The sequence below is a fragment of the Variovorax soli genome (assembly GCF_031454625.1).
Taxonomy (GTDB): domain Bacteria; phylum Pseudomonadota; class Gammaproteobacteria; order Burkholderiales; family Burkholderiaceae_C; genus Variovorax; species Variovorax soli_A.
Genome location: NZ_JAVDRF010000010.1, coordinates 1 through 111,056, shown reverse-complemented (window position 1 = coordinate 111,056; position 111,056 = coordinate 1). Strand labels below are relative to the sequence as shown.

General features: G+C 68.0%; 105 protein-coding genes and 1 tRNA gene. 63 read left to right on the top strand and 43 right to left on the bottom strand.

Annotated elements, in window-relative coordinates:
• Positions 1-51 precede the first annotated feature (51 nt).
• The 7 genes from ureG to J2739_RS20655 form a co-directional block, all read right to left on the bottom strand.
• Positions 52-702 carry an urease accessory protein UreG gene (gene ureG, locus J2739_RS20685; RefSeq protein ID WP_309905078.1) on the bottom strand — a complete coding sequence of 217 codons (651 nt, stop codon included), beginning with the start codon at positions 700-702 and terminating at the stop codon, positions 52-54.
• Between the two features lie 10 nt (positions 703-712).
• On the bottom strand, positions 713-1,402 hold the full coding sequence (locus J2739_RS20680; RefSeq protein ID WP_309905076.1) for an urease accessory protein UreF: 690 nt from the start codon (positions 1,400-1,402) through the stop codon (positions 713-715).
• Positions 1,402-1,995, bottom strand: coding sequence for an urease accessory protein UreE (ureE, locus tag J2739_RS20675; RefSeq protein WP_309905074.1), 594 nt, complete (start codon positions 1,993-1,995; stop codon positions 1,402-1,404). Before ureE ends, J2739_RS20680 begins: the two co-directional genes overlap by 1 nt.
• A gap of 108 nt (positions 1,996-2,103) precedes the next feature.
• The gene (gene ureC, locus J2739_RS20670) at positions 2,104-3,822 is read right to left on the bottom strand and encodes an urease subunit alpha (protein WP_309905073.1); all 1,719 of its coding nucleotides are present in this window, start codon (positions 3,820-3,822) and stop codon (positions 2,104-2,106) included.
• A gap of 3 nt (positions 3,823-3,825) precedes the next feature.
• Positions 3,826-4,131, bottom strand: coding sequence for an urease subunit beta (locus tag J2739_RS20665; protein WP_309905309.1), 306 nt, complete (start codon positions 4,129-4,131; stop codon positions 3,826-3,828).
• A complete protein-coding gene (locus J2739_RS20660) occupies positions 4,131-4,733 on the bottom strand; it encodes a HupE/UreJ family protein (protein WP_309905070.1) in 603 nt (200 codons plus the stop codon). Before J2739_RS20660 ends, J2739_RS20665 begins: the two co-directional genes overlap by 1 nt.
• Positions 4,734-4,749: 16 nt before the next feature.
• Entirely contained in the window at positions 4,750-5,052 is a 303-nt protein-coding gene (locus tag J2739_RS20655) for an urease subunit gamma (protein WP_309905069.1), read from the bottom strand.
• Positions 5,053-5,084: 32 nt separating this feature from the next.
• On the opposite strand from J2739_RS20655, the gene J2739_RS20650 reads away from it, so the two are divergent.
• The 3 genes from J2739_RS20650 to J2739_RS20640 are packed head-to-tail and all read left to right on the top strand — an operon-like array spanning position 5,085 to position 10,428.
• Positions 5,085-8,690: a hybrid sensor histidine kinase/response regulator gene (locus tag J2739_RS20650; protein ID WP_309905067.1), complete on the top strand. Its 3,606-nt coding sequence runs from the start codon at positions 5,085-5,087 to the stop codon at positions 8,688-8,690.
• Complete coding sequence (locus J2739_RS20645) at positions 8,687-9,709, top strand: response regulator transcription factor (protein WP_309905065.1); 1,023 nt, start codon at positions 8,687-8,689, stop codon at positions 9,707-9,709. Before J2739_RS20650 ends, J2739_RS20645 begins: the two co-directional genes overlap by 4 nt.
• 50 nt (positions 9,710-9,759) lie before the next feature.
• Positions 9,760-10,428, top strand: a complete 669-nt coding sequence (locus J2739_RS20640) for a hypothetical protein (RefSeq protein ID WP_309905063.1) — start codon at positions 9,760-9,762, stop codon at positions 10,426-10,428.
• Between the two features lie 43 nt (positions 10,429-10,471).
• Here J2739_RS20640 and J2739_RS20635 read toward each other — a convergent pair whose 3' ends face one another.
• Genes J2739_RS20635 through J2739_RS20620 form a run of 4 tightly spaced genes read right to left on the bottom strand, consistent with a single transcriptional unit; the run spans position 10,472 to position 14,792 of the window.
• Positions 10,472-11,077, bottom strand: coding sequence for a hypothetical protein (locus J2739_RS20635; RefSeq protein WP_309905061.1), 606 nt, complete (start codon positions 11,075-11,077; stop codon positions 10,472-10,474).
• 58 nt (positions 11,078-11,135) lie between these two features.
• Positions 11,136-12,014: an NUDIX hydrolase gene (locus J2739_RS20630; RefSeq protein ID WP_309905058.1), complete on the bottom strand. Its 879-nt coding sequence runs from the start codon at positions 12,012-12,014 to the stop codon at positions 11,136-11,138.
• A gap of 4 nt (positions 12,015-12,018) precedes the next feature.
• Positions 12,019-13,821: a single-stranded-DNA-specific exonuclease RecJ gene (gene recJ / locus J2739_RS20625; RefSeq protein ID WP_309905056.1), complete on the bottom strand. Its 1,803-nt coding sequence runs from the start codon at positions 13,819-13,821 to the stop codon at positions 12,019-12,021.
• The gene (locus J2739_RS20620) at positions 13,821-14,792 is read right to left on the bottom strand and encodes a hypothetical protein (protein ID WP_309905054.1); all 972 of its coding nucleotides are present in this window, start codon (positions 14,790-14,792) and stop codon (positions 13,821-13,823) included. Before J2739_RS20620 ends, recJ begins: the two co-directional genes overlap by 1 nt.
• Positions 14,793-14,857: 65 nt before the next feature.
• On the opposite strand from J2739_RS20620, the gene J2739_RS20615 reads away from it, so the two are divergent.
• The 4 genes from J2739_RS20615 (at position 14,858) to J2739_RS20600 (ending at position 18,581) form a co-directional block, all read left to right on the top strand.
• The gene (locus J2739_RS20615) at positions 14,858-16,114 is read left to right on the top strand and encodes a lipoprotein-releasing ABC transporter permease subunit (RefSeq protein ID WP_309905052.1); all 1,257 of its coding nucleotides are present in this window, start codon (positions 14,858-14,860) and stop codon (positions 16,112-16,114) included.
• Positions 16,107-16,865, top strand: coding sequence for a lipoprotein-releasing ABC transporter ATP-binding protein LolD (gene lolD, locus J2739_RS20610; RefSeq protein WP_309905050.1), 759 nt, complete (start codon positions 16,107-16,109; stop codon positions 16,863-16,865). Before J2739_RS20615 ends, lolD begins: the two co-directional genes overlap by 8 nt.
• 131 nt (positions 16,866-16,996) lie before the next feature.
• Complete coding sequence (locus tag J2739_RS20605; RefSeq protein ID WP_309905048.1) at positions 16,997-17,239, top strand: helix-turn-helix domain-containing protein; 243 nt, start codon at positions 16,997-16,999, stop codon at positions 17,237-17,239.
• A 4-nt stretch (positions 17,240-17,243) separates the two neighbouring features.
• The gene (locus J2739_RS20600) at positions 17,244-18,581 is read left to right on the top strand and encodes a type II toxin-antitoxin system HipA family toxin (protein WP_309905046.1); all 1,338 of its coding nucleotides are present in this window, start codon (positions 17,244-17,246) and stop codon (positions 18,579-18,581) included.
• Between the two features lie 6 nt (positions 18,582-18,587).
• On the opposite strand, the gene J2739_RS20595 is transcribed toward J2739_RS20600, so the two are convergent.
• Together J2739_RS20595 and J2739_RS20590 are read right to left on the bottom strand one after the other, a co-directional pair.
• Complete coding sequence (locus J2739_RS20595) at positions 18,588-19,484, bottom strand: peptidoglycan DD-metalloendopeptidase family protein (protein WP_309905043.1); 897 nt, start codon at positions 19,482-19,484, stop codon at positions 18,588-18,590.
• Complete coding sequence (locus J2739_RS20590) at positions 19,438-19,827, bottom strand: RidA family protein (RefSeq protein ID WP_309905041.1); 390 nt, start codon at positions 19,825-19,827, stop codon at positions 19,438-19,440. Before J2739_RS20590 ends, J2739_RS20595 begins: the two co-directional genes overlap by 47 nt.
• A 183-nt stretch (positions 19,828-20,010) precedes the next feature.
• On the opposite strand from J2739_RS20590, the gene J2739_RS20585 reads away from it, so the two are divergent.
• From J2739_RS20585 to J2739_RS20540, 10 genes are all read left to right on the top strand, one after another.
• A complete protein-coding gene (locus J2739_RS20585) occupies positions 20,011-21,579 on the top strand; it encodes an ABC transporter substrate-binding protein (protein WP_309905039.1) in 1,569 nt (522 codons plus the stop codon).
• 76 nt (positions 21,580-21,655) lie between these two features.
• Entirely contained in the window at positions 21,656-22,597 is a 942-nt protein-coding gene (locus J2739_RS20580) for an ABC transporter permease (protein ID WP_309905308.1), read from the top strand.
• Positions 22,598-22,663: 66 nt separating this feature from the next.
• Entirely contained in the window at positions 22,664-23,503 is an 840-nt protein-coding gene (locus J2739_RS20575; RefSeq protein WP_309905037.1) for an ABC transporter permease, read from the top strand.
• On the top strand, positions 23,503-24,537 hold the full coding sequence (locus J2739_RS20570) for an ABC transporter ATP-binding protein (protein WP_405053920.1): 1,035 nt from the start codon (positions 23,503-23,505) through the stop codon (positions 24,535-24,537). Before J2739_RS20575 ends, J2739_RS20570 begins: the two co-directional genes overlap by 1 nt.
• 47 nt (positions 24,538-24,584) lie before the next feature.
• The gene (locus tag J2739_RS20565; protein WP_309905035.1) at positions 24,585-25,613 is read left to right on the top strand and encodes an ABC transporter ATP-binding protein; all 1,029 of its coding nucleotides are present in this window, start codon (positions 24,585-24,587) and stop codon (positions 25,611-25,613) included.
• The gene (locus J2739_RS20560; protein ID WP_309905033.1) at positions 25,610-26,905 is read left to right on the top strand and encodes an amino acid deaminase; all 1,296 of its coding nucleotides are present in this window, start codon (positions 25,610-25,612) and stop codon (positions 26,903-26,905) included. The genes J2739_RS20565 and J2739_RS20560 overlap by 4 nt, the downstream gene beginning before the upstream one ends.
• A 5-nt stretch (positions 26,906-26,910) precedes the next feature.
• Positions 26,911-27,810 carry a MurR/RpiR family transcriptional regulator gene (locus J2739_RS20555; protein ID WP_309905031.1) on the top strand — a complete coding sequence of 300 codons (900 nt, stop codon included), beginning with the start codon at positions 26,911-26,913 and terminating at the stop codon, positions 27,808-27,810.
• On the top strand, positions 27,803-29,293 hold the full coding sequence (locus J2739_RS20550) for an N-acyl-D-amino-acid deacylase family protein (protein WP_309905029.1): 1,491 nt from the start codon (positions 27,803-27,805) through the stop codon (positions 29,291-29,293). The genes J2739_RS20555 and J2739_RS20550 overlap by 8 nt, the downstream gene beginning before the upstream one ends.
• A gap of 73 nt (positions 29,294-29,366) precedes the next feature.
• Positions 29,367-30,371: a DUF2272 domain-containing protein gene (locus J2739_RS20545; RefSeq protein ID WP_309905027.1), complete on the top strand. Its 1,005-nt coding sequence runs from the start codon at positions 29,367-29,369 to the stop codon at positions 30,369-30,371.
• Positions 30,372-30,503: 132 nt separating this feature from the next.
• Positions 30,504-31,475: a LysR family transcriptional regulator gene (locus J2739_RS20540; protein WP_309905025.1), complete on the top strand. Its 972-nt coding sequence runs from the start codon at positions 30,504-30,506 to the stop codon at positions 31,473-31,475.
• Positions 31,476-31,479: 4 nt separating this feature from the next.
• Here J2739_RS20540 and J2739_RS20535 read toward each other — a convergent pair whose 3' ends face one another.
• From J2739_RS20535 to J2739_RS20520, 4 genes are read right to left on the bottom strand one after another with little or no spacing between them, the layout of a single operon-like run.
• Entirely contained in the window at positions 31,480-32,526 is a 1,047-nt protein-coding gene (locus J2739_RS20535; protein WP_309905023.1) for a VWA domain-containing protein, read from the bottom strand.
• The gene (locus tag J2739_RS20530; RefSeq protein ID WP_309905022.1) at positions 32,523-33,515 is read right to left on the bottom strand and encodes a DUF58 domain-containing protein; all 993 of its coding nucleotides are present in this window, start codon (positions 33,513-33,515) and stop codon (positions 32,523-32,525) included. Before J2739_RS20530 ends, J2739_RS20535 begins: the two co-directional genes overlap by 4 nt.
• On the bottom strand, positions 33,496-34,515 hold the full coding sequence (locus J2739_RS20525; RefSeq protein WP_309905020.1) for an AAA family ATPase: 1,020 nt from the start codon (positions 34,513-34,515) through the stop codon (positions 33,496-33,498). The genes J2739_RS20530 and J2739_RS20525 overlap by 20 nt, the downstream gene beginning before the upstream one ends.
• A 36-nt stretch (positions 34,516-34,551) precedes the next feature.
• Positions 34,552-35,550 carry a S1C family serine protease gene (locus tag J2739_RS20520; RefSeq protein WP_309905019.1) on the bottom strand — a complete coding sequence of 333 codons (999 nt, stop codon included), beginning with the start codon at positions 35,548-35,550 and terminating at the stop codon, positions 34,552-34,554.
• Between the two features lie 90 nt (positions 35,551-35,640).
• Here J2739_RS20520 and J2739_RS20515 point away from each other — a divergent pair, with 90 nt between their 5' ends.
• The 11 genes from J2739_RS20515 (at position 35,641) to J2739_RS20465 (ending at position 46,765) form a co-directional block, all read left to right on the top strand.
• On the top strand, positions 35,641-36,501 hold the full coding sequence (locus J2739_RS20515; protein ID WP_309905018.1) for a TatD family hydrolase: 861 nt from the start codon (positions 35,641-35,643) through the stop codon (positions 36,499-36,501).
• 125 nt (positions 36,502-36,626) lie between these two features.
• On the top strand, positions 36,627-37,022 hold the full coding sequence (locus tag J2739_RS20510) for a hypothetical protein (protein ID WP_309905016.1): 396 nt from the start codon (positions 36,627-36,629) through the stop codon (positions 37,020-37,022).
• 54 nt (positions 37,023-37,076) lie between these two features.
• Complete coding sequence (locus J2739_RS20505; protein ID WP_405053925.1) at positions 37,077-37,625, top strand: DNA-deoxyinosine glycosylase; 549 nt, start codon at positions 37,077-37,079, stop codon at positions 37,623-37,625.
• Positions 37,622-38,371, top strand: coding sequence for a class I SAM-dependent methyltransferase (locus J2739_RS20500; protein WP_309905014.1), 750 nt, complete (start codon positions 37,622-37,624; stop codon positions 38,369-38,371). The genes J2739_RS20505 and J2739_RS20500 overlap by 4 nt, the downstream gene beginning before the upstream one ends.
• Positions 38,368-40,158, top strand: a complete 1,791-nt coding sequence (gene tfpB, locus J2739_RS20495; protein WP_309905012.1) for a type IV pilus assembly ATPase TfpB — start codon at positions 38,368-38,370, stop codon at positions 40,156-40,158. Before J2739_RS20500 ends, tfpB begins: the two co-directional genes overlap by 4 nt.
• A 142-nt stretch (positions 40,159-40,300) precedes the next feature.
• Entirely contained in the window at positions 40,301-40,789 is a 489-nt protein-coding gene (locus J2739_RS20490; protein WP_309905010.1) for a tripartite tricarboxylate transporter TctB family protein, read from the top strand.
• A 13-nt stretch (positions 40,790-40,802) separates the two neighbouring features.
• A complete protein-coding gene (locus tag J2739_RS20485; protein WP_309905008.1) occupies positions 40,803-42,314 on the top strand; it encodes a tripartite tricarboxylate transporter permease in 1,512 nt (503 codons plus the stop codon).
• Positions 42,315-42,412: 98 nt separating this feature from the next.
• Entirely contained in the window at positions 42,413-43,387 is a 975-nt protein-coding gene (locus J2739_RS20480) for a Bug family tripartite tricarboxylate transporter substrate binding protein (protein WP_309905006.1), read from the top strand.
• Positions 43,388-43,391: 4 nt separating this feature from the next.
• Positions 43,392-45,005 carry a gamma-glutamyltransferase family protein gene (locus tag J2739_RS20475; protein ID WP_309905004.1) on the top strand — a complete coding sequence of 538 codons (1,614 nt, stop codon included), beginning with the start codon at positions 43,392-43,394 and terminating at the stop codon, positions 45,003-45,005.
• A 6-nt stretch (positions 45,006-45,011) separates the two neighbouring features.
• Positions 45,012-45,941 (top strand): DMT family transporter, encoded by a 930-nt coding sequence (locus J2739_RS20470; protein ID WP_309905002.1) that lies wholly within the window; start codon positions 45,012-45,014, stop codon positions 45,939-45,941.
• A gap of 20 nt (positions 45,942-45,961) precedes the next feature.
• Positions 45,962-46,765, top strand: coding sequence for an SDR family oxidoreductase (locus tag J2739_RS20465; protein WP_309905001.1), 804 nt, complete (start codon positions 45,962-45,964; stop codon positions 46,763-46,765).
• Position 46,766: 1 nt separating this feature from the next.
• Here J2739_RS20465 and J2739_RS20460 read toward each other — a convergent pair whose 3' ends face one another.
• Positions 46,767-47,666, bottom strand: coding sequence for a DMT family transporter (locus J2739_RS20460; RefSeq protein ID WP_309904999.1), 900 nt, complete (start codon positions 47,664-47,666; stop codon positions 46,767-46,769).
• Between the two features lie 113 nt (positions 47,667-47,779).
• Between J2739_RS20460 and J2739_RS20455 the strand changes: the two genes are divergently transcribed.
• On the top strand, positions 47,780-48,769 hold the full coding sequence (locus J2739_RS20455) for a quinone oxidoreductase family protein (protein WP_309904997.1): 990 nt from the start codon (positions 47,780-47,782) through the stop codon (positions 48,767-48,769).
• A gap of 9 nt (positions 48,770-48,778) precedes the next feature.
• Here J2739_RS20455 and J2739_RS20450 read toward each other — a convergent pair whose 3' ends face one another.
• The 10 genes from J2739_RS20450 to J2739_RS20405 all read right to left on the bottom strand — a co-directional run bounded on the left by J2739_RS20450 (position 48,779) and on the right by J2739_RS20405 (position 60,693).
• Complete coding sequence (locus J2739_RS20450; protein ID WP_309904995.1) at positions 48,779-50,437, bottom strand: Na/Pi cotransporter family protein; 1,659 nt, start codon at positions 50,435-50,437, stop codon at positions 48,779-48,781.
• 35 nt (positions 50,438-50,472) lie between these two features.
• Entirely contained in the window at positions 50,473-51,294 is an 822-nt protein-coding gene (locus J2739_RS20445) for a phosphodiesterase (RefSeq protein ID WP_309904992.1), read from the bottom strand.
• Positions 51,291-52,406 carry an ABC transporter ATP-binding protein gene (locus J2739_RS20440; protein WP_309904990.1) on the bottom strand — a complete coding sequence of 372 codons (1,116 nt, stop codon included), beginning with the start codon at positions 52,404-52,406 and terminating at the stop codon, positions 51,291-51,293. Before J2739_RS20440 ends, J2739_RS20445 begins: the two co-directional genes overlap by 4 nt.
• Complete coding sequence (locus J2739_RS20435; RefSeq protein ID WP_309904987.1) at positions 52,396-53,193, bottom strand: ABC transporter permease; 798 nt, start codon at positions 53,191-53,193, stop codon at positions 52,396-52,398. Before J2739_RS20435 ends, J2739_RS20440 begins: the two co-directional genes overlap by 11 nt.
• Before the next feature lie 10 nt (positions 53,194-53,203).
• The gene (locus J2739_RS20430; RefSeq protein ID WP_309904986.1) at positions 53,204-54,022 is read right to left on the bottom strand and encodes an ABC transporter permease; all 819 of its coding nucleotides are present in this window, start codon (positions 54,020-54,022) and stop codon (positions 53,204-53,206) included.
• Positions 54,023-54,029: 7 nt separating this feature from the next.
• Complete coding sequence (locus J2739_RS20425; RefSeq protein ID WP_309904984.1) at positions 54,030-55,040, bottom strand: ABC transporter substrate-binding protein; 1,011 nt, start codon at positions 55,038-55,040, stop codon at positions 54,030-54,032.
• 36 nt (positions 55,041-55,076) lie between these two features.
• Positions 55,077-56,072, bottom strand: a complete 996-nt coding sequence (locus J2739_RS20420; RefSeq protein ID WP_309904982.1) for a LacI family DNA-binding transcriptional regulator — start codon at positions 56,070-56,072, stop codon at positions 55,077-55,079.
• Positions 56,073-56,183: 111 nt separating this feature from the next.
• A complete protein-coding gene (gene lspA, locus J2739_RS20415) occupies positions 56,184-56,690 on the bottom strand; it encodes a signal peptidase II (RefSeq protein ID WP_309904980.1) in 507 nt (168 codons plus the stop codon).
• The gene (ileS, locus tag J2739_RS20410; protein WP_309904978.1) at positions 56,690-59,533 is read right to left on the bottom strand and encodes an isoleucine--tRNA ligase; all 2,844 of its coding nucleotides are present in this window, start codon (positions 59,531-59,533) and stop codon (positions 56,690-56,692) included. The genes lspA and ileS overlap by 1 nt, the downstream gene beginning before the upstream one ends.
• 122 nt (positions 59,534-59,655) lie before the next feature.
• Positions 59,656-60,693 (bottom strand): bifunctional riboflavin kinase/FAD synthetase, encoded by a 1,038-nt coding sequence (locus tag J2739_RS20405; protein WP_309904975.1) that lies wholly within the window; start codon positions 60,691-60,693, stop codon positions 59,656-59,658.
• A 164-nt stretch (positions 60,694-60,857) separates the two neighbouring features.
• On the opposite strand from J2739_RS20405, the gene J2739_RS20400 reads away from it, so the two are divergent.
• Complete coding sequence (locus tag J2739_RS20400) at positions 60,858-61,415, top strand: HNH endonuclease (protein ID WP_309904973.1); 558 nt, start codon at positions 60,858-60,860, stop codon at positions 61,413-61,415.
• Positions 61,416-61,427: 12 nt separating this feature from the next.
• Here J2739_RS20400 and J2739_RS20395 read toward each other — a convergent pair whose 3' ends face one another.
• The 3 genes from J2739_RS20395 to J2739_RS20385 form a co-directional block, all read right to left on the bottom strand.
• The gene (locus J2739_RS20395) at positions 61,428-62,807 is read right to left on the bottom strand and encodes an alpha/beta fold hydrolase (RefSeq protein WP_309904971.1); all 1,380 of its coding nucleotides are present in this window, start codon (positions 62,805-62,807) and stop codon (positions 61,428-61,430) included.
• A 108-nt stretch (positions 62,808-62,915) separates the two neighbouring features.
• Positions 62,916-64,031, bottom strand: coding sequence for an acyl-CoA dehydrogenase family protein (locus J2739_RS20390; protein ID WP_309904969.1), 1,116 nt, complete (start codon positions 64,029-64,031; stop codon positions 62,916-62,918).
• 28 nt (positions 64,032-64,059) lie between these two features.
• A complete protein-coding gene (locus J2739_RS20385) occupies positions 64,060-65,241 on the bottom strand; it encodes an acyl-CoA dehydrogenase family protein (protein WP_309904967.1) in 1,182 nt (393 codons plus the stop codon).
• 146 nt (positions 65,242-65,387) lie between these two features.
• On the opposite strand from J2739_RS20385, the gene purN reads away from it, so the two are divergent.
• Positions 65,388-65,972: a phosphoribosylglycinamide formyltransferase gene (gene purN / locus J2739_RS20380; RefSeq protein ID WP_309904966.1), complete on the top strand. Its 585-nt coding sequence runs from the start codon at positions 65,388-65,390 to the stop codon at positions 65,970-65,972.
• A gap of 30 nt (positions 65,973-66,002) precedes the next feature.
• On the opposite strand, the gene J2739_RS20375 is transcribed toward purN, so the two are convergent.
• Complete coding sequence (locus J2739_RS20375; RefSeq protein WP_309904964.1) at positions 66,003-66,260, bottom strand: DUF1653 domain-containing protein; 258 nt, start codon at positions 66,258-66,260, stop codon at positions 66,003-66,005.
• Positions 66,261-66,326: 66 nt separating this feature from the next.
• On the opposite strand from J2739_RS20375, the gene J2739_RS20370 reads away from it, so the two are divergent.
• Positions 66,327-67,598, top strand: coding sequence for an RsmB/NOP family class I SAM-dependent RNA methyltransferase (locus tag J2739_RS20370; protein ID WP_309904961.1), 1,272 nt, complete (start codon positions 66,327-66,329; stop codon positions 67,596-67,598).
• A 132-nt stretch (positions 67,599-67,730) separates the two neighbouring features.
• Positions 67,731-68,945 (top strand): DesA family fatty acid desaturase, encoded by a 1,215-nt coding sequence (locus J2739_RS20365; protein ID WP_309904959.1) that lies wholly within the window; start codon positions 67,731-67,733, stop codon positions 68,943-68,945.
• A gap of 137 nt (positions 68,946-69,082) precedes the next feature.
• On the opposite strand, the gene rpmG is transcribed toward J2739_RS20365, so the two are convergent.
• From rpmG to trxB, 3 genes are all read right to left on the bottom strand, one after another.
• Entirely contained in the window at positions 69,083-69,256 is a 174-nt protein-coding gene (gene rpmG / locus J2739_RS20360) for a 50S ribosomal protein L33 (RefSeq protein WP_007830291.1), read from the bottom strand.
• Positions 69,257-69,267: 11 nt separating this feature from the next.
• Positions 69,268-69,501 (bottom strand): 50S ribosomal protein L28, encoded by a 234-nt coding sequence (rpmB, locus tag J2739_RS20355; RefSeq protein WP_086925294.1) that lies wholly within the window; start codon positions 69,499-69,501, stop codon positions 69,268-69,270.
• A 176-nt stretch (positions 69,502-69,677) separates the two neighbouring features.
• Positions 69,678-70,640, bottom strand: a complete 963-nt coding sequence (gene trxB / locus J2739_RS20350; RefSeq protein WP_309904957.1) for a thioredoxin-disulfide reductase — start codon at positions 70,638-70,640, stop codon at positions 69,678-69,680.
• Positions 70,641-70,805: 165 nt separating this feature from the next.
• Here trxB and J2739_RS20345 point away from each other — a divergent pair, with 165 nt between their 5' ends.
• The 8 genes from J2739_RS20345 to J2739_RS20310 all read left to right on the top strand — a co-directional run bounded on the left by J2739_RS20345 (position 70,806) and on the right by J2739_RS20310 (position 79,928).
• Positions 70,806-71,480: a Crp/Fnr family transcriptional regulator gene (locus J2739_RS20345; RefSeq protein ID WP_309904955.1), complete on the top strand. Its 675-nt coding sequence runs from the start codon at positions 70,806-70,808 to the stop codon at positions 71,478-71,480.
• Positions 71,481-71,613: 133 nt separating this feature from the next.
• Positions 71,614-73,998 (top strand): DNA translocase FtsK, encoded by a 2,385-nt coding sequence (locus J2739_RS20340; RefSeq protein ID WP_309905303.1) that lies wholly within the window; start codon positions 71,614-71,616, stop codon positions 73,996-73,998.
• Positions 73,999-74,014: 16 nt separating this feature from the next.
• Positions 74,015-74,653: an outer membrane lipoprotein periplasmic chaperone LolA gene (gene lolA / locus J2739_RS20335; protein WP_309904953.1), complete on the top strand. Its 639-nt coding sequence runs from the start codon at positions 74,015-74,017 to the stop codon at positions 74,651-74,653.
• Positions 74,654-74,732: 79 nt separating this feature from the next.
• Positions 74,733-76,028, top strand: coding sequence for a replication-associated recombination protein A (locus J2739_RS20330; protein ID WP_309904951.1), 1,296 nt, complete (start codon positions 74,733-74,735; stop codon positions 76,026-76,028).
• Positions 76,029-76,291: 263 nt separating this feature from the next.
• Positions 76,292-77,221 (top strand): branched-chain amino acid ABC transporter permease, encoded by a 930-nt coding sequence (locus tag J2739_RS20325; protein ID WP_309904948.1) that lies wholly within the window; start codon positions 76,292-76,294, stop codon positions 77,219-77,221.
• A gap of 11 nt (positions 77,222-77,232) precedes the next feature.
• The gene (locus J2739_RS20320; protein ID WP_309904946.1) at positions 77,233-78,423 is read left to right on the top strand and encodes a branched-chain amino acid ABC transporter permease; all 1,191 of its coding nucleotides are present in this window, start codon (positions 77,233-77,235) and stop codon (positions 78,421-78,423) included.
• Between the two features lie 16 nt (positions 78,424-78,439).
• On the top strand, positions 78,440-79,210 hold the full coding sequence (locus tag J2739_RS20315; RefSeq protein ID WP_309904944.1) for an ABC transporter ATP-binding protein: 771 nt from the start codon (positions 78,440-78,442) through the stop codon (positions 79,208-79,210).
• 1 nt (position 79,211) lies between these two features.
• Positions 79,212-79,928, top strand: a complete 717-nt coding sequence (locus J2739_RS20310) for an ABC transporter ATP-binding protein (protein ID WP_309904942.1) — start codon at positions 79,212-79,214, stop codon at positions 79,926-79,928.
• Between the two features lie 27 nt (positions 79,929-79,955).
• On the opposite strand, the gene J2739_RS20305 is transcribed toward J2739_RS20310, so the two are convergent.
• Positions 79,956-80,933 carry a Bug family tripartite tricarboxylate transporter substrate binding protein gene (locus J2739_RS20305; RefSeq protein WP_309904941.1) on the bottom strand — a complete coding sequence of 326 codons (978 nt, stop codon included), beginning with the start codon at positions 80,931-80,933 and terminating at the stop codon, positions 79,956-79,958.
• A 46-nt stretch (positions 80,934-80,979) separates the two neighbouring features.
• The gene (locus tag J2739_RS20300; RefSeq protein WP_309904939.1) at positions 80,980-82,044 is read right to left on the bottom strand and encodes a CDP-6-deoxy-delta-3,4-glucoseen reductase; all 1,065 of its coding nucleotides are present in this window, start codon (positions 82,042-82,044) and stop codon (positions 80,980-80,982) included.
• 41 nt (positions 82,045-82,085) lie between these two features.
• Between J2739_RS20300 and J2739_RS20295 the strand changes: the two genes are divergently transcribed.
• Both J2739_RS20295 and J2739_RS20290 read left to right on the top strand, forming a co-directional pair.
• Positions 82,086-83,009: an SDR family oxidoreductase gene (locus J2739_RS20295; protein ID WP_309904937.1), complete on the top strand. Its 924-nt coding sequence runs from the start codon at positions 82,086-82,088 to the stop codon at positions 83,007-83,009.
• A 20-nt stretch (positions 83,010-83,029) separates the two neighbouring features.
• Positions 83,030-83,611 carry a GNAT family N-acetyltransferase gene (locus J2739_RS20290; RefSeq protein WP_309904935.1) on the top strand — a complete coding sequence of 194 codons (582 nt, stop codon included), beginning with the start codon at positions 83,030-83,032 and terminating at the stop codon, positions 83,609-83,611.
• A 57-nt stretch (positions 83,612-83,668) separates the two neighbouring features.
• Here the strand turns inward: J2739_RS20290 and J2739_RS20285 are convergent, their stop codons facing one another.
• Positions 83,669-84,019 carry an alpha/beta hydrolase gene (locus tag J2739_RS20285; protein ID WP_309904933.1) on the bottom strand — a complete coding sequence of 117 codons (351 nt, stop codon included), beginning with the start codon at positions 84,017-84,019 and terminating at the stop codon, positions 83,669-83,671.
• A 220-nt stretch (positions 84,020-84,239) separates the two neighbouring features.
• On the opposite strand from J2739_RS20285, the gene J2739_RS20280 reads away from it, so the two are divergent.
• Both J2739_RS20280 and J2739_RS20275 read left to right on the top strand, forming a co-directional pair.
• Positions 84,240-85,124 (top strand): S1C family serine protease, encoded by an 885-nt coding sequence (locus J2739_RS20280; RefSeq protein ID WP_309904931.1) that lies wholly within the window; start codon positions 84,240-84,242, stop codon positions 85,122-85,124.
• Between the two features lie 20 nt (positions 85,125-85,144).
• Positions 85,145-85,510 carry a response regulator transcription factor gene (locus J2739_RS20275; RefSeq protein WP_309904929.1) on the top strand — a complete coding sequence of 122 codons (366 nt, stop codon included), beginning with the start codon at positions 85,145-85,147 and terminating at the stop codon, positions 85,508-85,510.
• Between the two features lie 180 nt (positions 85,511-85,690).
• Here the strand turns inward: J2739_RS20275 and J2739_RS20270 are convergent, their stop codons facing one another.
• Positions 85,691-85,846: a hypothetical protein gene (locus tag J2739_RS20270; RefSeq protein WP_309904927.1), complete on the bottom strand. Its 156-nt coding sequence runs from the start codon at positions 85,844-85,846 to the stop codon at positions 85,691-85,693.
• Positions 85,847-85,992: 146 nt separating this feature from the next.
• Positions 85,993-87,477 carry a MocR-like pyridoxine biosynthesis transcription factor PdxR gene (gene pdxR, locus J2739_RS20265; protein WP_309904925.1) on the bottom strand — a complete coding sequence of 495 codons (1,485 nt, stop codon included), beginning with the start codon at positions 87,475-87,477 and terminating at the stop codon, positions 85,993-85,995.
• A gap of 101 nt (positions 87,478-87,578) precedes the next feature.
• Here pdxR and gabT point away from each other — a divergent pair, with 101 nt between their 5' ends.
• The 10 genes from gabT to J2739_RS20215 all read left to right on the top strand — a co-directional run bounded on the left by gabT (position 87,579) and on the right by J2739_RS20215 (position 100,165).
• A complete protein-coding gene (gabT, locus tag J2739_RS20260; RefSeq protein WP_405053918.1) occupies positions 87,579-88,880 on the top strand; it encodes a 4-aminobutyrate--2-oxoglutarate transaminase in 1,302 nt (433 codons plus the stop codon).
• 18 nt (positions 88,881-88,898) lie between these two features.
• Positions 88,899-90,362 carry an NAD-dependent succinate-semialdehyde dehydrogenase gene (locus J2739_RS20255; protein ID WP_309904923.1) on the top strand — a complete coding sequence of 488 codons (1,464 nt, stop codon included), beginning with the start codon at positions 88,899-88,901 and terminating at the stop codon, positions 90,360-90,362.
• On the top strand, positions 90,359-91,252 hold the full coding sequence (locus tag J2739_RS20250; RefSeq protein WP_309904921.1) for a carbon-nitrogen hydrolase family protein: 894 nt from the start codon (positions 90,359-90,361) through the stop codon (positions 91,250-91,252). Before J2739_RS20255 ends, J2739_RS20250 begins: the two co-directional genes overlap by 4 nt.
• A gap of 75 nt (positions 91,253-91,327) precedes the next feature.
• Positions 91,328-94,219, top strand: coding sequence for an aminotransferase class I/II-fold pyridoxal phosphate-dependent enzyme (locus J2739_RS20245; RefSeq protein WP_309904918.1), 2,892 nt, complete (start codon positions 91,328-91,330; stop codon positions 94,217-94,219).
• Positions 94,216-95,673 (top strand): biotin carboxylase, encoded by a 1,458-nt coding sequence (locus J2739_RS20240; protein WP_309904917.1) that lies wholly within the window; start codon positions 94,216-94,218, stop codon positions 95,671-95,673. Before J2739_RS20245 ends, J2739_RS20240 begins: the two co-directional genes overlap by 4 nt.
• 17 nt (positions 95,674-95,690) lie before the next feature.
• Positions 95,691-96,743, top strand: a complete 1,053-nt coding sequence (locus J2739_RS20235) for a C45 family peptidase (protein WP_309904915.1) — start codon at positions 95,691-95,693, stop codon at positions 96,741-96,743.
• 40 nt (positions 96,744-96,783) lie between these two features.
• Positions 96,784-98,106 carry a dicarboxylate/amino acid:cation symporter gene (locus J2739_RS20230; RefSeq protein WP_309904913.1) on the top strand — a complete coding sequence of 441 codons (1,323 nt, stop codon included), beginning with the start codon at positions 96,784-96,786 and terminating at the stop codon, positions 98,104-98,106.
• A 13-nt stretch (positions 98,107-98,119) separates the two neighbouring features.
• Positions 98,120-99,040: an amino acid ABC transporter substrate-binding protein gene (locus J2739_RS20225; protein WP_309904911.1), complete on the top strand. Its 921-nt coding sequence runs from the start codon at positions 98,120-98,122 to the stop codon at positions 99,038-99,040.
• A 148-nt stretch (positions 99,041-99,188) separates the two neighbouring features.
• A complete protein-coding gene (locus J2739_RS20220; protein WP_309904909.1) occupies positions 99,189-99,467 on the top strand; it encodes a hypothetical protein in 279 nt (92 codons plus the stop codon).
• A gap of 296 nt (positions 99,468-99,763) precedes the next feature.
• Complete coding sequence (locus tag J2739_RS20215; RefSeq protein WP_309904908.1) at positions 99,764-100,165, top strand: RNA recognition motif domain-containing protein; 402 nt, start codon at positions 99,764-99,766, stop codon at positions 100,163-100,165.
• A 102-nt stretch (positions 100,166-100,267) separates the two neighbouring features.
• On the opposite strand, the gene J2739_RS20210 is transcribed toward J2739_RS20215, so the two are convergent.
• Positions 100,268-100,352, bottom strand: a tRNA-Leu gene (locus J2739_RS20210).
• A 51-nt stretch (positions 100,353-100,403) separates the two neighbouring features.
• Between J2739_RS20210 and cysM the strand changes: the two genes are divergently transcribed.
• Genes cysM through J2739_RS20190 form a run of 4 tightly spaced genes read left to right on the top strand, consistent with a single transcriptional unit; the run spans position 100,404 to position 103,260 of the window.
• Entirely contained in the window at positions 100,404-101,306 is a 903-nt protein-coding gene (cysM, locus tag J2739_RS20205; RefSeq protein ID WP_309905299.1) for a cysteine synthase CysM, read from the top strand.
• A gap of 5 nt (positions 101,307-101,311) precedes the next feature.
• Entirely contained in the window at positions 101,312-101,872 is a 561-nt protein-coding gene (locus J2739_RS20200) for an NUDIX domain-containing protein (protein ID WP_309905297.1), read from the top strand.
• Positions 101,873-101,900: 28 nt separating this feature from the next.
• On the top strand, positions 101,901-102,128 hold the full coding sequence (locus J2739_RS20195) for a sulfurtransferase TusA family protein (RefSeq protein ID WP_309904906.1): 228 nt from the start codon (positions 101,901-101,903) through the stop codon (positions 102,126-102,128).
• Positions 102,129-102,138: 10 nt separating this feature from the next.
• Positions 102,139-103,260 (top strand): SGNH/GDSL hydrolase family protein, encoded by a 1,122-nt coding sequence (locus J2739_RS20190; RefSeq protein WP_309904904.1) that lies wholly within the window; start codon positions 102,139-102,141, stop codon positions 103,258-103,260.
• Here the strand turns inward: J2739_RS20190 and galU are convergent.
• Complete coding sequence (gene galU, locus J2739_RS20185; protein ID WP_309904902.1) at positions 103,241-104,131, bottom strand: UTP--glucose-1-phosphate uridylyltransferase GalU; 891 nt, start codon at positions 104,129-104,131, stop codon at positions 103,241-103,243. The genes J2739_RS20190 and galU overlap by 20 nt on opposite strands.
• 90 nt (positions 104,132-104,221) lie before the next feature.
• Positions 104,222-107,092, bottom strand: coding sequence for a valine--tRNA ligase (locus J2739_RS20180; RefSeq protein WP_309904899.1), 2,871 nt, complete (start codon positions 107,090-107,092; stop codon positions 104,222-104,224).
• A 322-nt stretch (positions 107,093-107,414) separates the two neighbouring features.
• On the opposite strand from J2739_RS20180, the gene yaaA reads away from it, so the two are divergent.
• From yaaA to queF, 4 genes are read left to right on the top strand one after another with little or no spacing between them, the layout of a single operon-like run.
• Entirely contained in the window at positions 107,415-108,200 is a 786-nt protein-coding gene (gene yaaA, locus J2739_RS20175; protein ID WP_309905295.1) for a peroxide stress protein YaaA, read from the top strand.
• Positions 108,197-109,039, top strand: a complete 843-nt coding sequence (locus tag J2739_RS20170; RefSeq protein WP_309904897.1) for a 2OG-Fe(II) oxygenase — start codon at positions 108,197-108,199, stop codon at positions 109,037-109,039. Before yaaA ends, J2739_RS20170 begins: the two co-directional genes overlap by 4 nt.
• Positions 109,040-109,072: 33 nt before the next feature.
• Positions 109,073-109,966 carry an alpha/beta fold hydrolase gene (locus tag J2739_RS20165; RefSeq protein ID WP_309904895.1) on the top strand — a complete coding sequence of 298 codons (894 nt, stop codon included), beginning with the start codon at positions 109,073-109,075 and terminating at the stop codon, positions 109,964-109,966.
• Positions 109,963-110,820 (top strand): NADPH-dependent 7-cyano-7-deazaguanine reductase QueF, encoded by an 858-nt coding sequence (gene queF / locus J2739_RS20160; protein ID WP_309904893.1) that lies wholly within the window; start codon positions 109,963-109,965, stop codon positions 110,818-110,820. Before J2739_RS20165 ends, queF begins: the two co-directional genes overlap by 4 nt.
• The last annotated feature ends 236 nt before the right edge of the window (positions 110,821-111,056 follow it).

The following is a 111,056-nucleotide window of genomic DNA, read 5'->3' as shown; positions in this document are numbered from 1 at the left end:
GGAAGCCTCCTAGCCGGGTTCATTCACGGTGTCCGAGGCGGTCGTGCGACTTCAATGCTCCGCCAGCATGCCCCGCTCCTCGATGAAGGAGACCACGTCGGCGAGCCCGTCCTTCGTCTTGAGATTGGTCATCACGAACGGCCGCTGCTTGCGCATGCGCCGGGTATCCGACGCCATCACCTCGAGGTCGGCGCCCACGTAGGGCGCGAGGTCGGTCTTGTTGATCACGAACAGGTCGCTCTTGGTGATGCCGGGGCCGCCCTTGCGCGGAATCTTCTCGCCGGCCGCGACGTCGATCACGTAGATCGTCAAGTCGCTGAGCTCGGGGCTGAAAGTGGCAGCCAGGTTGTCCCCGCCGCTCTCGACGAAGACCACGTCGGCATCGGGAAACTCGGCCAGCATGCGGTCGATGGCCTCGAGGTTGATCGAGGCGTCCTCGCGGATCGCGGTATGCGGGCAGCCGCCGGTCTCCACGCCCATGATGCGCTCGGCCGGCAGCGCGCCGGCCACCGTCAGCAGGCGCTGGTCTTCCTTGGTGTAAATGTCGTTGGTGATGGCGATCAGGTCGTATTTGTCGCGCATCGCCTTGCAGAGCATTTCGAGCAGCGTCGTCTTGCCGGAGCCGACCGGGCCTCCGATGCCCACGCGCAGCGGCGGCAGTCTCTTGGTGCGATGGGGGATGTGGTGCAGGGCGGAGCTCATGGATGCGGGTTCAGCTTCTGAAAAGTCGCGAGTACTGGGTTTCGTGTCGTGCCGACAGCACGGCGAGCATGGGAGAAAAAGCCTGGCGCTCATCATCCGCCACCGCGAGCGCCCGGTCCACTGCAGCGGGAATTTCTGCGGCCAGGCGGCCGAGGATGCGCTGGCCGGCGCTCTGGCCCAGCGGCACCGCCTTGACCGCGGCCGCCGCCATGTTCTCGGCCCAGCCGAAGGCGAAGGCCAGGCAGGCGTCGCGGACCGAGGCTTCGGTGCGGCTGGCCGCAAAGGCGAAGGCCAGCGGATAGCTGGCGGGCAGCGCGCCGAAAACCGCGGCGGCATCGGCGTGCCGGAGCTTCAGCCACTCGACGAAGGAGCGGCCCATCTGCTCGGTCTGCAGGCGGAACTCGGCCGATTCGCGCGTCTGGAGCACCCAGTCGTTGAGTTCGCCGATGCGCGCGATCTCGCCGCTGCGCCAGGCGGGGATCGCTTGCACGACGACGGCCAGGTCGCTGCGCGCGAGGCTCAGGTGGAGCTGGCCGGCCAGCCATTCGGAGGCTGCTTCCTCGTTGCCGACGCCGGCCCATTCGATGGCGGCCTCCAGGCCTTCCGAGTAGGAGAAGCCGCCGACCGGCAAAGCCGGCGAGGCCAACCAGATCAGCTGCAGCAGGCTGGCCGCAGTCAGGGCGCCCGGCGCTTCAGCCATCAATGCGAATGGCCGTGGCCATGCGCGTGGTCGTGCGAAGGGCCGTGGTCATCTGGGGCCCGATCGTGCGGATGCGGCGCGGCATAGGCGTCCGGATGCAGCACCGGTCCGACTGGCGCGCCGCCGTGCGAATGTCCCTGCGCGCCATAGGCGCCACCTTCGGGCTCGAAGGCTTCCTCCGCCTCGCGCACGATCAGGTGCATCGAGCGCAGCATGCCGGCCAGGACATGGTCGGGCTCGATCTTCAGGTGATCGGGCTTGAGCTCGATCGGCACGTGCCGGTTGCCCAGGTGATAGGCCGCGCGCATCAGGTCGAAGAGCGTGCCGTGCTCGCTGCAGTGCGTGATGACCAGCACCGGCTGCTTTGCAGCGATCACCTTGACGAGCGAGCCGTCTTCCGCCACCAGCACGTCGCCGCCTCGCACCGTGGTGCCGCGCGGCAGGAACACCCCGAGCTGGCGGCCCTGGGAATCGGTGGCGTCGAAGCGGCTCTTCTGGCGCACGTCCCAGTCCAGTTCGACCGTGGCGGCGCGCTTGAGAAGCACCGGCGCGAGGCCGCCGCCCTGGGGCATGAGTTTGTTGGCTGTGAGCATGGACAAAAGAGAAAGATTCGAGGTGGCGGATGTTCGCCTGTCGCGTGCACTCAATGGGCGGGCGATCGAATGCCGCCCCGGGCTGAAACGACCGTCGTGGTGTTCGGCTCAGAACAGAAAGTATCGCTGAGCCATCGGCAACACCACCGCCGGATCGCAGGTGAGCAACTGACCATCGGCCCGCACCGCATAGGTCTGCGCATCGATCTCCATCTTCGGCGTGTGGCTGTTGTGCACCATGTCCTGCTTGCGCACCCCGCGGATGTTCTTCACCGCGCTCAAGGTCTTCGACAGGCCATAGCGCTCCCCGATGCCCGCCGCCAGTCCGGCCTGCGATACGAAGGTCAGCGAGCTCTTCGCCAACGAACCGCCGAAGGCGCCGAACATCGGCCGGTAGTGCACCGGCTGCGGGGTCGGAATCGAGGCGCTGGGGTCGCCCATCGCCGCCATCGCGATGCTGCCGCCCTTGAGGATGGTGAAGGGCTTGATGCCGAAGAAGGCGGGCTTCCACACCACCAGGTCGGCCCATTTGCCGACCTCGATGCTGCCCACCTCGTGCGAGATGCCGTGCGCGATGGCGGGGTTGATCGTGTACTTGGCCACATAGCGCCTGGCACGTGCGTTGTCGTTGCGGCTGCCGTCCTCGGGCAGCTTGCCGCGCTGGGCCTTCATCTTGTGCGCCGTCTGCCAGCAGCGCAGGATCACCTCGCCGACGCGGCCCATGGCCTGGCTGTCCGAGCTGAACATGCTGATCGCGCCCAGGTCGTGCAGGATGTCCTCGGCCGCGATGGTCTCCTTGCGGATCCGGCTCTCGGCGAAGGCCAGGTCCTCGGGAATCCCGGCGTCGAGGTGGTGGCAGACCATCAGCATGTCGACGTGTTCGTCGAGCGTGTTGACGGTGTAGGGCATCGTCGGGTTGGTGGAGGAGGGCAGGAAGTTCGCCTCGCCCACCACGCGCAGGATGTCTGGCGCATGGCCGCCGCCCGCGCCTTCGGTATGGAAGGCGCAGATGGCACGGCCCTTCACCGCCGCGATGGTGTTCTCGACGAAGCCCGACTCGTTCAGCGTGTCGCTGTGGATCGCCACCTGCGTATCGGTGGCGTCCGCCACGTCCAGGCAATTGCTGATGGCGGCCGGGGTGGTGCCCCAGTCCTCGTGCAGCTTGAGGCCGATCACGCCGGCGTCGATCTGCTCGGTCAGCCCCGCCGGCAGGGTCGCATTGCCCTTGCCGAGAAAGCCGAGGTTCATCGGGAAGGCGTCGGCGGCCTGCAGCATGCGCTCGATGTGCCAGGGGCCGGGCGTCGCGGTGGTGGCGAAGGTGCCGGTGGCCGGGCCGGTGCCGCCGCCCAGCATGGTGGTGATGCCCGAAGCCAGGGCCTCCTCGATCTGCTGCGGGCAGATGAAGTGGATGTGACTGTCGATGCCGCCCGCGGTCACGATCGTGCCTTCGCAACTGATGACCTCGGTGCCCGGGCCGATCACGATGTCCACGCCCGGCTGCACATCGGGATTGCCGGCCTTGCCGATCGCGACGATGCGGCCGCCTTTCAGGCCGATGTCGGCCTTGACGATGCCCCAGTGGTCCAGGATCAGCGCATTGGTCATGACGGTGTCGACCACGCCCTCGGCGCGCGTGCGCTGCGACTGCGCCATGCCGTCGCGGATGGTCTTGCCGCCGCCGAACTTGACTTCCTCGCCGTAGCCGCCGGCGCGCAGGGTGTAGTCCTCCTCGACCTCGATCACGAGATCGGTGTCGGCCAGCCGCACGCGGTCGCCGACGGTAGGACCGAAGATTTCGGCGTAGGCACGCCGGCCGATGGTTGCCATGTGCTAGAGCTTTCCTTGAACCAGTCCGCGAAAGCCGTAGACCACCCGGTCGCCCGCGAAGTCCACCAGCTCGACCGTGCGTTGCTGCCCCGGCTCGAAGCGCACCGCGGTGCCCGAGGCGATGTTCAGCCGCATGCCGTGCGCGGCTCCGCGGTCGAAGTCCAGTGCGCCGTTGGTCTCGGCGAAGTGGTAGTGCGAGCCGACCTGGATCGGCCGATCCGCTGCATTGCGCACCACCAGTGTCAGCGTGCGGCGGCCGGGGTTGAGGACGTGCTCGCCCTCGTCCGTGATGAGTTCGCCGGGAACGATCATGCGAGGCCACCGAGCAATGCCATGCCGAAGATCGCGACCGCCGCGCCCGCGATGCGCGGCGCCCGGCGATGACGGTGGCGCAGCGTCCAGCCGATGGCGATGCCCGCGGCGTGCAGCAGCACCGTCGCGGCCAGCATGCCGGCCAGCGTGAGCGCGGCGCCCGATTCCCCCGCCAGTTCCCGCCCGTGCGCGACGCCGTGGAATAGTGCAAACATGCCAACCAGCGCCGCCGCAGCCCACGCCGGCAGCCGCTGCCGCGTCAAGACCAGCAGCCCTAGCACCAGCAGCGAGGCCGCGATCATGGGTTCGGCCGCCGGCAACTGCACGCCCGCCAGACCCATCAAGGCGCCGGCCAGCAGCATCAGCGCGAAGCCCAGCGGGGCCCACAGCAGATCGGGCCAGGGGCGGCGCGCGGTGAGCGCGCTCCACAGGCCCACCGCCACCATTGCGGCCAGGTGATCCGGCCCGGCGAGCGGGTGCACGAAGCCGGCTGCGAAGCCGTGGTGCAGGCCGGCATCGGCGCCGGTGTGGGCGGCCGCGGCCAGCGGCAGCGCGGCAATCAGGAGCAGGGGGACTCGGCGAAGCAGGCGGAGGGTCATGGTGTGCTGTTGTTGTTCAAACGATGGGCTGATGGACCGTGACGAGCTTGGTGCCGTCCGGGAACGTCGCTTCGACCTGGATGTCGGGGATCATGTCGGCCACGCCCTCCATCACGTCGGCGCGCGACAGGATGCTGCGGCCCTCGCTCATCAGCGCGGCCACGGTCTTGCCGTCGCGCGCGCCTTCCATCACGGCGGCGGAGATCAGCGCCACCGCTTCAGGGTAGTTGAGCTTCAGCCCGCGTGCGCGGCGCCGCTCTGCCAGCAAGGCGGCCGTGAAGATCAGGAGCTTGTCTTTTTCGCGCGGGGTCAGTTCCATGAGCGTGTCGGAGGGCTTGGTTGGCGGCCATTATGGGCAGCCTCGGGACATTGCAACAGTCGTGCCGGTGGCACGGAACCTGCACCCGGTGCGGCGTGGACGATCCGATTGCCGCCCCCCCGTTCGCCAGCGACGAAGCGCCGCAGCGCATCGTCAAGGTCCGGCGCGACTACAACAGCTGGGTCGCGCGCGAGACCCTCGAGGACTACGCCCTGCGCTTCACGCCGCAGCGCTTTCGTCGCATGTCGGAATGGCGCGTGGCCAGCACGGCCTTCGGCGGCGCGGCCTCCTTCCTGATCCTCGAAGCGGTCGGCGCCACGCTGCTGGTGCAGTACGGCTTCGTCAATGCGGCCTGGGCCATCCTGGCCACCGGGCTGATCATCTTCCTGGCCGGCCTGCCCATCAGCGTCTATGCCGCGCGGTACGGCGTGGACATGGACCTGCTCACCCGCGGCGCCGGCTTCGGCTACATCGGCTCCACGCTGACCTCGCTGATCTACGCCTCCTTCACCTTCATCTTCTTTGCGCTCGAGGCCGCGGTGATGGCCTATGCGCTGGAGCTGGCGCTGGGCGTACCGCCGGCCTGGGGCTACCTGGTCTGCGCGCTGGTGGTCATTCCGCTGGTGACGCACGGCATCTCGGCCATCAGCCGCTTGCAGGTCTGGACGCAACCCGTCTGGCTGCTGATGCTCGTGGTGCCCTTTGCCTACGTACTGGCGCGCGATCCTGGTGCGTTCGCGGGCATCGCGCACTACAACGGCCTGAAGTCGGGCCAGATCGGGTTCGACCTGCACCTCTTCGGTGCTGCGTTGACAGTCGGCATCGCGTTGATCACCCAGATGGGCGAGCAGGCCGACTACCTGCGCTTCATGCCGGTCCGCACCGCCGCCAACCGCGGCCGCTGGTGGGCCGGGGTGCTGGCGGGCGGCCCGGGTTGGGTTGTGCTGGGCGTGCTCAAGATGCTGGGCGGGGCGCTGCTGGCCTACCTCGCCATCGGCCACATGGTGCCGCCGGAGCGCGCGGTGGACCCGAACCAGATGTACCTGGCTGCCTACGAGTACGTGTTCCCGAAATACGGCTGGGCGGTGGCGGCCACCGCGCTGTTCGTGGTGGTCTCGCAGCTCAAGATCAACGTCACCAACGCCTACGCCGGCTCGCTGGCCTGGAGCAACTTCTTCTCGCGCGTCACCCACAGCCATCCGGGGCGGGTGGTGTGGGTGGTGTTCAACGCGCTGATCGCCTTCATGCTGATGGAGATGAACGTATTCGAGGCCCTGGGCGACGTGCTGGGCCTGTACGCCAACATCGCCATCGCCTGGATGATGGCAGTGGTGGCCGACCTCGTGGTCAACAAGCCGCTGGGGCTGTCGCCGCCGGGCATCGAATTCAAGCGCGCGCACCTGTGGGACATCAACCCGGTGGGCGTGGGCGCGATGGCGCTGGCCTCTGTGTTGTCCATCAGCGCCCACCTGGGCGCCTTCGGTCGGACCGCGCAGGCCTTCTCGGCGCTGATCGCGCTGGGCACGGCCTTCGCCGCCGCGCCGCTGATCGCCTGGGTGACCCGCGGCAAGTACTACATCGCGCGGGTTTCTGAACCGGGCGGCACCGCGCCCTTCGGGCCGGCCACGGGGCCGCGCGCGGTGCGCTGGGCGCGGGTCGAATCCGAAGCCGGCAGCTACCGGCGCCTGAGCACGCAGCGCTGCGTGATCTGCGAGCGCGATTACGAGGGCCCCGACATGGCGCATTGCCCCGCCTATCAGGGCGCGATCTGCTCGCTGTGCTGCACGCTCGATGCGCGCTGCGGCGACCTGTGCAAGCCGGCGGCGAGCCTGTCGGCGCAATGGTCGGGCGCCCTGCGATGGCTGCTTCCGCGCCGCGTCTGGCCCTACCTGGACACCGGCCTCGGCCATTTCCTGCTGCTGATGCTGATCGTCGTGCCCCTGCTGGCCGCGGTCTTCGGCGTGCTCTACCAGCAGGAGCTGCGCGGCATCGGCGAGAGCGTGCTGGCCGGCATGGCGCAGTCCACCGCCTCGCTGCGCTCCGGCTTCCTCAAGGCCTACATGGCGCTGCTGCTCATCGCCGGCATCGTCGCCTGGTGGCTGGTGCTCGCGCACCAGAGCCGCAAGGTGGCGCAGGAGGAGTCGAACCGCCAGACCCGGCTGCTGATGCGCGAGATCGAGCTGCATCGCGAGACCGACCGCGCATTGCAGGCGGCCAAGCAGACGGCCGAGCAGGCCCGGGAGCAGGCGGACCAGGCCAACCAGGCCAAGAGCCGCTACATCAGCGCCATCAGCCACGAGCTGCGCACGCCGCTCAACAGCATCCTCGGCTATGCGCAGCTCATGGGCGAGGACGCGGCCGTGCCGCCGCACCGGCGGCAGGCGGTGGCGGTGATCAAGCGCGGCGGCGAGCACCTGCTGTCGCTGATCGAGGGCACGCTGGACATCGCCCACATCGAGGCCGGCAAGCTCACCCTGCATGCCCGGCCCATGCAGTTCGCCGAGCTCATGAGCGAGCTGGCCGACATGTTCGAGCTGCAGGCGGCCGAGAAGGGGCTCGCCTTCCGCTTCGAGCCCGAAGGCGACCTGCCCGAGCTGGTGCGGGCCGACGAGAAGCGCGTGCGGCAGATCCTCATCAACCTGCTGGGCAACGCGATCAAGTTCACGGCCGACGGGCGCGTCACCCTGCGCCTGCGCTATGCGCGCGAGTTCGCGGCCATCGAGGTCGAGGACACGGGCCCCGGCATGTCGTCCGAGGAGCTGGGCCGCATCTTCGAGCCCTTCGCGCGCGGCGCCAGTGCGGGCCCGTCGGCGCCGGGCGCGGGCCTGGGCCTGACCATCGCGAAGATGCTGATCGACCTGATGGGCGGCGAGATGAAGGTGCAGAGCGCACCCGGGGCCGGCTCGCTGTTCCGCGTCCGCCTGTTCCTGCCCCGCGTGCACCAGAGCCCCGGCGTGGGCCGCCGCCGCATTGCGGCGGTGCCGGCGCCGCGCCCACGCCGCGGCTACGAAGGCCCGCGCCGGCGCCTGCTGGTGGTCGACAACGAGGAGGCCGACCGCGAGCTGCTCGTGCAGCTGCTGGCGCCGCTGGGCTTCGAACTGCGCACGGCGGCCAGCGGCCACGATGCGCTCGACCTGGTGGCGGCCGGCTGGCATCCGGATGCGATGTTCGTCGACCTGGCCATGCCCGGTATCGACGGCTGGGAGACCATCCGCCGCGCCCGCGCGCTCGGCCTGGCCGAGGCACAGGTGGCGATCGTCTCCGCCAATGCCTTCGACAAGCGCCTGGACAACGATGCCGGCATTGCGCCCGAGGACTTCTTCGTCAAGCCGGTGCGCCACAGCGAGCTGCTCGACTGGCTGGAGCGCCGGCTGGTGCTGCGGTGGAGCGACAACGCGGTGTCCTCGCAGCCCGCGCCGGCCGAGCCCGCCGGCACGCTGCCCGACGCTGCCCGCCTGCGCGCGCTCGGCGATGCGGTCGGCCTGGGATACTTCCGCGGCATCATGAACGAGCTCGACGCCATCGACGCCGCCCAGCCCGAGTGCGCGGCCTGGACGGCCGCCCAGCGCGCGCTGGCCCGCCAGTTCCAGTTCGAGGCGATGAGCCGCGCATTGGCCGCGGCGGGGAGCACGCCATGAGTGCCAAGGGCAGCGAGAGCCCGCCCCCCCTGCTCCAGAGCCTGCGCGAGCACGCCGGCACCGGCGACCTGGTGCTGATCGTCGACGACGTGCCCGACAACCTCGCCGTGCTGCACGACGCGCTGGACGAATCGGGCTACGCCGTGCTGGTCGCCACCAGCGGCGAGCAGGCGCTGCAGCGCGCGGCCCAGGCACGGCCCGACATCGTGCTGCTCGACGCGATGATGCCGGGCATCGACGGCTTCGAGGTCGCGCGCCGGCTCAAGGCCGATGCCGCGACCGCCCACATCCCGATCGTCTTCATGACCGGCCTGACCGAGACCGAGCACCTCGTCGCGGCGCTGGAGGCGGGCGGGGTCGACTACGTCACCAAGCCGATCAAGCCCAAGGAAGTGCTGGCGCGCATGAACGTGCACCTGCAGGGCGCCCGCCGGGCGCGGCAGGCCGCGCAGCAGGCCGGCCAGGCGCGCAATGCGCTCGATGCCTTCGGCTACGCGAGCTTCACCGTGCGCATGCCCGAAGGCCGGCTGATCTGGCAGACCGTGCTGGCCCGCGAGCTGCTGCAGCGCTACTGCGGGAGCAGCGCGCCGGCCACGCCGCCGGCGGTGCTGGAGTGGCTGCACCGGCACCTGCCCGATGCGCGGCAGCGCCACATCGAGCCGCCCGTGCTCGCCATCGCGCACGGGGCCGCGACGCTCAACCTGCGCCTGCACCAGCAGACCGGGCAGGACGAGGCGGGGGACGACTGGCTGATCATCATGCGCGAGGTCTCCGACTCGGCGGTCATCGAGGCGATGAGCCTGAGCCTCAAGCTCACCGCGCGCGAGGCCGAGGTGCTCTACTGGGTCGTCAAGGGCAAGACCAACCGGGACATCGGCGAGATCCTCGGTGCGAGCCCGGCCACCGCCAAGAAGCACCTGGAGCGCGTCTACGTGAAGCTCGGCGTCGAGACCCGCACCGCGGCTGCCGGCGTGGCGATCAAGCGCATCCGCGAGCTGCAGCCGCAGTTCGAGCTATGAGGGTCTGTGCGCGGATGAACTGACACGGGCCGCTTCTAGAATGCGCCGCCATGATCCGACGCGCACTCGCAGTCCCTCTCTGGCTGGCCGCGGCTTCCGCCCAGGCCGGAGGCCATTTCGAAGTGGACGACGCGGGCATGCTCGATCCCGACCGCTGCCAGTACGAGTTCTGGGGCACCCGCGTGCGCAGCGAGGACGCCACGCTGTGGCACCTCGGGCCGGCCTGCCGCGTCGGGCCCGTCGAGCTGGGGCTGAACATCGAGCGCATCTCGGCGCCCGGCGATACGGTCCACGTGCTCGGACCGCAGCTCAAGTGGACCTTCTTGGGCCAGGAGCCCGAGGCGCCGTGGAGCGCGGCCGTCTCCCTGGGCTTCGCTTCCCAACTGCCGCGGCGCGGCGGCCGCAGCGGCGGCCAGTTCGTCCTTCCGTTGACGTGGCGGGCCACCGACAGCCTGATGGTCCATGCCAACCTGGGCGCCGACTGGGCCACCGGCAGCGGCGAGCGCACCGGCCGCGGAGGCCTCGCGGGCGAGTGGGCGCTGAACGACACGGTCTCGCTGATCGCGGAACGCAACCGCGCCTTCGGCCTCTGGACCTCGCGCGTCGGCGCGCGCTTCAGCATCACGCCGATGATCAGCATCGATCTCAGTGCGGCGCGCACCGGGCCGGCGGGCGTGCGCAGCTTCTCGGTCGGGTTGAATCACGAGTTCGGGCGATAGCCGGGCTCGGCGCCTGCGCGGCGCCGTGCCTGGCGGGCGTGCCTCAGGCGCCGATCAGCGCACGGTAGTCCCGCCGCGTTGCGGGCGATACCGAATCCACCAGCTGCGCATACGAGGTCTTGTGCCGCGCCAGCATGCGTGCCGAGGCCACCGCCCGGGAGCGGCAGTACCAGTGGCAGGTGTGCTGCATCAGGAAGAGCTCGGCCGACATGGTGTAGGCCTTGCTCTTGGGGGCCTGTTGGAGGCTGTTGGCCGCCGTATCGGCAATGCCGCGCGCATGGATCGCCAGCGCGGTGCGCATGTCGAAGGTCTTCGCCGGGAACAGGGCTTGCGCGAAGGGCAGGGCCAGCGGCAACGTGCTCACGCGCGCGTCGGCGTCCTCGACCCGGGCGAAGTCAGCGGCGAAGCGCTGGAACTGGCCGGCGAGCGTCTGCTCGGTGGTGTCGAGCAGCTTCCAGATCTGCTCGCGCCGCTCCGGATCGTCCTCGCCCAGGCAGCGCAGGTAGCCCTCGGTCAGGTTTTCCATCAGCGTCTCGATCTGGTAGCGGCCCAGGTGGCTGGCCAGCAGCGCGATGCGCTTCTTTTGTTCGCGGGTCTTGTGCAGATAGGCGGCAAGCAGAAGCAGGGCCGTCAGGGTGAGGAGTTCCATGCAGTGTGTCCGTGCCGCGATGAGGCCGCAGCAAGTGTAGTGAGCGGGTGCTACGTCCTCATCGCAAGAGGTCGTCGAAGCCGCCGGGCGGCTCCAGCCGCCGGCCGCGCAGCACCAGGCGCAAGGGGCCGGGCATCACGCGGACGCGTTCCGGATGCAACGCATCTCCCGGATAGGCGGTGGCGCGGTGGCCGTCGATCTCGAAGGTCAGCGGGCGCACGACGCTGGGTACGCGGCCTTCTGCCTCCGCCATCATCGCGTCGACGCTGGCATGGCGCGCCAGGTGCGCGAGGCTCATGACCTGCGGCGCCGCCAGCGCGATCTCGCCCTCCCAATACCGCTCCAGCGCCGCGCGGGGGCGCAGCCAGGCGCTCAGCACGGCTTCGTGCGCGTCGTGCCGCGCCTCCTGGCCAACAGGGGCGCGGGCGATGAAGAAGCGCGTGTCGAAACGCTTCCCCGGCGAATGAAGGGCCTGCGGCGGCGTGATCCAGCGCGACCAGGGCCGCATGGCACCGGTGGCCAGTCGCCGGCCGAGGCGGCCGAGCATGTCGTTGAAGCTCAGGCCTGCGGCGCACAGCGCAGCGGCCTGCTCTGCGCCTGGGCCATCGACGCCCTCGGCCAGCAGCAGCCCGCATTCCTCGAAGACCTCGCGCACCGCGGCGACGTGGATGGCGGCCGCGGTGACTGCGTCGATGTCCGGGTCGCCCAGGCGCGCGTGCAGTCGCTCGGGCGCCTCGTCCAGGTGGGCCAGCACATCCAGCTGTGCATCCGCCGCATCCACCTTGCCGCCCGGAAAGACATAGGAGCCGCCATGCACGTCCGACAGCGCATGGCGCTGGATCATCAGCACCTCGGGCCCCGCGCCGCCGTCGCGGCAGATGAGCACGGTGGCCGCGGGGCGGATGGGGATGGGTGTTTCGGTCACGGGCGGGTTCATGGCATCAGATCTCCGCACCTTCCACCAGGAAGCGCACGCGCCGCACGCCCTGCCATTCGTCCGCGTCGAGGCGGAAGGCGATGACGACGCGCGGCGGCAGCGGCTCGGTGTGGCCGAACCAGATGCCGTCGACCGGCTGGCCCTTGTGCCTGAGCTTGAGCGCGAGGTGCTTCTCGCCCACCAGCCGCTGCGAGATCACCTCCACCTCCTCGCTGAAGGTGGGCGGCGCGAAGCCCTGGCCCCAGACCTCGCGGTGCAGCGTGTCGACCAGGTCCACGCGCAGGTACTCGGGGGCGAGCGGGCCGTCTGTGTCGATGCGGCGGGTCAGCGCCGACGTGTCGAGCCACTCGGCAGCGACGTGCGCGAGCGCCCGCTCGAAAGTCTCGAAGTGTTCCTGGGCGACGGTGCACCCTGCCGCCATCGCGTGGCCGCCGAAGCGCAGCAGCACGCCGGGATGGCGCTTGGCCACCAGGTCCAGCGCGTCGCGCAGGTGGAAGCCGGGGATCGAGCGCCCCGAGCCCTTGAGCTCGTGTTCCTTGCCCGGCGCGGCGCTGGCCGCGAACACGAAGGTGGGCCGGTGGTAGCGGTCCTTGATGCGCGAGGCCACGATGCCGACCACGCCTTCGTGGAAGTCGCCATCGAAGACGCTGATCGCTGCCGGCGGCGTCGCGCTGGCGTCCTCGTCGAACAGCGACTCGGCCAGGCGCAGCGCCTGCTCGCGCATGTCGCCCTCGATGTCGCGGCGCTCGCGGTTGATGCCATCGAGCAGGCGCGCCAGCTCCTCGGCGCGCGCGCTGTCGTCGGTCGTCAGGCATTCGATGCCCAGCGTCATGTCGGCCAGTCGCCCGGCCGCATTGATGCGCGGGCCGAGCGCGAAGCCGAAGTCGAAGGTGGTGGCCGCTGCCGAATTGCGGCCCGCGGCCTTGAAGAGGGCGGCCAAGCCTGCCGGCATGACGCCGGCGCGGATGCGGCGCAGCCCTTGGGCGACCAGGCGGCGGTTGTTGGCGTCGAGCCGGACCACGTCGGCCACGGTGCCGAGCGCGACCAGCGGCAGCAACGCGTCGAGCTTCGGCTGGGGTCTGCCGGCCCCCCGGCTTGCCGCTTCGTGTGCTTCGCCAGCCCCCGAGAGGGAGGCTCGGCCGCCTTGGGGCAGACCGGCATCGGTCGGTGGATCGAACACGCCGCGCGAGCGCAGTTCGGCGCGCAGCGCCAGCAACACGTAGAACATCACGCCGACGCCGGCAATGCTCTTGCTGTCGAAGCCGCACTCGGGCTGGTTGGGATTCACCAGCACGTCTGCCGCGGGCAGCGCCGGGCCGGGCAGGTGATGGTCGGTCACCAGCACCGCGAGGCCGCGCGCCTTGGCCGCGGCCACGCCCTCGACGCTGGCGATGCCGTTGTCCACCGTGATCAGCACGTCGGCGCCGGTGGCCGCCACGCGCTCGGCGATCGGCGGCGTGAGGCCGTAGCCGTCGACCACGCGGTCGGGGACCAGATAGCTCACGTGCTTCGCGCCGAGCAGGCGCAGGCCGCGCAGGGCGACGGCGCAGGCGGTGGCGCCGTCGCAGTCGTAGTCGGCGACGATGCACAGGCGCTTGTCGTCGCGGATCGCATCGGCCAGCAGCAGCGCGGCCTCGCGCGCGCCGCGCAGGCCCTCGGGCGCAAGCAGGCGCGCCAGCCCGTCGTCCAGCTCGTCACGGGTCTGCACGCCGCGCGCGGCGTAGAGGCGCGCCAGCAGGGGATGGACCCCGGCCTGCTCGAGCATCCACGCGCTGCGGGGGGGGATGGTGCGGGCCACGATCTTCATCACAGCGTCTCCAGCACGGCCGGCGCGCTGGCGCGCTGGAAGAGGGAGCGCGCCCAGCCCGCGAGGCCGCGCGGCTCCACGCCGAAACGGCGCGCAGCGCGGTCGCCGCACAGGGTGAGCATTACCCTGGCGCCCGCGTTGTACGCGGCCAGCAGTTCGGCGACCGGGCCCGCGTCGAGCGTGGCCCAGGCCTGCGCCCAGGCCGCGCCGTCGTCCCGCAAGGCCGCCTCGCGCAGGCCATCGGCGACCTGCGGGCCGGTCTGCATCGGCGCAGCGTCGAGAGGCAGATGCCCCGTGCCGCTGAGCCAGAAGGAATTGATGGGCGGCACGCCGCGCGCGGTGCGCTCGTCGTTGACGCGTTCGGTGTAGAGCAGCATCTGCATCTCGTTCTGGAGCCGGCGCAAGGGGCGGGCGCCGTCGGACAAGGGCGACCATTGCGCGATCGGATGGCCGATCGCGCGGTCGATCGAAGCGGTGGCCAGCCCGTCGAACATGCGGCCCCGCACCAGCCAGCGGCCCGGCGTGCTCGTGGCGTGCAGCGCGATGCCGTCCTCCTCGAAATAGGGTCGGGCGATGGCCAGCAGGGCTTCCGACTCCGCCGCGTCGATGCGAATCGCGCCGGGATCGCCGAGCAGCACGTCGTCGATGCCCACCTGCCAGTGGCACAGGGTGGCGATGCCCCAGCCGCCCTCCTCGCCGACGGCGCCGTCGAGCCCGGCCCGGCGTGCCTCCAGCGCGGCCCAGGGGATCTGCCCGTCGGGCGCGGCGATGCCCAGGGCCGCGGCCAGGGCGCGCTCGTGCGGCGGGGAGAGCGTGCTCTCGTCCTGCAGGTCCTCGTGCACCGGCGACAGGCGGGAGAGCAGGGCTTCGAGCCCGGGCAGTCGCAAGCCGTGCAGCGCCTTGCGGCATTCCGGCGTGCCGCGGCCGGCAAAGGGGATCAGGAGATGGGGCGACTCGGGAGCGGCAGGCATGGGCGTATTGTCCGGGATGCCACAATCGTCGAGATGTACGACCCCCATGCATGGCGGGAGGCCTGATGCCTTTCCCCTACGAACTGCAGCTCGGCTGGCGCTACACGCGCGCAGGCCGGGCGACGCGGCGCAACGGCTTCATTTCCTTCATCTCAGGAGTCTCCATGCTCGGCATCGCGCTGGGCGTGGCGGCGCTGATCATCGTGCTCTCCGTGATGAACGGCTTCCAGAAAGAGGTGACCGACCGCATGCTCGGCGTGATTTCTCACATCGAGATCTTCTCGCGCGACGGCCAGGCGCTGGCCGACATCGACGCCATCGCCGCGGCGGCGCGCAAGAACCCCAACGTGGTCGGCGTGGCACCTTTCATCGCCGCGCAGGCGCTGATTGCGCGCGGCGAGGACATGAAGGGCGCCCTGGTGCGCGGCATCGAGCCCTCGCTGGAGCCGCAGGTGACCGACATCTCCACCACCGCGCAGAAGGGCGCGCTGGCCAAGCTGGTGCCGGGCGAATTCGGCATCGTGCTGGGCGTCGAGCTGGCGCGCTCGCTCTTCGTGCAGCCGGGCGACCAGGTCACGCTGATCGCGCCGGGCGGGCAGGTCACGCCGGCCGGCGTGGTGCCGCGGCTCAAGCAGTTCACCGTGGTCGGCACCTTCGACTCGGGCCACTACGAATACGACTCGGCGCTGGCGATGATCCACGAGCAGGATGCGGCGCGCGTGTTCCGGCTCGAAGGGCCGAGCGGCCTGCGCCTGAAACTCAAGGACCTGCACCGCGCGCGCGAGGTGGCCGATGAGCTGGCGGTGACCCTGCCCGGCGAGTTCCTGATCCGCGACTGGACGCGCCAGAACAAGACCTGGTTCGCCGCGGTGCAGGTCGAGAAACGCATGATGTTCATCATCCTCACGCTGATCGTGGCGGTCGCAGCCTTCAACCTGGTCTCGACGCTGGTCATGACGGTGACCGACAAGCGCGCCGACATCGCGATCCTGCGCACCCTGGGATCGAGCCCGAAGAGCATCATGAGCATCTTCGTGGTCCAGGGGGCGATGGTGGGCGTGATCGGCACGCTGGCCGGGCTGCTGCTGGGCCTGGGCATCGCCTACAACATCGACGTGATCGTGCCGGCGCTGGAGCGGCTCTTCAACGCGCGCTTCCTGCCGCAGGACATCTACCTGATCAGCAAGATGCCCAGCGATCCGCAGCGGGGCGACATCCTGCCGATCGCGCTGATCTCGCTGGCGCTTTCTTTCGTGGCCACGCTCTATCCGAGCTGGCGTGCGAGCCGCGTCAACCCGGCAGAGGCGCTGCGCTATGAATGACGCCGTGACGCTCGGCGTGTCGTCGCGGTCCCCTGAGGCGGTGGCAAACGGCTTGCAGAGGCCCGGCGCCGATGGCGTCGTCCTGCAGGTCCGCGGCCTGACGAAGCGCTTCCACGAAGGCCGCATCGACCTCACGGTGCTGCACGGCGTCGACCTCGACGTGCGCGCCGGCGAAACGCTGGCCATCGTCGGCGCTTCCGGCTCCGGCAAGAGCACGCTGCTGCACCTGATGGGCGGGCTCGATGCGCCCACCAGCGGCAGCGTCGAACTGCATGGCAAGAACATCGCGCATGTGGATGCGGCCGAGCAGGGCCGGCTGCGCAACGCGCATCTGGGCTTCGTCTACCAGTTCCACCATCTGCTGCCCGAGTTCAGCGCCCTCGACAACGTGGCGATGCCGCTGAAGATCCGCCGTATGCCGCCCCAGCAGGCCGCCGACGCGGCCAGCGCGATGCTGGCCGCCGTGGGGCTGGCCGAGCGGGTGCATCACCGGCCGGCCGAATTGTCCGGCGGCGAGCGCCAGCGCGTGGCGATCGCCCGCGCGCTGGTGACGCAGCCCGACTGCGTGCTGGCCGACGAGCCTACCGGCAACCTCGACCGCAACACCGCCGACGGCGTGTTCTCGCTGATGCTGAAGCTGGCGCACGAGCGCCGCACCGCCTTCGTGGTGGTCACGCACGACACAGGGCTGGCCCAGCGATGCGATCGCGTGCTGCGGCTGGCGGCGGGGCGGCTGGACAACGGGCAGTGAAACCGGACCTCCGGGGGCAACGCTTTTTTACCCATGATGCGGGTAAATTGTATTTACCAGTTTAGTGGGTAATTTTCGATTACCCATCCAATGAGTAAAATGCGGGATATCCGTCCCATGGGCAAAGACACATGCGTCAGCTCCTTGCCACACCCTCACAGCTCGGCCCGCTCCTGAAGTCGGGGCGGCGGGCGGCCGGCTTGTCGCAGACCGAGCTGGCGAACCGCATGGGCATCAGTCAGAGCCGCATCTCGCACATGGAGCTTCACCCGGAGTCCGTCAGCCTCGAGCAACTGCTCGCGCTCTTCGGCCTGCTCGGCATGGAGCTCATGGTCCAGTCGAGATCGGACGCGTCCGCGTCCCAGGAGTGGTGAGCCCGTGGGCCGCAGATCGCATTCACGGGCCCTGTCGATCTGGGCCAACGGCGAACGGGTCGGCGCCTGGCGGATTCCCGCGCGTGGCGAACCGGAGCTCGTCTACGACCCGGCATGGATGGCTGCGCCGGCCGGGCGCCCCCTGTCGCTGTCGCTTCCCCTTGCATCGGGCGGGCTCAAGGGTGCCGTCGTCAACAGCTACTTCGACAACCTGCTGCCTGACAGCCGCGCCATCCGCGAGCGGATCGCCACGCGTTTCGGCACTGCGTCCACGGACGCGTTCGAGCTGTTGCAGGCGGTCGGACGCGATTGCATCGGCGCCATCCAGCTCCTTGCCGAGGACGACGCGCCGGCGAGTCTGCACAAGATATCGGGGACGCCGATGTCGGTGGACGAGGTCGAGGCGCTGCTCCTGCAGACCGTGACGCCGGGCCGCCTGGGCGGCTTGCCCGAGGAGGCGGACGCGTTGCGCATCTCGCTGGCCGGGGCGCAGGAAAAGACTGCGCTCCTGTGGCACGACCAGCAGTGGATGCGGCCGCACGGCGCGACGCCGACGACGCACATCCTGAAGCTGCCGCTGGGCCTCGTGGGACACCGGCAGGCGGACTTCAGCACCTCGGTGGAGAACGAATGGCTCTGCCTGAACATCCTCGGGGCCTACGGCCTCGCGGTTCCGCGCTGCGCCATCCTTGGCTTCGGCAGTCAAAAGGTGCTGGCCGTCGAGCGCTTCGACCGGCAGCTCCATTCCTCGGGCAGTTGGCTGATGCGCCTGCCCCAGGAAGACTTCTGCCAGGCACTGGGCGTCCCTTCGCACCTCAAGTACGAGGCGGACGGCGGCCCGGGTCTGCTGGACCTGGCCAAGATCCTGCAGCAGTCGGTCCATGCGCGCGAGGACCTGCGGACGCTGCTCGCCGCGCAGCTGGTCTTCTGGATGCTCGCGGCACCGGCCGGCCACGCCAAGAACTTCAGCATCCACCTGCTGCCGCAGGGGCGCTTCAGGCTCGCGCCGCTCTACGACGTGATGTCCATCTGGCCGGTGGAGGGCGCCGGCCCCAACCAGTTCTCGCGTCATGACGCCAAGCTGGCGATGGCCGTGATGGGGAAGAACAGGCACTATCGGCGCTCGACCATCCAGCGGCGCCACTTCAATGCGACGGCGCGCTTGTGTGGCCACGGACCCGACGCCGAAGACATCGTCGCCTCGGTGCTCGATGCCACGCCCGGCGTCATTGCGCGAATGGAATCGCAGTTGCCCCCCGGCTTTCCGCCGAAGGTGGCGCAGTCCATCCTGGGTGGGCTTGCCGCGTCCGCGAAGGCGCTGGAGGCCATGCCCGCGGACTAGGGCTCCTCAGGTCTCGATGAACAGCCCCGGGTCCACCATGGCCCGGTTCAGCATCACCGACCAATGCAGATGCGGGCCGGTCACACGGCCTGTGGCCCCCACCGCGCAGAAGCGCTCGCCGGCCTTGACCGGATCGCCGGGCCTCACGTCGATCGCGCTGAGGTGGCAGTACATCGTGAGCAGCCCGCGCCCATGGTCCAGCCAGACGGTGTTGCCGTTGAAAAAATAGTCGCCGGTGTCGATCACCCGGCCGTCCAACGGCGCCCTCACCGCCGCGCCGGTGGGCGCCGCGATGTCCATGCCGCTGTGCGGGTTGCGCTTCTCGCCGTTGAACACGCGCCGCAGGCCGAAGGAGCTGGAACGCCGCCCCGGCACCGGCACGCGCATGCGCAGCTCGCCCGGAGGCAGGAGCTCGCTGAACGTGGCCATCACCGTCTGCAGGTGGGCGCGCTCGCGCTCGTAGCGAGCCGTGTCCTCAGCCGACAGGTCGACCTGGCCGGGCGCCACCTTGAGATGCTGTTCGCGGTAGCGCTTGGGTCCGATCGCATAGGGCAGCTCGCGCACGCCGCCGTCCTCCCGCGGAACCCGGATACGAGCCTCGCCCGGCGGCGCAGACAGCGGAATGCCCACCAGCGCGGTCCATTCGATGGCATCGCCCAGCACCAGCAGCGGCACGTCCTCCTCGGTGCGCGCCTGCGGCCGCCGGGCGCCCGGACCCAGCGAGAGCCGGGCCACGCCGCCGGGGACTTGCAAGGCGCGGGGCCATGCCTGCAGGTCCTGCGCCGCCTGCGCGGCGGGTTGGGCCATCAGCCCGAGCAGGCTCAGCAGGGCTTCGCGGCGCTTCAGGTGCATGGGCTCAGGCCTTGGGCTTGTAGGCCACCACGTCGATCTCGACCTTGGCATCGACCATCAGCCGCGCCTCGGTGGTCGAGCGTGCCGGGAAGTTGCCGTTGAAGTAGCTCATGTAGACCCGATTGAAGGCACCGAAATCGCGCGCGTCATGCAGCCACACGGTGCTCTTGCACACGTCTTCCAGCGTAGCGCCGGCCAGCGCCAGCGCCGACTTGATGTTTTCCATCACCTGTCGGGTCTGGGCCTCGACGCCGCCCAGCACGATCTCGCCCTTGGCATCGGCCGGCACCTGGCCCGAGACATAGACGAAATCCCCGGCTCGCACGGCGGGGGACAGGGGACGGATCTGGCGGTCCGAGGCGTTGGGCGAGACACCGAGGTATTCGAGCGGCATGGGAAGCTCCTGAGTGAAAGAGAAGGGGGTTTGAGGCGTCGGCAAGGCCGGCTTCATGAAATTCTATTTCAGACGAAAACCTGAAATCTAGGGTTTACACCCATGTATTGGCGCGCTGCTTGCTTCAAAGTCCGGCCCGAAGAGAAAGTTTTTTTCATTTCATCGATCACGAAGGAGTTCTACATGCAGACCCCCGGACGCCGAAGCGGCCAGCCCGCACTCTCGAAGCGCAGCCTGCTCGGCGCTTGCCTGCTCGCGCTCGCCGGCCTGGCGGCAGTGCCGGCGCAGGCCCAGGGCGCGCGCAACTTCGCGACCCTGGCCATGGTGGCCGAGCCCCAGACGCTGGACCCGATGGCCTCCACCGCGGACCTGGTCGGCACCATCATGCAGCATGTGTACGAGCCGCTCTACACCTTCGATGCCAAGTGGAACGTCGTCCCCATGCTGGCCGAGGGCATGCCGAAGATCTCGGCCGACGGCAAGACCTACGCCATCACGATCCGCAAGGGCGTGATGCTGCACAACGGCCGCGAACTGAACGCCGACGATGTGGTCGCCAGCCTGCAGCGCTGGATGGACCAGTCACCCCGCGGCAAGGCCGTGGCCAAGGAGATCGAGAGTCTGAAGGCCAAGGGCCCGCTGGCCGTCGAGGTGGTGCTCAAGCAGCCCTATGCGCCGCTCCTGGCCCAGTTTGCGCTGCCCAGCGGCATGGCCGCGATCATGGCCAAGGATTCGATCGCGCAGCCGCTCAAGGACTTCGTCGGCACCGGCCCCTACAAGTTCAAGGAGCGCCGGCCCGACCAGTACGTGCTGCTCACGAAATTCGACAAGTACAGCGCGCGCAAGGAAGCCCCCAGCGGCTACGGCGGCAAGCGCGAGGCGGCCATCGAGGAGCTGCGCTTCGTGCCGGTGCCCAATGCCAACACTCGCGTCGAGGGCGCGCTGGCCGGCCAGTACGACTTCGCCGACCTGCTGCCCACGGAGGCGCTGCCGCGGCTGGAGAAGGCCGCCGGCAAGACGCTGCCGATCATGACGCCGGCCTTCGGCTTTCCTTACCTCGTGTTCAACACCAAGGAAGGCGTGATGGCCAGCCAGCCGGTGCGCCAGGCGGTGCAGCTGGCGCTGGGCGAGGGCGAGATGCTGGCGGCCGGCTTCGGCGACACGCGCTTCTTCGTTGCCGAGGGCAATCACTTCCCCAAGGGCTCGCCCTTCTACGCGACCGGCGGCACCGAGCTCTACAACCAGCGCAACGCCCCCAAGGCCAAGGAGGCCGCCGCCAAGGCCGGCTACAAGGGCGATCCGATCCGGGTGCTGACCAGCCGCCAGTACGACTTCCACTACAACATGGCGCTCCTGATGGCCGAGCAGCTCAAGCGCGCCGGCTTCAAGGTCGACCTCAACGTGGTCGACTGGGCCACGCTGGTGCAGCGGCGCAACGACCCGAAGCTGTGGGACATCTACGTCACCCACTCGGGCCAGTTCCCCGAGCCCATGCTCTCGCCGCCGCAACTCGGCGACGGTGCGCCGGGCTGGTGGGACACGCCGGCCAAGAAGGCGGCGCTCGCGGCGTTCAACGTCGAGAGCGATCCGGCCAAACGCGGCCAGCTCTGGGGCAAGGTGCAGCAGGTGGTCTACGACGAGGTGCCGTACGTCAACGTCGGCAAGTTCAACGGCCTCTCGGCCAAGAGCCCGGCGCTGGACAACTACCAGCCGATGACCTGGCCCTTCTTCTGGAACGCACGGATCAAGTAAGCCGCATCCGGGCAGCCGAACGCAGAACGAAGACGAAGGTCACCGCTTCCACATTCACCCGATGACAACACCAACCTTGGTCCGCTACCTGGCCTCCCGCCTCGCCGGCATGCTCGTCGTGCTGGCCATCGTCGCCGTGCTGGTCTTCATCCTGACGCGCGCCGCCTCGGGCGATCCGGTATCGGTGCTGCTGGGCGACCAGGCCACCGCCGCCGACATTGCCCGCGTGCAGAAGGAATACGGCCTCGACAAGCCGCTGCCGGTGCAGTTCGGCTACTGGCTGCGCGAGGTGCTGCAGGGCAACCTGGGCCAGTCGATCTTCCTTCAGCGCCCGGTCACGCAGGCGCTGATGGAACGCGCCGAGCCGACCACGCTGCTGTCGCTGATGGCGGTGGCGATCGCGGCGCTGATCGGGCTGCCCTGCGGCATCGTCTCGGCCGTGTTCCGCGGACGCGCGGTCGACCAGTTCTTCACCGGCATCGCGATGCTGGGCGCCAGCATCCCGAGCTTCTGGCTGGGCATCGTGCTGATCCAGATCTTCGCAGTCTCGCTGGGCTGGTTCCCGGTTTCGGGCTACGGCGCGCCCGGTGCGCCGCTGGCCGAGCGCCTGCATGCGCTGATCCTGCCGGCGACCGTGCTGGGCCTGCTGAACTCGGCGCTGATCATCCGCTTCACCCGCGCCTCGATGCTCGACGTACTGGGCGAGGACTACGTGCGCACCGCGCGTTCCAAGGGTCTGGCCGAGAGCACCGTGGTGTTGAAGCACGCGCTGCGCAATGCGCTGGTGCCTATCGTCACCGTGCTGGGCCTGACCATCGCGCTGATGATCGGCGGCGCCGTCGTCACCGAAACCGTGTTCGGCCTCCCGGGCGTCGGCAACCTGGTGGTGAACGCGGTGCTGCGCCGCGACTATCCGGTGATCCAGGGAGCCCTGCTCGTGATCGCCGCGATCTACGTGCTCATCAACTTCTCGATCGACCTGCTGTATGCGGTGGTGGATCCGCGCGTGAAGCTGTGAACGGGACAGGCGGACATCCGTTCCCGTTCCCGACCCCGACACCGACCCCGCCTCCGATGGACTGACATGCAACTCCCACGAATGCTCCGCCAGCTGATGCATCGCCGCATCGTGCTGATCTCCGCCCTCGTCCTGCTGGTGATCGCGGTGCTGGCCCTCGGCGCGCCCTGGTTCGCCTCGGCCGATCCCAATGACACGGCCGTGCTCGATCGCCTGAAGCCGCCCAGTGCGGCGCACCTGATGGGCACCGACGAGCTCGGCCGCGACATGTATGCGCGCATCGTGCACGGCGCGCGCTACTCGCTCGCGATCGCGGCGTTGACGGCGCTGGGCTCGGTGGTGCTGGGCACCCTCCTCGGCCTCATGGGCGGCTTCTTCCGGCGGCTCGATGCGCCGCTGATGCGGGTGGTCGACGCGATGATGTCGTTCCCCGACATCCTGCTGGCGATCGCGTTGGTCGCCATCCTCGGCCCCTCGCTGGTCAACGTCGTGCTGGCGCTGGTGCTGGTCTACACGCCGCGCGTCGCGCGGGTGGTGCGCGCCTCCACGCTGGTGGTGCGCGAACTGCTCTTCGTCGAGGCGGTGCGCGCCCTGGGCGTGCGCACTTCGCGCATCCTGTGGCGCCACATCCTGCCCAACCTGATGTCGCCGATCCTGGTGCAGGTGTCCTTCATCTTTGCCTACGCGATCCTGGCGGAGGCAGGGCTGTCCTTTCTGGGCGTCGGCGTCCCGCCAGAGATCCCGACCTGGGGCACCATGGTCGCAGGCAGCCAGCAGTACGCGGACCGGGCCTTCTGGGTCGTGCTGTTCCCGGGCCTCGCCATCATCTTCACCGCGCTCTCGCTGCAGCTCCTGGGCGATGGCGTGCGCGACCTGCTCGACCCGAAACTCAAGAAGGCCGCCTGATGACGATGAACACCCCGCCTCGCCTGATGGTGCGCAACCTCGGCACCTCCTTTCCCACCGAAGACGGCCTGGTTCGTTCGGTCGCCGAGGTGAGCTTCTCCATCCAGCCCGGCAAGACCACCGCGCTGGTCGGCGAGTCCGGCTCGGGCAAGTCGGTCACCAGCCTCACGCTGATGCGCCTGCTGCCGAAGACGGCCAATGCGCAGGTGTCGGGCCAGACCGCCTTCGTCACCCGCGACGGCCGCACGGTCGACCTGCTCGGCCTGTCTGACCGCGAGATGCGGCGGCTGCGCGGCAACGAGCTCTCGATGATCTTCCAGGAGCCGATGACCAGCCTCAACCCGGTCTTCACCGTCGGCGAGCAGATCGCCGAGAGCGTGCGCCTGCACAAGGGCCTGGATCGCAAGTCGGCGCTGGCGCACGCGCTGCGCATGCTGGAGCTGGTCGAGATCCCGGCCGCGGCGCAGCGCGTGCACGAGTACCCGCACCAGCTCTCGGGCGGCATGCGCCAGCGCGTGATGATCGCGCTGGCCATGGCCTGCGATCCGACGCTGCTCATCGCCGACGAGCCGACCACGGCGCTCGACGTCACGATCCAGGCGCAGATCCTCGAGCTGATGCGCAAGCTGCAGGCCGAGACCGGCATGAGCATCCTCTTCATCACCCACAACCTCGGCGTGGTGGCCCACCATGCCGACGACGTGGTCGTGATGTATGCGGGGCGGGTGGTCGAACGCGCGCCGGTGCGGCCGCTGTTCGCATCGCCCGAGCATCCCTACACGCAGGGCCTGCTCGCCTGCCTGCCGGGCAAGACGCAGGCGCGCGGCGAGGGCCGGCCCCGGCGCCTGTTCGCGATACGCGGGCAGGTCTCGAGCCCGCTGGCGCCGCCGCCGGGCTGCGCCTTCGAGCCGCGCTGCGACCACGCGATCGAGGCGTGCAGGCAGGCGATACCGCCGCTGGTCGATACCCATGAGGACCGCCAGGCACGATGCATCCGCGTCCCCGCGGCCCAGACGCTCGCGAGGGCTGCATGACGAGCGCTCCCGCGGCCTCGCTCCCGCTCCGCCAACGCCCAACGCCCATGACCAACGCCGCCGCTCCCCTCATCGAGGTCCGCAAGCTCAAGAAATACTTCGGAACCGGCGAGCGCCCCGTGCGCGCCGTCGACGACGTCTCCTTCGCCATCCACCCCGGCGAGACCCTCGGCCTCGTCGGCGAATCCGGCTCCGGCAAGAGCACCATCGGCCGCACCGTGCTGCGCCTGATCGAGCGGACCGAAGGCGAGGTGCTCTACCGCGGCGAGGACATCGGCAAGCTCGCGGCGGGCCCGCTGCGGCGCCTTCGCAGCAAGCTGCAGATCATCTTCCAGGACCCCTACGCCAGTCTCAACCCGAAGATGCGCATCAGCGCCATCCTCGGCGAGGCGCTGGCCACGCACGGCCTGGCCAAGGGTCCCGGGGAGCGCGAGCGGCGCATCGCCGAGCTGCTGGAGACCGTGGGCCTGCGGCCCGAGCATGCGAGCCGCTTCCCGCACGAGTTCTCGGGCGGCCAGCGCCAGCGCATCGGCGTGGCGCGCGCGTTGGCGGTGGAGCCCGAGTTCATCGTGGCCGACGAGCCGCTGTCGGCGCTGGACGTTTCCATCCAGTCGCAGGTGATCAACCTGCTGGCCGACCTGCGGGAGCGCCTGTCGCTGACCATGCTCTTCATCTCGCACGACCTGGACGTGGTGGAATACCTGTGCGACCGCGTGGTCGTGCTCTACCTGGGCAAAGTGATGGAAGTGGCCGAGACCCGCGAGCTCTTCGAGCACCCGCAGCATCCCTACACCCGGGCGCTGCTGGCCGCGAGCCCGAAGCCCGATCCGCTCGCGCCCAACGAGCGCGTGGCGCTCAAGGGCGACATCCCGAGCCCGATGGCGCCGCCTTCGGGCTGCGTCTTCCGCACGCGCTGTCCGCACGCCATCGAAGCCTGCGCGGCCACCGTGCCGCCGCTCGACGAACTTTCGCCGGGCCATTTTTCCGCCTGCATTCGCAAGGAGCTGATCCGGCATGCGCCGCCGGGCCGCTCGCACGCCGAAACCCTCGCGCACAGCGCGGAGGTAATTGAATGACCACTGACAACGAACTCTTCGACCCGCTCTTCGACACCCGCTTCAAGGGCTACCCGCGCACCCAGGCGCCCCGGCGCCGCAGCGAGATCGGCGAGGCCGGCTGGCACGTGCTGGCCGGCGACCTGCCGCTGCCGCTGGCCGTGCTCAAGCGCGAGGCGCTGGAGCACAACCTGGCCTGGATGCAGGCGCGCGTGCGGCAATGGGGCATCGACCTCGCGCCGCACGGCAAGACCACCATGTCGCCGCAGCTGTTCCGCCGCCAGCTCGATGCCGGCGCCTGGGGCCTGACCTTCGCGACCGTCACGCAGCTGGCCATCGGCGTGGCCGCCGGCGCGCGCCGCACGGTGATCGCCAACCAGGTGGTGAGCGACGAGGACCTGGCCGGCATCCAGTTGCTGCTGCGCGCGCACACGGACCTGCGCGTGGTGTTCCTCGTCGACTCGCTGGCGCAGCTCGGGCTGATCGAGGGCTGGGCCGCGCGCCATCCGCAAAGCCTGCCTTTCGAGGTGATGCTGGAGATCGGCGTCGATGGCGCGCGCACCGGCTGCCGCACACACGAGGAGGCGATCGCGCTCGCGACCCGCTTGCGCGAGAGCGCTGCGGTGAAGCTCGTCGGCATCGAATGCTACGAAGGGCAGGGCGCGACCGGCGACAGTGCGGCCGACACGGCCTACACCAACGCGCTGATGGACCGCGTCGAAGCCGTGGCGCGCCATTGCGAAGCGAACCAGCTGTTCGAGACCGGCGAAGTGCTGGTCTCGGCCGGCGGCTCCGCGCTCTACGACCTGGTGGCCCTGCGGCTGAAGCCGGCGATCGGCGGCACGGTGCGCGGGCTGCTGCGCTCGGGCTGCTACGTCACGCACGACCACGGCACCTACCAGCGCCTGCAGGTCGCGGTCGACCAGCGCATGGGGTGCGAGTGCGGCGAGAGCCTGCGTCCGGCCATGGAGGTGTGGGCCACCGTGCAGTCGCGCCCCGAGCGCGGCCTCGCGATCGTTGCCGTGGGCAAGCGCGACATCTCCTTCGACCTCTCCATGCCGGTGCCGATCGCCAGGGCCGCGCGCGGGGCGCTGGCGCCCACGGCGGTGCCCGCGACCTGGCAGGTCAGCGCATTGAACGACCAGCACGCCTATCTGCGCTGGGACGCGGCCGACGAGGCCCTGGCCCCGGTGGTCGGCGAACGCATCGGGTTCGGCATCTCGCACCCTTGCACCACCTTCGACAAGTGGCACTGGATGCCGATCGTCGAAGACGACTACCGCGTGAGCGACGCGGTGTCGATCCATTTCTGATGGCGATGACGAACTCCCTGCTGCAGAAGGTCGCCGCGACCCGCGCCGGCGCGCCGGCCACGCGGCGCGCCATCCTGGACCTGATCCTCGAGGACCCCGATCGCGTGCTCGAGGAAAGCTTCGAATCGCTGGCCGAGCGCTCGCGCAGCTCGGTGCCCACCATCATGCGAACCTGCCGCGACCTCGGCTTCGCAGGGCTGCGCGAGTTCAAGCTGGCGCTGGCCCAGGAGCTGGCGCTGGGCGGCTCGCCCCTGCACCGGCGCGTCGACATCGCCGACACGGCCGACGCGGTGGTGGGCAAGATCGCCCGCAGCGCCGCGGCGTCGGTCTCGGGCGTGCGCAGTCAGCTCGATATGGCGGTGCTCGACGGCGCCGTGGGCGCCATCGCTGCGGCGCCGCACGTGGACCTGTACGGCGCCGGCGCCACCTCCTGGTTCATGGCCAACGACCTGCAGGCGCGCCTGTTCCGGCTCGGCCTCTCCGCCAATGCCTGGGCCGACTACCACCTGCAGCAGGTGGCGGGCGCGGCGCAGCGGCCCGGCGGCGTGGTGATCGCGATCTCGCATGTGGGCGGCATGCCCTCGCTGCTCGACGCGGTCGACATCGCCCGCGGGCAGGGCGCGAAGGTGGTCGCGCTCACCCGGCCCGGCACCGCGCTGGCAGCGCGGGCCGATTTCCTGCTGGGCCTGTCGGTGCCCGACGATGCCGTGATGCACGTGGGCATCGACGCCTACCTCACGCACCTGACGGCGATCGAGATTCTGACCGTGCTGGTTGCGCAGCGCCGTGGCGAGCCCGCCGTGCAGCGGCTGCAGCGCGCGCGCGAGGCCTTTCAGCGCCACGGCATCGATGCCAGCACGCATCCTTTGCAGAGCTGGGATGGCGGCGGAGTGAAGCATGGCTGAGAACGAACTCGAAAGCGCCGCCGCCCGCGCCACGCTGCTCGAAGCCGGCCTGATCGTCGACGGCTCGGGCGGCCCGAGCTGGACCGGCGACCTGCTGCTGATCGGCGACCGGATCGCGGCGCTGGGCGAGGGTCTGCGCCGGCGGCTGCCGGCGGGCGTCGACGACGACACGCTCGACGTGGTCGACTGCCGCGCCAAGGTCATCGCGCCCGGCTTCATCGACGTCCATACGCACGACGACGCCATCGTGCTGCGCGACCCCTTGTGCCTGCCCAAGATCTCGCAGGGCATCACCACCGTGGTCACCGGCAACTGCGGCATCTCGCTCGCGCCGTACCGCACGCCGCAGGCGCAGCCGCCGCTCACCCTGCTGGGCATCGATTCCTTCCGGCACGCCACCATGGCCGAGTACCGCGCCGCGGTCGAGGCGGCGCGGCCGGCGCTCAACGTCGCCGCGCTGGTGGGCCACACGACACTGCGCTTCGCCGCCATGGAGGCGCTCGACCGCGCGGCCACCGACGACGAGCGCGCGCGCATGGGGGCGCTGCTCGAGGCATGCATGATCGACGGGGCGCACGGCCTTTCTTCCGGCCTGTTCTACGAGCAGGCCTTTGCCGCGCCGGCCGAGGAGGTGACGGGCCTGGCGCGCATCGTGGCCCGCCATGGCGGTGTCTATGCCACGCACCTGCGCAGCGAGATGGAACGCATCATCGAGGCGATGCACGAGGCCGGCGACATCGCCTTCGGCGCCGGCGCGCCGCTGGTGATCTCGCACCACAAGTGCGCCGGTCCGGCGAACTGGGGCCGCACGAAGGAGACGCTGCCGCTGGTCGATGCGCTGGCCGAGCGCCAGGAGATCGCGCTCGACGTCTACCCCTACGTCGCCGGGTCCACCGTGCTGCGCGAGGACCTGGTGGACGGCGTCATCGACATCCTCATCACCTGGTCGGATCCGCATCCCGGCGTGACCGGCCGAATGCTGGCCGACATCGCGCGCGAGTGGGGCGTCGACCAGCAGGAGGCCTGCAGGCGCCTGCAGCCCGGCGGCGCCTGCTACTTCCAGATGAAGGAAGAAGACGTGGAGCGCGTCATCGCGCACCCGCGCACCATGATCGGCAGCGACGGCCTGCCGCACGACCGCCATCCGCATCCGCGCCTGTGGGGCGCCTTCCCCCGCGTGTTCGCGCGCTACTGGCGCGAGCGCCGGCTCTTCACGCTGGAGCAGGCGGTGCACAAGATGACCGGCATGACCGCGCGCAATCTGCGCATCGCGGACCGCGGCCTGCTGCGCGCCGGCGCGATGGCCGACGTGGTGGTGTTCGACCCGCGCACCATCGCCGACACCGCCACCTACGACCGGCCGAAGAGCGCCAGCGTGGGCATCGAGCGGGTGTTCGTCAACGGCGCCTGTGCCTTCCGCGGCGGCGAGCCCGAGCCCGTGGTGCTGGCGCGCGCGGGGCGCATGCTGACGCGGGGGGCGTAGCGAACCGGGGTCGGACATCCGTACGCAAAGGACACAGGGGACGCAAGGGTTTCGCAAAGGACGCAAAAGGAGAATGCCTCGCCGAGTCATTGCTGCTGCGGCCCTCGCGCTGCTGGGCCTGTGCGGTGCGGGCGCCCACGCGCAGGCGAGTCCGGCCTGCCTGGAGACCGCCACCCGGAGCGCGCCGTCGCCGCGTGCCCTGGCGATGGCCGCTGCGGCGCTGCAAGAGCAGCGTGCCTTCGGCGGCCAGGTGCTGGACGCGGAGGGCCGGCTCGTCGAGCCCGGCTACACGGAAGCCGAAGCGCCGCGCAGGTCCGCGCTCGTTCCGGCGCCGTGGGAGCGCGTGATGGGCTATTGGCGCGCCGTCGATGAGCGCGAGCGCCGCCTTCCGTCGGAGGTGGACTTCGGCGGGTGGCTTCCGGCCGACCGTGGGCTGCTGCGGCAGGCGCTCGATCAGGCGAGCGCGGACCATCTCCAGGGCTTGGGCGTCGGGCCGGACCAGGGCCTCGCCTCGCATGAGCTGCGCGCGCTGCAGGCCGCGTTGGACCGCGTCGCCGTGATCGACACGCCCTGGTCCGCCGCCTTCGTGAGCTGGCTTGCGCGTGCGGCGGGCCTCGGGCCGCAGGAGTTCGTTTTTTCCGAGGCGCATGCCGATTACGCGGCAGCCGCGTGGCAGGCCGGCATCGACGAGGCGCAGGGCCGGCCCACGGCCTATGCGATGCGCGCCTGCGATCTCGCGCACACGCCGCCCCGCGTCGGCGACCTGGTCTGTCATGCGCGCAGCGACGATCCCGAGGTCGCAAGCTTCGAGGGCATCGGCCGGCTGCTGGCCACGCGCCGGACGGGCGGCGCTGCGCTGCCCATGCATTGCGACGTGGTTGCAGCCGTGGACGCCACGGGCTTCGACGCGATCGGGGGCAACGTGCTGCAGTCCGTCAGCCTGCGCCGCCTGGACTTCGCGGCCGGCACGCAGCGGCTCGATCCGAGCTATGTGCACGGCTGCGATGCGGCGACGCGGGGCTGCGTCGATCGCCACATGAGCCGGCAGCCGTGGTCGCTGCTGCTGCAGTGGCGGTGACGCGGCAGCGGGCGCCAAGGCGCCAGGCCAACCCCCGGGCCGGCCCGGATGGCGCAGGCCTCGATAAGTACTATCTTCTTACTATCGCTTTCGTCCATGGCCCGGATCGATGCCGTCGATACGTCTCCACGCATGCGGTTCAACAAGCTCGACCTGAATCTGCTGGTCGCACTGGATGCCATGCTCGCCGAGCGCAGCATCAGCAAGGCGGCGGAGCGGCTGCACCTGAGCCAGTCCGCCATGAGCAATGCCCTGGCAAGGCTGCGGGACTACTTCGACGACGAGTTGCTGGTCCAGGTCGGCCGCAAGCTGGAGCTGACCCCGCGGGCCGAGACGCTGAAGGAGTCGGTGCGCGACGTCCTGGTGCGGGTGGATTCGGCGATCCTTGCGCAGCCGCGCTTCGACCCCGCCCATTCGGACCGCTGCTTCCGCATGGTCGTGTCCGACTACACCTCGATGGTCCTGATGCCGCATGTGCTCGCTCTGGCGAGCCGGCAATCCCACACCGTGCGGTTCGACCTGCTGCCGCTGTTGCAGCCACCCTTGCGCGAGCTGGAGAGCGGGGAGGCCGACCTGCTCGTCCTGCCGACCGAATACCGCACCCCCGGCGAGCACCCCTGGGAGGTGCTGTTCGAAGAGCAGTTCGTCTGCGCGGTCTGGAACGGGGGCTGCTTCGCGCAGGCCGAGCGTTTGACGGCCGAGCAGTACGCCGCTGCCGGCCACGTCGTGATGCAGCCGTCCGGCATGGACGCGCCCACCCGCGCGAGTTGGCTCAAGCGGCGCTACCCGGGCGTGCGGCGCATCGAAGTCAGCAGCTTCAGCTTCGCTGCGGTTCCCTACCTGGTCGTGGGCACCGACCGCATCGCCACCATGCACGCCCGTCTGGCGCGGCTGGCCCGCAAGTCCCTGCCCCTGCGCGTGCTGCCGGCACCCCTGCCGTCGCCGGCAATGCAGCAGACCCTGCAATGGCACAAGTACCGCACGCTGGATCCGGGGCTGGTCTGGCTGCGCGCCCTGCTGCAGGAGGCGGTGCGGCACATGGACGCCGAACTGGGCGCAGCGCCCACCGGCGGTGTATCGCTCGAGCAGGCCTCGTCGAAGTGAGCGCCTAGAGGATGCGGTTGAACCAGAGCAGCGAGAGCCCCGCCGACAGCAGCGCCAGCACCGCGGCGCCGAGCGCGAACAGCGCCGAGATCTCGGTCTCCTTCTTCTCGACCGTGAGCCTGGAGCTCAGCGTGTTGTAGACCTTGGTCAGGTCGGCCGCGGTACCCGCGTAGTAGTACTCGGCTTGCGTCTTGTTGGCGATGGCCTTGAGCGTTTCCTCGTCGAGGCGCACGCGCATCGACCAGCCCTCGAAGCCGATGGTCTCGCCGTCCACCGTGCCGATGCCCACCGTGTAGACGCGCACGCCGTGCTCGGCCGCGACCTTGGCCGCGTCGAGCGGGTCGACGCCGGTGGTGCGCTGGCCGTCGGTCAGCATGATGATGGCCGCCGAGGTGTAGGAGCCGGGCGCCACCGGCGTGAACTCCTTGGGCGGCGGCTTGCCGGCCTGCTCGATGGGCACGCCGCGCGTGCGGTTGTTGGCCTGCGGGCCGAAGTTCGAGATGTCGATGCCGGCGTCGGGGAACAGCGTGGCCAGCGAGACCACGATGGCGTTGCCGGTGGCCGTGGCGCGCTGCAGCTGGAAGGAGTCGATCGCCTGGACCAGTTCCTCGCGGTTGGTGGTGGGCAGCTGCGCGACGTTGGCGCTGCCCGCGAAGGCGACGATGCCGACCTTCACGTGGCGCGGCAGTTCCTTCAGGAAGGCCTTGGCCGCCTCCTGCGCGGCGACCAGCCGGTTGGGCTGGACGTCGGCAGCGCGCATGCTGCCCGACACGTCCATCGCGAGAATGATGGTCTGCTGGTTCGAGGGCAGCACCACCACCGCCATCGGCCGCGCCGCCGCGATCAGCATCGCGACCATCGCGAGCAGGAACAGGAAAGGCGGGATGTGGCGCCGCACGCTCTGGCGCACGCCCATCGCCTCGCGCACGATCGACAGGCTGGCGTAGCGCAGCGCCAGCTTCTTCTTGCGCCGCAGCAGCCAGACATAGAGCAGAACCAGCAGCGGCATCGCCGCCAGGAGCCAGAGGAATTGAGGCCAGAGGAAGTTCATGCTGCCACCGCCTTGGGCTGGGACGAACCGGCGCGCACGCGGCGCTTGCGCATGTCGGCAAAGCGCACGATCGCTTCCACCAGATCGTCGTTGGTCGAGAGTTCGAGCGTGTCGACGCCGACCTTGGCCAGCGTCTCGCGCAGCGTGGTTTCGCGCTCGACGGCGAGGCGGGCGAAGCGCTTGCGGAAGGCCGCGTCGTGGGTGTCGACCCAGAGCTGCTCGCCCGTCTCGGCATCGGTGAGCGGCACCAGGCCGAGATCTGGCAGCTCCAGTTCGAGCGGATCGAAGAGCCTCACCGCCACCACCTCGTGGCGCCGCACCAGCTGCGCCAGGGCATGGTCCCAGCCGGGCTCGCTGAGGAAGTCGGACACGACGAACACCGTCGAGCGCCGCGGCATCAGCACGGCGGCGGACTTGAGCAGCTCGGCCAGCCGCGTCATGCCCTTTTGCTTCGGCTGGTCCTTCTGGCGCCCGCGGCGCTCCATCGCGTTCAGCAGGTACAGCACGTGGCGCCGGCCGGTGCGCGGCGGGATCACCGCCTCGACGTCATTGCCGTAGACCAGCGCGCCGACCCGGTTGCCGTGTCGCGTGAGCAGGCGCGCGATCACGCCGACGAAGCCGGCCGAGATCTCGCGCTTCGCCTTGCGGCCGGAGCCGAAGTCCACCGAGCGGCTCAGATCGAGGATGAACCAGGCGGCCATCTCCCGGTCTTCGGTGAAGACGCGCACGTGCGGCGTCTGCAGGCGGGCCGTGACGTTCCAGTCGATGTGGCGCACGTCGTCGTGATGCTGGTACTCGCGCAGGTCGGCCAGGTCCAGGCCGGTGCCGCGCATCAGCGTGCGGTAGTCGCCTTGCAGCAGGCCGTCGAGCCGGCGGATGACGGTCCATTCGAGCCGGCGCAGCGCGCGCTCGGTGCCGCTGGCCGCGGCCTCGGCCGCGAGCTGGGCGTCGTTGGCCGCCGGACGGCGGCTAGGCCACCAGCTTTTCATGTTCGAGCGGCTTGGCCGGCGGCGGGACGGCCCGCATGATGCGTTCGATCAGGCTGTCGGGCGTGAGGCCTTCGGAAAGGCCCTCGTAGGACAGCGTCACGCGGTGGCGCAGCACGTCGGGCACCAGGGAAGTCATGTCCTCGGGCAGCGCGTAGGTGCGGCCGCGCAGCAGCGCCAGTGCGCGCGCGCCCTCGGTCAGGTTGATGCTGGCGCGCGGGCTGGCGCCGTAGGTGATGAAGCGCCGCATGTCCTTCAGGCCATGGCGGTCGGGCGAGCGGGTGGCCGAGACCAGGCGGACCGCGTACTGGATCAGCGAAGGATCGACATACACCTGCCGCGCCTCGGCCTGCAGCGCCGCGAGCTGGTCGGTGGTCGCGACCGGGCTGGCCTCGACCAGGGGGCCGATCACGCGCTCGACGATCACGAACTCCTCCTCGTCGCTCGGGTAGTCGACCAGCACCTTCATCATGAAGCGGTCGACCTGCGCCTCGGGCAGCGGGTAGGTACCTTCGGTCTCGATCGGGTTCTGCGTCGCCATCACCAGGAAGGGACGGGGCACGCGGTGCGTCTCGCCGGCGATCGTGACCTGGCGCTCCTGCATCACCTCGAGCAGCGCGCTCTGCACCTTGGCGGGCGCGCGGTTGATCTCGTCTGCCAGCAGCAGGTTGGCGAACACGGGGCCCAGCGAGGTGCTGAACTCGCCGGTCTTCTGGTTGTAGATGCGCGTGCCCACCAGGTCGGCCGGCACCAGGTCGGGCGTGAACTGGATGCGCTTGAAGCGGCCGCGCACGGCGTCGGCCAGCGTCTTGACGGTGAGGGTCTTGGCCAGGCCCGGCACGCCTTCCACCAGCAGATGGCCACCCGCCAGCACCGCCACCATCACGCGTTCCAGGAAGCGGTCCTGGCCGACGACGACGCGCTTGACCTGATAGAGGATCTGCTCCATCAGCTCGGCGGTGGTGGCGGAAGGCGCGAGGGTGGGTTCGGTCTCTGTGCTCATGCGGTGCTTTCGGTGCTGGGCTGGAAAGGATGGCGATCAGAAGGGCGGCGAACCGGCGGCCGAGGCGGCGTTCTCGATCGGCACGGCAAACCCGATGCCGATGAAGGTGCGCTGCTGCGTCGGGTTGAGGATGGCGGTGACGATGCCGAGCACCTCGCCGTTCATGTTGACCAGCGGTCCGCCCGAGTTGCCCGGGTTGGCGGCCGCGTCGAACTGGATCAGGTTGCCCAGTTCCTGCTTGCCCTCGGGCGAGCGGAAGGAGCGCTTGAGGCCGGAGACCACGCCGGCCGAGACCGAGGGCCCGATGCCGAAGGGGAACCCGACCGCGGCCACCTGGTCGCCCGGCTGCAGGTCGGCGGTGGAGCGCATGACGGCCGGGATCAGGTCGTCGGGCAGCTTCTGTGCCTGCAGCACCGCGAGGTCGTTCTCGGGCTGCACGCCGGTGACGACCGCGGGCGCCTCGAGGCCGTCCGCGAACGTGACCCTGATCTTCTCGGAGCCCGCGACCACGTGCAGGTTTGTGAGGATGATGCCCTTGTCGACGATCACCACACCCGTGCCCACGCCGCGTTCGACCTCGCCCGGCGGCTCGTCGGCCTGTGCGTCCGGCGGCTTGCCCTTGGCCATATTGCGGCCGTGCTTCTGGAGCTGGGCCTCGGGGGTCTTCTTCTCGGGGCCGTAGCCCACCACCCGCACCACCGAGGGGCGGATGATCTCGGCGGCCTTGGCGGCCGGCGAGGGGAGGGTCGCCGTCTGCAGGGTACGCAGCACGGCCGCGTCGATGTCCTTCTGCGTGTACTGGCGCAAGTTCTGGCGCGGCCACAGCGCGACGCCGGTGGCGGCTGATCCGAGGCTGAGTGCCAGCAGCAGCGCGAAGCTGCGGCGACCGGGTTGCCAGCGTGATCTGGCGGCCGGCGGCTGAGCCGGAGCCGAGGCGCCGTCGGAGGCTTCGTCGGGCGGCTGCGGCGTCCCGCCATCGGCCGCGTCTTCGAGCGGCGTGCGGGGCGAGCGACTGTAAAAAGCTGGCCTTCGCATCGGGGCACCTCCGGCTAAAAAAGTCCACGCGTGAGGAGGCACGGTAGCACGCTTTCCGCGCCAGTGCATGCCTTCGGGCATCATCCGTCGATGGCCGTCTTCGTCGATACCCATTGCCACCTGGACGCGCCGGAATTCGGCGACGAGATGCCCGCGATCCGGGCGCGTGCAGCAGCGCGGAACGTGGCCCTGTGCGTGATTCCCGCGGTGGCCGCCGCCAACTTCGCAAGGGTGCGCGAACTCGCACACGCGCAGGATGACGCCTACGCGCTCGGCATCCATCCCATGTGCACCGGCGACGCAACTGACGAGCACCTGACGAAGCTCGAGGCCGAGCTGGCGGCGCGGCGCGACGATCCGCGCCTGGTGGCGGTGGGCGAGATCGGGCTCGACTTCTTCGTGCCGGGGCTCGACGCCGACAAGCAGGCACACTTCTTTCACACTCAGTTGCAGCTCGCGCGCAGGCACGGCTTGCCGGTGCTCATCCATGTGCGCCGCTCGGTGGACCAGGTGCTCAAGCACTTGCGCCAGGTGGCACCCGATGGACGCTGGCTGGGCATCGCCCATGCCTTCAACGGCAGCGCGCAGCAGGCGCAGGCCTGCATCGCGCTCGGCCTCAAGCTGGGCTTCGGCGGCGCCCTGACCTTCGAGCGAGCCCTGCAGCTGCGCCGGCTCGCCGTCGAGCTTCCGCTGGACGCCATCGTGCTGGAGACCGACTCCCCCGACATCCAGCCGCAGTGGCTCTACCGCACGCAGGCCCAGCGCGCGGCGGGCGAGCCGCAGGGGCGCAACGAGCCGGGCGAGCTGCCGCGCATCGCCGAGGTGCTGGCCGGCCTGCGAGGCATTGCGCCCGAGGCGCTCGCCGACGCCACCACGCGCAACGCTTTCTCGGCACTGCCGCGTCTCTCGGCGCTGATGGGCGCGTCGGTGGATCGCCTACGCCGCGCGTAGGCGAAGGGCGCGTGTTGTGCGGCGGTGCTTTTGGCACGCGCTTCCGGTGTCATCCTTGACCTTCGAGTGACCGTTGCAAGACGGTGGCAAGTTCGTCACTCCAACATCCAAAGGAGCTCCCCCTCATGAACACAACATCGATCCGCCTCATCCCCGCCGCGCTGGCGCTGGCTTTGGCGTCCATGGCCCTGTCGGCCGCCGCCCAGACCCAGCCCGTCCAGCCCGCCGAGCCGACCACGGTCCAGAAGGCGGAGAACGCCGGCGAGAAAGCCTGGGACGCGACCAAGAGCGGCACCAAGAAGGCGGTGAACGCCACCGAGAGCGGTGCCAAGAAGGCCTGGCACGCCACCAAGCGCGGCACGAAGAAAGCCGTGCACGCGACCGGCAACGCCGCCGGCAAGGCCGGCACGGCGGTGAGCAATACCGCGAGCACGGCCGCCGAAAAGACCCGCCAGACGGGCGACAAGATCGGCGAGAAGATCCCGGGCACGCCGCAGAACGAAGCCGCGAAGAAGCCCTGATGCCGCTTGACGGCCCGCAAAGCAAAACCCGCCGACGGCGGGTTTTTTACTTCTATGCTCGCGAGTGTGACGGATCGACGCGACGAGCCCCCGGACCCAATGCACGCAGTACTCACGGGCTTGGCACCGATCGTGTCGGAAGTCACGGTGCTGTTGATTCTCGGCAGCTTCCCGAGCGCGCGGTCCATCGCGCAGGGGCAGTATTATGCGCACCCGCAAAATCAGTTCTGGAGAATCTTGCAAGCCATCTGGCCCGACAGCCCACTGCCCATCGGGCCCGACAGCTATCGAAAGCGTAGCGATTGGCTGCTCGCACGCGGGCTCGGCGTGTGGGACGTGTACGCGCGCTGCCGGCGCGAGGGCAGCCTCGATTCGGCGATCCGCGACGCCGTCGTCAACGACATCGCGGGCCTGCGGCTGCCGGCGCTTGCCGGCATCGCGCACAACGGCGGCGAAAGCTTCAGGCACGCGCGGCACACGCGCACGCTGGGCGTGCCGGTGCATCGGCTGCCATCGTCCAGCGCGGCGCATGCTTCCTGCAGCTTCGAATGCAAGGCGGCGGCATGGCGCGAGGTGATCGCGCAGCACCTGCCCGTCCCATGAAGCGCGCCTTGCCTGAGGTCAACTTCTCCGACTTCGGGGACGTGCGCTACCTGCACTTGGGCACCGAGTGGGTCCAGGGCTCGATGAAGCTGGATGCGCCTTTCGAGATCGAGCTCGAGTACGTGCAGCGCATGATGGCCTGGCTGCTCTTCGCCGAACCGGCCGAGGTGCCGAAGCGCCATGCCATGCAGCTGGGCCTGGGTGCGGGCAGCCTCACCAAGTTCTGCCGCAAGGCGCTGCGCATGCGCACCACCGCGATCGAGCTCAACCCGCAGGTGGTGGCGGCCTGCCGCGGCTGGTTCAAGCTGCCGGCCGACGATGCCAAGCTGCGCGTGGTGGTTGCCGATGCGCAGACCGAGATCCGCAAGCCCGCATGGCTGGGCAGCGTCGACGCGCTGCAGGTCGACCTCTACGACCATGAGGCCGCGGCGCCAGTGCTCGACAGCGAGGACTTCTACGCCGACTGCCGCCGGCTGCTGACCGAGGGTGGCTGCATGACGGTCAATCTCTTCGGCCGCTCCTCGAGCTACGAGCGCAGCCTCGACAAGATCGCTGCCGCTTTCGGCGAAGACGCGCTGTGGGCTTTCCGGCCCACGCGCGAGGGCAACACCATCGTGCTGGCCCAGCGCAGCCCGAGCCGGCCCAAGCGCGCGGCGCTTGCCGAGCGCGCGCAAAGCATCCAGACTCGCTGGGCCTTGCCCGCGCCCAAGTGGCTGCGGGTGTTCAAACCGATCGCAGACCGATGAACGCAGCGACCTCTCCCGCCTCCGCGTCCGCCGCTCGCCACGAAGGGCCGCTCAATCTGCGGCACCTGATCGAGTGGCTCGCCAAGGATCGCGTGATCTCGCCCGAGGAGGCCAAGCGGACGATGGCGCGCTGTGCCCAGGCCGAGAGCCGGCAGCCGCCGCTGGTGCGGCTGGCCAATGTGGCGATGACGCGCCAGGGCGACGGCAAGCCGCTCGACCTGGAGATGCTGACGGAATGGCTGGCCGGCCGTGCCGGCCTCGCGTACCTGCGCATCGATCCGCTGCGCGTCGACGTCGGCAAGGTGGCCGACACCATGAGCGCGGCCTATGCCGAGCGCCACAAGGTGCTGCCGGTGCAGGTGACGCCGGCCGAGGTGGTGGTGGCCACCGCCGAGCCTTTCCTCACCGACTGGATCGCCGAAGTCGAGCGGCAGGCGCGCCGCCCGGTGCGGCGCGTGGTCGCGAATCCGACGGACATCCAGCGCTACACGGCCGAGTTCTTCTCGCTCGCCAAGTCGGTGCGCGCGGCGCAGAAGGCCGGCGGCAACGCGGGCAGCGCGAGCTTCGAGCAGCTGGTCGAGCTGGGCAAGAGCAACAAGCAGCTCGACGCCAACGACCAGAGCGTGGTGCAGGTGGTGGACTGGCTGTGGCAGTACGCCTTCGACCAGCGCGCCAGCGACATCCACCTGGAGCCGCGGCGCGAGCAGGGCGTGATCCGCTTCCGCATCGACGGCGTGCTGCACCCGGCCTACCAGATGCCGATGGGCGTGATGAACGCGATGGTCTCGCGCATCAAGCTGCTGGGCCGCATGGACGTGGTCGAGAAGCGCCGCCCGCTCGACGGCCGCATCAAGACCCGCAACATGCGCGGCGACGAGGTCGAAATGCGTCTGTCGACGCTGCCCACCGCCTTCGGCGAAAAGATGGTGATGCGCATCTTCGACCCCGACACCGCGGTGAAGGACCTCGACGCGCTCGGCTTCGCCCAGCACGACGCGAAGCGCTGGGAGCAGCTGGTGACGCGGCCGCACGGGATCATCCTCGTCACCGGGCCGACCGGCTCGGGCAAGACCACCACGCTGTACTCGACGCTCAAGCGGGTGGCGACGGAAGAGGTCAACGTCAGCACCGTGGAAGACCCGATCGAGATGATCGAGCCCTCCTTCAACCAGACGCAGGTGCAGCCGCAGCTGGACTTCGGCTTCATCGAGGGCCTGCGCGCGCTGATGCGGCAGGACCCGGACATCATCATGGTGGGCGAGGTCCGCGACCTCGCCACCGCCGAAATGGCGGTCCAGGCCGCGCTCACCGGGCACCTGGTGTTCAGCACCCTGCACACCAACGATGCGCCCAGCGCCATCACCCGGCTGATGGAGCTGGGCGTGCCCAACTACCTCATCAACGCCACCATGCTCGGCGTGCTGGCGCAGCGCCTGGTGCGCACTCTCTGCCCGCATTGCAAGACGCCCGACGAGAGCGTCACGCGCGAGCAGCTCGGTGCCTTCGTCAAGCCCTGGCAGATCACCGGCTCGGTGCGCGCGTACAAGCCGGTCGGCTGCGTCGACTGCCGCATGACGGGCTATCGCGGCCGCATGGGCCTCTACGAACTGCTCACCGTCAGCGAGCCCTTCAAGACCCTGGTCGACAAGGAGCCGAACGTCGGCGCGCTGCGGCACCAGGCCGTGGCCGACGGCATGCGGCCGCTGCGGCTGGCCGGCGCCCTGCGCGTCGCCGAAGGGTTGACCACCGTGGACGAAGTCCTGAGCGCTACGCCGCCGCTCGAATAGGGCCTCCGGCGCTCGAAATACAGCGCCCGGGCGCAGGTCGCGCCCCGGGATAACCCTAGCTTCACGTTAGGTGATTCCCACATCGAACCTGACCTACAGCTGACTCAAAATCCGCTGTTCGAAATTTTCGAGGGGACACTTCGTGAAGATCAAAAGTCAGAAGGACTTTTTCGCGGGTCTGATGTTCACCGTCGTCGGCATTGCCTTCGCGTGGGGAGCGACGACCTACAACGTGGGCACCGGCGCCCGCATGGGACCGGGCTACTTTCCGATGATGCTCGGCATCCTGCTGGGCGTGCTGGGCGCCATCGTCATCTTCGGCGCGCTCACCATCGAGACGGTGGACGGCGAGCGGGTGGGCAGCATCGCCTGGCGGCCGCTGGGCTACATCATCGGCGCCAATCTCGTCTTCGGCATCCTGCTGGGCGGCCTGCCCAGCATCGGCTTGCCGGCCATGGGCCTGATCGCCGCGATCTACGCGCTGGTGCTGATCGCCGGCCTCGCGGGCGAGCAGTACCAAATCAAGTCCAGCCTGATCCTCGCCACCATCCTGGCGGTGGGGAGCTACGTTGCCTTCGTGGTCCTGCTCAAGCTGCAGTTCCAGGTCTGGCCCACCTTCATCACCGGCTGAGAGAGACAACATCATGGATCTCGTCAACAACCTCACCATCGGGTTCACCGCGGCCTTCACGCTGCAGAACCTCATCTACGCCTTCGTCGGCTGCCTGCTGGGCACGCTGATCGGCGTGCTGCCGGGCATCGGCCCGGTCGCCACCATCGCCATGCTGCTGCCGGCCACCTACGCGCTGCCGCCGGTGGCTGCGCTGATCATGCTGGCCGGCATCTACTACGGCTCGCAGTACGGCGGCTCCACCACCGCGATCCTGGTCAACCTGCCGGGCGAGTCCTCCTCGGTGGTGACCGTCATCGACGGCCACCAGATGGCCAAGCAGGGGAGAGGAGGGGCCGCGCTCGCGGCCGCCGGCCTGGGCTCCTTCTTCGCCGGCTGCGTGGGCACGCTCATCCTGGCCGCCTTCGCGCCGCCGCTGACTGAATTGGCCTTCAAGTTCGGCCCGGCCGAGTACTTCTCGCTGATGGTGCTGGGCCTGATCGGTGCCGTGGTGCTGGCCTCGGGCTCGCTGCTCAAGGCGATCTGCATGATCGTGCTGGGCCTGCTGATCGGCCTGGTCGGCACCGACGTCAACTCGGGCGTCGCGCGCTACAGCTTCGACATTCCGGAGCTGACCGACGGCATCGGCTTCATCGTGATCGCGATGGGTGTGTTCGGCTATGGCGAGATCATCTCCAACCTCTCGCGCCCCGAAGAAGACCGCCAGGTCTTCACCTCCGAAGTGCACCACCTCTGGCCCACCAAGGAAGACTTCAAGAACATGACGCCGGCGGTGCTGCGCGGCACCACGCTGGGTTGCGCGCTGGGCATCCTGCCGGGCGGCGGCGCGCTGCTGTCGGCCTTCGCGGCCTACACGCTCGAGAAGAAGATGCGGCTCAAGGCCGGCGAGATCCCGTTCGGCAAGGGCAACATCCGCGGCGTCGCCGGCCCCGAGGCCGCCAACAACGCCGGCGCGCAGACCTCCTTCATCCCGCTGCTCACGCTGGGCATTCCGCCCAACCCCGTGATGGCGCTGATGGTCGGCGCCATGACCATCCACAACATCCAGCCGGGCCCGCAGGTGATGACCAGCAACCCCGAGCTGTTCTGGGGCCTGATCGCTTCCATGTGGATCGGCAACCTCATGCTGATCATCCTGAACCTGCCGCTGATCGGCATCTGGATCAAGCTGCTGTCCATTCCTTACCGCTGGCTGTTTCCGGCCATCGTGCTGTTCTGCGCGATCGGCGTGTACTCGACCAACAACAACACCTTCGACGTCTGGATGGTCGCGATCTTCGGTGTCATCGGCTACCTGTTCATCAAGCTGGGCTGCGAGCCGGCGCCGCTGCTGCTCGGGCTGATCCTCGGCCCGATGATGGAAGAGAACCTGCGGCGCGCGCTGCTGTTGTCGCGCGGGACCTGGAGCGTGTTCGTCACGCGCCCGATCTCGGCCGGCTTGCTGGCCGCCGCCGCGCTGATGGTCGTGATCGTGCTGCTGCCGGCCGTGAAATCGAAGCGCGAAGAGGCCTTCGTCGAGGAATAGGCGCCTTCCAAGGCTGCGCGCCACGCAAAGGCCGCCTGCGGGCGGCCTTTGCGCTTGTGCGGTACCGGCGCAGAGGCGTCAGAATCGGAGGCATGAAAATGAAAAGATCCTCCTTCCTGCGCGCCGGCACCCTGGCGTTGTGCGCGGCAGCATGGAGCGCCGCCTGGCCGCAGCAGGCCTATCCCGGCAAGCCCATCCGGCTGATCGTGCCTTTCCCGGCAGGGGGCGCGACCGATCTCTTCGCGCGCACGCTGTCGCAGAAGATGGGCGAGAAGCTGGGCACGACGCTGGTCATCGACAACAAGCCGGGTGCCGGCGGCGCCATCGGCTCCGACCTCGCGGCCAAGGCGCCGGCCGACGGCTACACGCTGCTGCTGGCCACCACCAGCACGCATTCGATCGGCCCCTCCGTCAATGCGAAGCTGCCCTACGACACGGTGCGCGACTTCACGCCCATCGCGCACGTGGGCGACGCGCCCAGCATCATGCTCGTGCCCAACAGCTCGCCGGCGAAGACGGTGCGCGAATGGATCGAGTACGCGAAGAAGAACCCCGGCAAGCTCAACTACGCCTCCAGCGGCAACGGCACCATCGTTCAGCTCACGGCGGAGCTCTTCAAGGCGCAGGCCGGCGTGTTCGTCACGCACATCCCGTACAAGGGCACGGCGCTGGCAATCCCCGACCTGATCAGCGGCAAGATCGACGTGCTCTTCGACGCGCTGCCCACCGGCATGCCGCACGTGCGCGAAGGGCGGCTGCGTGCCCTGGGCGTGACCTCGCTGAAGCGCAGTCCGCTGGCACCCGAGCTGCCGGCCATCGCCGACGTGCTGCCCGGCTTCGAGTCGAACACCTGGTTCGGCCTCTATGGCCCGAAGGGCCTTCCCTCCGATCTCGTGGCGCGCGTGAATGCCGCGGCCAACGAGGCGGTGAGCGACCCCGAGGTGCGCGACAAGCTCTCCCGGCTCGGCATCACGCCGGCCACCGGTACGCCCGCGCAGTTCGCGGCGATGGTGGCGCAGGACGCCGCCAAGTGGAAGAAGATCATCATCGAACGCAAGATCGTCAGCGACTGAAACCATGAAATTCGACTACGCCAACCCCTACACCTCCACCCGCATCCCCGTCTTCGCCCGCAACGTCGTCTCGACCTCGCATCCATTGGCCGCCCAGGCCGGCCTGCGCATCCTTCAACAGGGCGGCAATGCGGTCGACGCTGCCGTCGCCACGGCGGCCGTGATGACCCTGGTCGAGCCCGTCAGCAACGGTCTGGGGAGCGATGCATTCTGCATCCTGTGGGACGGCGAGCGGCTGCATGGACTCAATGCCTCCGGCTGCTCGCCGGCAGCCTGGACCCCCGAGTACTTCCAGCGCAAGTACGGCAAGGACGCCGCCGCGCCGCCGCAGCGCGGCATCGATTCGGTGAGCGTGCCCGGCGCCGTGGGCAGCTGGGTCGCGTTGTCCGAGCACTTCGGCAAGCTGCCCTTCGGGGACCTGATGGCGCCGGCCATCGAGATCGCCGAGCGCGGCTATCTGGTGCCCCCTGTCGTGCAGCAGAAATGGGCAGCCGCCACGCCGATCCTGCAATCGCAGCCCGGCTTCGCCGAGGCCTTCCTGCCCTGGGGCCGCGCCCCCGAGATCGGCGAGCTGTTCCGCTTCCCGGCCGCGGCGCGCGCGCTGAAGGCCATCGCCGCCACCAAGGGCGACGCCTTCTACAGCGGCGAGATTGCCGAGGCGATCGAGAAGTTCTCGTCCGCCCACGGCGGCAGTCTCAAGGTCCGCGACCTGGCCAACTGGAAGCCCGAATGGGCGGCGCCGATCGCGCAGGACTACCGCGGCTACTCGGTGCACGAGATGCCGCCCAACGGCCAGGGCATCGCCGCGCTGATCGCGCTGGGCATCCTGCAGAACTTCGACATGGCCTCGATGCCGCCCGATTCGGTGGCCTCGCAGCACCTGCAGATCGAGGCGATGAAGCTGGCCTTCGCCGACACCTACCGCTACGTGTCCGACCCATCGTCGATGGAGGTGTCCCCGCTGCAAATGCTCGATGGCGCCTATCTCGCCTCCCGTGCCAGACTCATCGACGTGAACAAGGCACAGGACTTCAAGGCCGGCAACCCCGTCAAGGGCGGCACCATCTACCTCACCGCGGCCGACGAGAACGGCATGATGGTGAGCTTCATCCAGAGCAACTTCATGGGCTTCGGTTCCGGCTGCGTGGAGCCGTCCTTCGGCATCAGCCTGCAGAACCGCGGCCACGGCTTCAGCCTGAATGCCAACAGCCCCAACGTCGTCGAGCCGCGCAAGCGCCCCTTCCACACCATCATCCCGGCCTTCCTCACGAAGGACGGCCAGCCGGTGATGAGCTTCGGCGTGATGGGCGGCAACATGCAGCCGCAGGGGCACATGCAGACCCTGGTGCGCATGCTGGACCACGGCCAGAACCCGCAGGCGGCCTGCGACGCGCCGCGCTGGCGCTTCAACCAGGGACTGGCGATCAACGCCGAAGGGACGATGAAGCCCGATGTCGTGCAAGGCCTCGGCGCACTCGGCCACCAGGTCGAGGTCATCCAGGACTCCTATTTCGACTTCGGCGCCGGCCAGTTCATCTGGCGTGCCGGCGACCCGTCGGTCGAAGGCTACGTGGCCGCGAGCGACGCGCGCCGCGACGGCCTCGCCGCAGGGTTCTGATCCCCGATGTCCTCCGTGCAGGCCGTCGCCGCGGGGCAGGTCCACGAGCCCAAGCGCATCGGGCCCGGGCTGGCGCTCGCCTCGCTCGGCGCCATCGCCTTCAGCGGCAAGGCCATCATCGTCAAGCTGGCCTATCGCTACGGGGTGGACGCGGTCACGCTGATCATGCTGCGCATGCTGTTCGCGCTGCCGCTGTTCGCGCTCATGGCGTGGTGGGCCGGGCGCGGCAAGCCGGCACTGACGCGGCGCGACTGGACGGGCGTGATCGGCCTGGGTTTCTCGGGCTACTACCTTTCCAGCTTCCTGGACTTCGCCGGCCTGGCCTACATCACGGCCAGCCTGGAGCGGCTGATCCTCTACCTCAACCCGACGCTGGTGCTGCTGTTCGGCTGGATCGTGTATCGCCGCCGGATCTCCCGCTGGCAGGCGGCCGGCATGGCGATCAGCTACGCGGGCGTGCTGCTGGTCTTCGGCCACGAGCTGCAGATGGGCCAGGGCGCGGCGGCCGCCTGGGGCACCTCGCTCGTCTTCCTGAGCGCGGTGAGCTATGCGGTCTACCTCGTGGCCAGCGGCGAGTTCGTCAAGCGCCTCGGATCGCTGCGCCTCGTGGGGCTCGCGACCAGCGTGGCCTGCGTGCTGTGCATCGCGCAGTTCCTGCTGCTGCGGCCGGTGGAAACCGCCTTCCAGGTGGCGCCCGAGGTGATCTGGCTGTCGGTGCTCAACGCCGTCGTGTGCACCGCTCTGCCGGTGCTCGCCGTGATGATGGCCATCGAGCGCATCGGGCCCGCGATTGCCGCGCAGACCGGCATGATCGGTCCGATGTCGACCATCCTGATGGGCGTGCTGATCCTCGGCGAGCCTTTCACCGCGTGGATCGCGGCCGGCACCGTGCTGGTGATCGCCGGCATCTTTGTCTTCACACGTACAGGGCGCTGACCGCCCGAAGGAAATCGACCATGGATCTCGGAATCTCAGGCAGGACGGCGCTGGTTTGCGGCGCCAGCAAGGGGCTCGGCTACGGCTGCGCCGAGGCGCTGGTGCGCGAGGGCGTCAACGTGCTGATCGTGGCGCGTGGCGCCGAGGCGCTGGCGGAAGCGGCGAAGAAGCTGGAAGCGGCGGCCACGGTCCACGGGAGCGCAGTCAAGCCCTGGGTGCGGCAGGTGGCCGCAGACATCACGACGGTCGAAGGCCGCGCCGCGGCCTTCGCGCTGCACAAGGATTTCGACATCGTCGTCACCAACGCCGGCGGCCCGCCCCCCGGCGATTTCCGCGACTGGGACCGCGAGGCCTGGATCCGGGCGGTCGACGCCAACATGCTCACGCCCATCGAGCTGATCAAGGCCACCGTCGACGGCATGGCGGCGCGGGGCTTCGGGCGCATCGTCAACATCACCTCCAGCTCGGTGAAAGCGCCGATCGACATCCTGGGGTTGTCCAACGGCGCGCGCAGCGGGCTCACCGGCTTCGTCGCAGGCGTGGCGCGCAGCGGCATCGCGGCCAAGGGCGTGACCCTCAACAACCTGCTGCCGGGCTCCTTCGACACCGACCGCCTGAAGGGCACCATGGCCGGCGCCGCCAGGAAGTCCGGTCAGGACTTCGACACCGTGTGGGAAAGCCGCAAGAAGAACATTCCGGCGAAGCGCTTCGGCACGCCGGAGGAGTTCGGCGCGATCTGCGCGTTCTTGTGCAGCGTGCAGGCCGGCTACCTCACCGGGCAGAACATCCTGGCCGATGGCGGCGCCTACCCGGGCACTTACTGAGTCACCGGCGCGAAGACACCCAGATCCCGCCCACGATGAGCGCGAAAGCGCCGCCGTGGTACCAGTGCGGCAGCTCCTTCAGGAAGGCGGCCGACATCAGCGCGGCGAACAGCGGCGTGAGGTTGCTGAAGAAGCCGGCCACCTGCGGACCGGCGCGCTGCACGCCGGCGCCCCAGCAGCGGTAGGCCAGGATGGCGGGCCCGAGCACGATGAAGGCCAACGCGGCGGCCAGTGTCCAGCCGCCGTCGACATGCCCGTCGGAAAGCGCCCATTCGCCGGCCGCGAAGGCGCCCGACCAGGCCATGCCGAACACCAGCTGTGCCATCAGGAAGAAGGACCAGTCCTGGCGCACGGCCGCAGGCTCGCGCGTGCCCGCGAGCATCCAGCTGTAGAAGGCCCACGAGATCGTGGCCAGCATCATGTAGAGATCGCCGGGCACCAGCCGCAAGGCCAGCAGCTCGCTCCAGCGGCCCCGGCTCAGCACGAGCAGCACGCCCAGCATCGAGAGCGCGGCACCGGCGATTTCTTGCGGGCGCACGCGGGCGCCGAAGAACAGCATGCCGGTCGCGAGCATCCACAGCGGCATGCTGGAGCCGACCAGCGTGACGTTGATCGGCGTCGAGGTCTGCAGCGCGAGGTACTGCAGCGCGTTGTAGCAGCCGATGCCGAGCAGGCCGAGCAGCGCATAGCGCTTCCAGTGCAGCCACAGCGGGCTTTCGCGGCGCAGCACCGCAAACGCGACGGGCAGCAGCAGCACGAAGGCGAGCAGCCAGCGAATGAAGTTCAGGGTCATCGGCGAGACCAGCTCGCGCACCACGCGGCCGACCACTGCATTGCCGGCCCAGAGCAGCGGCGGCAGCGTGAGCAGCAGGGCGGTGGAAGGCGTGAGGCGCTGGGTCATGGACAGGAGAAGGTGCCGGAGGGGGGCCGAGAATACCTGTGTTCGGCGCCGGCTTTGCAGGCTGTCTACGATGTGCAGCTTTCGTGCATGCCCATTCGAAGCAAAGGAAAGCCATGACCCGCAGCAAAGCCGTTCGCATCGATCGCAATGGCGGTCCCGAGGAACTGAAGATCGTCGAGGTCGAGGTCGGCGAACCCGGCCCGGGCGAAATCCGCATTCGCCACCATGCGGTCGGCCTCAATTTCATCGACATCTACCAACGCAGCGGCCTCTATGGCCTGCCGGTGCCCTTACAGCTCGGCATGGAAGCTGCCGGTGTGGTCGAGGCGGTGGGCGAAGGCGTCGTGCACCTGAAGGCCGGTGACCGCGCCGCCTATGCCAGCCAGCCGCCCGGCGCTTACAGCGAGCTGCGCGTGATGCCGGCAAAGAACGTCTGCAAGCTCCCCGACGCGATCTCCTTCGAGACCGGCGCGGCCATGATGCTCAAGGGCCTGACCGCGCAGTACCTGCTCAAGAAGACGCTGCCTGCCGAGGGCCTGCAGCCCGGGGATTTCATCCTCTTCCACGCGGCCGCCGGCGGCGTCGGCCTGATCGCCTGCCAGTGGGCCAAGGCGCTGGGGCTGCAACTCATCGGCACCGCCGGCACCGACGCCAAGTGCAAGCTGGCGCTGGAGCACGGCGCCGCGCACGCGATCAACTACAGCACCGAGAACTTCGCCGAGCGCGTCAAGGAGATCACGGGCGGCAAGGGTGTGAAGGTGGTCTACGACTCGGTGGGCAAGGACACCTTCGAGGGCTCGCTGAACTGCCTGCGGCCCTTCGGCCTGCTGGCGATCTTCGGCAACGGCTCGGGCCCGGTGCCGCCGGTCAACCTCGGCGTGCTCGCCTCCAAGGGGTCGCTCTACATCACACGGCCCACGCTGTTCACGCACATTGCGACGCGCGAGAGCACGCAGGCGATGGCCGATGACCTGTTCGCGGCAGTGACCAGCGGTGCCGTGAAGATCCCGATCGCGCAGCGCTATCCGCTGGCCGAGGTGCAGCAGGCGCACCGCGATCTCGAGGCGCGCAAGACCACGGGCTGCACCATCCTCACGCTGTAAAAAGAATCTTCACTCGATCGGACTGAGGCGCGAATCGCGCACGCGGGTGCGCGACAGCGCGCCGGCCGAGTCGAGGATCGGGTAGGCGATCGAGCAGATGTGGGAGTTGATGCGCTTGAGCTCGCTGATCAGGTCGATGTGCAGCGAGCTGGTCTCGATGCTGGAGGCGGTCTGCTCCGACAGCCGCTCCAGGTGCGTGGAGGCATAGGCGCGCTCCAGGTCGCGGAAGCGTGCCTTCTCCTCCAGCAGCTTCTGGGCGTCGCGCACGTTGGCGTTGAGGAACACGCTCATGGAGAGGCGCAGGTTGGCGAGCAGCCGCTCGTGCAGCTCGATGATCTCGCGCATGCCGGCGGCCGAGAAGTTGCGCTGCTTCTTGATCTTCTTGTCCTCGATGTCGATGATCACCCGCTCGATGATGTCGCCGATCTGCTCCATGTTGATGGTGAAGCTGATGATGTCGGTCCAGCGCCGGCTCTCCTCCTCGCCCAGCGCCTCGCGCGAGATCTTGGTCAGGTAGTACTTGATCGCCGAGTAGAGCTCGTCGACCGTGTCGTCGAGCTTGCGCAGCTCGGCCGCCAGCCGCAGGTCGTTGTCGCGGATGACCTTGAGCATGCCGATCAGCATGGTCTCGACCACGTCGGCCTGGTGCAGGGCCTCGCGCGCGGCGTTGGAGATCGCCAGCGTGGGCGTGGACAGGGCAGAGGGGTCGAGGTGCCGCGGCCGCTGCATGGCGGCGGACTCCGTCGACACCGGCAGCAGCCGGGCCACCAGCCGCGCGACCAGGTCGGTGAGCCCGATGAAGCCGATGCTGATGACCAGGTTGAAGCCCAGGTGAAACAGCACCACCAGCTGCGTGGCGTCCGAGATGTAGGGCCGGGCCTCGCGCAGGTAGAGGCCGACGAAGGGCGCCGCGATCGCCACGCCCAACACCTTGAAGAGCAGGTTGCCGACGGTGACCTGGCGCACTGCGATGGCCGATTTCGCGGTGGTCAGCACCGCCAGCAGGCCGCTGCCCAGGTTGGCGCCCAGCACCAGGCCGAGCGCCACGTCCAGCGGCACCACGCTGGAGCTGGCCATGGCCGCCACCAGCAGCACCACCGCCAGGCTGGAGTAGGCCGCGATCGCCAGCGCGGCGCCGATGGTGATCTCCAGCAGTACGTCGCTGCCGAGCGAGGCCAGGAGCTCCAGCACCGCGGGCGATGAGAACAGCGGGCCGGTGGCCTCGACCACCAGCTGCAGCGCCAGCAGCATCAGGCCGAGGCCGATCAGCACCCGCCCGACGCGCCCCGCCACGGTCGAGCCGCGCGTGATGAAGAGCACCACGCCGACGAAGATGAAAAGCGGCGACAGCCAGGAGAGGTCGGCCGAGAACAGCACCGACATCAGCGCCGTGCCGACGTCGGCCCCACGCATCACGGCCAGGGCGGCCGGCAACGCCACCAGGCCCTGGCCGACGAAGGACGAGGTCATGAGCGAGGTGGCAGTGCTCGATTGCACCAGCGCCGTCACGCCGACGCCGGAGAGCGCGGCCGTGAAGCGGTTGCGCATGCTGTGCACCAGGATCTTGCGCAGGTTGGCGCCGAAGACGCGCAGCACGCCGGTGCGGACGAGATGGGTTCCCCATACCAGCAGCGCGACGGCGGCCAGCAGATTCAAGAGATGCTTCATGGGATGCGATGACTATACGCGCCGCCATGAGCCTTTCAATCGATCAGCATGCCTTGGTCGTGGAAGGGATAGGGCCCTTCGAAGCTGCCGCTCGCGGCCAGGTGCGTGACCAGCCGGCCGCCGTCCCACGCGTGGATGCGGAAGCCGGGCGGCTCCAGCATCCAGGCCGAGGACGCGTCGGGCGAGAGGTCGAGCATGACCTGGTGCGCGGGGGATGGCGAGGTCGAGGCGATGCTGCCGCCGAAGCGCACGTCGATCGCGCGATGCAGGTGGCCGCAGATCACGCGCTCGACGTTCGGATGGCGGGCGACCAGCGCCTCGAGCGCGGCGGCGCCTTGTAGCAGGCCGATCTCGTCCATGTGGCCGATGAGCGTGGCGAAAGGCGGGTGGTGCATGGCGATCACCACCGGCTCGCCGCGATGGAGATCGAGCTGCGCTTCGAGCCAGGCCAGGCGCTGTTCGCACAAGGTGCCATGGCTGTGGCCGGGCACGCAGGTGTCGAGCGCGAGCAGCCACAGCGCGCCGACCTGCACCGCGTATTGGACGAAGCCCTCGCCGCCCAGGTAGCCATGCCCTGGAAAGCTGCGGCGCAGCTGATCGCGGTCATCGTGGTTGCCCGGCATCAGGTACACCGGCATCGGAAGCGGTGCCAGTAGTTCGTCGAGATGGGCGTACTCGGGCGCGCGCCCGAAATCGCTGAGGTCGCCGGTGATCACCACGGCGGTGGGCGACTGCCTGAGCTGCAGGATGGATTGGACGGCGCGCCGCAGGTACGGCGCGGTGTCGAGCCGCCCGTAGGCGAGGCGGCCGGGTTCGCGGATGTGCAGATCGCTGAGCTGGACGAGAAGGCTGGTCATGCGGCGGACTCCTGCGGGTTCATGGGTGCAACTTCGGCTGCCGGGCGAGCGCCTTCCGGCGGCCGGGCGGCGCTCATCAGGCGTGCGGGCTCGATCCGGATGCCGACACTGTCGCCGGCGCGAAAGGCGCTGTCGCGGCCCACGTCGGCCACGAGCGGCGGCTGCCCTTCGGCGCGCAGGCGGAGCTGGACGCGGTCGCCGAGAAAGGTGCGCTGCTCGACGCGGGCCTCGCCCCAGCCGGCCTGCGGCGGGCCGACCTCGATGTCCTCGGGGCGCACCAGCAGCGCGTCGTGGTCCCGCCACGCCATGGGGCAATCGATGCAGGCGCCGCCGATGTGCAGCACACCCTGGCGGACGGCCTCGGGCGTGCGTTCCAGGCGATTCACGCGGCCGAGGAACTCGGCCACGAAGGAATGCTGCGGCGACCGGTAAAGCGTTTCGCCGTGCCCGATCTGCACGATGCGGCCGGCGCTCATCACCGCCAGCCGGTCGGCGATCGCCATCGCCTCCTGCTGGTCATGCGTGACGTGGATGGCCGTGATGTGCAGCCGCCGCAGCAGCTCGGCCAGCTCATCGCGCAGCGACTCCTTCAGCTTGGCGTCGAGGGCCGCCAGCGGCTCGTCCAGCAGCAGCACGCGCGGACGCACCGCCACCGCGCGCGCCAGCGCCACGCGCTGGCGCTGGCCGCCCGACAGTTCGGCGGGGCGCTTCTTCTCGAGCCCTCCGAGCCGCGTGAGCTCGATCAGCTCGCCGACCTGGCGGCGTTCCTCGGCCGCCGCCACGCCGCGGATGCGCAAGCCGTAGCCGATGTTCGCTTCCACCGTCATCTGCGGAAAGAGGGCGTAGCTCTGGAACACCATGCCGACGCCGCGCTGCTCCACCGGCCGCTGCGTGACCTCCTGCCCGCCGAAGAGGATGCGGCCGCCCGCATCGGGCGATTCCAGGCCGGCGATCAGGCGCAGCAGGGTGGTCTTGCCGCAGCCGGAGGGGCCGAGCAGCGCGAGGACTTCGCCGGGCTCGACGTGCAGCGTGGTCGGCTGCAGGCCGCGCGTGCCGTCGGCGTAGGTCTTGGCGACGCCGAGGACGTCGACCGGGATGCGCTCAAGTTCCATGGTGTTTCTGGACCTGGTGAGCCAGGTATTGCAGGCCCCACAGGACCGGCAGGATGACGATGAAGAAGACCAGCGTGTAGGCCGAGCCGATTTCCAGGCGCATCGACGCATAGCTGTCGGCCAGCCCGACGGGCAGGGTGCGCGTCAGGGGCGTGTGCAGCATCCAGGTGAGATTGAACTCGCCGACCGACAGCGTGAAGACCATCAGGCTGCCGGCCACGATGGCCGGGAACACGGCAGGCACCAGCACGCCGAGGAAACGCTGGCGGAAGTTGGCGCCGAGCGAGCGCGCAGCCTCCTCCAGCGCGCGCAGCTCCTCGCGCTGAAAGGCCGAGCCGACGGTGCGCACCATGAAGGGCAGCGTGAACACGACATGGCCCACGAGGATGAAGGCGAAGCTCTGGCGGAAGGCGGTGAGCTGGCCGTAGGCCAGGATCAGCGCGAGCGCCGTGGCGAGCCCGGGCACGGCCACCGGCAGCGTCAGCAGCTCCTCGAAGAAGCGCGCGCTGCGCGTGCGGCTGCGCGCCAGCGCGTAGGCGCAGGGCACGCCGAGCAGCAGCGTGCCGATCACACAGCCCAGTGCCAGTGCGATCGACCAGCCGACGGTGCTGCCGTAAACCTCCCAGACTTCTTGGAGCCAGCGCAGGGTCAGGCCGCTCTTCAGGCCCGCGCTGTAGTTGTTGACCAGGCCGGCCATGACCGACAGCAGCATCGGCGCGAGCATGAACAGGCTCACGAGCAGCGTGATGCTCAGCAGGAAGGGGGCGGGCGTCGTGGTGGTGCGCATGGTGGGCTGCCTATCGCGTGGGATCGGCGCCGAAGTGACGGGCCATGAACAGGACCGCCCAGGTCACGAGGCCGAGGGCGATCGACAGCGAGGCTGCAAGCGCGAAGTTGGCGTAGTTGGTGAACTCGTTGTAGATCGTGATCGGGATCACCTCGAACTTGCTCGCCAGCGTGAAGGCGGTGCCGAAGGCGCCCATCGAAGTGGCGAACAGGATGGCGCCGCAGGCCAGCGTGGTGGGTGCGAGCTCGGGAACCCAGACGTCGCGCATCACGCGCAGGCGCGAGGCGCCGAGCGAGCGCGCGGCTTCTTCCAACTGCAGGTTCATCGCCTCGGCGGCCGCGGCGTAGGTGGCGATGGCGCGCGGCAGCGAAAAATAGAGGTAGGACAGGAAGAGCCCGAGCAGGCCGTAGGCGAAGGTGATGCGCTCCAGGCCGAAGGCCGCGCCCAGGTCGGCGACCAGGCCTTGCCGCCCGCCCAGCAGGATCACGAAGAAGCCGATGATCACGCCGGGGAAGGACAAGGGCAGCGTCAGCAGCGACAGCAGCAGACGCTTGCCGGGGAAGGCATGGCGCGCGAGGTAGATGCCGACCGCGGCCCCCAGCACCAGCGTCGCCACCGTCACGGCCAACGAGAGCGCCAGCGTGTCGAGCATGCTCGCGAGGTAGCGGCTGTCGGTGAGCACGGCCAGGTAGGTCTGCCAGCCCTGCGCGGCCGGCAATGCGACCAGGCGCAGCACCGGCAGCAGCCAGAAGGCGAGGAAGAACACGGCCGCCGGGGCCAGGCAGGCCGGCAGCAGCCAGCGCGGGTGGGTCGTTGCGGCGGCCTTCATGTCCCGCTCAGCGCACTTCCTTCAGGTAGCGGTCCGAAAAGGCGCGCTGCGCCTGCGCCATGCGGCCGTAATCGACGGTCTTGGCGCGGGCGTATTCGGCGGCCGGCAGGAACTGCGCCTCGACGTCCTTGGGCATGGCGCCGGCACGCACCGGCCGCAGGTAGGCCTTGGCCCAGAGCGCCTGGCCCTCGTCGGAGAGCACGAAGTCCAGCACCTTCTTGCCCTCCGCCGCATGCGGTGCCCTGGCGACCAGGCTCATCACGTAGGGCACCGCGATCGTGCCTTCGCTGGGGATCACGAACTCGACGTTGGCCTTGTCCTTGTACTTGGCGCGATAGGCATTGAAGTCGTAGTCCAGCAGGATCGCGATCTCGCCGGAGAGCACGCGCGCATACGAGGTCTGCTTGGGCACGATGGGCTCGTTCTTCTGCAGCGCCTTGAAGTAGGTCATGGCGGGTTCGAAGTTGTCCAGCGTGCCGCCGCGCGCCTCGTTGACCGCGACCGCGCCCACGTAGCCGACGAAGGCCGACGCCGGATCGAGGTAGCCGATCAGGCCCTTGTACTCGGGCTTGAGCAGGTCGGCCCAGGACTTGGGCACCGGCTTGCCGCGCAGCGCATCGACGTTGACCATGAAGCCGAGCGTGCCCGAGTGGATGGTGAACCACTGGCCTGCCGGATCCTTCAGGCCATCGGGAATGTCTTTCCACGCGGCGGGCTTGTAGGCCTCGACCACGCCCTCCTTCTGGGCCTGGATGGCGAAGGTGACGCCGAGGTAGGTCACGTCGGCCACGGGGCTGGCCTTCTCTGCCACGAGCTGCGCCAGGGCCTGGCCCGAGTTCTTGTTGTCCGGCGGGACGGTGATGCCCGTCTTGGCCTTGATGGCGCGCAGCTGCGTACCCCAGTCGGCCCATTCGGTCGGGCAGTTGTAGCAGATGGCCGTCTGCGCCATGGCGGTCCCGGCAGCGAGGCCGAGGACCAGCAGGCCGGCGCGGGCCATGCGATGAAGAGGCAGGGACATGGGTACTCCTTGGTGGTGGATGCGGGAAGCGTGAAGTCAGGGTGGCGGCGCGCATGACTCGCCCATGCGCAGCGCATGCGGCAGCAAGAGGCTCGCCTCGGGGCCGGGCGCGACATCGCCGGCAAGCGCGTTCACCAGCAGTTCGACGCCGAGGCGGCCGATGTCGATGTTGGGCTGGACCACGGTGCTGAGCGCCGGCGTGAGGTCTTCGCCGAGTGCGATGCCGTCGAAGCCGATGACGCTGAGCGCGCGGGGCACCTGCAGGCCGCTGCGGTGCGCGGCCCGGATGCTGCGGATGGCGAGCAGGTCGTTGGAGCAGACGAGCGCGGTGGGGCGCGGCGTGGTGGCGAGGAAGCGCGTCAGCGCGTCTACCGCGGTTTCGACGAAAGGCACCTCGACCACCGGCGGCGCTTCGAGGCCGGCGGAGGACATGCCTTGCAGGAATCCTCGCCAGCGCTGCTGCGCCCGGTCCGACGCCGCCAGCGTGCCGCTGATCATCGCGATCCGCCGATGCCCGAGCCCGACGAGGTGCGCCACGGCGGCCGCGGTCGCGGCTTCGTTGTCCACCGAGATGCAGGGGTGCGTCGCATGGCGGTTGTAGGCCAGCACATAAGGCAGGCCGGCCCCGCGCAGGCGCTGAAGCGCGGTCGACGTGGCCGGGTTCGACACGACCAGCATCAGGCCGTCGACGTTGCCGGCCATCAGCCTGTGCACCGCACGCTCCTCCTCGTCGACCTGGTAGGCGGTGGTCACGGGGCTGATTGCATAGCCGCCCGCCACGGCGGCCTGCGCGATGCCCTGCAGGCATTCCGCAAACACCGGGTTCAACATCGTGGGCAGCACCACGCCGAGGATCCGGCTGCGCTGGGTGCGCAGCGTCCGGGCGCTGGAGTTGGGCAGGTAGCCCAGCTCGCGCGCCGCCTGTTCCACCTGGGCGCGCGTGGGCGGCGAGACCTTCTCGGGCAGGTTGAAGACGCGCGAGACCGTGGCCACGGAGACCCCGGCTTTTCTCGCGACGGCTTGGATGCTCATGGTGCTGCGCGTTCGATGTAATCGATTACATTGAAGCGCAGCAGTATGACGACGTCGTGACGCCGGCCAAGGAGGGCAAACCCTCCCGCAGGAGGAGCGATGATGCGGCGCTTACTTGCCGCGGCGCACCCGTCGCAGCTCGTCGAGGATCAGGCAGATCGCACCGAGCGTGATGGCGCTGTCGGCGATGTTGAAGGCCGGAAAGTGGCGGCCCGCCAAGTGGAAGTCGAGGAAGTCCACCACGTAGCCGTGCATCATCCGGTCGACCACGTTGCCGATCGCGCCGCCGAGGATCGCGGCCATGGCGAAGGAGAAAAGCTTCTGGCCGGCATGCGACCGCAGCATCCACACCACGAACAACGCCGCCGCCACGCCGATGGCGGTGAAGAACCAGCGTTGCCAGCCCGCCGCATCCGCGAGGAAGGAGAAGGCGGCGCCGGTGTTGTGGGCGCGCACGATGTTGAAGAAGCTGGTGATGTAGGTGGCATCGCCCAGCTTGTAGTAGCCCAGGATCAGCGTCTTGGTGAACTGGTCGAGGATCAGGATCACCAAAGCCAGCGCCAGCCAGGGCCAGATGCCGGTGCGCGGCGAGGAGGCGAGGGAGCGGGTGGCGGCCATCAGGCGGCACTCCTGGCTTCGCCGGCGCCGAACAGGTTGCTGGTGCAGCGGCCGCACAGGCCGGGGTGCGCAGGGTCATGGCCGACGTCGTCGCGCCAGTGCCAGCAGCGCTCGCACTTGGCGGCGGTGCTGGGCGCGACCTGCACCGCCACGGCATCGCCCCGCGCCAGCTCGACAGCCGAGGTGATGAAGACGAACTTGAGGTCTTCGCCGAGCGAGGCGAGCAGGGCATGGTCCTCGGCCGGCACCGCGAGCTTCACGTTGGCCTGCAGCGAGGAGCCGACCTGGCCGGCCGCGCGCACGTTCTCGATCTCTTTATTGACCGCATCGCGGATCTCGCGGATGCGCGACCACCGGGCCAGGAGGGCCTCGTCGGGCTGGCCCAGGTCGCAGTAGACCTGGGTGAAGATCGACTCGCCGTTACCGCAGAACTTCCAGGCCTCTTCCGCCGTGAAGCTGAGGAACGGGGCCATCCAGCGCAGCATGGCCTGGGTGATGTGCCACAGCGCGGTCTGCGCGCTGCGCCGCGCGCGCGAGCCGGGCGCGGTGGTGTAGAGCCGGTCCTTCAGGATGTCGAGGTAGAAGGCGCCCAGGTCCTCCGAGCAGTAGACCTGCAGTTTGGCCACCACCGGATGGAACTCGTAGACCTTGTAGTGCGCCAGCACCTCGGCCTGGAACTGCGCGGCGCGGCTCAAGGCGTAGCGGTCGATCTCGAGCAGCTCGGCGAGCGGCACCGCGTCCTTCGCGATATCGAAGTCGCTGGTGTTGGCGAGCAGGAAGCGCAGCGTGTTGCGGATGCGGCGGTAGGCATCGACCACGCGGGCAAGGATCTTGTCGTCGCCGGCGATGTCGCCGGAGTAGTCGCTGGCCGCGACCCAGAGGCGGATGATCTCGGCGCCCAGCTTCTTGTTCACTTCCTGCGGCTCGATGCCGTTGCCGAGCGACTTGCTCATCTTGCGGCCCTGGCTGTCGACGGTGAAGCCATGCGTCAGCAGGCCCTTGTAGGGCGCCCGGCCCTCGAGCGCGCAGGCGATCAGCAGCGAGGAGTGGAACCAGCCGCGGTGCTGGTCGTGGCCTTCGAGGTACAGGTCGGCCTCGGGGCCGGTCTCGTGGTGCCCGTTCGCATGCGTGCCGCGCAGCACATGCGAGAAGGTGGAGCCCGAGTCGAACCACACCTCCAGGATGTCGGTGCTCTTGGTGTAAAGGGGCGCGTCGCCGGCGCCGAGGATCTCCTCGGCGGTCACGCGGCTCCAGGCCTCGATGCCTCCCTTTTCGACGATGGCGGCCGCCTGGTCGAGGATTTCCATGGTGCGCGGATGCAGCTCGCCCGTGTCCTTGTGCAGGAAGAAGGGAATGGGCACGCCCCAGCTGCGCTGGCGGCTGATGCACCAGTCGGGCCGGTTGGCGATCATGTCGTGCAGGCGCGCCTTGCCGTTCTCGGGATAGAAGCCGGTTTCTTCGATGGCCTCCAGCGCCATCTGGCGCAGGGTCTTCGGGGCCTTGTCCTTGGTGAACACGCCTTCACCCTCGTCCATGCGCACGAACCACTGGGCCGCGGCGCGGTAGATCACCGGCGTCTTGTGGCGCCAGCAGTGCGGGTAGCTGTGGGTGATGGTCTCGGTGGCCAGCAGCCGTCCGGCATCGCGAAGCGCCTGGATGATGTGCGGCACCGCCTTCCAGATGTGCTGGCCGCCGAAGAGCGGGAAGTCGAGCGCGTAGGCACCGTTGCCTTGGACCGGATTCAGGATGTCGTCGTAGGCCAGGCCATGGGAGATGCAGGAATTGAAGTCGTCCAGGCCATAGGCGGGCGAGGAGTGGACGATGCCGGTGCCGTCGTCGGCGGTGGCGTAGTCGGCCAGGTAGACCGGCGACAGGCGGCGAAAGCCGGCATCGACCTCGTACAGCGGGTGCTCGAACTCGAGGCCGCCCAGCTTCTCGCCCTTGACGGTGGCCAGCACCCGGCCGTCGAGCGCATAGCGGTTCATGCACATCTCGACCAGCGAGGCAGCCAGGATCAGCAGGCCGCGGTCGGTGTCGACCAGCGCGTAGTCCAGCTCGGGGTTCAGGTTGAGCGCCTGGTTGGCGGGGAGGGTCCACGCGGTGGTGGTCCAGATCACGACGAAGGCGTCCTTGTCGAGCGCCGGCAGGCCGAAGGCCGCGGCCAGCTTCGCCGGGTCATGCGCCTTGAAGGCCACATCCACGGTGTTGGACTTCTTGTCCGCATACTCGATCTCGAACTCCGCCAGCGAGGAGCCGCAGTCGAAGCACCAGTACACCGGCTTGAGCCCCCGGTAGACGAAGCCCCGCTCGATCACGCGCTTGAAGGCGCGCAGCTCGCCGGCCTCGTTGGCGAAGTCCATCGTCTTGTACGGATGGTCCCATTCGCCCAGCACGCCCAGGCGCTGGAAGTCGCTCATCTGCTGCGCGATCTGCTCGGTGGCGTAGGCGCGGCTCCTGGCCTGCATCTCGTCGCGGCTCAGGCTGCGGCCGTACTTCTTTTCGATCGCGTTCTCGATCGGCAAGCCGTGGCAGTCCCAGCCGGGCACATAGAGCGCGTCGTAGCCCTCGAGCTGGCGCGCCTTGGTGATCATGTCCTTCAGGATCTTGTTGACGGCGTGGCCCATGTGGATCTGGCCGTTGGCGTAGGGCGGGCCGTCGTGAAGGATGAACTTGGGCGCGCCCCGGCGGGCGTCGCGCAGCCGGTGGTAGCGCCCTTCGTCGTTCCATTCCTGGACCCAGGCCGGCTCGCGCTTGGGCAGGTCGCCGCGCATCGGGAACGGAGTGTCGGGCAGGTTGAGGGTGGCGCGGTAGTCGGTGGTGGTGGAGGCGGCGTCAGCAGACATGATGAAGTTCGAAACAGGGGGCTTCGACAGGCTCGGCCCGAGCCCTGGTGGAGGCGTCGGTGCGAAGGAGAAAAAGCCGTCCGCCCTGAGCTTGCAGAAGGGCGGCAGCGCGGTCGGCCCGGTTAAATTCGATCGCGCGTGGTCTGGCGACGGGTCTCGGCGTGGGCGGAAGCGAAGAACGCACGTGCGTCGCGCCCATCCTTTGCGATGCCCGCCGTCAGGGCCTCGAGGCTGGTGTAGCGCAATTCGTCGTGCAGTTTGTGCAGCAGTTCCACGCGAACGATTTTACCGTAGCCCCCCTCCTCGCCAAGGCGGGCGGGCCAATCGAGGCAGTGGGTCTCGAGCAGAACCCGCCCGGCGTTCACGTCGTTGGCGTCGAGCGAGGGGCGCACACCGAGGTTGGCCACCCCGGGCAGCGGCTGCGCGTCCAGGCCGTGCACCAGCACCGCGAAGATGCCGCTGGCGGCCGGCTTCCAGTGCTTGAAGCGCAGGTTGAGCGTGCGGAAGCCGTCGTGACGTCCCGGCGCCGAGGCGCCCAGCGCGCGGCCGAGCTTGCGGCCGTGCACCACGTGGCCGGATATTGCGTAAGGCCGGCCGAGCAAGGTCTGCACATCGCTCATCCGGCCCTCGGTCAGGGCCTCGCGCACGGCGGAGCTGGACACGCGCAGGCCATGCACCTCGTAGCTGTTCATGCGCGCCACGTCGAAGCCGTTGGCTTCGCCGGCCGCATCGAGCATGGCGTAGTCGCCGGCACGCTTGGCGCCGAAGCGGAAGTCGTCGCCCACCAGCACGTAGCGCACGCCCAGGCCCTCGATCAGCACGTGCCGGATGAAATCCTCCGGCGTTTTGGAAGCCAGGCGTGCATCAAAAGGCAGCACGATCGTCTGGCTCACGCCGCTGGCGGCCAGGGCGCTGAGCTTGTCGCGCAAGGTGCCGATGCGCGCCGGCGCCAGTTCGGGCCGTTTGCTGAGCTGGGCGAAGTAGTCGCGCGGGTGAGGCTCGAAGGTGAGCACGCAACTGGGCAGGCCGCGCAGGCGCGCCTCGGTATTGAGCAGGCCCAGCATGGCCTGATGGCCGCGGTGCACACCGTCGAAATTGCCGATGGTCAGGGCGCAGGCCGGAGCCACGCCCGGATGCCTGAACCCCCGGAAAACCTGCATCGTCTGGTATCTTTTTGATAGCGCTTCGCGCCCGCCGAATGGGCCCACTGAGCGCTTTTTGTCACAAAGCCGGTATATTGTGACGCAGTGCGTCGTTCGCCAGTTGTCCGATGTACGCGATGTCCTGGTCTTTCCGTGGTTCTTCCCTTTGTGAGGAGGCGTGTGTGAAGGTCTTGAAGCTCTCGGCCCAGGGGCTGCCCCAGTCGTGGATCTCGCTGGAACAGGCGGTGATCCACTATGCGGCGGACGAAGTGCGCTGGGAAGTGGGCGCGCAGGTCGCGCTGTTCCGCGGCGGGCACAACGCGGTCACCGGCGAGCAGTCGCAGATCGCTGTCAACAGCATCATCGGGACCAAGGGGGTGCCGCGCATCAATCCCTTCGCCATGCGCCCGGGGCTGACCAACAGCAAGCTCTTCGCGCGCGACCGCAACATCTGCGCCTACTGCGGCGGCCACTTTCATGAGGAAGACCTGACGCGCGAGCACATCATCCCCTTCGCGCAGAACGGCATCGACAGCTGGATGAACGTGGTCACGGCGTGCAAGCCGTGCAACCACCGCAAGAGCAGCCGCACGCCCGAGCAGGCCAACATGCCGCTGCTCTACGCGCCCTACGTGCCTTCGCTTTGGGAAGACTTCATCCTGCGCAACCGCCGCATCCTGGCGGACCAGATGGAGTTCCTGATGGCGCATCTGCCGCACAACTCGAGGCTGCACGGCTAGCGCACGCCGGGCTCAGTAGCTCAGCTCGAGCACGCTGAGCTCGCCCTTCGCTGCCGGCCAGGTCCGGCCAGCCACGCGCTCGCCATTGAACTCCGCTGCCACGCTGCTCGGCACATCGCTTGTCAGCCGGATCTTCGAGCTCGAGACCCCGGCTCCTTGCGGCGGAACGCCGGGCAGTGCGCTCTGTCCGTTGAAGCGCATGGTGTCGCGCTGGGCGTCGAAGTAGCCGCGCGGGCGCGTGAAGATGACCAGGGCCCGGGCGTCGCGGTCGGCTTCGGCCAGGCGTTCGGGCCGCAGCTGCACCACCGCGCTGGACCGCGGGAAAGGGCTGCGGTAGATGTGCGTGGTCGCGTAACCCGGAGCGCTCAGCACGAACTCATACGCGGTGGTCGGCTGCCCGACGAAAGGACCCCAGCGGCCGTCCGGGCCGATCGTCTGCTCCCAGACGGCTTGCCCGGCGCGGTCGCCGGTCGTGACATCGACCGCGAAGACGGCGAGCCGCGCGCCTGTGAGTGGCAGGTTGTTGACGAAGGTGCCGCTGGCGGGATCGAGAGGATCGAGCCCGAGGCCCGTCACACGCCCCGACAGCGTGATGGCAGGTTCCGCCACCACTTGCAGCGTTCGTGGCGCTTCGCCGGTCAGGAAGCGCCAGGTCGCATCGAAGGCGGCCGGCGAAAAGGAAGTCTCGCGATGGTCCGTGCGCGGCAGCACGATGTTGGTCGCGCCTTTGAGCGCCGGCCCGTCGAAGCCGATGTGGGTGGCCGTGCCCTTGGCTCCGATCCACACGCCGTCGGGCTGGGCGTACTTGTCGTTGTTGTCCGATCGCAGGGTGAGCCACTTCACGCCCGGCGTGACCTCGTCGCCGCGTGCGTTCTTCGGCGCATTGAGCCGCTGGATGAAGGGGCTCAGCCCCGAGAACTCGCTGCCCTCGCGCAAGCCCTTCACGGCCCAGATGCCGTGCGCCGGATTGCCGCCCAGCACCACGTGACTCACAACCCCATCGCCGCCGCCGTTCTGCACGTAGTTGCGGATGGTGTTGCCGCCGCGCGAGTTGCCGATCAGCACCACCTTGGGCGCGCCGGTGGCCTTCAGCACGCGCTCGACCTCGGCTTTCAGGAACGCCATCGACTCTGCGGTCGAGCTGCGCCCCGGTTGCGCCACGCCGTCATCATCGCGCGCGAGCGGAAACGGCTGGTCGGGCGCGAACAGCCGGTCGCGCGGCCAGCCGTTCGACTCGAAGCGCCAAAGCGTCGTCTGCCATAGCGCCGCCGAATCGCCGTTGCCGTGCATGAAGACGATCGGTGGACGATCGGTCATGGTGGGCACGGAGCTGCAGGCGGCGAGCATGGTCGTGGCGAGGCTGAAGGCGATCAGGTTTCGTCGAGTGTGCATGACCCTGTCCGGTGGTAAAAGAAATGGAAGAGCGCCCGCCCTCCGAGAAGGCAGGCGCAGTGCAACGCACGACCACAGGAAGTCGCAGCGCCCAGGGGTGGGCTCGGCTTATGCGAAGACGCCGGCGCTTTCTTGCATGCGCGACGACACCTCGCCCAGGTGGTGCAGCGAGTCGCCGAAGACCATCTCCAGCTGGGTCAGCTTCCTGAAGTAGTGGCTGCCGATGTACTCGTCCGTCACGCCGATGCCGCCGTGCAGCTGCACGGAATTCTGGCCGACGAAACGCATCGACACGCCCAGCTGGTACTTGGCACGTGCCATCGCCTGGCGGCGCTCGGCGGCCGGGGCATTGAGCTTCAAGGCCGCGTAGTAGCTCATGGAGCGGGCCAGTTCGAGCTGCATTTTCATGTCGGCCACGCGATGGCGCAGCGCCTGGAAGTTCGCGATGGCCGTGCCGAACTGCTTGCGGGTGTTCATGTACTCGACGGTGAGTGCGAGGGTCTTGTCCATGGCGCCCACGCCTTCGGCGCAAGTCGCGGCGATGCCGATGTCGACGGCGTGCTCGAGCGCCGGAAGGCCGTCAGGGGCGACCAGCGTGGCGGCAGCCTGGTCGAAGACGACTTCAGCAGCGCGGCTGCCGTCCTGCGTGCCATAGCCGCGCGCGGCCACGCCGTCCTCCGAGCGCGGGACGAGGAAGAGGGCGATCTTGCCGTCCAGTTGCGCGGGCACGATGAAGGCATCGGCCCCGTCGCCGGCCGGCACCAGGCTCTTGGTACCGCTCAGGCGGTAGGTGTCGCCATCCTTCGTCGCCTCGGCCTCGCAGATGTCGAGCCGGTAACGCGCCTTGCGCTCCTGGTAGGCCAGCACCACCAGTGCCTGACCGCCTGCGATGCGCGGCAGCCAGTTGTCCCGGGTGTCCTCGTCGGCATGGCCGGCGAGCACGGCGCCGGCGATGAGGGATTGGGCCAGGGGCTCCAGCACGATGCCGCGGCCCAGTTCCTCCATCACCACCATGCCTTCGACCGGGCCCATGCCCAGCCCACCGTCGTCCTCGGGGATGTAGAGGCCGCCCAGGCCGAGCTCGGCCAATTCGTCCCAGGCCTCGCGCGAGAAGCCGCCCGCCGCCTCGATGCTGCGGCGGCGCTCGAAGCCATAGCCCTTCTCCACCCACTTGGCGACGGCGTCGCGAAGCTGCTGTTGGTCGTCGCTGAAATTGAAGTCCATCGTCTCGTTCCTTCCTGCTGTGGGGCGCTCAACCGAGGACGGTCTGAGCGACGATGTTGCGCTGCACTTCATTGCTGCCGCCGTAGATGGTGGTCTTGCGCATATTGAAGTAGGTGGTCGAAAGCGGCGCCAGCTCGGGGTGGCCGCCCGGAAAATCACCCTGCCAGCCCGCCGCCATGGCCTCGCGGATCAGCGGCAGCGCGAAGGGACCGCCCGCCAGCATCATGAGTTCGGAATAGCGTTGCTGGATCTCGCTGCCCTTGATCTTGAGCAGGCCGGCGATGTCGAGCGAGTTCTTGCCCGAAGTGGCGGCTGAGAGGACGCGCAGTACCAGCATCTCGAGGGCCACCACATCGACTTCGAGCTTCGCGATCTCGTCGCGGAAGCGCGTTTCGTCCCAGACGCCTTCGCGCTTGGCGATGCGCTTGAGGCGCTCCAGCTCGCGTTTCGCGCGGTTCACGTCGGCGATGTTGGTGCGCTCGTGGGACAGCAGGTGCTTGGCATAGGTCCAGCCCTTGTTCTCCTCTCCGATCAGGTTCTCGGCCGGCACTTCGACGTTGTCGAAGAACACCTCGTTGACTTCGTGGCTGCCGTCCATCAGCTTGATGGGCCGCACGGTGACGCCGGGCGACTTCATGTCGATCAGCAGGAAGCTGATGCCGGTCTGCGGCTTGCCTTCGGTGCTGGTGCGCACCAGGCAGAAAATCCATTCGCCGTACTGGCCCAGGGTGGTCCAGGTTTTCTGGCCGTTGACGATGAACTTGTCACCTTGGCGTTCTGCACGGGTCTTGAGCGAGGCCAGGTCCGAACCCGAGCCGGGTTCGCTGTAGCCCTGGCTCCACCAGACCTCGCCGCTGGCGATGCCGGGGAGGAAGCGCTTGTGCTGCTCGGCGTTGCCGAAGGCCTGGATCACCGGTGCCACCATCACCGGCCCGAAGGGCACGATGCGCGGCGCCCCGGCCAGCGCGGTCTCTTCCTCGAACAGGTGCTTCTGCACCGCGGTCCAGCCCGGGCCGCCGAACTCCACGGGCCAGCCGTAGCCAAGCCAGCCCTTCTTGCCGAGGATCTTCGCCCAGCGCTGCATATCGTCGCGCGTGAGCTCCAGGGCGTTGTGCACCTTGTGGGAGATGTCTTGGGGGAGGTTGTCCTTGACCCAGGCGCGAATCTCTTCGCGGAACCTCTGTTCCTCGGGCGTGAAGCTCAAATCCATGCGTTGCCTCGCTGTGTTGGTCGGGCGCCACGAAGGCGCGTCGGTCTGTCGAACCGATCGGTTTTAGCACGGTCGTGCTTGTTCCGGCTGTCAGCGCGGCGACAAAAGCAGGGGAGTGGAAACGAGCACAGATAATCCCGCCTCCCATGAGAAACATCGTGATCCTGATATCCGGCGGCGGCTCCAACATGGCGGCCATCGTGCGCGCCGCCGAGCGCGAGCAGTGGGCCCGCCGCTTGGATGCGCGAGTCGCCGCAGTCATCAGCAACAAGGCGGACGCGGCCGGCATCGCCCTCGCCCAGGCGCAAGGCATTGCGACCGATGTGGTCGCGCACCAGCACCACCCGAACCGCGAGGCCTTCGACGCGGCGCTCGCCGATGCGATCGATGCGCATGCGCCGGCCCTGGTCGTGCTCGCGGGCTTCATGCGCATCCTCACGCCGGGTTTCGTGGCCCGCTACGAGGGCCGCCTGCTCAACATCCATCCCTCGCTGCTGCCGGCATTTCCGGGGCTGCACACGCACCGCCGCGCCATCGAGGCCGGTTGCAAGGTGGCCGGGCTGACGGTGCACCAGGTGACCGTTGAACTCGACCATGGGCCGATCCTGGCGCAGGCGGTGGTTCCCATCCTCCCGGAGGACACGCCCGAGACCCTCGCCGCGCGGGTGTTGTCGCAAGAGCACAGGGTCTACCCCCGGGCCATTGCCGACTGGTTGTCGCAAACAAGCTGAAAACGCAGGGCTTCTCGTCAAAAGCCCGGGCTACTGCGGCGCGCTGCCCTCCCGGACAAAGCGCGGCTGGGGCCGGCCGTCGATCTCCACCATTCCGGCGAACATGGCAGCCGGGCGCACCCACAGGCCGCGTGCGCCGTAGAGCGCGCGATAAAGCGTCATGGGCTCGAGGGTTTCGCTGTGGCGCACGGTGCCCAGCACTTCGTATTCACCGCCCTTGTAGTGGCGGTAGCGGCCGGGAGGAGTCTCGATCAGAGGCGGCAGGTCGTCGTCGGTCGGGCTGGTCATGGGCTTCAGGCGTCCGAGGATCGGGGTGGATGGAGCCGGATTTTGGCCGGCTGAGACAATCGGGGCATGCATCCCCGAGCCCTTCTCGAGGCCTGCGCCGAACTGGTCGGCCTGGTCCTCAAATTCGATCATCCGGCCGACCAGGTCGTCTCCCGTTACTTCCGCGAGCACCGCGAGCTGGGGCCGCGCGAGCGCGCCACCCTCGCAGAGACGGTGTACACCGTGCTGCGCAAGAAGCTGCTGTTCGACCACCTGTCGCCGTCCGGCAGCGGTCCGAAGGAGCGGCGCATGGCCATCCTCGGCTTTCATGGCCCGCGCGATTTCCTCAAGAGCGCGCTCGGCGAAGCGGAAAAGCGCTGGCTCGACCAGTGCGACGCTGTCAAGCCCGAAGACTTGCTGGAACGCCATCGTCACAACCTGCCCGAATGGCTGGTGGCGCCGCTGAAGGCGCAACTGGGCGAGGGCTTCTGGCCGCTGGTGCAAAGCCTGCAACAACCCGCGCCGCTCGACTTGCGGGTCAACGCGCTCACCGACAAGCGTCCGGACGTGCAGAAGGAACTGGGCCTGGCCGGCATCCCGGCCGCCGCCACGCCTTTCTCTCCCTGGGGCTTGCGCGTGGAGGGCAAGCCGGCGCTCGCCAAGCTCGATGCCTTCGCCCGCGGCGCGGTCGAGGTGCAGGACGAGGGCTCGCAGCTGTTGGCGCTTTTGCTCGATGCCAAGCGCGGCGAGATGGTGGTCGATTTCTGCGCCGGCGCAGGCGGCAAGACGCTCGCCATCGGCGCCACCATGCGCAGCACCGGGCGACTCTATGCCTTCGATACCTCGGCCCACCGGCTCGATGCGCTCAAGCCGCGGCTGGCTCGCAGCAAGCTGTCGAACGTGCATCCGGCGGCCATCGCCCACGAGCGCGACGAGCGCATCAAGCGCCTGGCCGGCAAGATCGACCGGGTGTTGGTGGACGCGCCCTGCTCGGGGCTGGGCACGCTGCGCCGCAACCCCGACCTCAAATGGCGGCAGTCGCCCAAGGCCGTCGAGGAGCTCGCGGTCAAGCAAGCCGCGATCCTGCAAAGTGCCGCGCGACTGCTGAAGCCCGGGGGTCGCCTGATTTATGCGACTTGCAGCGTACTGCCGGAGGAGAACGAGTCCATTGCCGAGGCCTTCAGCCAGGCCCACCCGGACTTCGAGATCCTGGACATCGCACCGCTGCTGTCCGCCCTGAAGGTGGCCGATGCCGAAACCCTGTGCGCCGGCGGCGAAGCGGGCACGCGTTATCTCCGGCTGTGGCCGCACCGTCACGCCACCGACGGTTTCTTTGCCGCGGCGTGGCAGCGGAAATAGGCCGAAAGCTTGAGGAATTTGACGATTAGTTGTTACAAATCAAGGATTTAGCCCTATTTCGAGGGGGCGTCGCTTAAAATCGATGGCTAACTGAAGGCTGCACCTTCGTGCGGCCATGGAGTACCGAATTCAATGTTGCTTCCTGACTCTGCCATCCTGAGCGCGGCTATCGACTGGCTCGGGAATGGCCTGTGGGATCTCACGTGGTGGCAGATCGTGCTGTACACACTGGTGACCACCCATATCACCATCGTCGCCGTCACCGTGTTTCTGCATCGTGCGCAGGCGCATCGTGCAATGGATCTGCATGCCATTCCGTCCCACTTTTTCCGCTTCTGGCTCTGGATCGGCACTGGCATGGTGACGCGCGAGTGGGTCGCGATCCACCGTAAGCACCACGCCAAGTGCGAAACCGAGGACGACCCCCACAGCCCCCAGACGCGTGGCATCGACACAGTGATGTGGCGCGGCGCTGAGCTCTATCGCGCGGAGGCCAAGAACAAGGAAACCATCGCCAAGTTCAGCCACGGCACGCCCAACGACTGGATCGAGAACAACCTTTACAGCCGTTTCGGCTGGCAGGGCGTCGGTCTCATGCTGATCCTCAACCTCGCGCTGTTCGGCGCGCTGGGCGCCACGGTGTGGGCGGTGCAGATGCTGTGGATTCCGTTTTGGGCTGCCGGTGTCGTGAACGGCCTCGGCCACTACTGGGGCTACCGCAACTTCGAGGCGCCCGACGCCAGCACGAACCTCTCGCCGTGGGGCATCATCATCGGCGGCGAGGAGTTGCACAACAACCATCACACCTATCCGACTTCGGCCAAGTTCTCGGTGAAGAAGTACGAATTCGACATCGGCTGGGTTTACATCAGCCTGATGCAGAAAATCGGCTGGGCCAAGGTCAAGAAGGTGCCGCCCCGCCTGCTCATGGGCGACGTTCGCCCCGTGGCCGACGAGAAGACGCTCGAGGCCGTCATCGCCAACCGCTACGAAGTGATGGCCGGCTACGCCCGCGAGATGCGCCGCGCCACCAGGCAGGAGTTGGCCCAGCTCAAGGCCAAGGGTGCCGACCTATCGGCGCTGAAGGTCGCGAAGCGCTGGCTGCATCGGGATGATGACAAGGTGCCCGCCACCGCGCGCTCGAACCTGGTTCAAGCCCGCGCAGCCCACCCAGTGCTGGACAAGATGGTGACGATGCGCGAGGAACTGCGCCAGCTCTGGCTCAACACCTCGCAGTCTCGTGAGCAACTGGCTGCCGATCTGGCTGCTTGGTGCCATCGCGCCGAGGCCAGCGGGATTGCCGGGTTGCGCGAGTTCTCCACGCGCCTGCGTGCTGCGCACACCTGAGGAAATATTGGCGCCTTGAGCGCCGTGAAAAAAGCCGGCTTCGCGCCGGCTTTTTTTTGCCCGCAGTTGAGCAAGTTCAGAGGGCAATAAAAAAACCCGCTGGATCACAGCGGGTTTTCATCGAGAAATCAGCCGAATTACTTCAGCTTGATTTCCTTGTATTCGACGTGCTTGCGTGCCTTCGGGTCGAACTTCATGATCGACATCTTTTCGGGCATCGTCTTCTTGTTCTTGCTGGTGGTGTAGAAATGGCCGGTACCCGCGGTGGATTCCAGCTTGATCTTCTCGCGTCCGCCTTTGCTCGTTGCCATGGTTCAGCTCCTTAGGCTTGGCCGCGCGCACGCAGGTCTGCGAGCACGGCGTCGATACCCTTCTTGTCGATCAGGCGCAGCGCGGCGCCTGAAACACGCAGGCGAACCCAGCGGTTTTCGCTCTCGACAAAGAAACGGCGATATTGCAGGTTCGGCAGGAACCGGCGCTTGGTTTTGTTGTTGGCGTGGGAAACGTTGTTTCCGACCATCGGGCCCTTGCCCGTGACTTCGCATACGCGTGCCATGTGGAACTCTTTCTTGAACAGCTGGCACCCGGCGCAAGGATTGCGGGGGTGGGTTGCAGCTTGACCTCGCCAGAAACGGGTGGCGGTACCCCGGCTCGCCGACCCCTCTTGCGCCCCCAAAGAGGGCTAAGAATTCGGCAAAGCCTTGGATTATAGCCTCAGCCCACTTGCTCGGATCAAAGCGTGCCGTCCTGCTCCAGAAAGCGCTGGGCATCCAGCGCCGCCATGCAGCCGGTGCCGGCGCTGGTGATGGCCTGGCGGTACACATGGTCCTGCACATCGCCGGCTGCGAAGACGCCTGGGGTGCTTGTCATGGTCGCGAAGCCCTGCAGGCCGGAACGCGTGAGGATGTAGCCGTCCTTCATCTCCAGCTGGCCCTGGAAGATGTCGGTGTTCGGATGGTGCCCGATCGCGATGAAGCAGCCTTTCAGGTCCACCTGCTCGGTCGCCCCGGTCTGGGTATTCTTCAAACGGATGCCGGTCACGCCCGAATCGTCGCCCAACACCTGGTCCAGCGTGTTGTGCAACTTGAGTTCGATCTTGCCTTCCTTGACCTTTTCATGGAGCTTGTCGATCAGGATCGGCTCGGCGCGGAACTTGTCGCGACGGTGCACCAGCGTGACCTTGCTCGCGATGTTCGAGAGGTAGAGCGCCTCCTCGACCGCGGTGTTGCCGCCGCCGATCACGCACACTTCCTGCTCGCGATAGAAGAAGCCGTCGCAGGTTGCGCAACCCGAGACGCCGCGCCCCATGAAATGCTGCTCGGATTCCAGGCCGAGATACTTGGCCGAGGCGCCCGTGGCGATCACCAGCGAATCGCAGGTGTAGGTGCCGCTGTCGCCAGTCAGCGTGAACGGCCGCTTGCTCAGGTCCACCTTGTTGATGTGATCGAACACGATCTCGGTCTTGAAGCGCTCCGCATGCTCCAGGAAGCGTTGCATCAGATCTGGCCCCTGAACGCCATGCACGTCGGCCGGCCAGTTATCGACTTCTGTGGTGGTCATGAGTTGGCCGCCCTGGGCAATGCCGGTGATGAGCATCGGCTGCAGGTTGGCGCGGGCCGCATAGACGGCGGCGGTATATCCGGCAGGGCCGGAGCCCAGAATCAGTACCTTCGCGTGGCGTGGAGAGGACGACATGAGTAGAAAACCTAGGTTTGACGCTGCATCAGCGTGTACATTTTCAAGGGTGATAGATATGGAGTATCACCGTTCGGTTCAAGACCGGGCGTGAGGTGTTTTCAATGCGTGCGATTGTATTAATGCATGGGCTTTTAATCGCGCGGTAGACCCGGGGATTGATGAATGTCGATGCTGTCCAATCTTGAATTGCTCCGCCGCGTGCCGCTCTTCGCCGCGCTCACACCGGCCCAGTCGGCGAGCATCGCCGATGCGATCGTCAAGAAGCGTTTCAAGCGTGCCGAGGTCGTCGTCGAGCAGGGCAAGAAGTCGGATGCGCTCTACATCATTCTGACCGGCCGCGCCCGCGTGATGAGCACCGACAGCCGCGGACGCGAGGTCATCCTGGCGACGCTGCACCCGGGCGATTACATCGGCGAGATGAGCATGATCGACGACGAGCCGCACTCGGCCACGGTGCGCACAGAGGTCCAGACCGACGTGCTGATGCTCGGGCGCGAGGCCTTCGCTCGCTGTCTGCCCGAGAACTCTTCGATGTCCTACAACATCATGCGCGGGCTCGTCACGCGGCTGCGTCACGCCGATCGCAAGATCGAATCGCTCGCACTGATGGACGTCTATGGCCGCGTGGCACGCTCGCTGCTCGAGTTCGCGGTGGACGACGGCGCCGGCAACCTCAAGGTGCGCGACAAGATCTCGCGCCAGGACCTGGCCAAGATGGTCGGCGCCTCGCGCGAGATGGTCAGCCGCGTCATGAAAGACCTCGAGGAGCGCGGCTTCGTCCAGACGCAGTCCGACGGCTCCATGATCGTCAAGGAACGGCTCTCATCGCTTGCCTGACCTCTAGCCCCGACGCCTTCCGGCTTGCCGGGCTTCGCATCGCCGGCCCCGATGACAACGCGGCCGCGATGGTGTTCGTTGTAGTTTTCGTGCTTTGCTCGCCCGCTCCCGCGGGCTGGCGGCCGTGCCTTCCATGACTTATTCGCTCAACACCCTTCAATCCTCCGCGTCGGGCGAGGCGCAGCCCGTTCGGGTGCGCGCGATGCGCTTCGCGCACGAGATCACGCTGATCGCCGGCTTCGTCGCGCTGCTGTTCTGGCTGCTCGCCATGCTGAGCTTCACACCCTCGGATGCCGCGTGGTCCACTTCGGGAACCGGCGGCGAGGTCAAGAACTGGGGCGGCCGCATCGGCGCCTGGCTTGCCGATGCCAGCTATTTCCTCGCCGGGTATTCCGTCTGGTGGTGCCTCGCGGCCGGCTTGCGCGTGTGGCTGTCTTCGTTGGCCGGCTGGATGCGCGGCGGCGAAGCGGCCGCGGCCGAGCAGCCACCGCGCGGCCGCTTCAATCGCAGCCGGCTCGCCTTCTGGTTTGGCCTGGTGCTGCTGCTGTGCGCGAGCGCCGTGCTCGAGTGGTCGCGCCTCTATCGGCTCGAATCGCACCTGCCGGGCCATGGCGGCGGCGTGCTGGGCTACCTGGTGGGTCCTGCGAGCGTCAAGTGGATGGGCTTCACCGGTTCGGCGCTGATCGCCATCGCCGCCGGGGTGATCGGTTCGGCGCTGGTCTTCCGCTTCTCCTGGAGCCAGATCGCGGAGCGCATCGGCGCGCGCCTCTATTCCCTGTTCGAGTCGCGCCGCGAGAAGCGAGAAATCGCCGAGGACATCGCGATGGGCAAGAAGGCGATGCGCGAGCGCGAAGAACTGGCCTCGGTGGAACACGGCGCCGAGCCCGGCTCGGCCGAAGAGGAACTGCGAATCGTGCCCCGTCCCAAGCGTCGGCCACCCGCGCCGCCGGTGCAGATCGAGCCGGCGCTGACCGAGGTGCCCAAGAGCGATCGCGTCGCCAAGGAGCGCCAGAAGCCGCTCTTCCGCGAACTCCCCGACAGCAAGCTGCCGCAGGTCGATTTGCTCGATGCGGCGCAGGGACGCCAGGAAACCGTGTCGGCCGACACGCTCGAAATGACCTCGCGCCTCATCGAGAAGAAGCTGAAGGACTTCGGCGTCGAGGTGCGCGTGGTGCTGGCTTCGCCGGGCCCGGTGATCACGCGTTACGAGATCGAGCCGGCCACCGGCGTCAAGGGCTCCCAGATCGTCAACCTCGCCAAGGACCTGGCGCGCTCGCTGTCGCTGGTCTCCATCCGCGTGGTCGAGACCATCCCCGGCAAGAACTACATGGCGCTCGAGCTGCCGAACGCCAAGCGCCAGTCGATCCGCCTGAGCGAAATCCTGGGCTCGCAGGTCTACAACGAGGGCAAGTCCATGCTCACGATGGGCCTGGGCAAGGACATCATCGGCAACCCGGTGGTTGCCGACCTCGCGAAGATGCCGCACGTGCTCGTGGCCGGTACCACCGGCTCGGGCAAGTCGGTCGGGATCAACGCAATGATCCTGAGCCTGCTCTACAAGGCCGAGGCGCGTGATGTGCGCCTGCTCATGATCGACCCGAAGATGCTGGAAATGTCGGTCTACGAAGGCATCCCGCACCTGCTCGCGCCGGTGGTCACCGACATGCGCCAGGCCGCCCACGGCCTCAACTGGTGCGTCGCCGAGATGGAGCGCCGCTACAAGCTGATGAGCAAGCTCGGCGTGCGCAACCTGGCTGGCTACAACAGCAAGATCGACGAGGCGAAAGCGCGCGAGGAGTTCATTTACAACCCGTTCAGCCTGACGCCGGAGGACCCCGAGCCGCTCAAGCGCGAGCCGCACATCGTGGTCGTGATCGACGAGCTGGCCGACCTGATGATGGTGGTGGGCAAGAAGATCGAGGAGCTCATCGCCCGCCTGGCGCAGAAGGCGCGCGCCGCCGGCATCCACCTGATCCTCGCCACGCAGCGACCCAGCGTGGACGTGATCACCGGCCTGATCAAGGCCAACATCCCGACCCGCATCGCCTTCCAGGTCTCCAGCAAGATCGACTCGCGCACCATCCTCGACCAGATGGGCGCCGAGGCGCTGCTGGGGATGGGCGACATGCTCTACATGGCGAGCGGCACCGGCCTGCCGGTGCGCGTGCACGGCGCCTTCGTGAGCGACGACGAGGTGCACCGTGTGGTTGCCTACCTCAAGTCGCAAGGGGAACCGGACTACATCGAAGGCGTGCTCGAAGGCGGAACCGTCGACGGTGAAGGCGATCTACTCGGTGAAGGCGGCAGTGAAGGCGGCGAGAAGGACCCGATGTACGACCAGGCGGTCGAAGTCGTGCTCAAGAACCGCAAGGCCAGCATTTCGCTGGTGCAGCGCCACCTGAAGATCGGCTACAACCGCGCCGCGCGGCTGGTCGAGGACATGGAACAGGCCGGGCTGGTCAGTGCGATGAGCGGCAGCGGCCAGCGCGAGATCCTGGTGCCTGCGCGCACCGAATGACGGAACACAAGGGATGATGCTGTTGAAGAAACTGTTGGCTGCTTTCGGCGTGGCCGCCTTCGCGGGCGGCGCCTGGGCCGGCGGCATGGAAAGCCTTGAAGCCTTCGTGAAGAACGCGAAATCGGGCCGCGCGGAGTTCACCCAGACCGTGACGGCGCCCGCCAAGGAGGGCCAGACTTCGCGCGCCAAGGTGTCGAGCGGCACCTTCGAATTCCAGCGGCCCGGCAAGTTCAGGTTCGATTACAAGAAGCCCTTCGTCCAGAGCATCGTGGCCGATGGCGAGACGCTCTGGCTCTACGATGCCGACCTGAACCAGGTCACCCAGCGCAAGCAATCGCAGGCCCTGGGCTCGACGCCCGCCGCGCTGATCGCCTCCGCGGCCGACCTGCGCGCCCTGCAGGCCGACTTCGCGCTGGAAGGGGCTCCCGAACGCGACGGCCTGCAATGGGTCAAGGCCAGTCCGAAGAACAAGGAAGGGCAGTTGCAGAATGTGCAGATCGGCTTCCAGGGCGAGGCGCTCGCGTCACTGGAGATCCTCGACAGTTTCGGCCAGCGTTCGGTGCTGAAGTTCAGCAAGGTCGAGGTCAATCCGACCCTGCCCGCGAGCACCTTCCAGTTCAAGGCGCCGGCCGGTGCCGACGTGATCCGCCAATAGCGCGGCTGCGGTCGCGGCTCAGCGACGGGGCCGGCGCTCCCCGCCATGCCCGCATGGCATGCGCGACACTACGGCTTCCATGGCCCCCACCTCTCACCAACCCCTCGCCGAGCGCCTGCGGCCCAAGACGCTGGGTGAGGTCATCGGCCAGCAGCATCTGCTCGGCCCCGGCATGCCGCTGCGCATTGCCTTCGAGTCGGGCCAGCCGCATTCCTGCATCCTCTGGGGCCCGCCCGGCACGGGCAAGACCACCATCGCGCGGCTGATGGCCGATGCATTCGATGCCCAGTTCCTCAGCATCAGCGCGGTGCTCGGCGGCGTGAAAGACATCCGCGAGGCGGTCGAGCGCGCGACTGCCGCGCGCGACGGGCTCGAGCAGCGTCGCACCATCGTGTTCGTCGACGAGGTGCACCGCTTCAACAAGAGTCAGCAGGACGCCTTCCTGCCGCATGTGGAGTCGGGCCTGTTCACCTTCATCGGCGCCACCACCGAGAACCCCTCCTTCGAGGTGAATTCGGCGCTGCTGTCGCGCGCCGCCGTGTACGTGCTGAAGTCGCTGACCGAGGACGACCTGCGCCAGATCGTCGCGCGGGCCCAAGCCATCCAGGCCGTGCCCACCATCGAGGCCAAGGCCGAGGACCGCCTCGTCGCCTATGCCGATGGCGACGCGCGCCGGCTGCTCAACACACTCGAAACCCTCTCGGTGGCGGCCGCCGCCGAGAAGCGCGCCGACATCGGCGACGAGTGGCTGCTGCGCGTGCTGGGCGAGCGCATGCGCCGCTACGACAAGGGCGGCGAGCAGTTCTACGACACCATCTCCGCCCTGCACAAGTCGGTGCGCGGCAGCGATCCCGATGCCGCGCTCTACTGGTTCGTGCGCATGCTCGACGGCGGCGCCGATCCTCGCTACATGGCGCGCCGCCTGGTGCGCATGGCGAGCGAAGACATCGGCCTTGCCGACCCGCGCGCGCTGCGCCTGGCCCTCGATGCGGCCGAGGTCTACGAGCGCCTGGGGACCCCCGAGGGCGAACTGGCGCTGGCCGAGTGCGTGGTCTACCTCGCGATCGCGCCGAAATCGAATGCGGTTTACAGGGCTTACAACGAGGTCCGCACCTTCGTCCAGCAGGACGGCACGCGGCCCGTGCCCCTGCATCTGCGCAACGCGCCGACGCGCTTGATGAAGCAGCTCGACTACGGCAAGGACTATCGCTATGCGCACGACGAGGAGGGGGGCTTCGCTGCCGGCGAACGCTACCTGCCGGAGGGTGTCGAGCCGCAGCAGCCCTTCTACCGGCCGGTGGAGCGCGGCCTCGAGATCCGCATCGCCGAGAAACTTCGCGAGCTGCGCAAGCGCAACGAGGACGCCTCTCGCTGACCGGCTGCTGACCAGCCGCCGATACCGTTTGTATCGCCGCTGAGGCGGGCTGGTAGCCGCGTCGTCCTGGCTTCGCGCCAGCGGGAAAACCCCCGTCGCCGCGCACCGAAATGGCGATCCGGCGTGACTACAATCCCCGCCACAAACCCGCCGTCGATACATGCTGGCGGGTTTTTTGCTAAGCAAAGTCGGGGGCGCCCAACCGGTGCGCCTGATAAGTCGGGCGCCAACGAGGGCGCCTATTACAAAAAGGGAATCTCTCTATGGATATCTTGCTGCAGCAGATCATCAACGGTCTGGTCCTCGGCAGCATGTACGCCTTGATAGCCTTGGGCTACACCATGGTGTACGGCATCATCAACCTCATCAATTTCGCGCACGGCGAGGTTCTCATGGTCGGGGCGTTGACCAGCTGGACCATCATCGGCTGGATGCAAACCGCGATGCCCGGCACCCCCGGCTGGATCATCCTCGTTCTTGCGCTCATCATCGCCTGCGTGGTTGCCGCCACCCTCAACTTCGTGATCGAAAAGGTGGCCTATCGGCCGCTGCGCAACAGCCCCAAGCTGGCGCCGCTGATCACCGCGATCGGCATGTCGATCCTCCTGCAGACGATCGCGATGATCATCTGGAAGCCCACCAACAAGGCCTATCCCACGCTCCTGCCCACGACCCCGATCCAGCTCGGGGGCGCGGTGATCTCGCCGACGCAGGTCATGATCCTCAGCGTCACCGCCTTCTGCCTGGTGGTGCTGATGTGGCTGGTCAACTACACCAAGCTCGGCCGCGCGATGCGCGCCACCGCCGAGAACCCGCGCGTCGCGGCGCTGATGGGCATCCGTCCCGACATGGTCATCTCGGCCACCTTCATCATCGGCGCCGTGCTCGCGGCGATTGCCGGCGTGATGTACGCCTCCAACTACGGCATCGCGCAGCACGCCATGGGCTTCATCCCGGGCCTCAAGGCCTTCACCGCAGCAGTGTTCGGCGGCATCGGCAACCTCGCGGGCGCGGTGGTCGGCGGCATTCTGCTGGGGCTGATCGAGGCCATCGGCTCGGGCTACATCGGGGCGCTCACCGGCGACATCCTCGGCAGCCACTACAGCGACATCTTCGCGTTCATCGTGCTGATCATCATGCTCACGCTTCGGCCCTCGGGCCTGCTCGGCGAGCGCGTGGCTGATCGGGCCTGAGGGAGGACGCCATGCAAGATACCAAGAAGATCGTCTCCATCGCGATCGCCGCCATCGGCCTCCTGGTGCTGCCGCTGTTGCTGCAGAGCCAGGGCAACGCCTGGGTGCGCATCGCCGACATCGCGCTGCTCTACGTGCTGCTGGCGCTGGGCCTGAACATCGTGGTCGGCTATGCCGGCCTGCTCGACCTGGGCTATGTCGCCTTCTTCGCCATCGGCGCCTACATGTTCGCGCTGCTCGGGTCTCCGCACCTGACCGACACCTTTCCGGCGATGAAGGCCATGTTCCCCAACGGGATGCACAGCTCGCTGCTGCTCGTCGTCCCGGCGGCCTTGGGACTGGCCGCCCTGTTCGGCGTGCTGCTCGGCGCCCCCACGCTGAAGCTGCGCGGCGACTACCTGGCCATCGTCACGCTGGGCTTCGGCGAGATCATCCGGGTGTTTCTCAACAACCTGGACCACCCCTTCAATCTCACGAACGGGCCCAAGGGCATCACCGCCATCGACCCGGTGCATTTCTGGGGCCTCAACCTCGGCAAGGCGCTCAAGCTCGGCGACTACACGATCTCCTCGGTCTCGCTGTACTACTACCTCTTCCTGGCCCTGGTGCTCGTCACCATCCTGATCTCGCACCGGCTGCAGCTCTCGCGCATCGGCCGCGCCTGGATGGCGATCCGCGAAGACGAGATCGCCGCGAAGGCCATGGGCATCAACACCCGCAACATGAAGCTGCTGGCCTTCGGCATGGGTGCGAGCTTCGGCGGCGTGTCGGGCGCCATGTTCGCGGCCTTCCAGGGCTTCGTCTCGCCCGAGTCCTTCAGCCTGATGGAGTCGGTGATGATCGTCGCCATGGTGGTCCTTGGCGGTATCGGGCACCTGCCGGGCGTTGTCCTCGGCGCCGTGCTGCTGGCCGCGATGCCGGAAGTGCTGCGCTATGTCGCGGCGCCGCTGCAGGCCATGACCGATGGCCGGCTGGACGCCTCCATCCTGCGCCAGCTGTTCATCGCGCTGGCGATGATCATCATCATGCTGGTGCGGCCGCGCGGCCTCTGGCCGTCGCCGGAGCACGGCAAGTCGCTGCTGCGCAAGGGCCTGCCCAAGTCGCCCGTGCCGGGTTCGACACAGGCGCATGCGCCCGGCGTCCCCACGCCGGCCGACGAGTTGCCCGGCGAGGCCTCCCGTTCCATGTCCATCAATCCGTGAACGAGGGAGCACCAGCATGACTGACACCGTCCTCGACGTTCACGGCATCTCCAAGCGCTTCGGCGGCCTGCAGGCGCTGTCGGACGTCGGCATCAAGATCAGCCGCGGCCAGGTCTACGGCCTGATCGGCCCCAACGGCGCCGGCAAGACCACCTTCTTCAACGTCATCACGGGCCTCTACACGCCCGACAGCGGCAGCTTCGAACTCGGCGGCAAGCCCTATCAGCCCACCGCGGTGCACGAGGTGGCGAAGGCCGGCATCGCGCGCACCTTCCAAAACATCCGTCTCTTTGCCGAAATGACCGCGCTCGAGAACGTGATGGTGGGCCGCCATGTACGCACGCACTCGGGTGTACTGGGCGCCATATTCCGCACCGGCAGCTTCAAGGCCGAGGAAGACGCCATCGCCAAGCGAGCGCACGAACTGCTCGACTACGTGGGCATCGGCAAGTACGCCGACTACAAGGCGCGCACCTTGAGCTACGGCGACCAGCGCCGCCTCGAGATCGCCCGCGCGCTGGCGACCGACCCCCAGCTGATCGCGCTCGACGAGCCCGCGGCCGGCATGAACGCCACCGAGAAGGTGCTGTTGCGCGAGCTGATCGACCGCATCCGCAAGGACAACCGCACCATCCTGCTCATCGAGCACGACGTGAAGCTGGTCATGGGCCTGTGCGACCGCGTGACCGTGCTCGATTACGGCAAGCAGATCGCCGAGGGCACGCCGGCGGAGGTGCAGAAGAACGAGAAGGTGATCGAGGCTTACCTCGGCACGGGAGGACACTGAAATGGCTCAAACTCTTTTGAAGGTCAGCGGCCTGAAGGTCGCCTACGGCGGCATCCAGGCGGTGAAGGGCGTGGACTTCGAAGTCCGCGAAGGCGAGCTGGTCTCGCTGATCGGCTCCAACGGCGCCGGCAAGACCACCACCATGAAGGCCATCACCGGCACCTTGCCTTTCGCCGCCGGCGACATCGAGTTCCTCGGCAAGAGCATCAAGGGCCGTGGCGCCTGGGACCTGGTCGGCGAAGGGCTGGTCATGGTGCCCGAGGGCCGCGGCGTGTTCACGCGCATGACCATCACCGAGAACCTGCAGATCGGCGCCTATATCCGCAAGGACAAGGCCGAGATCGCGAAGGACATCGATCGCGTGTTCGCGACCTTCCCGCGCCTGAAGGAACGCGCCACGCAGCTGGCCGGCACCATGTCCGGCGGCGAGCAGCAGATGCTGGCCATGGGCCGTGCGCTGATGGCGCGCCCCAAGGTGCTGCTGCTGGACGAGCCCTCGATGGGCCTGTCGCCGATCATGGTCGACAAGATCTTCGAGGTGGTGAAGCAGGTGTACGACCAGGGCGTGACGGTGCTGCTGGTGGAGCAGAACGCCAGCCGCGCGCTTCAACTGGCCGACCGCGGCTACGTCATGGAGTCGGGGCTGATCACCATGAGCGGCGATGCCAAGGTGATGCTGAGCGACCCGAAGGTCCGCGCGGCGTACCTCGGCGAATGAACGCAGCGGCCGATGCGGCCGCTGTCCTCAATCGACTTTTGCGCCGGTGGCCTTGACCACCTTCTCATACTTGGCAAGTTCGCTCTTCATGAACGTGCCGAACTGGTCGGGTGTGCTCGCGACCGGCTCGGCCAGCAGCGAGGCGAATCGCGTCCGCGTCTCGGGCGCGTTCAGCGCGGCGACGAAGGCGCGATTGAGCTTGTCCAGCACCGGCCCGGGCGTGCCCGCAGGCGCGACCAGGCCCCACCAGGTATCGATCGAAAAGCCCTTGAGCGTGCTGGCCACCGTCGGCACTTCGGGCAGCGCACTGCTGCGCTCGGCGGTGGTCACGGCGATGGCCTTGAGCTTGCCGGACCGGATGTTCGGCGCGGCGGTCGCGAGGTTGTCGAAGTTGAAGTCGACCTGGCCCGACAGCAGCGCGAGCTGCGCCGGATTGCCGCCGTTGTAGGGAATGTGCACGGCGAAGATGCCGGCTTCCTTCTTGAACATCTCGCCCGCCAGGTGGCCGGCGCTGCCGTTGCCGCCGCTGCCGTAGTTGAGCTTGCCGGGGTTGGCCTTGGCGTAGGCGATCAGGTCGCGCAGGTTGCCGATCTTCAGGCGCTGGGCGGTCTCGGCGTTCATCACCAGCACGTTGGGCACGCGCACCATCTGCGTGATGGGCGCGAAGGCGGTGGCCGCATCGAAAGGCATCTTGCTGTAGAGCCAGGGATTGACCGCGTTGGTGGCGGTCGCCGCGATGCCGATCGTGAGTCCGTCGGGCGCGGCTTTCGCCACCGCATCGGCGCCGATGTTGCCGCCGGCGCCGGGCTTGTTGTCGATGATGACCGGGCCGAGCGAATCCTTTACACGCTCGGCCAGCACGCGAGCCGTGACGTCGATCGGGCCGCCGGCCGCGTAGGGGACGACCAGGCGGATGGGATGCTGCGCGGACTGCGCCGAAGCCGGGGTGGCGGCAAGGAGGACGCCGGCGGCGAGGAGGCTGAGGAGGAGGTCTCTGGTTTTCATGGTTCGATGGTGCGTGGAGGCGAAGCGAAGCGGCTTTGCCACGACGTCAGGGCAGCGCCTTGTCTGCCTCCGTGGTGAATGCATCCGCGAAGAACTCGTCTTCCGGCAAGCCGCGCTGCGCCACATAGTCCTGCTTCGCCGAGTCGACCACGATCGGTGCGCCGCAGGCATACACCTGGTGGCCGGACAGGTCCTCAAAGTCTTCCATCACCGCGCGGTGCACGAAGCCGGTCCGCCCGTGCCAGTTGTCTTCCGGCACCGCGTTCGAGATCACCGGCACATAGCGCAGGTTCGGCATTTCGACGAGCGCCGAGCGCACCCAATCGTCCATGTACAGGTCCTCCGGCCGCCGTCCGCCCCAGTAGAGCGTGGCGGGCCGGTCGATGCCCTTGAACTTCATGTGCTCCAGCAGCGCCTTGATCGGCGCGAAGCCCGTGCCGGAGGCCAGCAGCACGATGGGCTTGGGCGAATCGTCGCGCAGGAAGAAACTTCCGTAGGGCCCTTCGATGCGCAGGATCTCCTTCTCCTTCATCGCACCGAACACATGGTCGGTGAACTTGCCGCCCGGCAGGTGCCGGATATGCAGTTCGATGCCGGTGCCGGGCTCGCCCAGCGTGTGCGGCGCGTTGGCCATCGAGTAGCTGCGCCGCGTGCCGTCGCGCAGGATGAATTCGATGTACTGCCCCGCATGGAACTGCAGCGGCTCGCCCGCCGGCAGTTGCAGGCGCAGCATCACCACGTCGTGTGACTTCTTCACGATGGACTGCACGCGCACCGGCATCTTGCGGATCGGGAAGGCATTGGCGTCCGTGACCTGGCGCGATTCCAGCACCACGTCGCTGCGTGCCGTCGCGCAGCAGGTCAGCACATAGCCGGCCGCTTCCTCCTCGGCGCTCAGCGCTTTGCTCTGATGCAGCCGCAAGGTGACCTCGCCCGAGAGCTTCTTGCACTTGCAGGAGCCGCACGCCCCGTCCTTGCAACCGTAGGGCAGTCCGATGCCCTGCCGGATGCCGGCCGCGAGAATGGTCTCGTCGGCATGTGCATCGAAATGCCGTCCACTGGGTTCGACCGTGATGTGAAAGCCCGCCTCGCCAGGCGCCGCGCTCGTCATGGGTATTCTTCGACTCTTGTTCAGCAAAAGGGGAACCGATTTTGCCCGGATTCAACAGCCCGTTCGGCAGCAGGCCTACGCGCTTTCGCCGCGAGCGCGTGCTCGTGGTCGGCTGCGGCGACGTCGGCCTGCGGGCGGCGCGGGCCCTGCGCGGCCGCGTGCGCCTGATCGCACTGACCTCCTCGCCCGACCGGGTGGCGGCCCTGCGGCTGGCGGGCCTCACGCCGATCGTGGCCGATCTCGACGACGCCGCCGCGCTGCGCCGCCTCTCGGGCCTGGCCACGCGCGTGCTGCATCTCGCGCCACCCGCGCGCGCGGAAGGAGCGCGCTGGTGGCGCGATGACCGCACCACGGCGCTGGTGCGCGCCCTGCGCCTGCGCACGCTGCCGGCGGCGCTGGTCTACGGCTCGACCAGCGGCGTCTATGGCGATTGCGGCGGCGCGCGCATCGACGAGACCCGCACCGTGCGGCCAGCCACGCCCCGCGCGCACCGCCGCGTCGATGCCGAGCGTGCCGTGCGCTGGCTGGGCCGCGCCGGCGTTGCCACGCGCATCCTGCGCATCCCCGGCATCTACGCGCCCGACCGGGAAGGCGGCACGCCGCGCGAGCGCCTGCACAAGCGCACGCCCGTGCTGCGCGCCGAGGAGGACGTCTACACCAACCACATCCATGCGGACGACCTCGCACGCGCCTGCGTCGCGGCGCTGTGGCGTGGCGGTCCGCAGCGCGTCTTTCATGTGAGCGACGACAGCGAGCTCAGGATCGGCGACTACGTCGACCTCGCGGCCGACCTCTATGGCCTGCCGCGCCCGCCGCGCATCGCGCGCGAGGAGGCCCAGGCGCAGCTGCCCTTGTCGCAGATCAGCTTCATGAGCGAGTCGCGGCGGCTGGACAACACGCGGCTCAAGCGCGAGCTGCGCGTTCGCCTGCGGCATCCCACCGTTGCCACGGGCCTGGTGCCCTGAGCGGCTTCGAGGCTCTCCCGATGCCCACAGGCGCTGCGCCATTGACCACGCCCCGCCTGATCCTGCGGACATGGCGGGAAGAAGATCTCGAGCCTTTCGCCGAACTGAATGCGGACGAGCGGGCGACGCAGTACTTGCTGCATCGATTGACCCGTGCGCAAAGCGACGAACTGGTTGCACGCATCGGCGCGCATTTCGAGCGCACGGGCTTCGGCCTGTGGGCGGTGGAGGCGCCCGGTGTTGCGCCCTTCATCGGCGCGGTGGGCCTGGTGGTCCCGGGTTTCTCGGCGGCGTTCACGCCCTGCGTCGAGATCGGCTGGCGCCTGGCCCCGGCCTTCTGGGGGCGCGGCTTCGCGAGCGAGGCCGCGCGTGCGGCACTGGCCTTCGGTTTCGAGAAGGCCGGCCTCGAAGAGATCCTCTCTTTCACCGTGCCCGCCAACCAGCGCTCGCAGGCTGTCATGCAGCGGCTCGGCATGACGCGCTCAGCGGCCGAAGATTTCGATCATCCGCTGGTGCCGGCGGGCCATCCCCTGTTGCGGCACGTGCTCTACAGGATGTCGAAGGCCGCGTGGCTGGCCTCCACGTCAGCCGCCGGCAACTGAGCAAAGAAAAACGAGCCGCGAGGCCCGTTTTTTCTTGATCGCTTTTCTGGTCCGGGTTTACAGGCCGGCTTGGCGCGTGAACGACACCTTGGGCTTCTTGTACGCCTCCGGCACCTGGTCGCGATAGAAGGCGCGGCGATCGAGACTTGCGAACGGATCGTGCGCCTTCGCGACGGCATCCTGGTAGACCTGTGCGCGGTCCGCAGTCGAGGCGATGGCTTGGGAACCAGCGCCCGCCACGTCGCCGTACGCGTTGCCGGCACGGGCGGCTGCCACGGCCTGGCCGGCGACTTCGGCACGCGTGGCGCCAGAGGTCAGCGGATGCACGCCATCGTAGGTTTCAGCCTGCGCGCCGGCGACAGCCAGAAGCGAGAAGGCAGCGGCGGTAAGGATTTTCGAGGCATTCATTGCGGCTTCCTTGAAAGGGTTGATCGATGGAATGAAGTGTGGGTGCAAAGGCCGCCTTCAAATCGCGGCTGTTGGAACCACGGTGTTTTCCGACTGGAAACAATCGAGCGCACTCCGCATGTGCCGCGAGCCATCGTGATGCGAAGTCAGGAACTGCCCAAGCGGGCAGTAGCCGCGCGCGAGACGCCTCTGGACAATTGAGCCGATCCAAGGAGTCGCCATGTCGAACACGCCTTCCTTCTCTCCCCTCGAACAGTGGTCGGCCGCGATGGCCGATGCAGTGAGCGCTGCAGCGCCGGGCGTGCTCGCCGTCCAGACGCGTCATGCGCGTGCCAGCGGATTCGTCTGGCGTCCCGGATGGATCGTGAGCTCGGAAGAAGGACTGCCCGAAGACGAAGAGGCCGAGGTCGTCCTGCCCGGCGGCACGACCGTCGCGGCCAAGGTGGCTGGACGTGATCCCACGACCGACGTACTGCTGCTGCGCTGCGAAGGCGCCACGGCGTCGCCGGTGGTCTTCGACGCAGCGCCGCTGCGCGCGGGCGAGGTGGTGATCACGCTCGGCGCGCGCGAAGGGCTGCCGCTGGTGGCAGGCGGGCTGGTGTCGCTGGCCGGGCCGGCATGGCGCAGCCTGCGCGGCGGCGAGATCGATGCTCGCATCGAGCTCGACCTGCGGCTGCGGTCGGGCGCCGAAGGCGCCCTCGTGCTCAATGCGAAGGGCCAGGCCGCGGGCATGGCGGTCTTCGGCCCGAGGCGACGCGTGCTGCTCATTCCCGCGGCGACGATCGAACGGGTGGCGACGCAGCTCATGGCGCACGGTCGCATGCCGCGCGGCTACCTCGGCCTGAGTCTGCAGCCGGTGCGCGTGGATGCATGCAGTGTCGGCGCGATGGTGATGGGCGTGGCGGCGCAGGGCCCCGGCGCGGCGGCCGGCATTCACCAGGGCGACATCATCGTGGCGATGAACGGCCAGCCCATCCGCAGCGTGCCGCTGTTGTTGCGTGCACTGGGCCCGGCGAGCGTGGGCACCGTGCTCGCGCTGTCGCTGCGCCGCGCCGGCGAAGCGGTGGAAGTGCAGCTCACGGTGGGCGAAAGGCCGGCCGATTGAGCGCGCTCCACAATGGCGCGATGAAGCCGATCGTTGTCGCGCTCGAGATCGAGGACGAAGCCTTGTCGCAGCGCCTGGCTGCCGCGCTGGCTGCCGCGCCGGACATCCGCGTGGCCGAGCGCGGCGAGGCCGCCGACGTGGCCCTGGTGCTGCCGGAGGCCGCGCCGCGCAGCGAAGCGACGGAGGACTCGACCCTGACCCGGCGCGAGCTCGAAGTATTGGCCCTGGTCGCCGAGGGCGCCTCGAACAAGCTCATCGCGCGGCGCCTGGGCATCTCGGTGCACACGGCGAAGTTCCATGTGGGCTCGCTCATCGACAAGCTCGATGCGACCGGCCGTACGGATGCGGTGGCGCAGGCGGCGCGCCTCGGGGTCCTTCACCTCTGAACGTGCACGAGCCGGCAGACGATCATTCCTGCCGCAGCGGGCAGAAGGGGCGGCCTTCGACGGCGGCCCAGATGCAGGCGCGTATGCAGGCAATCACCAGGCGCGCGTCCTGCGCGCGGGGGACGGTTCTCATGACGATGAACATGGCTTGTTCTCTTTCTTAAGACGATGCGCACTGCTTCACACAGCCCAATGCGAATAGTGAAGCACGACGTAGCCGAGCGAGTGCCAGAAGCAGGCCTCTGCATGGCTGCGCGTCAGGATGCGCGAGCCGTTCAGCCCGAGGCATTCGTAGCCGCGGCCGTCACCTGCTGAGTCCAGAATGATCTTGTCCATGACGCGCCTCCTATGTTGCAGGTATAGGCGCGAAGGATCGCCCGTCGCCAGCGGCCGGCGGCGCGGCGCTTCGTCGGCTCCCGGGGCGCGCGCTTGTCCGCCGCATCCGGGCGGCAGGCGTCAGCATTGGCTGACAGCGGCGCCGTTCAGAGGTGCGCGCGCAGGACCTCGGCCAGGCGGGCGAAGCTCCCCCCGATCTCCTCTTCGCGCACCGCGCCGTAGCCGAGCAGCAGGCCGCTCTCGGCGGCTGAGGGGCGCACGTAGTACATCGACAGCGGCCGCGTCGCCACGCCCGCGCGCTGGGCATCGTGCGCGACGGCGTGGTCGTCCACGCCCCGCGGCAGGCCCAGCACCAGGTGCAGGCCGGCGTCCCCGCCGATCACCGGCAGCGCATCGCCGAACTGCTGCCGGATGGCGTGGATCAATGCATCGTGCCGCGCGCCATACACCGCCCGCATGCGGCGGATGTGGCTTGCGTAGTGACCCTCCGCCAGGAAGCGTGCGAGCACCGCCTGCTGCAGGGTCTGGCCTTCGCGGAACAGCTCGTTGAGCGCGCGCGCGAACCGGTCCACCAGGTCCGGCGGCAGCACCAGGTAGGCCACGCGCAGGGAGGGGAACAGCGTCTTCGAGAAAGTGCCGAGGTAGATCACGCGACCTTGCTCGTCCAGGCCCTGGAGCGCCGGCAGCGGCCGGGTGCCATAGCGGAACTCGCTGTCGTAGTCGTCCTCCACCACCCACACGCCTTGAGCCGCCGCATAGTCGAGCAGCTGACGGCGCCGGCGCTGGCTCATCAGTGCGCCGGTCGGGTACTGGTGCGAGGGCGACAGGAACATCAGCCGCGGCGGCCGGCGCAGTTGCTGGCGCGTCGGCGCGAGACCCTCGGCGTCCACGCCCACGGGCAGCAGCTTCAGGCCCATCGCGCGGAACATGCTGCGTGCGCCCCAATAGCCGGGGTCCTCGAGCCAGACGCTGTCGCCCGGATCGGCCAGCAACTGTGCGACCAGCAGCAGCGATTGCTGCGTGCCGCTGGTGATTACCACCTGCTCGCTCGTGCAGGCCACGCCGCGCGTGCCCTGAAGGTATTCGGCGATGGCCTGCCGCAGGCCTGCATCGCCGGCGCCGGTTGCGTAGGTGAGCTGCTCGGGCGCGGCGCGCCGCCACAGTCCGCGCTGCAGGCGGTTCCAGACCTGCGCGGGGAACAGCCGCACCTCGGGCACACCGGGCGCGAAGGCGCCCCATTGCAGGCGTGCGGCGCCCGCGTGCTCGACCAGGTCCTCGCCGCGCCGCGAGAGCAGCACGCGGCGAGCCGCGCGTGTCGCCGGCTCGGCCGGGCGCAAGCCCAGCTGCGCCACGTAGGTGCCCCGGCCCACGCCGGCTTGCACGTAGCCCTCCAGTGCCAGCTGTTCGTAGACGTGAACCACGGTGTTGCGCGCGATGCCGAGCGAACGCGCCATCTCCCGCGTGGGCGGCAGCTTCAGCCCGGCCGGCAGTGCCGACTGGCGGATGCCGCTTTGCAGGATGCGGTAGAGCTGCAGGTGGTCGTAGTCGTCGGACTGCCGATCGAAGTGGCGCAGCACGAAGTCGGGCAGGCCGGAGGTCCCCTGCTGCCGGGCATCGATGGTTGGTTCCATCAAATCGAGATTACTTGGTTCTGTTTATAGGATCAATACTTGCATAGACTGGCGCGATCCACAGCTACCGCGGACCTTCGAGCTTCCGCACCGAAAGCGCCATGAACACTGCCACCGTCGCCCCCATCGCCGCCGCGCGGCCCAACAACGCCGGGATCGACGCCCGGCGCGCCGCCGCTACGCCGCGGGGCGTCGGCATCGGCTTCCCTTTCTATGCCGAGCGCGCCCGCAACGCCGAGTTGTGGGACGTGGAAGGGCGCCGCTTCATCGACTTCGGCTCCGGCATCGCGGTGCTCAACACCGGGCACTGCCATCCGCGCGTGATGGAAGCGGTACGCAGCCAGCTCGATCGCTTCACCCACACCGCCTACCAGGTCGTGCCTTACGAGAGCGCAGTCGCGCTGGCCGAGCGGCTCAACCACATCTCCCCCGGCAACCATCCCAAGAAGACCGCTTTCTTCACGACCGGGGCCGAGGCGGTGGAGAACGCGATCAAGATCGCGCGCTGCGCCACGCGCCGCCCGGGCGTGATCGCGCTCAGCGGCGCCTTCCACGGCCGCACCTTCATGGGCATGGCGCTGACGGGCAAGGTCGCGCCCTACAAGAGCGGCTTCGGGCCCTTCCCGGGCAGCATCTACCATGTGCCGGCGCCCGTGGCGCTGCATGGCGTTTCGGTCGAAGATTCGCTGGCGGCGATCGACCGGCTCTTCAAGGCCGACATCGACCCCGAGCAGGTCGCCGCGATCATCCTCGAGCCGGTGCAGGGGGAGGGCGGTTTCTACATCCAGCCGCCGGAGTTCATGCGCGCGGTGCGCGAGATCTGCGACCGCCACGGCATCCTGATGATCGCCGACGAGATCCAGACCGGCTTCGGCCGCACCGGCAGCCTGTTCGCGATGGACCATTACGACGTGGTGCCCGACCTCATGACCATCGCCAAGAGCCTGGCCGGCGGCCTGCCGCTGTCGGGCGTGGTCGGCCGCGCCGAGATCATGGACGCGCCCGCGCCCGGCGGCTTGGGCGGCACCTATGCCGGCAACCCGCTGGCGATCGCCGCCGCGCATGCGGTGCTCGACGTCATCGAGGACGAGCAGCTCGCGCCGCGCGCCGAGCGCCTGGGTCAGCGCCTGAAGGCGCGGCTCGTCGCCCTGCGCGCAACGGTGCCGCAGATCTCCGACGTGCGCGGGCTGGGCGCCATGGTTGCCGTGGAGTTCGCCGGCAAGGACGGCAAGCCCGACCCCGATTTCACCCGCCAGGTGCAGGCCCGCGCCCGCGACGCCGGACTGCTGCTCCTGACGTGCGGCGTGTACGCCAACGTGATCCGCTTCCTGTTCCCGCTGACCATCGAGGAATCGGTGCTCGAGGAGGGCCTCGACATCCTGGCCGCCGCGATGCAAGCTTGAGACAGGAGGTATTCGACGATGACGCTGAAATTGAAAGACCCCTCCCTCCTGCGCCAGCAGGTCTTCCTGGCCGGCGAATGGATCGATGCGGACACGCGCGAAACCGTCGCGGTCAGCAACCCGGCCAATGGCGAGCGCATCGGCACCGTGCCGATGTGCGGCGCCGAAGAGACGCAGCGCGCCATCGGCGCGGCCGAAGTGGCCCAGCGCGACTGGGCCCGCCGCCCGGCCAAGGAGCGCACGGCGATCCTGCGCCGCCTCAACGACCTGATGCTGGCCAACCAGGACGACCTGGCGCTCATCATGACCACCGAGCAGGGCAAGCCGCTGGCCGAGAGCAAGGGCGAGATCGCCTACGCAGCGTCCTTCATCGACTGGTTCGCCGACGAAGCGCGGCGCGTCTACGGCGACACCATCCCCGCGCCCTCGGCCGACCGCCGCATCCTGGCGCTCAAGCAGCCGATCGGCGTGACGGCCGCCATCACGCCCTGGAACTTCCCGACCGCCATGCTCACGCGCAAGGCCGGCCCGGCCCTGGCCGCCGGCTGCGCGATGGTGGTCAAGCCTGCGACGCAGACGCCTTTTTCGGCGCTGGCCTTCGCGGAACTCGCGCAGCGCGCAGGGCTGCCGAAGGGCCTGCTGTCGGTGCTCACCGGCTCGGCCTCGAAGATCGGCGGCGAGATGACGCGCAACCCGACCGTGCGCAAGCTCACCTTCACCGGCTCGACCGAGGTCGGGCGCATGCTGATGAAGCAGTCGGCCGACACCATCAAGAAACTCTCGCTGGAGCTCGGCGGCAACGCGCCCTTCATCGTGTTCGACGATGCCGACCTCGACGCCGCGGTCGAAGGCGCGATGGTCTCGAAGTACCGCAACACCGGCCAGACCTGCGTGTGCGCCAACCGCATCTACGTGCAGAAGGGCGTGCTCGCCGCCTTCACGGAGAAGCTGGTGGCTCGGGTGCAGGCCCTCAAGGTGGGCAACGGCGTGGAGCCGGGCGTCACGCAGGGCCCGTTGATCGACGACAAGGCGGTGGCCAAGATCGAGGAGCATGTGGCCGATGCCGTGGCCAAGGGCGGCAAGGTGCTCACCGGCGGCAAGCGTCACGCCCTGGGCGGCCGCTTCTACGAGCCCACGGTGGTGGCCGGCGCCATCTCCGACATGCTGGTTGCGCAAGAAGAAACCTTCGGCCCGCTGGCGCCGGTCTTCGCCTTCGACACCGAGGCCGAGGCCATCGCGCTGGCCAATGACACCGAATTCGGCCTGGCCTCGTACTTCTACAGCCGCGACATCGGCCGCATCATGCGCGTGGCCGAGCAGCTCGAATCCGGCATGGTGGGCGTGAACACCGGGTTGATCTCCACCGCCGAGGCGCCCTTCGGCGGCGTCAAGCAATCGGGCCTGGGGCGCGAGGGCTCGAAGTACGGCCTCGACGAGTTCCTCGAGATCAAGTACGTCTGTCTCGCGGGGCTGGATCGATGAATGCCGGGATGCCGCCGGCAGGGGCGGCCACCACCTTCGGCGTGGCCGGCGTGCAGATGAACGTCTCGGCCTTCGAGAGCAACGTGGAGCGCATGGGCAACTACCTGCGCCACATCCGCACGCGCTTCCCCTGGGTGCGCATGGTGCTGTTCTCCGAGCTCGCTGCGCTGGGTCCCAGGCACGACAGGGCCGAGCCCTTGCCCGGACCCACCGAGGCGCGCCTGGCATCGCTGGCGCGCGAGACCGGCCTGTGGCTGATTCCAGGCTCGCTCTTCGAGAGAGTGGAGGGGCCCGCCGGGCCGGTGGTCTACAACACCACGCCCGTGATCGACCCGCAGGGCGAGGTGATCGCAAGATTCCGCAAGCTCTTCCCCTTTCGCCCCTACGAGCGCGACGTGGCGGGCGGCACCGAGTTCTGCGTGTTCGACGTGCCCGGCGCGGGCCGCTTCGGCGTCTCGATCTGCTACGACATGTGGTTCCCCGAGACCACGCGCACGCTGGCCGCGATGGGCGCCGAGGTCATCCTGCACCCGACCATGACCGACACCATCGACCGCGACGTCGAGTTGGCCATCGCGCGCGCCTCGGCGGTGACCAACCAGCTCTACTTCTTCGACGTGAACGGTGTCGGCGACGGCGGGGTGGGGCGCTCCATCGTCTGCGACCCGTCGGGCTATGTGCTGCACCAGGCCGAGGGCGGGGCCGAGATCATGGCCATCGACGTCGACTTCGCCCGCCTGCGCCGCGAGCGCGAGCGCGGGCTGCGCAGCAACCTGGGGCAGCCGCTCAAGAGTTTTCGCGACCGGGACTGCGACTTCGACGTCTACCGCCGGGAGGGCAACGCCTACCCCTACCTGCAAAGCCTGGGGCCGCTCGTGAAGCCCGACTGATTTTTCCCTTCTCGCCGTCGCAAATCACAACAAGGGGCCGACATCGAGGCGGAGCCGGCCCAGAGGAGACAAAGCATGAAGCCAGGAAGTGCAACGGAAAAGAACGGCCGGGCATCGCTGAGCCGGCACCGCAGTGTCTGGGAGATGCGGTCGGACGGGTGGATCGGCCTGGTCGACGACCTGAGCCGCCTGGCCATCCTGCCTGCGGAACACCCCGAGCGCGAGCGCCGGCTCACGCACGTGCGGGCCATCGTGGAGCAGCTGGCCCCGGTCGAGAGCTATTGGGCCTTCCCGGGCGGACGAGTGTTCGGGGAGCTGGCCCAGTGGATCGAGCGCGACGAGCTGGCGCGCGCGCACCAGGCGGCGCGGCGCATCCACCGCGTGCTGGCGGCGCGCACCTACCGGCACGACGTCAACACGCTGGACAGCGACAACGAGCTGCCCTCGCAGATCGAGACCGACAGCGAGCGCCAGGCACAGCTGGCGCGCCCCTACTTCGAGGTGCTGATCGTCGACGAGATGTCGGCCAGCGAGGAGGACGCGCTGAGGCGACGCGTGCAGCGCAAGCGCAGCGCCGACGACGACTTCATCTTCGACGTGGTGGTGGTGCCCAGTTTCGAGGACGCGCTGATCGCCACGTTGGTCAACTTCAACCTGCAGGCGGTTGTGATCCGGCACGGCTTTCCCTTCCGCTCGGTCAACCACAATGACATGCTGCGCCGCTTCCTGGACGGCATGGACGAGGGGATCGAGAAGATGGCCGAGTTCGAGCGCGGGCCGCTGCTCGGCCGCCAGATCGCGCAGATCCGGCCCGAGCTCGACCTGTACCTGGTGACCGACGTCAATGTCGAGGCCATCGCGGCCCAGGTGGGCGAGGTCTTCAAGCGCATCTTCTTCGGCGAGGAAGACCACATCGAGCTCTACAGCTCGATCATGAAAGGCGTGGGCGAGCGGCACCGCACTCCCTTCTTCAACGCGTTGCGCGACTACGCCAAGCAGCCGACCGGCGTGTTCCACGCGCTGCCGCTGGCGCGCGGCAAGTCGATCATGAACTCCAACTGGATCGGCGATCTGGCGCAGTTCTACGGCATGAACCTCTTCATGGCCGAGACCTCCGCCACGTCCGGCGGCCTCGATTCGCTGCTCGACCCGGTGGGTCCGCTGAAGATGGCGCAGGAGTACGCGGCGCGCGCCTTCGGCGCCCGGCGTACCTATTTCGCGACCAACGGCACCTCCACCTGCAACAAGATCGTGGTGCAGGCGCTGGTGCGGCCCGACGACATCGTGCTGGTCGACCGCAACTGCCACAAGTCGCACCACTATGGCCTGGTGCTGGCGGGCGCACAGGTGGCCTACCTCGACTCCTATCCGCTGGACCAGTACTCGATGTACGGCGCGGTGCCGATCCGCCACATCAAGCAGACCCTGCTCGACTTCCGCCGCGCCGGCACCCTGGACCGGGTGCGCATGGTACTGCTGACCAACTGCACCTTCGACGGCATCGTCTACGACGTCGAGCGGGTGATGATGGAATGCCTGGCGATCAAGCCCGACCTGGTCTTCCTCTGGGACGAGGCCTGGTTCGCGTTCGCGCGCTGCCACCCGATCTACCGCCAGCGCACCGGCATGGCCAGTGCCGCCAAGCTGTGCGAGATGCTCAAGGATCCGGCCTATGCGGAGCGCCATGCGGCCTTCAGCGAAGGCTTCGACTGGGACGACGAGCAGCGCGTGCTCGATACCCGGCTGCTGCCCGATCCGACGAAGGCGCGCGTGCGCGTCTACGCGACGCACTCCACGCACAAGACGCTGACCGCGCTGCGTCAGGGCTCGATGATCCATGTCTGGGACCAGGACTTCAAGGACAAGGCCGAGGAGGCCTTCCACGAGGCCTACATGACCCACACCTCGACCTCGCCCAACTACCAGATCCTGGCCTCGCTGGACGTCGGCCGGCGCCAGGTCGAGCTCGAGGGCTACGAGCTGATCCAGCGTCAGCTGGAGCTGGCGATGAGCCTGCGCGAGCAGGTGCTGCACCATCCGCTGCTCAAGCGCTATTTCCGCTTCCTGAGCGTGCGCGACGTGGTGCCGACGGAGTACCGCGAGTCGGGCGTCGACTCCTACTACAACGACGAGACCGGCTGGAACAACCTCGAGGCCGCCTGGCGCACCGACGAGTTCGCACTGGACCCGACGCGCGCCACGCTCACGATCGGTGCCACCGGCATGGACGGGGACACCTTCAAGAACAAGGAGCTGATGGACCGCTACGGCATCCAGATCAACAAGACCTCGCGCAACACGGTGCTGTTCATGACCAACATCGGCAGCACCCGTTCGGCGGTGGCGTACCTGATCGAGGTGCTGGTGAAGATCGCGCGCGACGTCGACCACCGCATCTCCGACATGAGCGCCATCGAGCGCCGCATTCACGAGAAGCGGGTGCGATCGCTGACGCTGGAGCAGCCGCCTCTGCCGGACTTCTCGAGCTTCCACTTCGCCTTCCGCGGCCGCAGCGTGGAAGGGCGCGCCGGCACGCGCGACGGCGACATCCGCAGCGCCTTCTTCCTCTCCTACGACGACGTCAACTGCGAATACATCGACATGGCCGAGGCCGCCAAGGCGATCCAGGCCGGGCGCGACCTGGTGTCGGCGCTGTTCGTCATTCCCTATCCGCCGGGCTTCCCGATCTTGGTGCCGGGGCAGGTGATCAGTGCCGAGATCCTGCAGTTCATGGCTGCCCTGGACGTTCGCGAGATCCACGGCTTCCGACCGGAGCTGGGCTTCCGCATCTTCAATGACGCCGCGCTCTCTCGCGCCGCCCAGGCGACAGCGGCGCGCGCCGCGCTCGCGCTCTCGGGCCGGGCCGCGCAGCCGCAAGAAAGGGACGGCGAGATCAAGGCCGCCAGCACGAGCACACCGGCCGCCGAAACGGCCCAAGCCAGTTCCACCACGAGGAGTGAAGAATGACGACCAAGGTCCAGAGCATTGCCGATCTGCTGCTGATGTTCCATCGCAACGAGCGGCCGATCTATTTCATCAGCGCGACCAATTTCAACCTGCTGGGCATGGACCGCTGGGTCAACCGCTTTCGCTACATCAATTACATCGACTGCTTCGACGGGCGCCACCCCAACGTGTTCGTGCCGACGGAGTCGCCGCACGAGGAGTTCCAGTCGATCGAGGACATCAACAACTATCTGCTGCAGCACAAGGAGGTGATCGACCTGATCGAGCGCCGCGGCGGCAAGCCGGTGGCGACCTTCCTGATGTTCGACGAGAAGACCGAAGCGCTGGCCAAGGAGCTGGGCATGGAGGTGTGGTTCCCGCCGGCCAAGCTTCGCACCCGCTGCGACAACAAGATGGAGACCGTGCGCATCGGCAACAAGGCCGGCGTGTTTTCGGTGCCCAATGCGCTGGAGAAGGTCGAAAGCTTCGAGCACCTGATGCAGATCGCCGAGCGCAACGGGCTGGGACGCGACCTGGTGGTGCAGTCGGCCTTCGGCGACTCGGGCCACACCACCTTCTTCATCGCCGGCGAGGACGATTTCAACAAGCACAAGGACGAGATCGTCAACGACCCCGAGGTCAAGATCATGAAGCGCATCAATTGCCGCGGCGCGACCCTGGAAGCCTGCGCCACGCACTCGGGCACGCTGGTCGGGCCGCTGCTCACGGAGGTGGTGGGCGCCAAGGAGCTCACGCCCTACAAGGGCGGCTGGAGCGGCAACGAGGTGTTCCCCGGCGCCTTCTCGGAGGAGGTGCGCGCCAAGGCGCGCGACATGGCCGAGCGCTTCGGCAACCAGTTGCTGTCGGAAGGCTATCGGGGCTACTTCGACCTCGACTTCCTGATCGACCAGGACAACGGCGAGGTCTACCTCGGCGAGCTGAACCCGCGCATCTGCGGCGCCAGCCCGATGACCAACCACGCCGCCTTCGCCTACGCGGATGCGCCCCTGTTCCTGTTCCACCTGCTCGAGTTCTCGGGCGTGCCCTTCGACCTGAACGTGCGCGAGATCAACGAGCGCTGGGCACAGCCGCATTTCATCGACTCCTGGTCGCAGGTGGTGCTCAAGTGCACCGACGACAAGGTCGACCAGGTCACGCACGCGCCGGGCACCGGCATCTACCGGATGGGCGAGGACGGCAGCGTGGCCTATCAGCGCTTCGACTACGACCGGCGCGCCATCGACAGCGAGCGCGAAGCCTTCTTCCTGCGCATCACCGGTCCGGGCGACTACCGCTACGAAGGCGCCGACCTGGGCATCCTGATCACGCGCGGCCGCTCGATGGACGACAACTTCAAGTTGAACATCCGCGCGCGCGACTGGATCCGCGGCATCAAGAACTACTACGCCGGCAAGCCGATCGTGACGACCCAGCACGAGGCGGCGCCGGCGCCCGGGTCCTTCAAGATTCTCTGAGGCACGCCGGCGGAACCATGGCCATCCAGATCGGCTTCGAAACGCTCATCGAAGACCAGCCGGGTCCGCGCTGGCAGGCGTTGTTCGCGCGCCTGTGGCCGGGCTACCGTGCCTGGTTCCTGCGCAGCGGGGCGGTGGCGCGGCCGAGCTATCTCGAGAGCCGGCGCGCGCTGCGCCAGCACATGCCCGAGCTGGTGCCGACCTGGCAGCGCCTGGTCGAACTGGCCGGAGGCGGTGACGTGGAAGCGCGCTTCCTGTCGCTGTGGTGCCCACCGCCTTACATCGTGGGGTGCTCGCAGGCGGTCTGGATCGACCCGGCTGGTGCCGAGGAGCCCGCGCTGCTGCGCAACTACGACTTCGCGCCCGCGCTGCTCGAAGGCAGCTGGCTGGCCACGCGCTGGCAGGGCCAGCGGGTCGCCGCCATGGGCGACTGCATCTGGGGCGCGCTCGACGGCCAGAACGAGGCCGGCGTGGCGGCCTCGCTGTCATTCGGCGGCAGCACCGTCTCGGGCACGGGTTTCGGCATCCCGCTGGTGCTGCGCTATGTGCTCGAGATGGCGCAAAGCACGGCCGAGGCGGTCGCGCTGTTGCAGCGCGTGCCGGTCAGCATGCCCTACAGCATCACCGTGCTGGACCGCCGGGCCGAATGGGCCACTGTGTTCGTCGGTCCCGACCGCCCTGCGGAGGTCACGCGCCGCAAGGCGGTCACGAATTTCCAGCACCACATCGAATGGCCGGAGCATGCGCGCGCCACCCACGCGGCCGAGCGGCTGGAGCGGCTGCAGCGCCAGGTCGACGGGCCCGGCACTCTGGAGGACGCGATCGGCGCGCTGCTGCAGCCGCCGCTGTACCAGTCGGCCTACCTGCGCGGCTACGGCACGCTCTATGGCGTGGCCTACCGGCCTGCCAGCGGCCGCATGGAATTGCTGTGGCCGGGCGTGCGCTGGCCGCAGACCCTCGATGCATTCGCGGAGGGTCGACGCGATATCGTCTACACGCCGGGCGCCGAGGCGCCGCCGGACCCGGACGAGACAGCCCTCGCGCAGCTGCTGACCGAATCACGAAGTTGAGAAGTTCGAGTGCTCATCGTTTGAGGAGAAAGGACGTCCCATGAAAAGCCCCGCCCGCAAGAAAGGCCTGCCGCCGGCAGCCTGGATCATGATCGCGATGGTGATCGGCATCGTGATCGGCTACATGATCTTCATCAATTTCCCGGACAAGAAGACCGCGGCGCAGATCGCCGGCTACATCTCGATCCTGTCCGATGTGTTCCTGCGCCTGATCAAGATGCTGATCGGCCCGCTGGTGTTCTCCACGCTGGTGGTGGGCATCGCCCATATGGGTGACGCGGCCTCGGTGGGCCGTGTCTTCGGAAAGGCGCTGGGCTGGTTCGTCACCGCCTCGCTGGTCTCGCTGGTGCTCGGGCTGATCATGGCCAATCTGCTGCAGCCCGGCCACAACCTCGGGCTGCCGCTGCCTGACATCGGCGCCTCGGCCAACCTGGCCACCTCGAAGTTCACGCTGAAGGACTTCGTGAGTCACCTGGTTCCCAAGAGCTTCGCGGAGGCGATGGCCAACAACGAGATCCTGCAGATCGTCGTTTTCTCGATGTTCTTCGGCGTCGCGCTCGCTTCGCTGGGGGAAAAGGCGAAGACCCTGATCAACGCGATCGACGAGCTGTCGCATGCCATGCTCAAGATCACTGGCTATGTCATGAAGCTTGCGCCGCTGGCGGTGATGGCCGCGATGGCGGCCACGGTGGCTGTCAACGGACTGGAGATCCTGCTCAAGTTCGCCGTCTTCATGGGCGACTTCTACCTGGGACTGTTCGTGCTGTGGGGTGTGCTGGTGCTGGCTGGATTCGTCTTCCTCGGCACCCGCGTCTTCAAGCTCCTGGTGCTGATCAAGGAAGCCTTCCTGCTCTCCTTCGCCACCGCCAGCTCAGAAGCCGCCTACCCCAAGATCCTGGACGCGCTCGACCGCTTCGGCGTCCGGCGCAAGATCTCCAGCTTCGTCATGCCGATGGGCTATTCCTTCAACCTGGACGGCTCCATGATGTACTGCACCTTCGCGGTGCTGTTCATTGCGCAGGCCTACGACATCCACCTCCCGCTGGGCACCCAGATCACCATGCTGCTGATCCTGATGATGACCTCCAAGGGCATGGCCGGCGTGCCGCGGGCCTCGCTGGTGGTCATTGCCGCGACGCTGAACCAGTTCAACATCCCGGAGGCCGGCCTGCTGCTGATCCTGGGGGTGGACACCTTCCTGGACATGGGCCGCTCTGCGACCAACGCGGTGGGCAACTCCATCGCGACGGCCGTCGTCGCCAAGTGGGAGGGCGAACTGCTGTCGGAGAGCGACGCCGCGGCCAACGAGAAGGCGTTGGATGCCGAGAGCGCGGCGACGCTGGCGCATCCGGTGCACGCCTGAAGGAGCAGCGGCCATGAAGCCCCTGTGCTTGCTGCTGCTGGCCGCGAGCCTGATCGCGACCACGGCCGCCCGGGCCCAGACCGAGCCCACGCCCAGCACGCCGGCAGCGCTCAGCGGGACGCTGGCCAAGGTGCGCGACGCCGGCGTCATCACGCTGGGCTATCGGGAATCCTCGGTGCCGTTTTCCTACCTCTCGCCCCGCAACGTGCCGATCGGCTATTCGATCGAGCTCTGCAAGTCGCTGGTGGCCGCCATCGAGGAGACGGTGCACAAGAGCCTGGAGATCAAGTGGGCGCCGGTGACCTCGGAATCGCGCATCGACGCCGTGGAGAAGGGGCAGGTGGATCTCGAATGCGGCTCGACCACCAGCAACCTGGAGCGCCAGAAGCGGGTGGCCTTCTCGCCCACGATCTTTGTCTCGGGTACCAAGCTGCTGGTGAAGAAGGGTTCGCCGATCCGGGAATTCAAGGACCTGGCGGGCAAGCGCGTGGCGGTCACCCGTGGCACCACAAACGAGCAGACCATGCAGGCGCTGTCGCAGAAGTTCGATCTCAAACTGAATCTTCTGGTGCAGCGCGACCACGCGGAGTCCTTCGCACAGGTGGTCAATGGCGCCGTCGATGCCTTTGCCACGGACGACGTGCTGCTTTATGGGTTGATCGCGCAGAGCAAGGGCAAGGTCCCTGGGGAATACCAGGTGGTGGGCGACTTCCTCTCCTACGACCCCTACGGGATCATGTATCGCAAGAACGACCCGCAACTGGCCAAGGTGGTCAACGATACCTTCCAGTTCCTCGCGCAAGACGGAGAGATCGAGCGCCAGTACAAGCGCTGGTTCCTGCGCAAGCTGCCCTTGAGCGGCACCAGCATCGACCTGCCCATGAGCCCGCAGCTGGAAACCATCCTCCAGACCATGGCGATCAAGGCGGAGTAACGCTTTTGGAGGATGACGGCTGCACGGATTTCGCGGAAACTGAGAACTAATTCATGACCAAAAAGCAACAAGAGCGCTTGTACCTACAGCGCCACAGGGTCGACTGAAGCTAAAAAAGAGTTCCTGTTGGCTTCCGATGGAGGGTCCGATGTTCAATTTTTTCCAGCCCAACCGAAACGGTCATCTGCGGCGCGTCATGGCTTTGCTCGAGGAGGCGCACCTCGCGCGCATCGAGCATCAGGCGGCAGCGGAGCATCACGGCGCCCTGGCCCGCATGTACTCCGAGCGCGCGAAGCGGCTGGAGCGTGAGCTGTACGGTTCCTCCCAACTGCCGGTGGGGGATGCGTCTGGCAAGGCCCAGGACGAGAAGGCCGTTCTCTATGCGCTGGATGCGAGCCGCCGGCTGGAGGCCCAGGCCAAGGCCTGAAGAGATCTGGGGCACGGGTTGCTGTCCCCCTGAGGCGAAGCGGCAGTTCATTGGCGCGCCTCGTGCAGCCGTGTTTGGATGTCTCAAAGGCCCGGATTTCATGGGGGAAGTTGCATTCATGATGAAAAGTGGGCTCGTCCCGTGAGATGTGCGCGACAATAGGGGGGCATCGCTGAAGTTTTGTACATGCTTCGCGATCCGGTAATCGGTTCAGTTTCGCGCCACCGCGCATCATTTGCTTGTTGTGACTCTGGGACTCCATCGATTGTTTTTTTGGTTTGATTAGGAGTCCCTCCATGGGCAAGAAACTCTACGTAGGCAACCTCGCCTACTCCGTCCGCGACAACCACCTTGAACAGGCCTTCTCGGCCTATGGTTCGGTTGCCAGCGCCAAGGTCATGATGGAACGCGACAGCGGTCGCTCCAAGGGCTTCGGCTTCGTCGAAATGGGCACCGATTCGGAAGCGCTCGCCGCTATCGAAGGCCTGAACGGCCAATCGCTCGAAGGCCGTGCCCTGACCGTCAATGAAGCCCGTCCGATGGAGCCCCGTTCGCCCGGCGGCTTCGGCGGCGGTGGTGGCCGCAGCGGTGGCGGCGGCTACGGCGGCGGCGGTGGTGGCGGCTACGGTGGTGGTGGTGGCGGCGGCCGCAGCGGCGGCGGTGGTGGCTACGGCGGCGGTAGCCGCGGCGGTTACTGATCGCCTTCAGGCATCAGCAAAAAAAGGCTCCTTCGGGAGCCTTTTTTGTTTGCGGCCGCGCTTCCAAGGGAAAGCGACAAGTTGTCAGCGTCGCTCGATCGCTGGTGCCCGGGGCCGGAATCGAACCGGCACGCCTTGCGGCGGGGGATTTTGAGTCCCCTGCGTCTACCAATTTCACCACCCGGGCAGGGGAAGTAAGGGAGCTCAAAATTATGGCACAGTGCCTGGCATGGCAAACGTGAACTACCCGACGATCGAGGATGCGATCGGCAAGACGCCCTTGGTCGCGCTGCAGCGTATCGATGCGGCCGACAACGCGAAGCGCGGCAACGTCATCCTTGGCAAGCTGGAAGGCAACAACCCGGCCGGGTCGGTCAAGGACCGGCCGGCACTCTCGATGATCAAGCGCGCCGAAGAGCGCGGCGAGATCAAGCCCGGCGACACGCTGATCGAGGCGACCTCGGGCAACACCGGCATCGCACTCGCGATGGCTGCGGCCATCAAGGGCTATCGCATGGTGCTCATCATGCCGGAAGACCTCTCGGTCGAACGCGCCCAGACCATGAAGGCCTTCGGCGCCGAGCTGCTGCTCACGCCCAAGAGTGGCGGCATGGAGTACGCGCGGGACCTGGCGGAGCAGATGGTGGCGCAGGGGAAGGGCCGCGTGCTCGACCAGTTCGCCAACGCCGACAACCCTCGCATCCACTACGAGACCACGGGACCCGAGATCTGGGCCGACACCGGCGGGCGCATCACGCACTTCGTGAGCGCGATGGGCACCACGGGCACGATCACCGGCGTCTCTCATTTCCTCAAGGAGAAGAACCCGGCGGTGCGCATCATCGGCGCGCAGCCCGAGGAGGGTTCGCGCATCCCGGGCATCCGTAAATGGCCCGAGGCGTATATGCCCAAGATCTATGAGCCCAGCCGGGTCGACGAGCTGGTCCACGTGAGCCAGGACCACGCCGAGGAGATGTGCCGGCGGTTGGCGCGCGAGGAGGGCATCTTCGCGGGCATCTCGTCGGCCGGTGCGCTGTGGGTGGCACTCGAGATCGCGAAGAAGGTGCAGAACGCGACCATCGTCTTCGTGGTCTGCGACCGTGGCGACCGCTATCTGTCCACCGGTGTCTTCCCCGCATGAGCGCCATGTTGTCCGATCCCAAGTTCTGCATGACCTGCGCCACGCAGCTCGCGCGTATCGAGCTGGCCGAGGACGGTGGGCCGAAGACGCGCCTGCGCTGCCCGGCCTGCGGGTGGACGCACTGGAACAACCCGACGCCGGTGCTGGCCGCGATCATCGAATACCGCGGGCAGGTGCTGCTGGCGCGCAATGCAGCGTGGTCACACAAGATGTACGCGCTGATCACCGGCTTCATGGAGGCGGGGGAAACGCCGCAGGAAGGCATCGCGCGCGAGATCAAGGAAGAGACGAACCTCGACGCCGTTGCCCTGAACCTCGTCGGCGTCTATGACTTCCAACGCATGAACCAGGTCATCATCGCCTACCACGCGTTGGCCGACGGCGAGGTGCGGCTGTCGCCCGAGCTCGTCGACTACCGGCTCTACGACCTGGCCGCCTTGCGGTGCTGGCCGGCAGGCACCGGCTACGCGCTGGCCGACTGGCTGCGCACACGCGGGCACGAGCCGCAATTCATGGAATGGCCGCGGCCGCCGGCTTCCACAGCCGACGGCGCTGCCGCCTCCTAGAATTCGGGATGCCCGCAGAAGGAACACGATGGACGTCCACAAAGAAATCGACACCCGCGGACTCAATTGCCCGCTGCCCATCCTGAAGGCCAAGAAATCGCTCAACGAGATGGAGAGCGGACAGCTGCTCAAGGTGGTGTCCACCGACCCCGGCTCGGTGCGTGACTTCCAGGCCTTTGCGCGGCAGACCGGCAACGACCTCGTCGAGCAGCAGACGGTGGGAGACGACTTCATCCACGTCCTGCGGCGGCGCTGACGGTGCTGCCGTGAAGCGCAGTGTCCGACTGGCGGCCGGTGCCCTGGCGCTGGTCCTGGCGGCCGGGGCGCTCGTGCTGGGCTTGTGGAGCGACGGCATGCCGCACGACCCATCCTTCCGACCCGTTTCCCCCAGTGCGTTCCCGCTCGCGATACTGGGCGATTCCAACAGCCACTCCTACCAGGACAACGCCTGGTTCCCCGCCGACAGCAGCGAGCGAGGGGGGCGCTTGCGTTCGCGCACCTTTCAATGGACCGAGGTGCTGGCGCGCATGCGCGGCCAACAGTTGGATCTCGGCCCCTGGGTGCGCTGGGGTAGGCCCGGCGTGGTCGCGCTGGCGCGCGAATGGATGGGTTTGCCGGGCGGCCGCGCGCCGCGGAAAGAGGACTACCTCTACAACTTCGCCAACTCCGGCGCTGCTTGCAAGAACCTGATGGGTGGGCGCTTCCGGCAGGCGCCGCGTCTCGTCGCTCTGATGGACCGGGAGCCGGAGCGCTGGGCGCGCGGCGTGGTGGTGATCCGAATCGGCCTCAACAATTGGGGTGGGTTGCTGGATCTGCAGGCCAGCGATCCTGCCGCGCCCGAGCTGCGCGAGGCAACGGCCTTCTGCGCGCGCGAGATCGGTGCGGCGGTCGCATCGATTCACGCCCGGCATCGCTCCACGCGCATCCTTCTGGTGGGCATCGGCAACGAGGCGGACGACCCTGCCAACTTCGATCGCTGGCAGTCGGCGACCGAGACGCGGAACATCCGGATCGCGCTCGATGGCTTCAATGCCGCCATCCGACATCTGGCAGACGGCGACGCCCGGCTCGCCTATTTCGACGACCTGGCCTGGTTCCAGGACCATTGGGGCTCGCGCGATGCCGAGGGCAAGCCGGACTACAAGGCGGTGGAGATGGGCCCTGAATTGCGCGTGACCAACACGATCGGCGACGACCCGCACAACGCACTCCTCGCCGACCGGCATGCAGGCCTGGTATGGAACGCGCTGTGGGCGCAGGCGCTGGTGGCGCGGCTGCGCGAAGCCTTCGACCTGCCGATCACGCCGATCGCGGACGAGGAGCTGCGCCGTTTCGTCGAGCCGCTGGTTGCGGCGCCGGCAGCGCCTGTCAAAGCTCCAGGGTCTTGAGGTAGGCGCGGAACTGGGCGCCGACCTCCGGGTGCGCAAGCGCGAGTTCGACACTGGCTTGCAGGAAGCCTTCCTTGCTGCCGCAGTCGTAGCGCACGCCCTGGTACGAATAGGCGTAGACGGGTTCCTTCTTCATCAGCGAGGCGATGCCGTCGGTCAGCTGGATCTCGCCGCCGGCCCCCTTCGGCTGGTTGCGGATCTCGTTGAACACGCCTGGCGTCAGGATATAGCGGCCCGCCACGCCCAGGCGTGAGGGCGCGTCCTCGGGCTTGGGCTTTTCGACCATGCGACTGACCTTGACCATCCCCTCTTCGATCATGTCGCCCGCCACGATGCCGTAGCGCTTGACCTGGTCCAGGGGCACCTCCTGAACCGCGAGCAGGGAACCGCCAAGCCGGGCGAAGGCGCGCGTCATCTGTGCGAGCACGGGTTCACCATCCTCCGGGCCGACCATCAGGTCGTCCGCCAGCAGCACCGCGAAGGGTTCGTCGCCAACCAAGTGCTCGGCGCACAGCACTGCGTGCCCCAGGCCCAGCATGCGCGGCTGGCGCACGTAGGAGCAGGTCATGTCGTCCGGCATCACGGACTGCGCGATCTTGAGCAGCTCCAGCTTGTTGCTGGCTTCGAGCTGGCTCTCCAGCTCGTAGGCGGTGTCGTAGTGGTCCTCGATGGCGCGCTTGTTGCGGCCGGTGACGAAGATCATGTCCCGGATGCCGGCGGCATAAGCCTCCTCGACCGCGTACTGGATCAGCGGCTTGTCCACGACCGGCAGCATCTCCTTGGGTTGTGCCTTGGTGGCCGGCAGGAATCGAGTGCCGAATCCGGCGACGGGGAACACGGCCTTGCGGATGCGCTTGGTGGAAGTGGACATGGGCTTAGCGTCTGGTCGGGTGAATTGGAGGATGGAGCCGCGCCCGCGGCGCCGAACGCGAATACTAAAGCTCTCCGTGTCCAGGCTGTGTCAGCCGAGGCGCACAAGCTGGTCGCGCAGCCGTTCCAGTGTGGCGCTGAAGTCCACCTGCCGCTTGCGCTCCTGCTCGATCACCGCGGCCGGCGCCTTGGCGACGAAGGCTTCGTTACCGAGCTTGCCCTTGACCTTCTCGACCTCGCCCTCGATGCGCGCGATTTCCTTCCCGAGGCGGGCTTTTTCCGCGGTCTTGTCGATCTCCATGTGCAGGCACAGCCGCACGTCGCCCACCACGGCCACCGGGGCAGCCTCGGCTGCCGCGGCCCAGGCGGACGCATCTTCGAAGACCTTCACTTCCTTGAGCTTGGCCAAAGCCTGCAGCACCGGCGCGGCCTCGCGCACGAAGGCGTTGCCATCTGCCGTGTCGGCGACGGCATAGAGCGGCAGGCGCATCGCGGGTGAGACGTTCATTTCGCCGCGCAGCGTACGGCAGGCATCGACCAGCGATTTGAGGCGCGCGACATGCGCTTCGGCTGTTGGGTCGATCTTCTCGGGCTGGCTTTGCGGGTAGGGCGCGATCATCACCGACTCGCCGGGTCGGCCGGCCACCGGCGCCACCTTTTGCCAGAGGGCCTCGGTAATGAAGGGGATCAGCGGATGCGCCAGCCGCAGCAAGGCCTCGAGCGTTCGGATCAACGTGCGCCGGGTGGCGCGCTGCTGCGCGGGCCCGCCCTGTTGGATCTGGACCTTGGCGATCTCCAGGTACCAGTCGCAGAACTCGTCCCACGCGAACTGGTAGATCGCATTGGCGACGTTGTCGAGCCGGTATTCCTCGAAGCCCTTGGCCACCTCGGCCTCGACCCGTTGGAGCTGCGAGGCGATCCAGCGGTCGGCCTGGCTGAACTTCAGGTAGCCATGTGCGGGTCCGCCGGGGGCGCATTCGTCCTTGGTGTGCTCGCGCAGCCCACAGTCCTGGCCTTCGCAATTCATCAGCACGAAGCGCGTTGCGTTCCATAGCTTGTTGCAGAAGTTGCGGTAGCCCTCGCAGCGCTTGGGGTCGAAGTTGATGTTGCGGCCAAGCGAGGCGAGCGAGGCGAAGGTGAAGCGCAGCGCATCGGCGCCAAAGGCGGCGATGCCGTCGGGGAATTCCTTCTGCGTGTTCTTGCGCACGGCAGACGCTGTTTCCGGGCGGCGCAGGCCCTGCGTGCGCTTTTCGAGCAGCTCGGGCAGTGCGATGCCGTCGATCAGGTCCACTGGGTCCAGCACATTGCCTTCGGACTTGCTCATCTTGTGGCCGTGCGAGTCGCGCACCAGGCCATGGATGTAAACGTGCCGGAAGGGCACTCGGCCGGTGAAGTGCTTCGTCATCATGATCATCCGGGCGACCCAGAAGAAGATGATGTCGTAGCCGGTGACGAGCACTGTGGAAGGCAGGTAGAGGTCGTAGTCCGGCGTTTTCTCGGGCCAGCCCAGCGAGGAGAAGGGCACCAGCGCCGCGGAGTACCAGGTGTCGAGCACGTCTTCGTCGCGCGTCAGCGCCTTGCCGGGTGCCTGAGCCTGGGCCTCGGCTTCGTCCCGCCCGACGTACACCTGGCCTTCGGCGTCGTACCAGGCGGGGATCTGGTGGCCCCACCAGAGCTGGCGCGAGATGGTCCAGTCCTGGATGTTCTCCATCCAGTGGTTGTAGGTGTTGACCCAGTTCTCGGGCACGAAGCTCACTTCGCCCGAGCGCACCGCGTCGATGGCCTTCTGCGCGATCGACTGGCCCTTTGCATCCGGCTTGGTCATGGCGACGAACCACTGGTCGGTCAGCATCGGCTCGACCACGGCGCCGGTGCGTGCGCAGCGCGGCACCATCAGCCTGTGCTTTTTGGTCTCGACGAGGAGGCCCAGGGCCTGGAGGTCGGCCACCACCGACTTGCGGGCGTCGAAGCGGTCGAGACCCCGGTACTTCTCGGGGGCGTTGTCGTTGATGGCGGCGTCGAGCGTCAGTACGCCGATGACGGGAAGGCCATGGCGCTGGCCCACCGCGTAATCGTTGTGGTCGTGCGCAGGCGTGACCTTGACGACGCCGGTGCCGAACGCCTTGTCGACGTAACTGTCGGCGATCACCGGGATCAGGCGGTCGACCAGCGGCAGCTTCACCCTGCGGCCGATCAGTGCCTGGTAGCGCTCGTCGTCGGGATGAACCATCACGGCGACGTCGCCCAGCATGGTTTCGGGGCGCGTCGTCGCGACCGTCAGAGATCCCGAGCCGTCTTCGAGCGGATAGGCGATGTGCCAGAGGAAGCCCTCCTCTTCCTCGCTCTCGACCTCGAGGTCGCTCACCGCGGTCTTGAGCACCGGGTCCCAGTTGACCAGCCGCTTGCCGCGGTAAATCAGCCCTTCCTCGTAGAGCCGCACGAAGGTGTCGGTAACGACTTTCGAGAGCTTCTCGTCCATCGTGAAATACTCGCGGCTCCAGTCCACCGTGTCGCCCATGCGGCGCATCTGATTGGTGATGGTGTTGCCCGACTGCTCCTTCCACTCCCACACGCGCGCCACGAAGTTCTTGCGGCCCAGGTCGTGGCGGCTGATCTTCTGCTCCTGCAACTGGCGCTCGACCACGATCTGCGTCGCGATGCCCGCATGGTCGGTGCCAGGCAGCCACAGCGTGTTGTCACCCTTCATGCGGTGGTAGCGTGTCAGGCTGTCCATGATCGTCTGGTTGAACGCATGGCCCATGTGGAGCGTGCCGGTCACGTTCGGCGGTGGAAGCTGGATGGCGAAGGAGGGCACTCCCTCTTTCGGCTGTCCTGTGCCGCGGAAGCCCGCTACCGCGTAGCCGCGCCGCTCCCATTCGGGACCCCAGTGCGCCTCGAGGGCGGCGGGTTCGAAGGACTTGGACAGGCTCTCGAGGCCGGGCTGGGACAAGGTGTCGCTCATGGGGTGCAAAGACGAAAACGGCATCCCGCAGGATGCCGTTCGGGTGGGTTGGGAAGCGGCCGATTTTATTCGAGCGGCCGATCCCGTGGAGCCCGGGCCATCGTGCCGGCGCACTGAACCTTGTCAAATCGGCCTGAAGCTCGTCTTCTTCTGCCCATAGCTTTCGAAGGCTTGGGGCGGCGGCTCAGCTTGGGCCGGGGGGCGCGTTTGTCGATGTCCGCTGGGTCCTTTCTCGGAATCCATGAGGAGGGTGCGATGCCGGCCTGCACTCCGCGCGCTTTGCTTTCGTACCGTCTTTCTTGCCGCCGCGGATAATTCGGGGATGCTTTTTTTGCTCTCTCCGGCCAAGTCGCTCGACTACGAAACGCCCGTACCAGACACCCTGCCCGCCACCCAACCGCACTTCGAGGGACCCCGAGGCCCCTCCGCCGAGCTCATCAAGATCCTGCGCGAGAAGTCGCCGCAGCAAATCGCCGAGCTCATGCGGCTGTCGGACAAGCTGTCCGCATTGAATGTGGCGCGCTATGCGGCCTGGGCATCCAAGGGTACGGCTCGCAACGCGAAGCAAGCCGCGTTGGCCTTCGACGGCGACGTCTACGGCGGGCTCGACGCCAAGACGCTGAGCGCGGCGCAACTCGAATGGGCGCAGGAACGCATCTGCATCCTGAGTGGCCTTTATGGCGTGCTGCGTCCGCTGGATCGTCTGCAGCCCTACCGGCTCGAGATGGGGACGCAGTTGGGCAATCGGCACGGCAAGGATCTCTACGCCTTCTGGAACTCCCGCATTGCCGAATACCTGAACCAGCGGCTTGTGGCGGATCGCACGCCGGTAGTGATCAATCTGGCCTCCCAGGAGTACTTCAGATCGGTCGACCTCAGTGTGCTCAAGGCGCGCGTGGTGGAGTGCGTGTTCGAGGAGTGGAAGAATGGTAAGTACAAGGTCATCAGCTTCTTCGCCAAGCGGGCCCGCGGCCTGATGGCGCGCTGGGCCGTGCTGCACAAGGCCTCCACGCCACGGGTGCTGGAGAAGTTCGATCTCGAAGGCTATGTCTTCGACGCGAGGGCCTCGGCGCCGGAGCGTTTTGTGTTTCGAAGGAGATCAGCGTGACGGGTCAAGTCATCAGCCCCGAATTGCGAGAGTGGGTTGTCGCCCAGCTTGCAGCCGGGCATTCCATCGCCAGTCTGCGTGCCTCGATGCGCGATGCGGGCTGGCATGCCGACGCTGCGGATGCGGCATTTGCAGAGGTCGAGGCGCAATCGGCGCGCCTCGCGGCCGTTGCGCCTGCACGCACCTCGATGCCCGGGCCGGATCTGTCGGATGCACCCTTGTACATCGATACCGGCGACCGACGCGTGCAGGTGCTGCAGACCCTGCGGCATCCGCGGGTCGTGGTGTTCGGCGACCTGCTCTCGGACGAGGAGTGCGAGGCCCTGATCCAGGCAGCGCGCCAGCGGCTCGCACGCTCCCTTACCGTCGAGACGCAGACGGGCGGCGAGGCGCTCAATGTCGATCGCACCAGCGACGGCATGTTCTTCGAACGCGGAGAAAACCCCGTGGTCGCCTGTCTGGAGCAGCGCATCGCGGCGCTGCTGCGCTGGCCGCTCGAGTTCGGCGAAGGCTTGCAGGTCCTGCGCTACGCGCCTGGCGCGCAGTACCGGCCGCACTACGACTACTTCGACCCTAACGAGCCCGGCACGCCCACCATCCTGCGGCGCGGGGGGCAGCGCGTGGCGACGTTGGTGATGTACCTGCAAGAGCCCGAGCTGGGGGGCGCTACGACATTCCCCGATGTGGGCCTGGAAGTCGCGCCCAAGCGCGGCACCGGCGTCTTCTTCAGTTACGAGCGGCCTGACCCGGCGACGCACACCCTTCATGGCGGCGCCCCAGTGCTGGCGGGCGAGAAATGGGTGGCGACCAAGTGGTTGCGCGAGCGTGAATTCCGCTAGGCGTCGAGCCCGTCAGAGGGAGCGGACCACGTCATGAAACTCACAGCCAACGGCATTCAGATCGAAGTCGAGGACAGCGGCGGCGAAGGCCGGCCTGTGGTGCTGCTGATCATGGGCCTGGGCATGCAACTCATCGCCTGGCCGGAGGATTTCGTGCGCACACTGGTCGATGCCGGCTTCAGGGTCGTGCGCCACGATAACCGGGACATCGGGCTGAGCCAGGGCTTCGACGAGGCCGGTGCCGGCAATCTCGTCTGGCAGAGCGTGCGGCATCGCATCGGGCTGCCGGTGCGCTCTGCCTACAAGCTGCAGGACATGGCCGACGATGCGCTCGGCGTACTCGATGGCCTGGGTATCCGGCGCGCACATGTGGTGGGTGCATCGATGGGCGGCATGATCGCGCAGCGCCTGGCTGCGGGTGCGCCGCAGCGGATCGCGAGTCTGGTCAGCATCATGAGTTCGAGCGGTGCGCGCAATCTTCCTGGGCCTCGCCCCGATGTTGCCGCGGCGCTGATGCGCCGGCCAGCCAGCCGGACGGAGGCTGCTCTGGTGGCGCACAGCCTGGGCGTCGTCCGGCTGATCGCCAGCCCCGCCTACCCTGAAGACGAACGGACGTTGGCCGAGCGTATCGCCCGCGGCCTGCGACGTGCCTACCGGCCGGGTGGCATCGTGCGGCAGATGCTGGCGATCGGGGCCGACAACGATCGTCATGCCTTGCTGGGAGGCATCTCCAGCCCCACACTCGTGCTGCACGGCGAGGCGGATCCGCTGGTGCCCATCGCCTGCGGCCAGGACACCGCGCGCCGCATCCCGGGCGCCCGCTTCGTCTCGGTGCCCGGCATGGGACATGATCTGCCGCCGCCCGTCTGCGACATCCTGCTGCAACACATCATTCCGTTTATGCAGACCGTCGAGAAGCATGCATGAGTCACCACAACACACCTGAACAGTCGCAGTTGGGGCGCGCCTCAGCCTATGTCGACCGGTACGATCCTGGCCTTCTTTTTCCGATCCCTCGGAGCACGCAGCGCGAAGCCATGGGCCTCGCGACCGGGCCGCTGCCTTTCTTCGGAGCAGACTTGTGGACGGCCTTCGAGCTCAGCTGGCTCAATCGGCGGGGCAAGCCGCAGCTGGCGATCGCGCATTTCACGGTGCCTTGTGAGACGCCAAACATCATCGAGAGCAAGTCTTTCAAGCTCTATCTCAACAGCTTCAACGGCACTGTCTTCACCGATGCGGAGGCGGTGCGCGAGCGGTTGCGCGCGGATCTGGGCGAAGCGGTGTGGCGGGGCAGCGACCGGGCAGCGAGCATCGGCGTCAAGCTGATCGCCCCCGAGCTGTTCGACCGCGAGCAGGTCCATGAGCTCGACGGGCTCGACCTTGATCGCCTGGATATCGAGTGCACGCATTACCAGCCTGCGCCCGAACTTCTGTCGAGTGATGCGACAGAGGTCCCCGTGACCGAGACTCTGGTCAGTCGGCTGCTCAAGAGCAACTGCCTGGTGACAGGACAGCCCGATTGGGGCAGCGTCCAGGTTCGCTACAGCGGCGCGCCAATCGACCAAGCGGGACTGCTGGCTTACATCGTGAGCTTTCGCAACCACAACGAATTCCACGAACCTTGCGTCGAGCGCATGTTCCTTGACATCTGGCGCCGCTGCCAGCCGACGAAGCTGGCCGTCTACGCGCGCTATACGCGACGAGGCGGCCTGGATATCAACCCCTTCCGCACCAGCTGGCCGCAGGCTTTGCCGCAGAACATCCGGACGGCGCGGCAGTAGACGGGTCCTCGAATCCGTCAAGTGCGAAAAAATCGAGCCCGGTTGCGACTCGACTGAAAACCGTGTCATAATCGAGGGCTCCGCTCAAGACGGTTGATTGCTGAGGCTCTGAGGGGTTTCGGTGGTTGTTCTGGGTGGGGTGAGGGGTTTGGGTGAGTTGGTGGCTGATCGGGTGGTTGGCGGGGCTCTAAAAAACTTCAAAAAAGTTTGTTGGTTCTTAAAAAACCGTGTAATAA

Coding starts and splice junctions, on each gene's coding strand:
- ureG (WP_309905078.1), bottom strand. CDS start 702: ATGAGCTCCGCCCTGCACCACATCCCCCATCGCACCAAGAGACTGCCG.
- J2739_RS20680 (WP_309905076.1), bottom strand. CDS start 1,402: ATGGCTGAAGCGCCGGGCGCCCTGACTGCGGCCAGCCTGCTGCAGCTG.
- ureE (WP_309905074.1), bottom strand. CDS start 1,995: ATGCTCACAGCCAACAAACTCATGCCCCAGGGCGGCGGCCTCGCGCCG.
- ureC (WP_309905073.1), bottom strand. CDS start 3,822: ATGGCAACCATCGGCCGGCGTGCCTACGCCGAAATCTTCGGTCCTACC.
- J2739_RS20660 (WP_309905070.1), bottom strand. CDS start 4,733: ATGACCCTCCGCCTGCTTCGCCGAGTCCCCCTGCTCCTGATTGCCGCG.
- J2739_RS20655 (WP_309905069.1), bottom strand. CDS start 5,052: ATGGAACTGACCCCGCGCGAAAAAGACAAGCTCCTGATCTTCACGGCC.
- J2739_RS20650 (WP_309905067.1), top strand. CDS start 5,085: ATGGGCAGCCTCGGGACATTGCAACAGTCGTGCCGGTGGCACGGAACC.
- J2739_RS20645 (WP_309905065.1), top strand. CDS start 8,687: ATGAGTGCCAAGGGCAGCGAGAGCCCGCCCCCCCTGCTCCAGAGCCTG.
- J2739_RS20640 (WP_309905063.1), top strand. CDS start 9,760: ATGATCCGACGCGCACTCGCAGTCCCTCTCTGGCTGGCCGCGGCTTCC.
- J2739_RS20635 (WP_309905061.1), bottom strand. CDS start 11,077: ATGGAACTCCTCACCCTGACGGCCCTGCTTCTGCTTGCCGCCTATCTG.
- J2739_RS20630 (WP_309905058.1), bottom strand. CDS start 12,014: ATGAACCCGCCCGTGACCGAAACACCCATCCCCATCCGCCCCGCGGCC.
- recJ (WP_309905056.1), bottom strand. CDS start 13,821: ATGAAGATCGTGGCCCGCACCATCCCCCCCCGCAGCGCGTGGATGCTC.
- J2739_RS20620 (WP_309905054.1), bottom strand. CDS start 14,792: ATGCCTGCCGCTCCCGAGTCGCCCCATCTCCTGATCCCCTTTGCCGGC.
- J2739_RS20615 (WP_309905052.1), top strand. CDS start 14,858: ATGCCTTTCCCCTACGAACTGCAGCTCGGCTGGCGCTACACGCGCGCA.
- lolD (WP_309905050.1), top strand. CDS start 16,107: ATGAATGACGCCGTGACGCTCGGCGTGTCGTCGCGGTCCCCTGAGGCG.
- J2739_RS20605 (WP_309905048.1), top strand. CDS start 16,997: ATGCGTCAGCTCCTTGCCACACCCTCACAGCTCGGCCCGCTCCTGAAG.
- J2739_RS20595 (WP_309905043.1), bottom strand. CDS start 19,484: ATGCCAAGGTCGAGATCGACGTGGTGGCCTACAAGCCCAAGGCCTGAG.
- J2739_RS20590 (WP_309905041.1), bottom strand. CDS start 19,827: ATGCCGCTCGAATACCTCGGTGTCTCGCCCAACGCCTCGGACCGCCAG.
- J2739_RS20585 (WP_309905039.1), top strand. CDS start 20,011: ATGCAGACCCCCGGACGCCGAAGCGGCCAGCCCGCACTCTCGAAGCGC.
- J2739_RS20575 (WP_309905037.1), top strand. CDS start 22,664: ATGCAACTCCCACGAATGCTCCGCCAGCTGATGCATCGCCGCATCGTG.
- J2739_RS20570 (WP_405053920.1), top strand. CDS start 23,503: ATGACGATGAACACCCCGCCTCGCCTGATGGTGCGCAACCTCGGCACC.
- J2739_RS20565 (WP_309905035.1), top strand. CDS start 24,585: ATGACCAACGCCGCCGCTCCCCTCATCGAGGTCCGCAAGCTCAAGAAA.
- J2739_RS20560 (WP_309905033.1), top strand. CDS start 25,610: ATGACCACTGACAACGAACTCTTCGACCCGCTCTTCGACACCCGCTTC.
- J2739_RS20555 (WP_309905031.1), top strand. CDS start 26,911: ATGACGAACTCCCTGCTGCAGAAGGTCGCCGCGACCCGCGCCGGCGCG.
- J2739_RS20550 (WP_309905029.1), top strand. CDS start 27,803: ATGGCTGAGAACGAACTCGAAAGCGCCGCCGCCCGCGCCACGCTGCTC.
- J2739_RS20545 (WP_309905027.1), top strand. CDS start 29,367: ATGCCTCGCCGAGTCATTGCTGCTGCGGCCCTCGCGCTGCTGGGCCTG.
- J2739_RS20540 (WP_309905025.1), top strand. CDS start 30,504: ATGCGGTTCAACAAGCTCGACCTGAATCTGCTGGTCGCACTGGATGCC.
- J2739_RS20535 (WP_309905023.1), bottom strand. CDS start 32,526: ATGAACTTCCTCTGGCCTCAATTCCTCTGGCTCCTGGCGGCGATGCCG.
- J2739_RS20530 (WP_309905022.1), bottom strand. CDS start 33,515: ATGAAAAGCTGGTGGCCTAGCCGCCGTCCGGCGGCCAACGACGCCCAG.
- J2739_RS20525 (WP_309905020.1), bottom strand. CDS start 34,515: ATGAGCACAGAGACCGAACCCACCCTCGCGCCTTCCGCCACCACCGCC.
- J2739_RS20520 (WP_309905019.1), bottom strand. CDS start 35,550: ATGCGAAGGCCAGCTTTTTACAGTCGCTCGCCCCGCACGCCGCTCGAA.
- J2739_RS20515 (WP_309905018.1), top strand. CDS start 35,641: ATGGCCGTCTTCGTCGATACCCATTGCCACCTGGACGCGCCGGAATTC.
- J2739_RS20510 (WP_309905016.1), top strand. CDS start 36,627: ATGAACACAACATCGATCCGCCTCATCCCCGCCGCGCTGGCGCTGGCT.
- J2739_RS20505 (WP_405053925.1), top strand. CDS start 37,077: ATGCTCGCGAGTGTGACGGATCGACGCGACGAGCCCCCGGACCCAATG.
- J2739_RS20500 (WP_309905014.1), top strand. CDS start 37,622: ATGAAGCGCGCCTTGCCTGAGGTCAACTTCTCCGACTTCGGGGACGTG.
- tfpB (WP_309905012.1), top strand. CDS start 38,368: ATGAACGCAGCGACCTCTCCCGCCTCCGCGTCCGCCGCTCGCCACGAA.
- J2739_RS20485 (WP_309905008.1), top strand. CDS start 40,803: ATGGATCTCGTCAACAACCTCACCATCGGGTTCACCGCGGCCTTCACG.
- J2739_RS20480 (WP_309905006.1), top strand. CDS start 42,413: ATGAAAAGATCCTCCTTCCTGCGCGCCGGCACCCTGGCGTTGTGCGCG.
- J2739_RS20475 (WP_309905004.1), top strand. CDS start 43,392: ATGAAATTCGACTACGCCAACCCCTACACCTCCACCCGCATCCCCGTC.
- J2739_RS20470 (WP_309905002.1), top strand. CDS start 45,012: ATGTCCTCCGTGCAGGCCGTCGCCGCGGGGCAGGTCCACGAGCCCAAG.
- J2739_RS20465 (WP_309905001.1), top strand. CDS start 45,962: ATGGATCTCGGAATCTCAGGCAGGACGGCGCTGGTTTGCGGCGCCAGC.
- J2739_RS20460 (WP_309904999.1), bottom strand. CDS start 47,666: ATGACCCAGCGCCTCACGCCTTCCACCGCCCTGCTGCTCACGCTGCCG.
- J2739_RS20455 (WP_309904997.1), top strand. CDS start 47,780: ATGACCCGCAGCAAAGCCGTTCGCATCGATCGCAATGGCGGTCCCGAG.
- J2739_RS20450 (WP_309904995.1), bottom strand. CDS start 50,437: ATGAAGCATCTCTTGAATCTGCTGGCCGCCGTCGCGCTGCTGGTATGG.
- J2739_RS20445 (WP_309904992.1), bottom strand. CDS start 51,294: ATGACCAGCCTTCTCGTCCAGCTCAGCGATCTGCACATCCGCGAACCC.
- J2739_RS20440 (WP_309904990.1), bottom strand. CDS start 52,406: ATGGAACTTGAGCGCATCCCGGTCGACGTCCTCGGCGTCGCCAAGACC.
- J2739_RS20435 (WP_309904987.1), bottom strand. CDS start 53,193: ATGCGCACCACCACGACGCCCGCCCCCTTCCTGCTGAGCATCACGCTG.
- J2739_RS20430 (WP_309904986.1), bottom strand. CDS start 54,022: ATGAAGGCCGCCGCAACGACCCACCCGCGCTGGCTGCTGCCGGCCTGC.
- J2739_RS20425 (WP_309904984.1), bottom strand. CDS start 55,040: ATGTCCCTGCCTCTTCATCGCATGGCCCGCGCCGGCCTGCTGGTCCTC.
- J2739_RS20420 (WP_309904982.1), bottom strand. CDS start 56,072: ATGAGCATCCAAGCCGTCGCGAGAAAAGCCGGGGTCTCCGTGGCCACG.
- lspA (WP_309904980.1), bottom strand. CDS start 56,690: ATGGCCGCCACCCGCTCCCTCGCCTCCTCGCCGCGCACCGGCATCTGG.
- ileS (WP_309904978.1), bottom strand. CDS start 59,533: ATGTCTGCTGACGCCGCCTCCACCACCACCGACTACCGCGCCACCCTC.
- J2739_RS20405 (WP_309904975.1), bottom strand. CDS start 60,693: ATGCAGGTTTTCCGGGGGTTCAGGCATCCGGGCGTGGCTCCGGCCTGC.
- J2739_RS20395 (WP_309904971.1), bottom strand. CDS start 62,807: ATGCACACTCGACGAAACCTGATCGCCTTCAGCCTCGCCACGACCATG.
- J2739_RS20390 (WP_309904969.1), bottom strand. CDS start 64,031: ATGGACTTCAATTTCAGCGACGACCAACAGCAGCTTCGCGACGCCGTC.
- J2739_RS20385 (WP_309904967.1), bottom strand. CDS start 65,241: ATGGATTTGAGCTTCACGCCCGAGGAACAGAGGTTCCGCGAAGAGATT.
- purN (WP_309904966.1), top strand. CDS start 65,388: ATGAGAAACATCGTGATCCTGATATCCGGCGGCGGCTCCAACATGGCG.
- J2739_RS20375 (WP_309904964.1), bottom strand. CDS start 66,260: ATGACCAGCCCGACCGACGACGACCTGCCGCCTCTGATCGAGACTCCT.
- J2739_RS20370 (WP_309904961.1), top strand. CDS start 66,327: ATGCATCCCCGAGCCCTTCTCGAGGCCTGCGCCGAACTGGTCGGCCTG.
- J2739_RS20365 (WP_309904959.1), top strand. CDS start 67,731: ATGTTGCTTCCTGACTCTGCCATCCTGAGCGCGGCTATCGACTGGCTC.
- rpmG (WP_007830291.1), bottom strand. CDS start 69,256: ATGGCAACGAGCAAAGGCGGACGCGAGAAGATCAAGCTGGAATCCACC.
- rpmB (WP_086925294.1), bottom strand. CDS start 69,501: ATGGCACGCGTATGCGAAGTCACGGGCAAGGGCCCGATGGTCGGAAAC.
- trxB (WP_309904957.1), bottom strand. CDS start 70,640: ATGTCGTCCTCTCCACGCCACGCGAAGGTACTGATTCTGGGCTCCGGC.
- J2739_RS20345 (WP_309904955.1), top strand. CDS start 70,806: ATGTCGATGCTGTCCAATCTTGAATTGCTCCGCCGCGTGCCGCTCTTC.
- J2739_RS20340 (WP_309905303.1), top strand. CDS start 71,614: ATGACTTATTCGCTCAACACCCTTCAATCCTCCGCGTCGGGCGAGGCG.
- lolA (WP_309904953.1), top strand. CDS start 74,015: ATGCTGTTGAAGAAACTGTTGGCTGCTTTCGGCGTGGCCGCCTTCGCG.
- J2739_RS20330 (WP_309904951.1), top strand. CDS start 74,733: ATGGCCCCCACCTCTCACCAACCCCTCGCCGAGCGCCTGCGGCCCAAG.
- J2739_RS20325 (WP_309904948.1), top strand. CDS start 76,292: ATGGATATCTTGCTGCAGCAGATCATCAACGGTCTGGTCCTCGGCAGC.
- J2739_RS20320 (WP_309904946.1), top strand. CDS start 77,233: ATGCAAGATACCAAGAAGATCGTCTCCATCGCGATCGCCGCCATCGGC.
- J2739_RS20315 (WP_309904944.1), top strand. CDS start 78,440: ATGACTGACACCGTCCTCGACGTTCACGGCATCTCCAAGCGCTTCGGC.
- J2739_RS20310 (WP_309904942.1), top strand. CDS start 79,212: ATGGCTCAAACTCTTTTGAAGGTCAGCGGCCTGAAGGTCGCCTACGGC.
- J2739_RS20305 (WP_309904941.1), bottom strand. CDS start 80,933: ATGAAAACCAGAGACCTCCTCCTCAGCCTCCTCGCCGCCGGCGTCCTC.
- J2739_RS20300 (WP_309904939.1), bottom strand. CDS start 82,044: ATGACGAGCGCGGCGCCTGGCGAGGCGGGCTTTCACATCACGGTCGAA.
- J2739_RS20290 (WP_309904935.1), top strand. CDS start 83,030: ATGCCCACAGGCGCTGCGCCATTGACCACGCCCCGCCTGATCCTGCGG.
- J2739_RS20285 (WP_309904933.1), bottom strand. CDS start 84,019: ATGAATGCCTCGAAAATCCTTACCGCCGCTGCCTTCTCGCTTCTGGCT.
- J2739_RS20280 (WP_309904931.1), top strand. CDS start 84,240: ATGTCGAACACGCCTTCCTTCTCTCCCCTCGAACAGTGGTCGGCCGCG.
- J2739_RS20275 (WP_309904929.1), top strand. CDS start 85,145: ATGAAGCCGATCGTTGTCGCGCTCGAGATCGAGGACGAAGCCTTGTCG.
- J2739_RS20270 (WP_309904927.1), bottom strand. CDS start 85,846: ATGGACAAGATCATTCTGGACTCAGCAGGTGACGGCCGCGGCTACGAA.
- pdxR (WP_309904925.1), bottom strand. CDS start 87,477: ATGGAACCAACCATCGATGCCCGGCAGCAGGGGACCTCCGGCCTGCCC.
- gabT (WP_405053918.1), top strand. CDS start 87,579: ATGAACACTGCCACCGTCGCCCCCATCGCCGCCGCGCGGCCCAACAAC.
- J2739_RS20255 (WP_309904923.1), top strand. CDS start 88,899: ATGACGCTGAAATTGAAAGACCCCTCCCTCCTGCGCCAGCAGGTCTTC.
- J2739_RS20250 (WP_309904921.1), top strand. CDS start 90,359: ATGAATGCCGGGATGCCGCCGGCAGGGGCGGCCACCACCTTCGGCGTG.
- J2739_RS20245 (WP_309904918.1), top strand. CDS start 91,328: ATGAAGCCAGGAAGTGCAACGGAAAAGAACGGCCGGGCATCGCTGAGC.
- J2739_RS20240 (WP_309904917.1), top strand. CDS start 94,216: ATGACGACCAAGGTCCAGAGCATTGCCGATCTGCTGCTGATGTTCCAT.
- J2739_RS20235 (WP_309904915.1), top strand. CDS start 95,691: ATGGCCATCCAGATCGGCTTCGAAACGCTCATCGAAGACCAGCCGGGT.
- J2739_RS20230 (WP_309904913.1), top strand. CDS start 96,784: ATGAAAAGCCCCGCCCGCAAGAAAGGCCTGCCGCCGGCAGCCTGGATC.
- J2739_RS20225 (WP_309904911.1), top strand. CDS start 98,120: ATGAAGCCCCTGTGCTTGCTGCTGCTGGCCGCGAGCCTGATCGCGACC.
- J2739_RS20220 (WP_309904909.1), top strand. CDS start 99,189: ATGTTCAATTTTTTCCAGCCCAACCGAAACGGTCATCTGCGGCGCGTC.
- J2739_RS20215 (WP_309904908.1), top strand. CDS start 99,764: ATGGGCAAGAAACTCTACGTAGGCAACCTCGCCTACTCCGTCCGCGAC.
- J2739_RS20200 (WP_309905297.1), top strand. CDS start 101,312: ATGTTGTCCGATCCCAAGTTCTGCATGACCTGCGCCACGCAGCTCGCG.
- J2739_RS20195 (WP_309904906.1), top strand. CDS start 101,901: ATGGACGTCCACAAAGAAATCGACACCCGCGGACTCAATTGCCCGCTG.
- galU (WP_309904902.1), bottom strand. CDS start 104,131: ATGTCCACTTCCACCAAGCGCATCCGCAAGGCCGTGTTCCCCGTCGCC.
- J2739_RS20180 (WP_309904899.1), bottom strand. CDS start 107,092: ATGAGCGACACCTTGTCCCAGCCCGGCCTCGAGAGCCTGTCCAAGTCC.
- yaaA (WP_309905295.1), top strand. CDS start 107,415: ATGCTTTTTTTGCTCTCTCCGGCCAAGTCGCTCGACTACGAAACGCCC.
- J2739_RS20165 (WP_309904895.1), top strand. CDS start 109,073: ATGAAACTCACAGCCAACGGCATTCAGATCGAAGTCGAGGACAGCGGC.
- queF (WP_309904893.1), top strand. CDS start 109,963: ATGAGTCACCACAACACACCTGAACAGTCGCAGTTGGGGCGCGCCTCA.